Genomic DNA, 115,343 nt, shown 5'->3' on the forward strand with positions numbered 1-115,343 from the left:
CCTATTCAGGCAAGGTCATCCCCCACTTTTACGTGAGGGATTTCTTTTTACGCTACCTTTATTGCTTTCCCAAACGGAACTCTTGGCAATATAGAACCAGGTACAAGCCAAATCATTTCATAGCTAACATCTTCAATATCTTCAGAAATAAAGCCAGTTACATCCGTAATGTAAAACAGTGTATCAATATTCTCTTCTTTTGCCCACTCAAGTACCAAAGTATATGAAGATTTCCCATGTGTATGGTATTTAATTGTATCACTTTTAATGGGGGTGGTACTTCTAATTTTAAAATCTGCTTGGACTAATATGGTATCCGGTTTAACTTGTTCAAACAGTTTTACTATGTTATTGATTAAAATGCTTGGGGCTTCATTCGTAGAAGTGTCAACAGCCAGTGCTACCTTTTTATCCTGACGCTGTTGAATCATTGATAGTATCGTTTTGTGCCATTTCAACACAACCAACTCCTTTGGAATGAATAAGTGAACCATCTTATTTTGGTTTAATAACAAGGTGGTTATGATTGGATAATAGCGGTAATCAGTAAGAAGGTGCAGGATAAGAAAATGGCCTTCTTGGTCTGCCCTAGATGTGCTTATACTTATTTATTCCTTGTTTTCATTTAGCTCATCAATCAGCTGCTTGGTTCGTTTTGCATTTCCTTCTGCGAAATTCTCGAGACGTTCCTTTAGCTCATCATCATCATGAATTCGCTCTGCGGTTATTAGATAGGTCCGCATTAAATCTTCTTCTGTTTCAATTGCCTCAACAAGAACGTCTTTTAGTACTTCCTTTTCTTCATTCTTACCATTTAACATATTAAACCCCATTTGAAAAACCTCCTTTTCACCTTTATCGTTCTCCTTTCTATTTCGAGATATCCAACTGATAAATACTAACTTAAACTTGCCACACACAATTAAATCGTGTAAGATTAAATCGTAGGCGATATATTTTCAAACAAATGAATCCTAATATTAAGGGGGAAGCTAAATGACAACAGTTTATGACTTTAATGTAAAAATGACAAATGGTAAGGAAAAATCAATAATGGATTATGAGGGTAAACCATTACTGATTGTGAATACTGCTAGCAAATGTGGTTTGACACCCCAATTCAAAGGACTTCAGGAATTATATGAAAAATATAAAGAGGATGGTTTGGAGATTTTAGGCTTTCCATGTGACCAATTCAACAATCAAGAATTCGCCGACATTGAAGAAACCACCCAGTTTTGTCAACTAAATTACGGTGTAACGTTTCCAATATTTGCGAAAATTGATGTTAATGGCGCTAATGCCGATCCGCTATTTACTTATTTAAAAAGCCAGAAGCCAGGTACACTTACTAAAAATATTAAATGGAATTTCACAAAATTTTTAGTCGATCCTAATGGTCAGGTAATTGAGCGCTATGCCCCTACGACTGAACCAAGCAAGATTGAGAAAGATATTAAAAAATTATTGTCATAATTATTTAAAGTAAGGTGATCAGCATGGAAGACTTCATGGTATTAAAAAACCAACTTTGCTTTGCTGTATACGAAACAGCAAGTGAATTCAATAAATTATATTCTAGTGCACTTCAGCCCTACGGCTTAACCTACCCTCAATACTTGGTTCTATTAGCATTATGGGAAAATGATGGTGTTTCGGTCAAAGACATAGGAGAAAAATTGAGTCTCGGGACTGGAACATTGACTCCAATGCTTACAAGAATGGAGGCAAATGGGTGGCTGCGAAAAGAACGTTCAACAGTAGATGAACGAAGGGTCTTTATTTACTTAGAAAAGAAAGCTTATGAAAAAAAGCAAGCAATAACAAATACAATCAGTGACAAAATACAATCCTGCCATATTGAACTCGAGGAATATAAACAATTGATGGAACGGCTGAATCAATTGCATAGTAAGTTGAAAATCGAGAACATTGCGAGTAATTAAAACCACATACAAAAAACAACACTCAATTTTAAAGTGTTGTTTTTTGTACTATTTCATCTGATTGAAGATATTTTCCGAAGGGATGTTCTTTCCCCTCCATCAAAAACTCAATTCTATTAATCTCTTTTTAGTGGGCCTTGAGTTTTACACTAAGACTGTTTTTGGCTTGCTTTTTGCAATTTCTGCTGCCACTTCAACAATCATATCCTCTTGACCGCCAACCACTTTACGCTTACCTAATTCTATTAAAATATCACGTGAATCAACACCAAATTTTGCTGCAGCCCGTTTTGCATGGAGCGCAAAGCTTGAGTATACACCCGCATATCCTAGAGTTAGGCTGTCCTTTGTAATTTCCTGTGGCACTTGTAAAATTGGAGCCACAATATCCTCGGCCAAGTCCATCATTTTATATAAATCTACTCCAGTTTTGATTCCCATCCGTTCACAAACTGCAACTAGTACTTCTGTTTGTGTATTTCCTGCACCAGCTCCTAAGCAGCGTACACTGCCGTCAATCCGGGTAGCACCCTCTTCAATGGCTGCAAGAGTGTTAGCCATCGCAAGAGATAGATTGTTATGACCATGGAAACCAACATTCACGCCAATTGATTGTTTAAGAGCACGAATACGTTCCCTGACTTGGTCAGGAAGTAAGTAACCTGCAGAGTCAACCACATAAACAGTATCTGCTCCATAGCTTTCCATAAGTTTTGCTTGTTCTACTAATTTCGCAACTGGCGCCATATGGTTCATCATTAAGAATCCAACTGTTTCCATTCCTAATTCTTTTGCATAGGCAATATGTTGTGGTGCTACATCGGCTTCTGTAACATGTGTTGCAATCCGTGCCATTTTAGCTCCTAAATTTGCGGCTTCTTTTAATTCATGCAGTGTACCGATTCCTGGCAAAAGAAGAACAGCAATTTTGGATTTATCTGCAACAGATACTGCAGCTTCGATTAATTCCATTTCGTTTGTACGAGAACGTCCATATTGTAACGAAGATCCTGCTAGTCCGTCACCATGTGATACTTCAATAAAAGGGACGTTTGCATCATTCAATGCTTTGGCAATATTAAGTACTTGATCAACTGTATATTGATGATTGATGGCATGGCTTCCATCGCGTAAGGCTACCTCTGTGATAAGAATATCTCTTTCATTTGTCATTATTATTTCCCCTTTCTACAGCTCAAACTGTTTCTTTCGTTAATAGTTTTTTAGCAAATGCTTCAGCAATTTTAACGCCTGCTGATGTCATGATATCTAAATTTCCTGCATATACAGGCAAGTAATCACCAGCCCCTTCAACCTCTAGGAATATGGTAACCTTATTTCCCTCAAAAATAGGTTCCGTGCGAAGGCGATAACCAGGAACAAATGCTTGAACTACTTTTTCCATGTCAGCAATAGATTTTCTAATTGCCTCTTCATCCATTTTCCCTTCTTCTACAAGAGTGTAAACTGTATCACGCATCATAATTGGCGGTTCTGCAGGATTTAAAATCATGATTGCCTTCCCTTTTTTGGCACCGCCAACTTCTGCAATTGCACGAGAAGTTGTTTCTGTAAATTCATCGATATTGGCACGTGTTCCAGGGCCAGCACTCAAGCTAGCAATTGTCGCGACAATCTCTGCGTATTCTACAGGAGCCACGCGGTTTACTGCGTGAACCATTGGAATAGTGGCCTGACCGCCACAAGTAATCAAATTGATATTATCTTTATCTAAATGTTCATCAGTATTAACAGCAGCACATACATATGGGCCAACTGCAGCAGGCGTCATATCAATGACTTTTATACCAGCCTCTTTTAATACCTTTGCATTGTAGAGATGCGCTTTGGCAGATGTGGCATCAAATACGATGTCAGCTTTTAAAGTTGGATCTGCAAGAAATCCATCAATTCCTGTATCAACCCCTGCATAACCTAATTCCCTTGCACGGCGTAAACCGTCTGATTGCGGGTCAATTCCAATTACTGCTGTTAACTCTAAAAATTCCGAGCGTCCCAGTTTAATCATTAAATCTGTACCAATGTTTCCTGAGCCAAGTACGGCAACTTTTACTTTTGACAAATTAATTCTCCTCCTAAAAAATATTGTATAAATTATTTCTATCTAGTCTTTCTATAAGATGCTTTTACCTTGATAACCTAAACGATTTGAGATCTCAGATGCAGCCCTTCTAATTCCAGCTATTACTTGTGGCAGCTTATGTTCATCAAGTCTCATTTTAGGTGCAGCACAGCTAATTGAAGCGATTACATTTCCTTGATGATTAAAAATTGGAGCTGCAATACATTTCAACCCTAACTCAATTTCCTCATCATCAACCGCATAACCTTGCTCACGAATGGTATGTAACTGCTCTTTAATCTCATCGATATTTGTCATTGTGTGTTTCGTAAATGATTCCAAAGTGATTGATGATAAGATTCTATTTACCTCATTTTCGTTTAAATGAGCAAGGATTGACTTCCCTACCCCAGTACTATGGAAGGGAGCTCTTTTTCCAATTTGCGAATAAATAGTAAGGGCACTTTGTCCTTCTAACTTTTCAATGTAAATAATTTCATCTCGTTGTAAGGAAACTAAGTGAACGGTTTCATTTAGTTCATCGACTAACTCTCTAATTATTGGCTTTGCAACTTTCGCAATATCAAGATTTTTCCCGACAAAATTGCCAAGCTCAAATAGTTTGAGCCCCGGCTTATACTTTGAATCTTCAAGATTTTGTTGAAGATAACCTCTATGTTCTAAGGTCTTGATGATTCCGTGAACTGTACTTTTTGATAAATTTAAATGCTCACTAATCTCTTTGATACTTAGTTCTGGTTTAGTTACCAAAAATAATTCAATGATATCAGCAGCTCTTTCAACAGATTGAATTAAGCGTTCTGACACGTCCACCCTCCCCCCCTATTGTTCGACATTGTCGAATGCCATTCGTATTTATTAAGGATAATTTAATAGTAACTCTCGTTCAATATTCTGTCAATCTTTTAAATATTTAGTTAAAGGGTTTCATTTACCTTTGACATATTAAAAAAAGAGCCTGATTTCTAATAGAAATCAGGCTCTTTTTTACAGAATATCAAATTGTTTAAAACCAGTGGTATCCGAGATATAATCTAATGTTTTATGATTGAAATAATGGCACTCAGCATTATCAATGATAAAATGGAGCCCATCCTTAGTAATTTCTGTATCATTAGACTGAATTGTTTCTTCCAATGTCACTTTTACTTTCATAAAACAACTTTTTCGCATTTGCAAGCGTATCAATTGATTTGAGCCAGCTACCGTTATTCTATCTTGTAGTTCGGCTTTTGCATTTTCAGTTAATCTAAACACGAAACCACCCCTGTCTTCCTTAAATACGGATGCACAAAAATAATGCTGCCCGTATAAAGGATAGCATTATCTTGTACTTCAAGTAAATTACACGATTGCTTAAGTACCACAATAGGTTCGGTAAGGCAGGTTTGATTTTTCCGGAAGTTTACAGTATTCGGCTTGTTCTGGGGAGTGAGCGTATGGGTTTGAAAGGACAATCAGCAGCTTCTCCATTACACTGTAGTCTTCTTGATCCACGGCAGCATCGAGTGCAGCCTCCACCCGGTGATTACGTGGTATTACCGCAGGATTGCTGTTACGCATTAACTGATGAGAATCAGCGGTTGATTCCTGCTGTCTACCAAGGCGTGCCTGCCATTGCTGAAACCACTCTTTAAATTCCGGTGTCTCCACTAAGAGCGTTTCATCCGGTCTTTCAATGGTTAAGGCTCGGAACGTATTAGTATAATCTGCCTTATGTTTCTCCATTATTCTGAGGAGATTTTCCACAATGGCGGCATCCTCATCCTCTTCATTAAATATCCCTAATTTTGCTCTCATCCCAGAAAGCCAATTGTTTTGATACAACTCCATATATTTTGAAATTTCATCCTGTGCCAGATTGACAGCCTGTTCCTGATTATCATGCAGGAGCGGCAAAAGTGTTTCTGCAAATCGGGCGAGATTCCAACCGGCAATATACGGCTGATTGCCATAAGCATAACGCCCTTGAGTATCAATGGAACTAAATACTGTTGCTGGGTCATACGTATCCATAAAGGCACAAGGCCCATAATCGATGGTTTCACCACTAATCGTCATGTTATCGGTATTCATGACACCATGGATGAAGCCTGCTAGCTGCCATTTAGCAACTAACGCTGCCTGTTGTTTAATCACCGCCTGGAGCAAGGCAAGATATCGATTCTCATCCGTTTCAACATCTGGATAGTGGCGATTCAGTGCATAGTCAGCAAGAGCCCGAAGTTCTTCGACCGTTCCCCATTTCGCAGCAAATTGAAAAGTACCGACCCGTAGATGGCTGGAAGCTACACGTGTCAAAATGGCACCAGGCAAGGTCCTTTCGCGGAATACTGGCTCTCCTGTTGTCACAACTGCTAGACTGCGGGTTGTTGGTATTCCAAGTGCATGCATGCTTTCGCTGATAATGTATTCGCGCAGCATCGGCCCGAGTGCCGCTCGACCATCTCCTCCGCGGGAGTACGGTGTCCTCCCTGGACCCTTGAGTTGAATATCAAATCGTTCACCCTTTGGCGTTATTTGTTCACTAAGTAAAATTGCCCGGCCATCTCCTAATTTCGTGAAATGCCCAAATTGATGCCCTGCATATGCTTGTGCAAGAGGCATTGCTCCGTCTGGTATCTGGTTGCCTGAAAACATGGCAACGCCAGCTTCGCTTTCCAGTGCCGGCACCTTCAAACCCAAGTCAGCCGCCAGTGGACGGTTTAGAATAATCAACTCCGGTGATCGCACTGGTGTTGGTTCAGTCCTGGTAAAAAATATGTCAGAAAGCCGGGAATAACTGTTATCAAAGTTCCAGCCAATATCTACTTTTTCTGTTGCCATCGTATCCCCCTTTTGTGTTTCTATTATGTAATTTAAGCTTCCCTATATTTTAATGCTAATCCTTTTAAGAAATTCCGAGCAAATTTATCCCCACACTCTTTATAATTTTTATGTCCTTCTTTTCTTAATAAGGCACCGAGCTCACCTTTTGTTACAGTTATTCCTGCACTTTCGAATATTTCGAGAAGATCCTCAGTCGTTAATGCCAGTGCTATTTTTACTTTCTTCAGGAGGAGATTATTTACGTTTGCGCTTTTCTTTATTGACGCTTCGGGTGTATCAGGTTGTCCTGGTTTGGGCTCTTGTTTGCCTCTTTTATAAATAATAAGACCGTTTAAGAATGAATCGAACATACTGTTATTACATTTTATTTGTTCGTCATACTCAGCCTCATCATCTGATTTTGTAAGAACCTTTACCACCTCAGGAACGGTTACTTCCACGCCGCCAAGTTTAAATATTTCTGCCATCTCTTTATTTTTTAACTCTAGTGCATATCTTAATCGAATCAGTATATCATTATTATCCATCTAAATCCTCCTTTAAAGTTTGGTGTTCATATTCAAACAGTCATTTTCCAACTTGATAATGCCAGCCAGTTCTCTCGCTCCTCATAATCGGGTAGTATTTTACCAACAAGGCGCCAAAAGGAACGATCATGATTAAGATGGAACATATGGCACATTTCGTGAACAACTACATAATCAATTACCTGTTGTGGTGCCATCGCCAACTTCCAATTGAAGGTTAACTGCTTCCTTGAATCACAGGTCCCCCAATTGCGGTTATTATCTGAGATACGGATAGACCGTGGTTTGGTATTAAAATGTTTTTGATAAGAACGAATACTCCGCTCTACTAACTTTTTACATTCTTGATAATAAAATCGTTTTAAAGCTTGTTTTATTTTTGCATCCTCTAGTTGTTTAACATATATTTTTAACATATCCTCTTCAAACACTACATAGTCTTGTATGGTATTTATATCTTGAGTGATCATAATTGGATATTCTTTTCCCAAATAAAGAAAGATTTCACCATGATCATAAATCTTTACTTTTTGCCCCAGAAGCCTATCCTTCATTTCCTTGGATTTTTGCTGGATCCAATCCCATTTTTCCTCTATCAATTGAAGTACTCGTTCATCAGTTGTTCCTCTAGGGGCCTGGACTTGAACATTGCCATATACATCTATAATAATGCCCAACGATTCACGTTTTTTATAAACTAACTCAAAACTCATGGTCTGACCTAAATAATTATGTATCATTTAATCACCTGCACTATGACAATAGGTAAAATCAACAGCAAAAAAATAAGTGTAGCAATAAAATTCCTACTCTAACCTTGAATTAGTGTATGCCAGATCGAGAGATTTGTCCATGAGAAGCCTCAATTCCAAGGAGAAGTTAATTATTTATTTATTTTGTGTAAAATTACCCTTCAAGTATGGGACATTTTTCTTTTTTTAATGCAAAACCTCTTCAATGGGCGAATTTTTAAGTTTAATGAGCGAATCTTGGGTTTTAATGAGCGAATTTTGACCTTTCATGGGCGAATCTAGTGTTTCAATGGGCGAATTTATGAAGTAAAAATCTTAAAGAAAAACTCGATAATATAAGAACATAAATAAAGAAAGGCAGATGTATCCGCCTTTCTTCACTTGTTATTCAATTCATTCCATTGCTTAACTAGACGTTTCGGTGCTGCACGTAAATAGGCTTCTTGAATTAGATCGGTCAATTCGTCCCAATGTTCCTCAACAGGATTCTGAATGGACACCCAGCCGTGTTGTCCAATATATGGGGTTTTGTAGTAATGCTCTTTCTGTAACAATAATTCTTGAGTTTCTCGGTCTGACTTGAACGACAAGCCGAAGCCATTCTCATTTTCCCCTGAAATCACAAAGGATTTTCCATTGACTTTAAAAGTATTGTGGCCAAATCCGTCGATGTGTTCAACAGCTTCTGGCAATGCAAGACAGATTTTGCGCACAGTTTCAATAGTGCCAGCCGTATCTAGTGATTTCATAATTTTATTCACCTATCATCAATCTATTTTGCATTTGCATCTGGTTGATGAATGCCGAATATATTTCCTTCAGTATCAATATAGTATCCTTGCCACGCCATTCCAGGCAGAGCATATTTAGGCAATGCAACTTTGCCGCCATTTTCAATAATTTTCGCTTCCGTGGAATCGTAGTTTTCCACTCCCATTGTGCATGCAAATCCATTTAGAGGTTGGTTTGGTACTGGCGGAGCGCTTTGACGCTGCATCAACGCACCATTGATTCCAGGCTCATCTTCATTACCAGTCACAGCTCCAAAGTAAGGCATTCCTGCATAATCACTCCAATCCTGAAATGACCATCCGAATACCTCTCCGTAAAACTTCTTGGCCCGTTCCATATTATCCACATGAATTTCGAAATGAACTAATCTCCCCATAATTACCTCCAAAGAGTCTTTTATAACCTCTCTATTATAGGACATGTATGGAAAAATATTCAATTAATTGAAAAAACTTTTTCTTAGCTTGTGTTTATAACACTACTTCTTTCTCCGAACTTAAGGCAGCTTCCTTTTTTCTAGAAAATAAATTGGCAAGTGCATCTGGAAGAGCCATCAAGGCCGGCACAAAAATAGGAAGCAGTATAAAGCAAAGGATAACTAGACCTGAAATAACAGCTATGGCCAGCTCAGATAAAAGTACGATCCCAGCAGGCATTAGTGTAGCAAAGGTACCACCAAGAATGATAACAGCTGCTATAATGACACCGCCTATTTGCCTGGAAGCAAGCACGATTGCATCTTTAGCCTGCATATGAGGATATTCCTTAAATCGCATCATTAAGAATATACTATAATCAACTCCCAGAGCTACAATAATAATAAAGGAGAAGAATGGCACAAAGGATGAAATACCTTCAAGCCCCTGCAAATCTATGAAAATATAATTTATGATGAACATGGCTGCATAGTAAGCCCCAACTAACGATGCCGTAATAAAAACGGGCGTCCAGAAAGATCTTATAACAAAGAATAGGACCAGCAATACCCCGATAATAACAATCGTTGTTGTTTTATTCAAATCTCTAGTCAATACATTATTCATATCATTTGTAGTCGCACTTGGTCCGGATGTTCCACTCTTTGCATCAGAGAGAACAGTGCCTTTCAATCCATCAGAAACCGTTTGATTGATTTGTTCAACAGTCTTTAGAGCCTTCTCAGAATATGGATCATCTTTCAAAACAACTAAGAATTTGGTGATTTTTCGATCTTTGGACATGAACGTATCAAATGATTTTTTAAAGTCCTTGTTTGTCAAAGCTTCCTTTGGAATAAAGAAGGTTTTATTTGTATTAAGCTGTGTTAAGTACCCATTTGTTTGTCCCAGACCATCCGAAATTTGCTCTAAACCGTTGTTGACATCTGACAGCTTTTCTCCAAAAACACTGAATCCGTTAAGGCCGTCTGCCAACTGCTGCTGCCCTGATTTCATCTGGCCAAGTCCATCAGTGACACTGTTCATATTCTTTACAATTGTACCAATCCCTGAAGATGCTTGATCAAGTCCAGATTCAAGTTTTTTCAGGCCATCTGCCATTTGCGATAAACCGCTGCTTATGGCCGTTAGATTTTTATTGGCTTTTCCAAAACCAGCCGTAACGGCATTATAATTAGCATTTAATGTTTGAATTCCCTCAGGTGTAATTTGACCTAATGAAGATGATAATTGATTGATTGTTTGCTTCAATGCTACATAATTAGCATCGTTTTGAGAACCTGCATAACTGCTGCCCAAGGCCGTTACCATGGATTCCATTTGCGACAGAGCACTTTTCATCCCAAGAAGAGCCTGTGCTGCATCTTGATAGTGATCACCCATCTCTTTATATCCAGCCTGCATCTTCCCATAATTTTCAGCGAGCAGTGCCACACCACCGCTCATCTTGGAGAGATTCGTTTCAATGGCAGCAATTCCGTTCGTGATCGTTTTCGAGTTCCTTGACCCATCATTTATCCCCGCTTGAATTTGCTTTAATCCATTGGTTAAGGCATTCATACCATCTTCAAGCTTTGCCGTACCATCCACCATTTGCCCCACTTTGGAAAAGTCCGCTGACCCGAATCCATCTTGTGCTTGTTTTAATCCATCATGGATTTGGTCGACACCATCTTGAGTTTGGGATAAGCCATCCGTAACAGACACCATTTGACTGTCCACGTAAAAATCGTTTATTGGCTTACCTTGAGGCTGTGTTATGGAAGAAACCTGCTTCACTCCCTTAATACTCTTCAATCTTTCCGTTATATTATCAATGACTGAAAGTAATTCATTGTTATCAAGTGCTTTGCCAGTATCAATGACTACAGTTGCAGGCATAGCCTGACCTTTACCAAAATGTTCCGCAACCAAATTAATAGCTTTTGATGAAGGATACTTATTTCCAAGTTCCCCTATGGTATCGAAGTTAAGCTTTTCCTGATGTAAAAATATCATTGGTCCTAATATTAATAGTATGATAACCGTGGATATAATCGGATGCTTTACAGCAAAGGAAGAGGTCGTTCCCCAGAACTTGTTTTCTTTATGACCATTTACACTCTTGGAAGGCCAGAAAAGTTTTTTGCCTAACACCTTCATAATAAATGGGGTTAGGGTTAATATTTCAAGCAATAATATGGTTACCCCGATGACAACCACTACACCAGATCGATAGATTGGAGATTCTGCAAAAATGAGAGCAAGGAACGCAATAAATACAGTCAGTATGCTGTACGCAATAGTTTTACCTGCTGTTTTATATGTGTTTACGATTGATTCATCTATAGTGTGGCCATGGGATAGTTCTTCCTTAAATCGATTAAAAAGAAGAATGTTATAATCCGTACCAATCCCAAATAGGATAAGGACCAGGAGCATTTGGGTAAGACTAGTTATTGGAAATCCTGCTTTATCAATTAATTGAGCTGCAATTCCCATGGAACAAAGATAGGAAAAAGCTACAGCCACTAAGGAGATTAAAGGTGTAACAACTGACCTGAATGCCAGGATAAGGACGACCAAAATAAAGATAACTGTTAATGCAGCACTTTTTTCGACACCTGCTTGAGAAGCCTTCAGATAATCATTATTAATAAAGTCTTCACCGCTCAGATAGTATTCAACCGGTACTTTATCCAGTTTACTTTCAAACTGTTTTTCGATATCATCAATTTCTCGTCCTTTTTTATCAAGCTTAAAACTCACCATGAGTGTAGTTCCATCTTTAGATACTAATGAACTTTTTGCTTCGGGGATACTGAAAGGATCCATGATATCTGCAATTCCAAGCTCTTGGCTGCTATTGGTAATGGATGTTACAGCCTCACCAATTTTCTTCATTTCATTATCTGATATTTTATTTTTATCATAAAAAACGATAAGGTTATTAACCCCTTCTGTTGTATCCATCTTTTTCAAGATAGTATCTGCCATTACTGAAGGGCTGTCACCGCTTGTTCCTTGCTGCCCCTTTTGCCGCAGTATGGCATTGATGTCTGGTTGAATGACTGTAAGCACGATTGTCGCAATCAGCCAAATTGAAAATATTGCCCAGCGGCCTTTAATAATCTTTCTCACCTTGAATCCTCCATCATTCTATTTAGTTTTTTCAGGAAAGTACAAAACATCAAAGAATTTATGATTATCCATTCCTTCAGCCTCCATTTTTTCCTTCACAGCTGATACCAATAATTCCATGCCTTTTTCAACCATTTTCTGTTCATCAGGGTTTAACAGACTTAATACATCTACCAATGACTTATTTGCGATTTCCGAAATGTTCTCATTAATCCCATTTGATAATTCGTTCGAAAGTGAAATTTCCACTGAACGTTTATCTTTAGGGTTAGGAGTTTTTACTAGAAATCCTTTGGAAGTAAGTCGATCAACAATATCTGAAACCGTACTTTGGGTCATCTTAAGATTTTGAGAAAGATGTTTAATACTGATTTTTTTATGGGCAAACACTTCTCCAATTACCCTTGCTTGGGGAATTGTGACCCCCCGTTCTTCGGAATGTTTTTGCAAACTTTTCATTATATAACTTTGCAATAAATCAATAGATTCACGAATAAAATTGGCATTATCATCCATACACTAACCACCTTATAAAAAAATAGCACACGATACATCCCATAAGATACATCGTGTACTATTTATCGTAGATTCATATATCAAATTTGTCAACGGTAAGGTGTTCTTGCCAAAAACAACATAAAAAAAGCTTGCTAATTTTCTCGTTTCACTGATGTCCCAATTTTTTATAATTATTTCCATATAGAAATAACTCATATCTTGCCTCAAAGTTCGGTTGTATAATATACTTTTACCCATTGTTATACCCCATTCCATACCTTTATTTCATTAAGACGGGGACAGATTCAATTTAGCCCCAAAGATAGAATCACATGATTCACAAGAATAACAATCAAGATAGAAAAAACAGCTAAAGTCTAGTAAAATATCCACATGTGATATTAGATAAGGGGTTAGAAAAATGAGCGTATTAAACGTAAAAAATTTAAGTCACGGTTTCGGTGATCGTGCGATTTTTAATGATGTGTCTTTTCGACTTTTAAAAGGAGAGCACGTTGGACTAGTTGGGGCAAATGGTGAGGGTAAGTCTACTTTCATGAATATTGTTACTGGAAAGTTGCAACCCGACGAGGGAAAAGTTGAGTGGTCACGAAAAGTTCGTGTTGGTTATTTGGATCAGCATGCCGTACTTCAAAAAGGTACAACGATGCGTGATGCTTTGAGTACTGCTTTTCAATATCTTTTTGATGCTGAAGCAGAGATCAACGAACTTTATGCAAAAATGGGTGATGAAGGTGCTGATATCGATGCATTACTTGCAGAGGTTGGAGAGCTCCAAGAAACTTTAGATAGTAATGATTTCTATCAAATTAATTCAAAAGTTGAGGAAGTTGCCCGTGGTCTAGGATTAGATGATGTTGGACTTGATCGAGATGTTGATGATCTTAGCGGTGGGCAGCGTACGAAGGTTCTGCTAGCTAAGCTTTTGCTAGAAAAGCCTGAAATCCTATTACTAGACGAGCCTACGAACTATTTGGATGAACAGCATATCGAATGGTTGAAGCGTTATTTACAGGAATATGAGAATGCATTTATCTTGATTTCACATGATATTCCATTCTTGAATAATGTGGTTAACTTGATCTATCACATGGAAAACCAAGAGTTGAATCGCTATGTTGGTGACTATGATAACTTCTTAAAAATTCATGAAATGAAGAAGCAACAGCTAGAGTCTGCTTACAAGCGCCAACAACAAGAAATTGCTGATTTAAAGGATTTCGTTGCTCGTAACAAGGCAAGTGTTGCCACTCGTAATATGGCGATGTCTCGTCAGAAGAAGCTCGACAAAATGGAAGTTATTGAATTGGGGAGAGAGAAGCCGAAACCAGAGTTTAACTTCAAAGAAGCTCGTGCAGCTAGTCGTTATATTTTCACAGCTGAAGATCTTGTTATTGGTTACAATGAACCACTTTCTCGCCCTCTGAATTTGAAAATGGAACGCGGACAAAAAATTGCCTTCGTGGGTGCAAACGGTATTGGTAAGTCTACTCTTTTAAAAAGTATTCTTGGGTTGATTGATCCGCTGGAGGGTAAAGTGGAACGTGGTGAGTATCAACACATCGGCTACTTCGAGCAGGAAGTTAAACAGTCCAACTACAACACCTGTATTGAAGAGATTTGGAGCGAGTTCCCAAGTATGAATCAGGCTGAAGTCCGTGCTGCTCTTGCAAAATGTGGATTAACGACGAAACATATTGAAAGTAAAGTCGAAGTCCTTTCCGGTGGCGAAAAAGCCAAAGTTCGATTGTGTAAAATTATTAACACAGAAACGAATCTATTAATTCTAGACGAACCTACCAATCACTTGGATGTGGACGCAAAAGAAGAATTGAAGCGTGCTTTAAAGGCATATCGCGGAAGTATCTTGATGGTATCCCACGAACCAGATTTCTATCGTGAAATTGCGACCGATATTTGGAATTGTGAGGATTGGACTACAAAAGTGTTTTAAATAAAGCTTAAGGGGCACCCAATGAATAAAAATTCACTTGGGTGCCCCTTTTTATTGCTTTTTGTTCTGTTACCTAAAGATGTCCGAATAAAATTGATGTGCAGCGGCAAACACCATTCCGACTGACGTTGTGACAAAAATACATAAAAACCGATAAAAAATAGAAGCCTAACAGTTAAAGTACATTTCTGTAAAACTCATTGGTTATTTGCATGAATTAGATTTTAAATCCTTTAAGAAAATTCTAGAATGTTTCCTCCTATACTTGGAACAATACCATTGTAGTAAAAAGGAGGGTAATTAGAAATGGATAATCAAAAATTAGCCGATCATGAGTCATTGGATCTACATGAAGTTATTAATTTTAAAACCCTTTGCTTAGCGAAATCAAAACTAATGCAAGGATTGGTATTTGATGATGATTTGAGAGCATTAATGCAAAAAGATGTTGAACAATCAATGCAAGCACTTGGAGAATTACAGGCAATTTATCAACGTGCACCTTTTGAAGCTCCTGTTCCTCAAAACCGGCCAACACCAATAATAAATTGAAAGGAAGGCTATTTCATTGAACAATGACTATTTAGACCCTATAAACTCGTTACACGTACCAGAGCTAGCAGATACCACATTTGCGATGGATTTCCTTCTTCGTGCCAAAGAAGGTGTGCGCAATATTGCTGTAGCATTAACGGAGTCCGCATCACCTGATGTTAGAACCCTCTTACGAAACCAGTTAATGCAAGGGATTGCCATGCACCAAGAAATTACAGAATTAATGATTAGTAAAAAATGGTTCCATCCATACGAATTAAGTGAACAATATCAATTAGACCAACTCTCTGCCAACAATACTTTGATGATTGGCAAAATGAATCTATTTCCTGTTGAGACCAATAGAAAAGGTATGTTTGACCGGACACCTGATGAACACTAACACTGGAGGCTGTAACCAATGAAGGCGGTAACGTATCAAGGTATTAAAAATGTTGTAGTCAAAGAAGTGCCAGATCCAAAGATTGAAAAACCAGATGACATGATTATTAAAGTAACGAGTACAGCTATATGTGGGTCTGATTTACATTTAATTCATGGCATGATTCCTAACCTCCAAGAAAATTATGTTATTGGCCATGAACCAATGGGAATCGTCGAGGAAGTTGGTCCAGGTGTGACTAAGTTAAAAAAGGGAGATCGAGTCATTATCCCCTTTAATATAGCATGCGGTGAATGCATTTACTGTAAAAACCATTTGGAAAGCCAATGTGATAATTCAAATGATAATGGTGATATGGGTGCCTATTTCGGATATTCTGGTACGACGGGTGGCTATCCAGGTGGGCAAGCTGAATATTTAAGAGTGCCATTTGCCAACTTTACTCATTTCAAAATTCCAGAGACATGCGAAGAACCAGATGAAAAGTTAGCAGTTATTGCCGATGCGATGACTACTGGTTTTTGGAGTGTTGACAATGCAGGCGTAAAGGATGGAGATACAGTTATTGTTCTTGGCTGTGGTCCGGTTGGTCTTTTTGCTCAAAAATTCTGTTGGTTAAAAGGAGCAAAGCGAGTCATTGCCGTTGATTATGTCAATTATCGCCTGCAGCACGCAAAGCGCACCAACAAAGTAGAAATTGTTAACTTTGAGGACCATGAGAATGTAGGAAGTTACCTGAAGGAAATCACCAAAGGCGGCGCTGATGTTGTCATTGATGCAGTTGGTATGGACGGTAAAATGACTGATATGGAGTTCCTTGCAAGCGGAATGAAGCTTCAAGGTGGAGCATTAAGTGCGTTTATCATGGCTTCACAAGCAGTGCGGAAAGGCGGGACAATCCAAGTTACTGGTGTTTACGGCGGCAGATATAATGGTTTCCCTCTTGGAGATATTATGCAGCGAAATATCAATATCCGCTCCGGTCAAGCACCTGTCATCCACTATATGCCATATATGTTTGAATTAGTTACGACCGGAAAAATTGATCCAGGAGATGTGGTAAGTCATGTACTTCCACTTAGTGAAGCAAAGCGTGGCTATGAGATTTTTGACACAAAAATGGATGATTGTATAAAAGTCGTGTTGAAACCTTGAGGAAGGAGATATTAAAAATGAACTACGCCTTACATGAAGTTCTTGAGGTCCATGAGATGGCTGCATTTAAGACCACTTGTTTAACTAAATCCAAAACGATGAAAGCGTTAGTTACAGATCCGCTATTAAAAGATATTATGCAGCAAGACATTGATGTATCTACGAGACAATTACAAGAATATGCTTCTATCCTTTCCAACGCTAAGCAGTAAATTAGGAGATGAATGAACATGAATCCAATCATTGAAACTTTAACGGGGATGGACGGATTATCGGATCAAGTCGTTGCTATGGACCTACTCATTTCAGCTAAAAGTGGAATTAGAAATTATGCCATGGCAGCTACGGAGTCAGGAACACCGGAAATTAAAGAAGTGCTCACTCGCCATTTAGTAGAAGCTCTTGATATGCATGAACAAATATCCGCATATATGGTAGAAAAAGGATGGTACCATGCTTGGGATACAAACGAACAAATCAGGTTGGATTTAAGTAATATCGATACAGCATTAAACTTACCTATATTATAAAAATTTCCAGGAACAGTTTAATACCAAATAAACTGTTCCTATTAAACCATTTTGAGTTCACAAAATTCTAAGTCTTTTGCATTATTGAATTACTAACTTATTAATTAGCTTCTCCTTCGCCAGCCATGCTCCTCCAATGACCCCTGCGTTATTGCCTAGTGTGGCAATGACAATCTCGACACCATGTGCAACTCTCGGAAAAGCGAATTGTATAAATTCCTCTTTCAGAGGTCTCAGCAATGTATCACCAGCTTTTGATACTCCGCCTCCAATAACGATTTTTTCAGGATTTAAGCCATTTGCTAAATTAGCAAGGGCCAATCCTAAATGGCAGGCAACCTCACCTATGACTCTGTTGGCGAGTTCATCCCCTCCATTTGCAGCATCAAAAACACACTTGGCAGTCAGAGCCTGTCCATCATAAAAATTTCGTAATATACTAATCTCGTTGGTATAAGCTAATTTCTCCATTGCCAAACGTACAACTCCTGTTGCTGATGCTACCGTTTCCAGACATCCTGATTTCCCACAATTACATAGGGCTCCGTTTTTCGGTACGGAAGTCATATGGCCAATTTCACCACCGGATCCATTAACCCCATGTAGAACCTCACCATTAACGATAATTCCGCCGCCAACACCTGTTCCTAAAGTAACACAAATTAAGTTTTTAGCCCCTTTGCCCGCACCTTTCCACATTTCACCGATTGCCGCTATATTTGCATCGTTGTCGACAACAACCGGCAGAGAGGTTTCCCTCTCAAGAATGGTTTGTAAAAGGAATCGATCCCAGCCTAGGTTTACCGCCACTTCAACAGAACCATCCTCCGAATTCACAGGACCCGGCGCACCGATTCCGATTCCGACTAATTGATTTTTTGTTAGATTTAATTCTACTAACTTTTGTTCAATCGCTCTTGCAATCGATGCAGGTATGTGTTTGCCTTTATTACTTAGATCAGTATCGATCTCCCAGCTATATATGATGTCACCCTGCAAACTGATAAAGGCCATTTTAACCGTGGTCCCACCTACATCAACACCCACTAACCATCTTTCTTCCATAACCATTCACTCATTTCCTATAAGTTTTCCCACTCCGAAAAGCGCCATATTTGCAAAAGAGGCTCCTCGATTGAGAAGCCTCTTGTTAAGTTTGAGAATTGTCTAGCTCCAACGCCCAGTGACTAATGGGCGGTTCTGCCTATCTCATTATTTTACAGCCGCAGCCGTTTTTTCAAGATTAACCCATTGACCTTTTTCAGCAGATTCAAGAATCGCATCTGCAATTAATTCAATCTGGTAGCCATCATTGAAGTTAGGTGAGAATTCAGTACCCTCACTGATTGCTTTAAAGAAATCATATGTTTCAATGATCTTTGTTTCACCATAACCAATTCCTAGAGCAGGGATTGGCCATAATCCTTCACCGTATGGAGTAGCTGGTCCTGAGTAAACAGTTCTGAAGCCTTTTGCATCACTTGGATCATCAGCAAAGCAAACTTGAAGCTCATCACGGCGCTCATAGTTAAAGTATAGAGAACCCTTTTCACCATGAATTTCAAAAGTTAGGAAGTTGTTGCGGCCATGTGCATTACGAGTTGCTTCAATTGTTCCAATTGCACCATTATCGAATTTGACCATGGTGATAAATTCATCGTCTACATCAACAGCTGCTTTTGGGACATCGTTGCCTCCAGCTTTCACTGTACCTAACTTGTCGATGCCGCCAGTTTGAATTGGTCTTTCAGGAATCCATGTTTTTGTAATGGCATTTACATCTGTAATTTCGCCCACAAGGTAACGAGCATAATCAACCACGTGTGTACCGATATCACCTAGAGCACCTGATCCAGCGATTTTCTTTTGGAAGCGCCATGATAATGGAGAATTCGGATCAGCAGACCAGTCTTGTAAGTATGTTCCACGGAAGCTTAGCACTTTACCAATTCTTCCTTCTTCAATATATTTTTTCGCAAGAGCAACAGCTGGTGTTCTTCTGTAATTGAAAGCAACTGCGTGTTTTACACCTGCAGCTTTTACTGCTTCTAACATTTCCTTCGCTTGTTCAGCGCCTAATGCTAATGGCTTTTCACAAATAATATGCTTGCCTGCTTTTGCTGCTGCAATCGCAATTTCGGCATGAGTATTGTTTGGAGTAACAATGTCGATGACATCGATTTCTGGGTTGTTAACAACATCTCTCCAGTCAGTCGCATAGTTGTCAAAGCCTAATCTTGCTGCCGCATCTTTAGCCAATCCTTCGTTTACGTCCACTACTGTATGGCGATGAGGAATTGCTGGTGCTGGCCAGAAAAACATTGGCATTCCTGCATATGCAAGTGAATGCGCTTTACCCATAAATCCTCCGCCGATCATACCTACGTTTAATTTTTTCATCTTAGTATCCTCCCACTATTTCCTTCTTATTTTTAAAAAGTTTGATATTCCTAATGGATGAAACGTTTATGCTTGATTTACTTTATCAAATTGCTTTAAATAACTGCGGCTGATTTTAGCCCCTTGCTTTGGATCTGGGTAGCTGTCTAACTCAACCGTAATCCAGCCATCATAGTTTGCCTCTTCTAATGCTTTAACCATTTCATCAAATTTTTGATGCCCTTCACCTAATGGTAAAAAATCTCCATTGGCATAATCTTTGAGGTGCACATACTTGATACGATCCACATATTTTCTGATGACAGCCACAGGATCTCCACCGCCTGCTTCGATATGAGCTGTGTCTGGGCAAAGATTAATTGTTGTTAATGGCATTAATTTATCTAGTTGTTCAGGAGCCTGAACATTGGTTCCTAAATGAGGATGATAACTTGCAACAAGATTATATTTTTCAGCAATTTCTACTACTTTATTAAGCGCATTACCAAGAGCGGTATAATCACTTTCAAGAATCCCGTTTGCACGTACTGCTCCGCCGCCGATCACAAGATGCTCCGCACCTACTTCTGATGCGAATGCCGCTACACTTTCGATTTTTATTAATTCTTCTTCTAAAATATCAGGAAAAATAAAGTTCCCGCCTGTATAAACACCAACCAAAGTTAAAGAATGCTCGTTCATCAATTTTAAAAACTCATCTTTTTTATCTTTGTATTCCATCAAATTGCCATCGAAGATTTCAAAGCCATCATAGCCAGCTTCCGCAATGTCCTTTAATGCTTCTTCTGTTGATCCGTAAGCAAGGTAGTAAGAATCCTTAACTGAAGTAACACCCGCTGGATGACCAACTACGCCGCCCCAAGTATTTGTTTGATAACCTAATTTCATTTGATTACCTCCATATCTTTTGGAATTTAGTGTGCCAAATTTCATCCTATAAAAACCGAAGCAACTCACCTTCGAATATAGTAATCGATTACATTTTCTTTTTAAAAATTTCTCTAAACTTTCAATAATATTAAGATTCAATCCATTATTTACGGTTTACAAAATGTAATCCATTACATTTTTACATGCAGATGAAGTTCTGTTTTTTAAAAGGAAGTAGTAAATTATCTCTATTTATTTCTAGTCAATACTATCATCAGACAAGAATAATAGATGTTGTATCGCTTACATGAATTATTGTAATCGATTACACCTAAATTTGCAACCTATAATTTTAGAGTGTCACAATTTGTTCACCATAAGCTTAGGAGGAAAGGAAATCGTAAAAGTTGTTCCCTTTACAACCTTCAATTGGTTACGAATTTAGTGAGCGATACCTACCGCCAGCTTTTCAAAATTTTGACGATGATCCATAGTTAAAGCGTTTGTCTAATATTAATTTTTCGCTGAAGCCTCAAATAATTCTGCATGGATGGGTTCAGCAACTATGGGTTCAACAGCTTTTATGAATCTTTTAAAGTGAGGGGTTTCCTCATGAAGTTGAATCGCTTCTTCATCCTTCCATTTCTCAACAAAGATAAAGCTGTTCGCCTCTTCTGGATTTTCATAATATTGATAACTACTATTTCCTGACTCCGCTTGAGACGGTTTTGTTACAAGCCTTGCCTCTTCCAAAAATATTTCACGATAAGCTGCATTTACCTTTATGTTTGCATGAATGATAATCATGGTACATCCCCCTTAATTGTTGATGGTATTTCTCAAACTAACCTGCGTGTTTTTCTAATACAATTTCGTTTTTATTATTTTCTTCGGAAGGAAGCTTCATAAACTTCATTAGATAAGCACCAAGGAAATACGTACCTGCGAAAATCCAAATAACCCCTTTTGCACCGATAAGTCCAATAAATAACCCAACGATTGCGGGTGCGATAAAGTAGGACATTCCAGCACCAAAGCTTACAATCGCCATCGCCGATCCTTTTTTCTCCGGAGCAAGCGAAGCTACTAGAGCTGAAAGTGGGACGAAACCACAAAGCACAATTCCCATAAAAACACCTGCTATATTCAAGGCCAAGAAACTGCTGCCAAATACTTCAGGCGTGTAAAGCAAGACAAGTAACATGACGCCCATACCGAAGCTTCCAAGCCATTGAATCGTTTTTTGCCAGCCTAACCATTTATCACTGATGTAAGGAATGATTAAGTTAAAGATAATATTTGCAAACCACATCGTTCCCCACATTTGCAGAAACTGTTCTGTGGTAAATCCATAATTCGACTTTAAATACATCGGGAAAAAGATTGGCAGGGAACCGATCCCAGTAGAATTGATAATCCGGACCACGCCGCCGATCGCCACTTTCGGCTGTTCGATACAAATGGTGAATCCACTCATTAAGCTCTTGAGCTTTTCCTTTGGATCTCCCTTTTGTTCCTTTTTCACATCACCTTTTACTACCATAAGACCAACAATTCCTCCGACTAATACCCATGCTACTGCACTCCACAACAACCCGATATATCCAATCTTTGGAAGCATGTAAGCAGGGAAATAACTTCCTACAACATAAAGTCCGCCGCTCCACGCTGCCCAGAACAAGCCTACAGCTGTTGCCAGAATCCGCTCTGGACTGCGATAAGTAACCCACACTAAGAAAGAGTAGCAGAATAAAGGATAACCTAAACCACGAATCCCATAAGTCGGGAGCATAATAGCGTAATTGTTTAACTTTAAACCATATTCAATGAATAGTACCTGACCGATTAACCAAGTAACAAGACCGATAACCATTACCTTCCTTGGTCCCCACATCTCGGTGAGCACACCAGAAAAATAAGATGCGATAGCTAAGATCGCTCCATAAACCGCAAAAAGAGTAGCTGATTGTTGAACGGTCAATCCCTTTTCAATCAGATAGGGAGACAACCATGCGTGCTCGAGACCGTCACCGGCCATAAAAATTAACGTTGCAACAAATCCCCAAACGACTCCCATTGGAAGTCCGCCTAAAGTACGTTCTTGACCTACAAGCGTTTTCATTTTTAACACCTCTATTTTTATTAATTGGGTGCGGGGGGGCGGTTCTTATGCTCCGGAAACAGGAGAACCGTCCCTGTGCTTTTTCCTTAAGCCCACCACATTTCCGATACTTGCTCTTTAAACAACGTTCCTTTTAACAGTGTGATGGCTTTCATTAAGCCTTCATCGATAGACGCCAACATATCTTCATGTTCAATGGAAACCACGTAATCATACCCTACTGCACGAAGTGTACTGATCATATCTTTCCACATTTTTTCGTTATGGCCATAGCCAACTGAGCGGAAGGTCCATGAGCGATCCAATACTTGACTGTAATGCTTCGTATCGAGAACACCATTCACCTTGATATTAGCCTGGTCTAAATAGGTATCTTTTGCATGGAAATGGAAGATCGCATTTTCACGACCAAGTTTTTTAATGGCCTCAACTGGATCTATTCCTTGCCACACCAAATGACTTGGGTCAAAGTTAGCTCCGATGTTCGGTCCTGCATGTTCTCTTAGTTTTAGTAGTGTTTCCGGATTATAGACAACAAATCCCGGATGCATTTCGAAAGCAATTTGATGAATCCCGTGCATTTCAGCGAATTTCGCTTCTTCTTTCCAGTACGGAATAACGATATCATTCCATTGCCATTCTAAGACTTCTGCATATTCAGGAGGCCAAGAGCAGGTCACCCAATTTGGAAACTTGGCACCCGGATGATCCCCTGGACATCCAGCAAAACCATTGATAACTGGTACCTCTAACTGTTCAGCCAGTAAAACCGTTTTTCTCCATACATCATGCGCCTCTTTGGCAGCCTTTACATTAGGATGTAGAGGGTTGCCATGGCAGCTTAGTCCGCTGATGGTTAGTCCCCTGCTTTCAATCGCCCGTCGGAACGATTTGATTTTATCTGGATTCCCTAACAAGTCATCGGGATTACAATGACTATTCCCTGGATAGTTACCGGTTCCTAACTCAACGGCCTCTACTCCTATTTGGGCTAATTTATCTAACATGGCTTCGAAAGGAAGATTTTGATATAGAACTGTAAACACACCTAGTTTCACACTAAAACCTCCTTATTCGCCTGAACCTTCACCCATTTTTGCTGTTCATGGCTTTCTAAAATGGCATCGGTAATAGCCATCGAAATATGACCGTCTTCGAATGTAGCAAAATTAGCTTGATCCTTTAAAAGATCTTTACCATCACGAATGAACGTATAATAATTTAACATCATATTTTTCAGTGCATCTGGCCAGCCTTCGTTATGACCTCCTGGATGATGAATCGCTGATCTTGCTTCAGGTGCGAACAGTGCCGGATCGGCAAGAAGGATCTCATTCGGCTTATCCCTGTGCCCCATCCATAATTTTTCTGGCTCTTCTTGATTCCAGTAAGCAGAGCTCTTGCTGCCATCGATTTCAAAGCTTAAACGATTTTTTCGGCCTGCACTTACTTGTGAAACAGTGAAGACTCCTCTTGATCCATCTTCAAAACGAACTAGTACGGATGCATAGTCTTCTGTATTAATTGAAACATCCTCATATTCTACATCATCAGTACTTTGTGTACTGAAAGTGGCCACACTTCCAATTGCTTTCTTTCTAACTGGAATGACCGTTGCTAAATCAGCAAATACTTCTACAATCTTTTTACCGGTAACAAATTGAACGGTGTCACACCAATGAGACCCGATATCTGCTACTGCGCGAGATTTTCCGCCGACTTCCGGTGCTAAACGCCAGTTAAAATCCGTTTCATATAGTAACCAATCCTGCAAATAGCTTCCGTGAACCAAATTCACTTTCCCAAGGTCACCGTTAGCAATTTTAGCTCGCAGGTTTTGCACACTCGCATGCTGTCTGTAATTAAAGTTCACACCATGTACAACACCCTGTTTTTGAGCCAATACCAACAATTCCGCTGATTCTTCACTATTCATCGCAAGCGGTTTCTCTGAGATCACATGTTTACCTGCTAAAATAATTTCTTTATTAATCGCAAAGTGCACATGGTTTGGGGTACAATTATGAACTACCTGAATTTCGCTGTCACGCAGCATTTCAAGGTAATCTCCGTATGCTTTCGGAATTCCAAGTTCAGCTGCCTTTCTTTCCGCTTGTTCTTGACTCGTCTCGGCTAATGCTACGACTTCCACAAATCCAAGTCTTCTGATTGCTTCAATATGTGTCGGGCCAATGAAACCTGTCCCGATGATTCCTACTTTTATTTTTTCCATTTGTTTTCCGTCCTCCAATCGAACTTTTCGATTCACCCAAGAATGGGAAGAAGAATTTGGTGTAATCGATTACACAACCTTGCAAAAAAATATGTGTTTTGTCCTATAAATAAATAATTTACCTATGTTTCAAACCTCTACAAATGTAATGGATTACATTTTTATCGAAAAAAATTTGATTTCATTTATACTTTTAAATTAAGAAATAACCTTTCAGAATAAAATACCTTTTCACTTAGCACCAAAATATTTTACTCTTTTTTTCGACACCTTAATTGTAATCGATTACAGTATAGAATTCAATATTTTTTTTAAAACTTCCTTGATTCTTTTTTTATCAAAATGATTAAAACTGTTCTGGAACCAATGGAATCGCTGGTCCCCTAATAAATAATAAATAGGGAGTGAACCATTATTAAGTTCACTCCCCTTTTGTTTTTAATTATTTTAATTCTAACAGAAATAGCTAAACTACTCTTCAACGGTAAGTTCTTTGCAAGATTCACGGACAATGAGCTTATCAGGAAGAATAAATTGATCTTTCTCTATTTCTTCATCTTTAATTAATTTTAACAGTAAACGCATCGCTTTTTGCCCCATATCAAACGTTGGTTGTGCCACGGTTGTTAGAGCAGGTTCAAAAATCGATGCAAATTGAATATCATCAAAGCCAACAACAGATAAATCTTCTGGAACTCTTAAACCTTTAGATTTAGCGGCTTTAATGGCACCCATAGCCATTTCATCATTACCGGCAAAAAGGGCTGTAGGAGGATTCTCTAGTGATAAAAATTTCATCATTAAATTAAAACCACTTTCAAAAGAGAATTCGCCTTCCTGTACCAAACTTGTATCCACAGACAGGCCATGTTGCGCCATTGCTTGATGAAACCCCCTGCATCGATCTCGTCCAACGACAATATTCAAGGGTCCGGAAATATGTCCAATTCTCTTGTGGTTTAAGCTAATTAGATATTCAGTTGCCTTTCTTGCACTGCTAACATTATCAATGGAGACCGTAGGCAGCTTGGAACCCTCATAGTATTCACACGCCAATACTACAGGGTAATCCCGGGATAAATCTTCTAATATTTTTTGATCGGTCCTTGCCGTTAATAATATCAACCCATCTGCTTTTTTCTGACCTAATATTGTTAAAAAACTAGTTTCGCTTTCGACATCATTTCGCGCATCTCCTAGAAGTACTTGATATCCGTTTTCGATGGCAACGGATTCAATTCCGCGCAGCACCGCAGAAAAGAAAGTATTGGTTATATCAGGAACCACCACAAGAATTGTCTTGGTTTCAGATCTTCTTAATTGTCTTGCCAGCATATTAGGCTGGTAATTTAATTCTTTTATGGCTTCTAAAACTTTCTCAGCTGTTTCCTTTTTTACAGTCCCTGCATTACTTATGACTCGGGATACTGTGGCCGTTGAAACATTTGCCATTTTTGCAACATCCGCAATTCTGACCATATATTGCTTTCCCCTTCAGTGTTCGTTTACATTTATTGTAATCGATTACATGAATAAATACAATAACTTTACGTAAATGAAACAATGGACATTGTAGACCCTTGAAAATATTCCAATAAAAAACAGAATCATCCCTAATAAAAACGAACTCCTTTTAAAAAGAAGTTCGTCTACCATCATAAAATTAATGACTTCCCTAAGTATTAAGGAGCAATATTCTCAGCAACTTCACTAGATACTTCTATTGAACGATATGGAAACAAATTCGTTAAAGCGTAGTATACAATCGCCCCAACAAGCGCAGATGAAGTAAAACTTAAATCATTGCCGCCGACGACAGATACGAATGGACCGGTGAAAATGCTGGTACTTGTAAACAACAATCCAACAATCAATCCAATCGTCCATGAAATAATAGCAGGTATATTAAATCCGCTAGAGTACCAATAGCTGCTTGACGAAGAACTATTGTGTAAATCTAATGGTTTATACCGCCCTTTTACCAAGTAATGTCCGACAAGATTGATCGCTAACCAAGGTGACACACCTACGATAATGATAATAACAAACCCGTCGATAAGGTGGATCATATTGGACACATCTTGAACTCCGATAAATACCAAGAGAAAACCGACAATTGCCATAATTATGGTGGTTGTTACCCGTTTGAGCGTCCATCCGAGGGATTCGAGAGAAAGTCCGGCACTGTATAAACACAACCCGCCGTTCGGCAGAGCACCAAATATCCCTGCAATTGTAATTGGAGCGATCCACCATGATGGAGCCCCCCCAATAATTCCTGTTACGAATGGGGTAGATAAATCCTTCACCGTTGACATCATGAATGATGCAGGTACCATTGCTAACCAACACCCGACAAACATTCCAAGGGATGTGGCCCCTGCCAATTTCGTCGAACTATGACTATTGGGAATATATCGGCTATAATCCCCAACAAATGGAGCATACGAAATAGGAACCGAAGCGATTACCAGCATGGCGAGTGCCCAAGTCGGCCAAAAACCACCTAATACATAATGACCACCTTCGTAACTAACGTTGAACTTTGAAGCAAATATAAACACAGATAGAATGACAATACTTCCTACTAGGTAGGTTCCTATTTTTTCAAACAAAACTACTACTTTATGACCCATTATTGCTACAATTGCGGTTATGACACTGACGATGATACACCCTATCAATAATGTACCGGTTCCTTCTGACCAGCCAAACAACCGGTGACCTCCCGCGACGAAGGCTTGAGCCCCTGTCCAAACCATAAGAGCATAGAAACCAATCGCTATTACAATATTAAGAAACGAACCAATAATACGGCCCTTTACCCCAAAATGTGCTCCACTTGCTAGTGCCCCATTCGTACCTGTTCTCTGTGACAAAATGGAAATTGGTCCGATTGCAATGGAGCCAATCGCAAGCCCCACCGTCATTGCCCAAAATGCTGCCCACCAGCCAAGTCCGAACACAATCGGTAATGAACCGATTGCCATAATGCCAAAAGCAAACTGCGAACCACATAGGACGTAGAACACATTGGATGCCTTTGAATTCCGCTCATTCTCCGGAATCATATCGACACCGCGTATTTCAATTGAAGAATGTTCTTTCATCTTAACCGTTTGGTTGCTCAAAATACATACCTCCGTTTAATGGTCATAATTTCTTTAAAAAGTACCATCTCTCGCAAAGAAGTTGTATTAAATCGCAGTAGAGTGATTCCATCTTTATTCAGTTTTTTCCATATTCAGTGATACAAAATCATCCTTTTACCACAAGGGAATAATTAGTTTAGTCAATCAAGCTAGCTGTGGTTTAGCAGCTTTCATTTCATCGATCACAATGTCTCCATCTTTTACAATTAATTTACCGTCTAGATATAACGTACAATTTTTCATTGGTAAATCAAGATGGCATGGGGTATCGTTGTTCCCCCCTAACTCAGAGTTTGGCCCCAAGGAGAATAAGACATTTCCATAAAAGGCACGCCCATCCATGCCAAACACTTGATCATCGAAAGCGAGACTATGCCATTGTGCCCTTTCGTTAAGTCCCCAGCCAATGTGGGATATCGCGTAAGCTCGCGGGTCATTAAAACTTTCGATATAATCCCTCATCAGCATGGCGTCAAAACCGCCCTCAATGTCCGTAACAAATCCGCCTTTTATCGTTAACTTTACCTGGTCTTGAAAATATCGGTTAAACGGGAAAAATATGTCCCCTTTATCCAAAACTACTACCCCGTCAACTCCGCCATCATTAGATGTGGCAGCAGAAAAACAACTTGGCAAGTGGTCCCATCTGCCTGGTTCATCAGCAAAACCGTATTCCGTAAGGATTGGATATTGACCTAGCTGATAGGTAACATCGCTGCCTGCCTTATTGGTGAATCTTAATTCTTTTGCATTCCTTAATAATTGGGTTGCATATAATACTCTCTCTTTGTCGCTTTCCTTTGGAAACATTCTTTTAATTACATCGAAAGGTTCGACAACCAACAGAATTCTTACTCCTGCATCCTGCAGTTCCAATTGTTCTTTAGAAAAAAGGAGGAGAACTAAGTCAATAACAAGGTCGGCTTTCTTCAAGCATTCAACTGCAACTCGGTTATCGGTTAACGGTGTAATGCCAAACGAACCAGAAGCTCCTTGTTTAGCTGGCGGCAGTTTCAATTCAAAGGCGTTCGCCCCGATCTCGGAAGCTGCGGTCAGGAACGCTTTCGCATAATCTGCTCTAATCTCGCCCGAGGTTAATACCGCCATCGTTTCAGACTGCTTTAATTTACACAATTCAAGTTGTTTTTTAAACAGAGAAACCATTTCTTGAAATTCAACAGTCATTTATTAACACCTCGTTTATTTTTTTGTAATTCCTTCTATAAATGAAACAATATAATCAACTGTTTGTTCTGGTGCATCTTTATACACCATGTGGCTTACTCCTTTAACCCTTTCAACCTGCATCGAAGGGTTGATCGTTTCCAAAACCCGAAGTTCGTTTTCACGAATGGTATCTCCATGTTCTGCCGCTAATAGGAATGCAGGAACTGAAAGCATTTTAATATATACTTGAAAAGGCTCCAATAACAGAGATTGGTAGGATTCAATAATCGCTGGCAAACTATTATTTCGATATTCTTCCGCTCTTTCAGCTATTTGTTCATCTGTAAATAAAGGAAAGAAGCTTCGGAATAATTCCATATCCCCTTGATCAACAGCCTCCTTTTGTTTTAAAAACATCGACAATGGATTAGGATAGATCTCTCTTTGTCCTGGTCCGTTAATAGGAGGATCGATTAATACGATTCCGGAAATGAGAGACGGATATTGGCTGCCAAATGCAGCCGCAATTCGGGCTCCCATCGAGTGGCCAACCAATACTGGACCAATGGGATTATCTGTTAAAGCGTTAACAATATTCAGTAAGTCCTCTGTATAATTTTTTAATAGATAGCCTTCCTTAGGACGATCGGACTGCCCTCTTCCCCTGGCATCCATTGATAAGGAATAATAGTTTTCAGGCATTAAATTTAGGACTTTTGCAAATGAAAGGCTGTAACTAGTAATTCCCGGCAAAAAAATGACGGGGGTACCAGCCTTATCTCCTTTAGTAATGAGGTGAATTTTTGCATTTAGACCGTTTACAAAAAGGTCCCCAAAAGAATGATTTTGCTTCATATTTATATCTCCTCTCAGGCAAACGAACCTAAATTAAAGCTCATTAAGCGACTTCCATTTTTAACTAGTGATTACACTTCTTTTGGAAGACCAATAGATTTACGTATTTGGTTCATAAAAGGTGTTCGGTCGTATTCATGGTATAGACGCTCACGAAGCAATGGAGCTGGGAGTGCATTGACGTTTTCAAAAAGACCAACACGACCTGCATGAGAATCTGTGGTAATATCCCAAATAAAGTTCATCAATAAGTTTTTCTGCTTGGATGTTAAATCCCGTCCAACAAGAAGTTCCTCCAGTTTCCCGCCAATAAATGGATGATCATAGTCTTTTTCAGAGAATCTCATGACCAATCCCTGTCCGCATAATTCCTGAAGATGATGGATAATCCGCGGATAGTGTGTAATTCCATAAAGGCGACCGGCGGTAAGCATATTGACATCTGGCCACATCACGTCATCTTCAGTTGGTTTAGCTAGTTCTTCTGAGGCCAATACATATGCTCTCAAGGTTTGAGCATACTGAATCACTTCTGATACGATAGAACGTACACCTGGAATCTTCCCTGTTCCCAAAGCATCAACAATCAACTGGGCAGCTCCGGCATACATTTCCGCTTTGGTAGCCAAACGAGAGAGAATATGCCAGTGCGCTCCTAATACAACCCCTCCATATAATTCATTAAGTTCTGGTACTCCATAGTTAAAAATTCTCCACTTTTCCACGAAAACATTATCAAAAATCAAGAAGGAATCCATTTCTTCTCCTCGTGATTTGACCGGGTGATCATAGGTACTTGCCGCATCGCAAGAGACTGTTTCCCGACAGACAATATGAATGCCTGGTGAATTTATCGGTACTGATAACCATAATGACTCTTCAGGTAACAAGCCAGGACGCATCAGATTAGAGAGGATCATCTCATTTCCTTGGGACGAAATGGAACCTACCGCTTTCGCTCCGCTAATATAGATTCCTTCTTCCGTTTCCCTCACCACCCGGAGTAAAGCAGGAGTAGAATCGCCGCCTTTTATTTGGCTCCCCAATTCGACATCAAACAGGCGGGCACCAGCTGCCGCGGCTTTTGAACGGTCATTTTGAGGATCAACTAATACCTCAGGACCGATTAAGTTATTTTTTTGGGCATAGTCAATATAGTGGAGGACATTATCTGCATATTCAGGCCTTTTGCTGCGGAACTTTGAAAGATATGCCGCCATTCCCACAGGCACGAGAGGCGCCAAATCAAATGGGCGGCCAAATACCCCGAAGGTTTCCTGAGCAATATAATCCGTTAATTCCCTTCGGCTTTTCAAATCTTCTTTTGTTCTAGGAATCATCCAGGCTTTGGTCACTCGTTCCCCTATGTCTGACCTGATGTACGTTAGCTTATCCTGTGTTTCTGGGTTATGCTGGGCATCAAAGATGTTAGCCATAATATTTATACCACCGCTAGTGGCTGGGTGAGTGGTTACATCCTGAATCAGTTCACCCTTATAATAAACGGTCCTGTCATCTCGAAGACTCTCCTTATACATCTCGCCTGTTTTTAAATACTTTGAAACTACCGAAATATTTTCCATCCTTCTCCCCCTAAAAAATATTTACGAGAATCCTTACCTATCACATTTTGAAGTTAACAAAGTTTAAACAGCTTATTATATTAGCCTCAAGTTGCTAAACTTGTCGAATTTATCATAGATAAAGTCTAAGATTAGTTTCAAAAAGTGTCAATATTCTAATAAATTCACGCAATATAGTATAATGAAATGAACAATTTAACTTAGTATAGAAAGACGCTGGTTAGCTATTTCTAATTCAATTTCCTTAGGAACTGCTGTAGACACAGACTGAAGAAACTCTACAGTAACCCTATCTTTAAAAATACAATTAATCACAGCCTGGTCTAAATTCATTTCAATAAATTGATTGGTAGGGAAAATAATTGCTTTAGTAAAGTATTTGTTAGTAGAATTTTTCAGATTGACCCAATACTCCCCTGCAGGCGGCTGAATGAGGGCCGTATCTGGCACAAATAGTCCTTTATCATCATTCAAACTCTTGACAATCCTGCCGCACAATTCGTGTTGTTTCCCCATAAGATCAGAAGCAAGCTTAAGATCACCATTATTTATCGCCTGGCGCACTCTAGTGCTGGAGATACGCTCATCAGCCAAATGAGTAAATTCGAAAATATCCGTCTCAAATCCCAATCTGGCACCTATTTGTTTTAAAACTTCGGGGGTTCCTGAACCTTTATGTCCAAACCTAAAGTCTTTTCCAACGAAAAATTTTTTAGGGTTTAAACCCAATAGAACGCTGTCCACAAAATCATCGGAGCTAATGGTTGAAAAGGTATTATCAAAAGTATATTCAATGAGGATATCGACTCCAAGAGCAGCTATTCTCTCCGCTCTGGTGTATGGACTGGTAATAAGAGACGATGGTAATTCAGTGTTGTTAAAAAAGGTTTTCGGTAGAGGGTCAAATGTTATGACAATCGTGGGGTAGTTATTTTTTTTACCCTCCAATACAGTACTTGAAATTAATTGCTGATGGCCTTTATGTACGCCATCAAAGGAGCCAATCGTTATATAAGAGCCATGTTTTAATTCTGCTAAATGCGGGTTGAATAGATTTTTATAATATTTCAGGATTTTCCCTCCTCACTATCCATTGTTTTAGTTATAAGGGAATCCAAACTGGCCTTCTTTTACATTAATCAAAACGTTTAAGGCCTAAAGCGTTGATTGAAAAAGTTTTACTTTTATTAAAGCTGTAAATGACCCCTAGGGTATTTAGCAGATATTGTTGTTATGATTTCCTCGGTAGTTAATACATCGGCATATTTCTGGCGCATATCGATAAGACTTTGTTCATGGGATGCTAATGAACGATCCCCTACCGCATCCTCCACAACGATAGGTCTGTATCCGTATTGCAACGCATCAACAGCTGTAGCACGAACACAACCACATGTTGTACAACCTACAATTATCACAGTATCAACATTCTGTGCATTCAGACGTGCAATTAAATCGGTCCCAAAAAATGCTGATGCATATTTCTTAACAATTAAGCCGTCACCATAACGAAATTCTAATCTGGGATCCACATTCACTGCACTGGTACCTGCTTTTAAAGTCTTTAGTCCCTCCATCTTCTGGTACCATAATCCTGAATCAGCAAATGTATCATCATCATAAGAAATGGTAGTAAAGAATACCGGCAGATCCTTATTACGGATAATTGCCAAAAGTGCATTTACTTTATTTATTTGCGGGGTTAACTCGGAACCCATAGGCATACTAGGATCAGTAAAACCTTCAATCATATCAACAACGATCAAAGCTGGTTTCTTACCAAAACCCAATAATTTTCCAAAACCTCTTTCTTTATACAATTCCTCATCACCTTGATGATGCACCACAACAACTCTCCCTCCATAACCCTCCAAGATTGGTAACATACCAATCTTGGAAAGTCATTCACTTGAATTAGTTCCTTACAGCTGTATTAAATTCTCCAAATTGTCTATTAAAATGAAGCAATGGTGATTTAGATTCACCTAATATCACATCTTCCACGAACCCAATAAAAATAGTATGATCACCAGCTGTCACTGTTTGTTCAACTCTGCAATGAACATTGGCTAGAGCATTTTTGACATCATAATTAAAACTGCCCTTACTTTCTGCAAACTCCTCAAAAAACTTTGGTGCACCTGCTTTTGCCCCAGATCTTGCTACGTCAATTTGATCCTCAGCAAGCACGCTGACACTGAAACGTTGGTTATTAATTATCGCTTGTGTACTAGCTGCTTGTGTAGCTAGGCTTATTAAAATTAAAGGTGGCTCCATTGAAATTGAACAGCACGCACTTACAGTTAAGCCCCAAGGCCGGCCCTCGATTTCAGTCATGACAATTGTTACTCCAGTAGCAAGCCGGCTCATCGACTCTCGAAATTTATTTTTTACTTCATCCATTATAATTCCCCTCCTCAATTGGAAGTTTAGAGATGATATCCCCTGATAGCAGCTTACCTGCATTTGGCACATACGGGTGCAGATCAAGAGTTTTAAGAATGTTGTATACGGTTGCAACAGCTGCTGAAAGCACTGGTTTTCCAATTTCATTCTCAACAAGCTGAATTGCTTCTAATGAAGGCATCTGAACACAAGCGGATAAGACAACCGCATCAGCTTGGCTAATATCTAATTTTTTAACAATCTCTAGCAAACGCATAGGGTCTTGACGTCCAACTTCTAAATTATCTGGGATTTCCAGACTAATCGAATCTGTTACTTGTATGCCGCTTGCCTCAATATAGTCAATCACCTGTTTCGTTAAAGGCTTCATATAAGGGGTAATAATAGCGACTTTTTGAGCTCCTAATGTTTTAATGCCATCTACCAGAGCACCAGCACTGCTAATAACCGGTGTAGCTGCTCCATTTTCTTTTGTTGTATTAAATAGGCGCTGTTCAGATTCCATATGATAACCGGGCCCCTGACACATAATAGCGACAAGGCATGCATACGCAAGAACATCACATCTAGCATCCGAAAGTTCGACAGCACAGCGGTCACTTTCTACATCCATTGCTTTTAATTCTTCTTTTGTAACATGTTTCATTCGCATCCTACTTGAGTGAAAAGTAAACGACAAATTCGGATCAACTTGTTCTCTCCAACGAAGCATTGCTGGAATTTCCGTTTCCATCGTTGTATTGGAACTAGGAACAACTAATCCTATTCGGTAATTTGTTTTCATTTACACGCCTCCAAAATAGTTAGAACCTATTAAGCTATTATTCTTATAAACTTCACTTACAAAGGAAGTCCGATCGACTTACGAATATGGTTCATAAATGGTGTTCGATCATATTCATGATACAAACGCTCACGAAGCAACGGTGCCGGCAAAGCATTAACGTTTTCAAATAGAGCAACGCGGCCTGCGTGGGAATCGGTAGTAATATCCCAAATGAAGTTCATCAACAAGTTTTTCTGCTTCGAAGTTAAATCGCGTCCAACCAGTAGTTCCTCTAATTTGCCTCCAATAAAAGGATGTGCATAATCTTTTTCAGAGAATCTCATGACCAGTCCTTGTCCACATAATTCCTGGAGATGATGGATTATTTGCGGATAATGCGTGATACCATAAAGGCGTCCAGCTGTAAGCATATTGACATCCGGCCACATAACGCCATCTTCAGTCATTTCAGCTAATTCTTCAGATGCTAAAACGTAGGCTCTTAACGTTTGAGCATATTGAATCACTTCCGATACGATAGAACGAACTCCTGGAATTTTTCCTGTTCCAAGTGCATCCACGATTAGCTGTGCAGCACCGGCATACAATTCAGCTTTGGCAGCTAGACGGGATAACACGTGCCAGTGTACTCCTAATACAACGCCGCCGTACAATTCATTGAGTTCTGGAACACCATAATTGAATATTCTCCATTTTTCTACGAAAACATTATCAAAAATTAAGAAGGAATCCATTTCTTCTCCGCGTGATTTAATCGGGTGATCATATGAACTGATAGGATCTGAAGAGACCGATTCACGGCAGACAATGTGGATGCCTGGTGCATTGATAGGAACAGCTAACCAAAGAGATTCTTCCGGTAACAGCCCTGGACGCATAAGATTGGAGAGAATCATTTCGTTACCTTGGGAAGAAATCGAACCTACTGCCTTTGCACCGCTAATATAAATCCCCTCTTCAGTCTCTTTCACTACCCGGAGCAATGCAGGTGTGGAGCTGCCTCCTTTTATTTGGCTTCCTAATTCAACATCGAATAGGCGGGCACCTGCAGCGGCTGCTTTGGAACGGTCATTCTGAGGATCTACTAGTACTTCTGGACCCATCAAGTTATTTTTCTGAGCATAGTCGATATAGTGAAGAACATTTTCAGCATATTCTGGCCTTTTACTGCGGAATTTCGAAAGATGTGCGGCCATTCCCACTGGAACAAGAGGAGCTAAATCGAATGGTCTGCCAAACACGCCAAAGGTTTCCCGAGCTACATAGTCAGTCAATTCTCGGCGGCTCTTAAGGTCTTCCTTCGTTCTTGGTATCATCCAAGCTTTACTGACTCGTTCACCTGACTCTTGATTGATATACGTTAGCTTATCCTGAGTTTCCGGGTTATGCTGAGCATCAAAGATCTTAGCCATAATATTGATACCGCCGCTAGTAGCTGGATGAATGGTCACATCTTGAATTTTTTCACCCTTATAGTATACTGTCCGGCCATCACGAAGACTTTCCTTGAACATTTCACCCGTTTTCAAAAACTTTGATACTACCTGAGTATTTTCCATTTGTACTCCTCCTAAAAATAATAGAAAATCATGAACACCGATAGTTTGATGTTATCAAAGTTGTATTATTTCTTCAAAATTTAACTCAACCTACCAAACTTACCAAAGCTTTCATGGTTTTATTTTATCTCACAGCACCATTAGTGTCAATATTCAATTTTATTAAAATTTTCTAAAAATAAAAAACCATGATTACCTAAGGATAATCATGGTTTTATTCAAATGCGCTGCTCATGGTTTCATAGCATTAAGGACCTTATCCAGATTCATTACGTCTGCATACCTTGCGTTTAAATCTAATAATGTTGAGTTCTGTAAGGTTTGATTTCGATCTCCTACAGCCTCTTTAGGAATGATTACTCTATAACCTCTTTGAAGAGCATCTACTGCAGTTGCTCTTATACTCCCACTTGTAGTTGTCCCAGCTAATATTAATGTATCAATTTGTCTATCTTTCAAGAAATCATCTACTTGATCATCGTACAAAGAAGATATATATACAGTCGCGTTAATCAAATCATATGGATAGTCAGATAAATCTGGATGAATATTGACCCATGTGCTTTCGCGGTCTAAAATTTGAAGCGAGGGAAATTTTTCACACCATAATCTAGAAACCTTATTTTTAGTTTCATAAATCGTTTTACTAAAGATTATTGGAATCTTATCGTTAAGAGCTTGTTCGATAAGTTGTTGGGTGGCAGTGATTTGATGATCCATTTTAATAGCTAATTGGGAATGCGGTTCAGTAAATGCTATGGTAAAATCCCGAATTAACAGAGCAGGTTTTGTACCAAATCCAATTTGTCCGGAAAACCCCTGATTAGAGAAAAGCTGTTGAACCTCATCAAGAATATATCGCCTTTGACCTCCAGGGGTATAAATAACCTTTAAGCCATACTCTTCAATATTTCCATTTTTCTCCATCCGTCTTAATGTACTCGGCGACACTCCCAATAGCTTGGCAGCGTCAGATATATTTAACAGGTTTTCAAACATATGTAATCCTCCCGGCTTAAGTCAGCAATAAACTTTCTAAAGTTACAAAAAATTATCCATTATGTATTAAACTTACCATAATTATAGCATAGCAAATTAATTACTGGAACTTATCCCCAATAAATAGTAGGATATTCTAGTATTTTTCCTACGATGCGTTTGCTTACTTAAATATTTTCACTATCGCTTATAACTTATGAACACTATAAGAGGCCTCTCACAATCTTGTGAGAAGCCTCTTAATTCGGGGACAGAAGAAATTCAATTAGATGTAATCTATTACATCAAGTGTTAGTTTACCCTTTACTTTTGGAAAACTCAGAACTAGATGTAGTAATCCTTCTGTATTTACCTGGCGGGTTACCTGTTAATTTTTTAAAGAGAAGATTAAAATAATTTGGATTCTCATAACCAATGATAGATGCGATTTCTCTTACAGATAGATTAGATTGCTTAAGTAATCGTTTTGCTTCTTCTATACGGCAATAAATCATGTATTGTATGGGAGGCACTCCCATTTCTTCCTTGAAAACATGAGCTAAATGGTAGGGGCTTACATAAACTAGATTAGCCAAATCATTTAATGTCAGTTCTTGTCTAAAATTTTCATCTATATATTTCTTTACCTCAAGGCAGACTGGAGAAAAGGAATGATGATCGGAATCTTTCAAGAGACGAGTAATTTTAATAATAACGGCTTGTAAAATTAAAGAGATTACGACTTGATATCCAGCATGTTTCGTCCGATATTCCCTTAAAATATCTTTAAAGTAGTTAACAATCTCCTTTTTTTCATCTTGCAAATGAATTATAGGAAGATCATTAGAAAAGGTTAAACAACCTTTTTCATTACCATTAATATGCAGATTCGAAACACAGATATTAATCCCTTTGAGAGGTTTGTCTGTACAAGATTTACCTTCGATATGACTAAAAGGGGGAATAAATATAAGGTCTCCTTCTTGTCCGATAAAAGGTTTTTCTTCATAGATGAACTCTCCGCACCCCTGTTGAATATACACAATCTCTGTATAATTAGGATCGGAATGTTTTTTAATCCAAAATGGACTGATTTCATTTATTCCTTTAATATTGATAAACTGGGGAGTATTTAAAAAAACAGAAGACTTTTCCACGCTGGTATGTCCCCTTTCATTATAAATAGCATTCTAAGTAATCCATTTTTGACTAGAGGTACACTCCGACTGCTTTATTTAATAAATAAGGAGCTTTTACAGTAAAAGAGGCTCTAGAAATCGAGCCTCTTTATTTTCACAGCTGGTTGTTTATTTTATGGCACCTTGAATAGATTTTGGGTGATTTTAATTACCATGTATCTAATACATTTTCTTTCGATCTTTTATGATAGTGTTTCAACAATTTCCTTCATATGTTTAATAGATTGCTTTGTGAAGTCATCAAAAACATTAGCTTCCCCTTGAAGGCCTGAAGCTACATAAGGATTTGACACGGCAGGTAGGAACTCCATCGTAATATACCCCTTATAACCAAGTTCTTTAAGCAGTGAAATAACTGGTGCAAAATTTGTTTGTCCTAGTCCCGCTGCCTCCCTTGTATTATCAGCGATGTGGACATGGGCAAGATAACGTGAAATCTTCATTATCGAATCCCTCATATCTCGTTCCTCTATGCTCATGTGGAACAGATCCGCCATAACCCCTACACCTTCTACATTCACTTCCTCCACAAAACGTAAGGCTAAGGTTAGGTTATTAACTAAGTAGGTTTCATAACGATTTAATGCTTCAATGGCTATGGAGATTCCTTGTTCCTTTGCATACAGCCCTACCTCTTTCACACTTTGAATGGCATTATTCCATTCTTCCTCAAGCGTCGTTTCTGGGCTAAGTTTACCAACACAAGTAGGAACGACAATTAGAGTTGATGCATGTAAAGTCTTCGCTAAATCAACCGATCTTTTCACATATTCGACTGCCTTTTTTCTAATTTCGTTGTTTGGTGAGGAAAGATCCCTTTCAGGGGTAAAAATTCCACAAATAGAACTGCATTCAAGTTCATACTTTGATAAAAGTTCTTTCGTTTCCTCAATATCAATGGTATACGGCTCGCCAGCGAGTTCGACACCTTGATAACCATATTTCTTCAGCCTTTTTATGCTATCTTCTAAACTTTCATTTCCGTATATCCATTGTGTGGCACTATATTTGAACATTTGAATTCACCTCTTAGATTATGAAAAAATCAGAGTTCCCACATAAACCGAAGAGAACTCTGTCTACCTATATATTAATCTGAGATTTTAACTACTGTTTTAAGGATATCCTTATTATGCTCTGCCGTTTCAATTCCGTGTTTCACATCTGCAAATTCAAAATGATTTGTGAAGATTGGAGTTGGATCAAAACGCTTGCTTGCGATTAAATCAATCGCTTTAGAGAAGGTGTCATATGTTCCTGCATAGGAGGAAACAATGGTTAATTCACGGCTGTAAATTTCAAATGGACTTACAGGAATTGTTACATCTGCAGGAGCTGCACCAAAAACCAGTATTTTTCCGCCTTTTCTCACTAATTTAAACGTTTGCGCGTAAGTATAGGCAGAACCAACCGCTTCAATAACAACGTCAGCACCGCGTCCGTCTGTTAATCTTTTAACAGCTTCTATCGGGTCTTCTTCACCTGCATTGATAACATAATCAACACCAATATTTTTAGCTGATTCAATTCTCGCAGGATTTAGTTCGGAAAGGATTACTTTACTAGCACCTTTTAATTTTGCAAGTAAGGCATGAGCGATACCCATTGGACCTCCGCCAATAATCGCGACTGTTTCACCGTATTGGACATTAACTTTATCCTGACCGCTAATTGCACATGCTAATGGTTCAATATAGGCTCCATGGATCCAAGGCATAGAATCTGGTAACTTATGAATATTACTCTCTGGAACTCTTACAAATTCGGCAAATGCTCCGTTAATGTGTACCCCTAATTGAGTTATTTTTTCACAATGCAATTTTTGGCCATGGCGGCAATAATAGCATGTACCACAGCTAATATTGATATCTGCAGTTACACGATCACCTGGCTTTACAAAGCTCACTTTAGAACCAACCTTTGCCACTTCACCGGAAAATTCATGACCTAAGATCAGTGGAAGTTTTGCTGGAAAACGACCTTCATAAATATGAGGATCCGTACCACATACTGCGGTATATTTTACTTTTATCAATACATCCTTATCCCCAAGTTCAGGAACCGGTACTTCTTCTAATCTTAAATCCTCTTTACCATATAACACGGCAGCTTTCATTACTTTTTGATCAAAGCCAGCTTCTACATTTTCAATGTTGAATACTGTATCTTGTGCCATCTTATTTTTCCCCCTTAAAAAGGTTTTTTAGGAAATTAATTGACTCTTCAGTGTATTGATCATAAAACTCTTCACATCTAGTGCCATTAAAAGGATCAGCAAACGGAGGCAATAGCTCCATCGTTAAATAACCGCTATAATTAATATCACGTAAAGCCTGAGCGATTGGCTCAAAATCGATATGGCCGCGACCTGGTGCCGCTCGATTACTATCAGCGATGTGAAGGTGATATAATTTATCTCCAACCATTCTAATGGTGTCGGCAATATCAACTTCTTCAATATTCATATGATAGGTATCACCCATCACACCTACGCTTGGCAGATTTACACGATTGACCAGCTCAAGTGATTGCTCCAATCGATTGATTAAGTAGTTTTCATAGCGGTTCCATGCTTCTACTGTTAAACGAACCCCATGTTCTCCCGCATAAATACCAGCTTCCCGTATTCCTTCCTCAGCCCATTTTATTTCTGTTCCTCGATCCGCCTCTCCATAAATTTTCATACAAGCAGTTGGAGTGAGAGAGATTCCTTTTGCCCCAATTTTGCTGGCAAAATCAACGCAGCTTTTTAAATACTTGACTGCATTTCTTCTAATATTTTCTTTACTAGAAACTAAATCTCTTTCAGCGTTATAAATGGCACAAATAGTGGAAGCTTCAATATTATATTTTTCCAATAATCCTTTAATGCGGTCTGCATCCATTTGCTCTGGCTCGCCAACAAATTCTACACCGTCATAACCGTATTTAGCGAGTCTAGCAATACTAGTTTCAATATCTTCTCCTGCATATACTAGCGTGTTGTAAGAGTACTTAATCATTTGAACATCTCCTTATCACTATTTTGTCTATATAACTTTCCTGGATTTCAGATTTTTTAAATAGTGGCCGCATATCAAAGCGGCCACTATTTCACTTTTTTTCTTGAAAGTTTGTAATCTAGTTTTCTTACTGGTTAAGCGATATTTATTTTGCTGCCTTTTGGATAACTTCTGGGGCATCCTGACGATAAGCCATTTTCCAAACCTTTAAGACGTTTTCCTTTGTAACTTTCATCGATGGAACAACATAGTATGGATCTAATTGTTTGCCAAGTAATGAATATCCGGCAACAAGAGCTTGCGCAGCTCCGTTTTCATATGGTAACTGTGCTCCAAGACCTTTTACGTTCCCTCCAGAAGCAATTTGAAGCGCCACATTCGTTCCTAAATCAACTGTAGTGATAACTAAATCATTTTTCCCTGCTGTACGAGCTGCAGCAAGTGTTCCTTCCGCTGGTACATCCCAAATCGCAAAAATTCCATCTAAATCTTTATTTTTTGTTAACATACCAGAGGCAACTTTTTCAGCATCGTTAGGAGTGATAATTCCACCATGGGCAACAATTTTAATTTTTGGATATTTTTCTTTAATGGTCTTCTCAAAAGCATCTTTACGCTGGTTATTTACAAAGAAATTAACATCGTGGAAAATGACACCGATCTTTCCTTTTCCTTTTAGTTCATCACCCATAATTTCGCCGGCAAAGATACCGTTTCCATAGTTATCTGATGAAACAACGCTTACATAATCTTTTCCTGCTTGAAAACCTTTTGGCACATTATCCATAAAGACTAGTTTTACGCCAGCTTCTGCTGCCTTTTTAAAAGCAGGAGCCGTAGCAACTGGATCAACGGGTAAAGCTACGATAACATCTGGCTTTTTAGCCATGATGGTTTCGATATCTGAAATTTGTTTTTCAGGCTTAAATTGTGCATCCGTAACGGCCACAACATCTATACCCATTTTTTCAAAAGTTTCTTTTACACCATTGATGATGGCAGTTGAAAAATCGTTTCCTGCATAGTGCATGGAAATAGCCGCTTTGAATTTACCCTCTTTAATTTTCTTTACATCCTCTTCAGATAATTGCAAAGTTGATGCAGGTGTGGCTGTTTCTCCATTTGGACCTGTACTTAAAATTTTCTGATCGCTTGGTATTTCAGGGTTAATGGTAAGCGGATAAGTAATTTTTGCGGATTCTTCTTTTCCATTTTTTTGCTCACCTGAAGCAGTTGAACTTTGTTTTCCACACCCCATAAGCGCTAAACTACTGACTAAGAGTATCGTAATGATTAGTGAAGTAAGTTTTTTCATAGTAACCCCCAATAATAGATTTAGATAATAATAATGTTTTATTATTTAGCTGCCCCTTTGATAGACTTAGGTGCTTCTTGATGGTAAACAAGTTTCCATGCATCTAATACATTTTCTTTCGTTACATTTAACGCAGGAACAGCCACATAGGCAGGTGCTTCTTTACCAAGTAAGGAATAACCAGCTAAAACCGCTTCTGAAATTCCCTGGTCATATGGAAGCTGAGCACCTAGGCCTTTAATCAAACCGTTTGATGCAATGTCTAAGGCAACGTTTGTCCCTAAATCAATAGTTGTAATGACAAAATCTTTCTTTCCTGCCGTACGTGCTGCTGCTAAAGCACCTTCCGCTGGAACGTCCCAAACGACAAACATTCCATCAAGATCACGATTTTTGGTGAGCATTCCTGATGCTACCTTTTCTCCATCGTTAGGACCAATGATTCCGCCACGTTCCACGATTTTGATTTTTGGATATTTTTCCTTGATTGTTTTTTCAAAGGCTTCTGTACGCTGTTTTGTTACAAAGTAATCCGCATCATGATAGATAACACCGATTTTTCCTTTTTCACCAAGTTGTTTCGCCATGACCTCCGCTGCTTGAACACCATTTCCATAGTTGTCAGCAGAAACTACACTCACATAATCCTTGCCGGCTTCTAATCCGTTGGGTTTATTATCCATAAACACGACTTTTACTCCAGCATCTGCTGCTTTCTTAAAGGCGGATGCAGTTGAAACAGGATCTACTGGAATCCCAACAATAATATCTGGCTTTTTAGCTAAAACAGTTTCAATATCTGATACTTGTTTCTCGGCCTTGAACTGTGCATCTGTTACTGCCACTACTTTAATTCCCATTTTTGCAAACGTTGCTTTTAATCCATCGATTTGAGCGGTTGCCCAGTCATTCCCAGCATAGTGCATGACAATCGCCGCTGTGTATTTTCCTTCTTTAATCTTTTGTACTTCTTCTTCCGTCAGCTTCAATGTTTTTGCAGAAACGGCGGCTTCTCCACTCGGACCTTTACTTAAAATCTCATGGTCAGGAATCTCTTGATTTATAGTGATTGGACCTGAACTAGCGGTTGTTTCTTCTGTTGTTGTGTTCTCTGTTTCTTTGCTACCGCTGCTAGTCGTGCTATCCTTGCCGCAGCCGACGAGTACGATGCTAGTAATAAAAAGAATCATAGTGAAAATAGATAGTAGCTTTTTCATAATTAGCCCCCTTTACGTGCTTTTTATTGATTAATCCTTTGAATAAAATACTCAAGTATTTGTACCGATTTTATGTATCACATCCTCTCCTGTTGTGTAACCGATTACATTTTTCTGCCTTTTTGACTTTGAAGATGGAATAGACCTTTTAAATAGATTAATTAGGCGAACCAGTTCCATTTAAACTCCCTGTATCCGCCCGGATTCTATTTTTTCAATTAGGTTATTACTTACACCCAATTCCTTTTAACTTTTCTGTCAAGTAATCAATGGATGTTTTTGCATACCAATCAGGATCTGCTTTTCTAGTACCAAATCCAATCTCCATTGAGAGGTATCCCTTGTAATCGATTTCCTTTAATGCTTTTAATACGGAATCCCAATTTACCGTTCCTTGTCCAGGTGGTAAACGATCGTCATCCGAAATATGAACATGATGCAACTTATCTTGCATTTTATAAACATAATCACTCGGTACTTCATTACGATATAGGGCATGGAATGTATCAAACATCACTTTCACATTGGATTCACCTGATTCTTCTGCCAACTGCAGGGCATCATCTGCCGACTCAATTAAATTACAATCAGCAGCTTGAGGTTCAACTACTAGCGTGATTCCAAGGTCTTTCGCATATTTTGCCACATCTTGCAAACCTTCGCGGCTATATTTCCATGCTTCTTGTTTGTTCATACCAAAACCAAACCAGCCGGCAAGCCACATCACAGTTGGGCATTCCCAGTCATGCGCTAATCGAATGACTTCTTTGTAATGATTGATTGTAAATTCACGCTCTTCTTTCAAAGCTGAACTTGGATTTATTCCAGGTCCTCCTCCAGGAGCGGGAAGCATAGCAGCAACATTAAGATTATTTCTTTGTAAATGCTGAAGAATTTCCTTACGTCTCTGCTTGGATAAATAATCAGGCCATGCATGCGGACTCGCACAACCGATTTCAATTCCATCATAACCAAATGCAGCAATTCGACTAATCACTTCTTCTAATGGATAAAATGGCAGCATGGATGGAAAAGAATTATAAACCCAAGTATTAAATGAAAGTTTCATTTTATTGATCCTCCTCAAAAATTAAGTACCAAAAGGTTTTATTATTTATTAACGTTTATTCCCAAACAAACACAGCTTTTTCCGTCCTTCTTTCGTCAAACATACGGAAAGCTGTTTCCGCTTCTTCCAATTTAAATTGGTGAGTAACCAACTTTTCTACTGGCAGATTCTTTCTTACAATAAACTCAGCAATCTCATCAAATTCTTGAATTGGGAAGTACCAAGAACCCATTACAGAAATCTGTTTTCGAATTAATTGCGCACTTGGTTTGATTGTTGTCTCTTTACTTTCGCCGATAAAAGCGACACGTCCATGTGCTCTTACACAATCTAGCGCATCATTTTCACCAAATGGGCTTCCGGAGCAATCAATCGCAGCGTCTGCACCAAGACCCTTTGTAATACGAGCGATTTCTTCTTGAACATTCATTGTTTTACCATTGATGGTATAATCTGCACCCAATTCCTTCGCAAGCTCTAAACGCTCATCAAGCATATCAACAGCAATAACGGTTGCGCCTAATCCTTTGGCGATCATCACACCCGCACCGCCCATAGGACCCATTCCAAAAATAACAAGATAGTCTCTTCCGGAAATCCCTAATCTCTTTTGCGCATGGTAAAGGGTTCCTACAGCGTCAGTTGAAACAGCTGCTGTTACAAAACTCATGCTATCTGGAAGTCTCATACAGTTTTCAGCTGGAACCACCATGTACTCTGCGTCACCGCCGTGAGAGTCAAAGCCGATACACTTAAACTCTTTGCAGAACATTTTGTAGCCGCTCTTACAATGAGCACATTCACCACAGCCAAGAGCTAAGTAAACAGCAACTCGGTCACCTGCTTTGTAATTGGAAACGCCAGCTCCTACTTCTGTGATAACTCCTGCAGGTTCATGCCCTGGTACTGTGCATCCGCATTTTGTTCCTTCAAAAACGGAAGTTCCATAATATAAGCTCATATCGCTTCGGCAGATCGCTGATGCTTTTAACTGAACTAATACTTCCCCTTGTCCAGGCGTTGGAATTTCAACCTGGCGAATCTCTACCTTTTTATCTCCTGGAAAAAATACAGCATTCATTGTTGTCATTGTACTGCCTCCAATCATTCATCATTAATTTTGAAAAACAATTATCCTATCATATTTCCTTGAAATGAGCTGCGGGAGGGAACAGCCCCTCCCTTTGTAAGCAAGAGAACCGTCCCCATGCTTCCAAAAAATTAAGCCCACCACATCTCGGTAATTTTCTCCTTGAAAATGGCCCCTTTTAAGAGAGTAATCGCTTTGTTTAGTCCCTCGTCGGTGGAAGCAAGCATATCTTCATGTTCAATGGAAATAACATAATCGTATCCGACTGCTCGAAGGGCACTTACTATGTCTTTCCACATTTTTTCGTCCGAGCCGTATCCGACTGATCTAAATGTCCAGGAGCGGTCTAAAATTTGGCTATAATGCTTTGTATCTAAAACACCATTAATCTTGATATTTGCTTGATCTAAATAAGTGTCCTTCGCATGGAAATGGAAAATCGCATTTTCCCTGCCAAGCTTTTTGATGGCCTCGACCGGGTCAATTCCTTGCCAAACAAGGTGGCTCGGATCAAAGTTTGCACCAATGTTTTCGCCGGCATGCTCCCTTAACTTTAGTAGAGTTTCAGGATTATAAACGACAAATCCTGGGTGCATTTCAAAAGCAATTTGCTGAATGCCATGCTCTTTCGCGAATTTTGCTTCCTCTTTCCAATAAGGAATAACGACTTCGTTCCATTGCCAGTTCAGCACTTCTAAATATTCCGGAGGCCATGAGCATGTAACCCAGTTTGGATTTTTTGCACTTATATGATCACCCGGACAGCCGGAGAAGCCATTGATAACAGGAACTTCCAAAAGTTCTGCAAGTAATACCGTTTTTCGCCAAACGTCATGTGACTCTTGAGCAATGTTTACATTTGGATGGAGCGGGTTACCGTGGCAGCTTAAGCCGCTGATCGTTAATCCCCTAGTTTCAAGTGCTCTTAGGAATGATTTTCTTTTTTCAGGAGATTCAAGCAATTCATCCGGATTACAGTGATGATTGCCGGGATAATTCCCTGTCCCCAATTCAACGGCCTCCACACCCATGGCTGCCAGTTTATCCAACATTTCTTCAAAAGGCAGGTTCTGATACAAGGGGGTAAATACACCTATTTTCACGCAAGTACCTCCTTGCTAGTCTGAACCTTCACCCATTTCTGCTGCTGGTTACTTTCTAAGATTGCGTCTGTGATACACATCGAAAGGTGCCCGTCTGCAAATGTCGCAAAATTAGGCTTGTCTGTTTTCAGGCTTTTGCCATCGCGAACAAACGAGTAGAAATTCAACATCATATTTTTCAAAGCATCTGGCCAGCCTTCATTATGCCCTCCAGGATGATGAATAGCAGACCTTGCCTCCAGCGAAAACAACGCCGGATCCGCTAATAGAACTTCATTTGCTTTATCCCGGTGCCCGATCCATAGCTTTTCTGGTTCTTCCTGGTTCCAGAATATTGAAGCTTGACTTCCATTTATCTCAAAGCTTAATCTATTTTTCCGTCCCGCACTGACTTGAGATACAGTAAAGACTCCTCTAGATCCATCCTCAAACCGGACAAGCACAGATGCATAATCTTCTGTATTAATTGGAACATCTTCATATTTCATAACTTCCGACGTCTGTGCCCCAAAAGTAGCTACGTTTCCTGTCGGTTTCTTTCTTACTGGAACAACAGTTGCTAAATCGGCAAAAACTTCAACAATCCTTTTGCCTGTTACAAATTGGACGGTATCACACCAATGGGAACCTATGTCCGCTACTGCGCGTGACTTTCCGCCTACTTCCGGCGCCAAACGCCAGTTGTAGTCTGTTTCATATAATAACCAGTCCTGCAAGTAGCTTCCGTGAACCAAGTTCACTTTCCCAAGATCACCTTCAGTGATTTTCGCTTTTAAGTTTTGTACACTCGCATGCTGTCTGTAATTAAAGTTCACCGCATGGATGACGCCTTGTTTTTCTGCTAACTCCAATAATTCTGCAGATTCATCACTGTTCATAGCCAGTGGTTTCTCTGAGACAACATGCTTTCCAGCTAAAATAATCTCTTTATTAATGGCAAAATGAAGATGATTTGGTGTGCAATTGTGCACGACCTGGATTTCGCTGTCTTTCAGCATTTCTCGGTAATCACCAATGGCCTTCGGAATTCCAAGCTCAGCTGCCTTTTTTTCAGCCATTTCTTGACTGGTTTCCGCCAAACCAGCTACTTCTACAAAACCAAGCCTTCTGATGGCTTCTATGTGAGTCGGCCCGATAAATCCAGTACCGATGATACCAACTTTAATCTTCTCCACCTTTCTTCCTCCTGTTCAAAAGTTGATCGTGTTGTTCAAGGATGCAAATTGATAGACCTTATAGGGTCATTTTGCTTTTATTGAAAAGAATACAGCCGCTTTTATCATTAATTCCGCCAATTTCCGAGGAAATTCCGCCAGTTTTCTCATTAATTCCGTCAATTCCCGAGGGAATTCCGCAGAATTCTGCTATTATTCCGCGGAAACCTCTATTAAAAATTACCTCTTCATCGCTTTCTTACCGAATGCCACCGCTAGGATAATGATAATTCCTTTGATAATCATTTGCTGGCTGACATCAAGACCCATGATAATCAAACCATTATTGATCGTACCAATCATTAGGGAACCAACTATCGTTCCGATGATTGTTCCTACACCGCCAAACAAGCTTGTCCCACCAAGGATAACCGCAGCAATAACAGAAAGCTCATCCCCTTCACCGAAGGAAAAACGTCCGGCATTCATACGGCCCGCATAAAGGAGACCAGCTAAACCAGCCATTAAACCAGTTGCAAGGAATACCATTAGCTTGATCTTCATTGTCTTTACGCCAGAGAATCTTGCAGCATTTTCATTTCCGCCTGTTGCTAATACCTGACGGCCAAAGGATGTCTTACGAAGTAAGATATGGGCAATCACTGTAAATACTAGAGTCCAAATAAGTAAAACTGGAATTGGACCAATGTCCCCTGAACCAAAGATGAAATTGAAATTTGCGTCTACAATCGGAACTGGAGCAGTATCTGTAACCCACATCGCAGCACCTTTAATGGCTCCCATCGTTCCCAGTGTTACCAAGAAGGAAGGAATCGCTACTTTTGTTACAAGCAGACCATTGATTAATCCAACCACAAGACCTGTACCAACACCGCCGATAAGTCCACCAATGATGCCATAACCAGCTTGGATGGCTAATGCACCTACTAGAGAAGAAAGGGCAGCGATGGAACCGACAGAAAGGTCAATCTCCCCTGTACTAATAACAAATGTCATCGCTAACGCCATCAAAGATATCGTCGCAGTTTGTCTAACAATATTTAATAAGTTCCCTGAAGTTAAAAACCCTTCATCACTTAAGCTGATAGAAAAATAGATTAATACGCCCACGAAGGCAAAATAGACAATATAATTACGCCACTCGAATCCTTTCAACGCAGGAGTTGCTGGCTTTTGAATACTAGAAACCTTGGATTGCATATTGTAATTCCTCCTCTGATTTAATCTCCCTGCGGGTCATTTCCTTTTTGATTTTCCCATCATGCATAACGATCACACGGTCACTCAAAGCAAGCAGTTCTGGGAGCTCGGAGGAAACCACAAGGATCGCCTTGCCGTTTTCGGCCATAGCTCGAATAATTTCAACAATTTCCGTTTTTGCACCTATATCCACACCAATTGTTGGTTCATCCAACATCAAGACAGTAGGGTCGTTCGCCAGCCATTTGGCTAGAACAATTTTTTGCTGATTACCGCCCGATAACAACCCGGCCTTTTTAAAAATATTATCTGTTTTAATATTTAACTTCCTTACAAATTCATTACTAATCTCATTGGACTTCTTACTATCAATAAATGCTCCTTTTTTCACCTTCGAAAGTATTGGAAGAATCATATTATCCTTGACACTATGTTCAAGAACCAATCCTTGCATCCGGCGGTCCTCCGGAATCAGTGCAAGTCCGGCTTCTATCGCATTTTTTGGATTCTTAATGGATTGTTTTTGACCATTGATGTAGATGTCTCCACTCTTAATTGGGTCAATCCCAAAGAGATTTCGAAGTAATTCCGTCCGGCCGCTTCCCATTAACCCAGCAATTCCGACAATTTCACCCGGCTGAATTTTTAGATTAATATCTTGGACATGTTCAGCATTTAAATTTCTTACTTCAAAAATCGGCGGCACGTCTGTTGCATAGAAACGTTCTTTCCACTCAAATGCTTGGTCAAATTGCATACCGACAATATGTGAAATAACAGTATCAAGATCGGTTTCACTGCATTTTTCTGTTGTGATATAACGGCCATCACGCATAATCGTGATTCGGTCACATATTTCAAAGATTTCATCCATCCGGTGAGAAATATAGATGATGGAATAACCTTTTGCTTTCAATTTGTTAATAAAACTAAAGAGTACTTCCGTTTCATTTTTGGTTAAGGACGAGGTTGGCTCATCCATAATCAGAATCTTTGCTTCTTGGGAAAGTGCTTTGGCAATTTCCGTCATCTGCCAGTAGCCAACCCCCAAATTTTGAACTACATCATTTGGTCTAATATCTACGCCTAATTCTTCTAGCAATTTTTCTGTTTTCTTCTCACAATCCTTATCATCGAGCAGCCCTAATGATGTTTTCTTCTCACGAGTAAGATAGATGTTTTGGGCGACGGTAAGGGTAGGAATTAAACTAAACTCTTGGAAAATCATCGATATATTATTCTTTTGAGCATCATCATAACTTTTAATGCTTACTGATTTTCCTTCAATTAAAATCTCGCCGCTGTCTGCGGAGTATACCCCTGTGAGGATTTTCATTAACGTCGATTTCCCGGCACCATTCCCCCCCATCAAGGCGTGAACTTCACCTTTTTTGACGGAAAAATGAACATCATTTAAAACGGTAATCCCATTAAAAGCTTTATTAATACCTCTCATTTCGAGAATCGGCTGTTCCATCCAAGTCCACCTTCTTTTTATGTTAGAGGCTGCTATCAAAAGCAGCCCCTATCCTTTTTTTAAAATTATTTCATCGCATTTTTTACTGTGTCAGGAGCGTCTGTTCCGTAGATTAACTTCCATTCATCTAATACATTTTCTTTCGTAACTTTGATGGATGGTGAAGCGACATACGCTGGTGCTTCTTTTCCTAATAAGGCATAGCCGGCAAGGATTGCTTGAGCTACACCTTGGTCATATGGGAGCTGTGCTCCAAGACCTTTAACAATTCCATCTTGTGCAATGGAGATGGCTACGTTTGTGCCTAAGTCAACTGTTGTAACAACTAGATCATCCCTGCCAGCAGTTCTTGCCGCAGCCATAACACCTTCAGCTGGTACATCCCATGGAGCGAAGATACCATCAATATCATGGTGTCTTGTCAACATAGCAGATGCTACTTCTTCTGCCTGATTTGGACCAGTAATCCCACTTTTTGCGACAATCTCAATATTTGGATACTTTTCTTTGATTCTTTTTTCAAAAGCATCAGAACGGTTTTTGGTAACAAAGAAGTTTACATCGTGATACACAATGCCGACTTTACCCTTTCCGCCAAGTTTTTCAGCCATAATGTCTGCTGCGGTTGCTCCATTACCCATGTTGTCACCAGACACAATACTGATGTAATCTTTCCCTGCAACTAAACCTTGTGCAGCACCATCCATGAATACTAACTTTACGCCTTGGGCAACAGCCTTTTTATAAGCTGGTGCGGTAGATACGGCATCAACTGGAACAGAAATCATAATGTCCGGCTTTTTCGCTAAAACGGTTTCGATATCATTTACTTGCTTTTCCGCTTTGAACTGTGCATCTGTTACAGCAACGATCTTGATGCCCATCTTCTTAAATGTATCCTTCATCGCACCAACTGCGGCATTCATATAGTCAGTACCAGAGTAGTGCATAACAATCGCCGCTTTATATTTACCTTCTTTAATCTTCTTTAGCTCATCTTCCGTAAGCTGCAATGTCTTAGCTGAAACGGCCTGTTCTCCGTTCGGCCCTTTATCTTGTACCACTAAATCAGGAATCTTTGGATTGATCGTTAATGGACCTGAAGCTGTTTCTGAGTAGTTTTCATTCTTCTCCGTGCTCGCTTGTTCAGATGTAGATTTTTTTCCGCCACATCCTGCAAGAAAAACACTTAAAACAAGTAACAGTAAAACTGTAAAAGAAAAACTCTTTTTCATTTAATTACCCCCACTATAGTAGTTATTTAGTTGAAGCTCTTTATTTGTCGGTACCACCTTACAATCTATAAGTGTGGCACCACCCCCTTTTCATAAATGTAAGCTTAATAGAATATTACTAGTAATGGATTACATTCATTTAAGTTATAAAACCAGGCTTCTATGGGCTTCAAAAAATGTAATAGATTACATTTTTTTCTAAAAATTTTTCACATACTGCTGACAAGACTGTCTTACAATCAACTGGTTAGCTAAAAACATTTGCTCGTGTTTGATTTCCTCTTTGTTGATGAGCTTCAATAGTACTTCCGCCACTTTCTCACCAATTTCAAACGCGGGCTGGGCAATCGTTGTCAGACCTGGTTCGAATATGGACGAGAATTTCAGATTATCAAAACCGAGAACCGAAATATCCTCTGGCACCTTAAGTCCCTTAGATTTAATGGCTTTAATGACTCCCATTGCCATTTCATCATTGGCAGCGAAAATCGCAGATGGGAGTTGACCAATGGCAAAAAACTTCATCATAAGGTTAAAACCGCTTTCAAAAGAGAAATCACCTTCCTGGACTAACACAGGATCCACGATAAGGTTGTTGCTTGACATTGCTTGATAAAATCCTTTGAGACGGTCTCGGTTCAAGACACTATTGAGAGGTCCAATAATGCAGCCAATTCTTTCGTGTCCCAAATCGATTAAATATTCCGTTGCATTTCTGGCACCGCTTATGTTATCAATCGAAACAGTTGTGATGTTGGAACCTTCCATATACTCACACGCAAGGACCAACGGAAATTTTTGGGCCGCCTCTTCAACGGTTGCTGCATCCGTTTGGGCAGTTAATAAAGCGATTCCATCTGCTTTTTTTTGATGCAAAAGGTTTAAAAACCACTTTTCTCTTTCCAGATCATTGTCTGTATCGCCGAGTATAACTTGATATCCATTTGTAACCGCTACTGCTTCAATTCCCCTAAACACCTTTGAAAAAAACGGATTTGTAATGTCAGGCACAACAACTAGAATGGTTTTAGCAGAAACTATTTCCTTCTTTGCTAACATCTACAATCCCTACCATCTTTGTAATTTGTCCTTTCTTGTTTCTATATTTGAATTGTAATCGATTACAAAATTGTCGTCTAATCATCTTCCGGCAAGGTTTTTTTCCAACTGAAATCGTTTTCTATCCTTTTAGACACAATCATCGTTCATTCGAACAATAAAATCATAAATTTTTAAAAAAAACAAAAAAATTGAGGTCCGAGTTTATCGGACCTCACAACGATTTATTTTTTTGTAATTCTGCTAACTTATTCTTGGAAACTTTTGCTGTCTCCTCATAATTTTTAAAATATGCTTTGTACGTTTGCCCTGTCGTTTCAATCCTCTTTAAATATTGCAAATTAATAATATAGGAACGATGGGAGGCTACAAAACGGGAATCAAGGAGTTCTTCAAGATTCGTTAGCGCCTCATTTACCTCTACTTTTTGATCAATTGTATGGATGACGGCCTTTCGGTCCGCGCGTTCAATAAAAATAATGTCGTCTAACGGGATAAAAGAAAACTGATTGGACTGTTTAACCATTAAATCCTTCTTAACGGTTGGGCGCTCGCTTTCTGCTGGAGTCTTAGCAAGTGCAGCTGCTCGTCCTAATGCTGCATAAAGACGGTCACGGTCAATAGGTTTGACAATGTAATCGATTGCATTTACACTAAAGGCTTCTAAGGCAAACTCATCATGCCCGGTGATAAAGATAACTTGCAATGACGGAACTACTTTTTTACAAGATTTCACCGCTTCCATCCCATTCAACAATGGCATATTAATATCTACCAAAATGATGTCTGGCTTTTCTATCGTCACCTTGCAAATTAAATCCTCACCATTAACGGCTTCTCCAACCATTTCATAACTCTGCAAAGGTTTAATGAGATGCTTCAATAGTTTTCTCGATGGTGCATGGTCCTCTGCAATTAAAACTCTCAAAAGATCACCTCATATTAAAAGCTTCTATTTAAGTGGAACATTAATATATAAATTAATAGCTAACAAATTACTATTGGAATCGCTGTCAAACTAACTACTCTCAGTATAAGGCAGTTTAAGCAGGATAGGAAGTATTTTATGATTAAATAGGTATGGTGGTTTTTTGCAGTTTTAAAGAAGAATTACCGTGGACTATACTAAAGCTATGGCTTCAGGAAAATCCATGACTATTCTTTCGGAAGGCAGGGTATAACAATGGAAATCACCCCTAACGAAAATTTATATAAAGAAGTTTTACAAACCATGTCTGAATGCGTCATTATTCATAAAAAGTCGGGAAGAATCATTGCGCTTAATGAAAATGTTGAAAAAGTACTTGGTATTAAATCCGATTTATTAACGGAAGCAAATGTAAGCAAATTAGATTATGTAAAAGAAGACGGATCCTCCCTGCCCTATTCAGAATTACCTGGAATCATCACCCTCGAACAGGGGATTCCTTTCCATGATTATGTCTTGGGAGTAAGCGATCGAAATAATGGGACTAAATGGCTTTCCATTACTTCAAAACCACTTAAATTACATAATGACGGGGAACAAGCCGCACTAGTGACCATATCGGATATTACCGAACGAAAAAAGATGGAACAAACAATCATTCAGGCTAAAGAAGCGGCGGAAAAAGCAAACCTAACCAAATCAGACTTTCTTTCCAAAATGAGTCATGAACTCCGGACCCCTTTGAACGGAATCCTTGGTTTTGCCCAGCTATTAGAAATAGATGAAACCCTAAATGAGGAGCAGCAGGACTTTGTCCAAGAGATCTTAAGCGGAGGGAAGCATCTATTAAGCTTAATTAATGATATTTTAGATTTATCCAGAATCGATACGGGCCAATTAAAAGTTTCAATTGAAGAGGTAGATCTGCTGACCATTATCAATGAATGTATCCATATCGTGCTGCCGCTTGCCATGAAAAAAGGAATTACAATTCATAATCAAATGGACCATTCGGAAACCGTAACCGTTCTTGCCGATCCGATTCGCCTGAAACAAATCCTTCTTAATCTTCTCGATAATGCCATCAAATATAACCGGGAAGACGGCAAAGTCATGATTTTCTCTTATATGAAACAAAACGAGGCTGTTATTCATATCGCGGATACAGGAGTCGGGCTTTCAGTGGAAGAATATCAGAAAGTGTTTGTCCCATTCTATCGGATTGAAGGGACACAAGAGGAAGGTACGGGCATTGGATTGTCTTTAGTAAAGCAACTTGTCCAACTTATGAGTGGAAAAATTAGTGTAACGAGCCAAAAAGGAATCGGCAGCGATTTTCGCTTTAGCCTCCCCCTTCCCCATGATTTAACGACCGCGATGAAATGGGGGGAAGAAGTGATGGATTTACCAACAAAGAATCCTGAGTCAGATCACTATGGTTTGCTATATGTGGAAGATAATGAATCTAACTTACACCTTGTGAAGAACATCCTGAAATCCCAGCCATCCTATACGATCTTAACTGCTCGTTCCGGAAAAGAAGGATTAGCACTGGCTAGGACTGAAAAAGTAGATTTAATTCTACTAGATCTTAACCTCCCAGATATGCATGGCTATGAGGTGTTTGACCTTATAAAACAGGATGAAGACACGAAGGATATAGCGATTATTGCTGTCAGTGCCAATGCCATGCCTCAGGACATCCAGCAGACATTAGGCAAGGGGTTTGATAATTATCTGACAAAACCTATTAATGTAAAGGAGTTCTTAACAACTATTTACGAAACTTTAACTAGTACAATTAATCAAAATATACCCGAACATAAAATTTTAAGTACCGGACCAAATGGAGAGGAAGCTGTATCTGCCAAGACATTGCAGTTGTCTATGAAAGATTTAAAAAAGCTAAGAGAAAAGAACTATACAGCTGCTATTGCCATGCACTATACCGGGAATAATTGGGCAAGAGCACAAATTGAAGGATTGAAGACAACTTTTAATAAAATGGGGATTAGGGTCGTGGCTGTAACTGATGCCGAACTGAACTGGGAAAAGCAAGTTGTAGACATTCAAGAGATATTAGCAAAAAAACCGGATATTATTGTTAGTCTTCCAATCGATCCGTTATCAACCGCGGGTGCCTTTCAAACCGCAGCTCAATCAGGTGTGAAGCTGGTTTTTATGGACAATACACCATACGGGTTGGAAGCGGGTAAGGATTATGTAAGCGTCGTTTCAGCCGACAATTATGGAAACGGGTCTTATGCAGCCGACATTATGGCAGAGAAAATAGGTTTTAAAGGCAAGATTGGGGTCATATACTACGATGCTGATTTTTTTGTAACGAAACAAAGATTAATGGCTTTTGAAAAAACGATTAGAGAAAGTTATCCTGACATTCAAATCGTAGTCCGCAGCGGTTTTACTAGTCCGAATGATGGGAAAGAGCTTACAGACGCTATGATTTCTCAACACCTCGATTTGAAGGGAATCTTTGTTGTATGGGATTTGGTAGCGGAAGGTGCTATGGCCTCAGCCCGTGCCCTAGGAAAACATGATTTAGTTATTACGACAATCGATTTGAGTACCAATACCGCTATAGAAATTGCTAAAGATGAACTTATCAAGGGCTCGGGTTCGCAGATGCCCTACCATCAAGGAGTGGCCGAGGCAATCCTGGCCGGTTATGCACTGCTCGGCAAACCAGCACCGGCTTATGTAGCTGTACCGGCACTAAAAGTAACAAAAGAAACTCTCCTTGAGGCATGGAAACTTGTGTATAACCAAGATCCCTCAGAATTAAATGGGTACTTAAATATTCTTTGATGACCGTGATATAAACAGGGAATGAGTATGCTAATTCATCGTTACACCTCTTTCCCTAATTTTTTTCTGTATAGTTTAAACAGTGATGAGGAAAGCCCATTCGATGAAAGAATATCTGATATTCCAATGTTTTTTTCATTATCCTTTTTCTAATTAACTCATTAATTGATATGATTCTTTTAAAAGAACTAAAAACTCTTGATTTAGTTCGTCTTCACTATGAAATCTAAAGTTATTGTGAAATCTGTTTTTTGAAACTTGTTCAATTTTAGTAATCTTCTCGTGTTCAATTTGATGGTTTGTTACTAAATTAAAATCTAACCATTTCTTTTTTGGATGAACTCCTCCGAAGGCAGATTTATTCAAAAGATGTATAGAAGTCTTTTTAAACTCAATTTCAAAAGGTCCAATTTCTTTCAATAAATCGAGTATTTTTGAATATATTTCATAAACATTAGATTCCTTATTTGAGAATAATTCATCTTCTGACATATCACCATCTCCTAGTAGAAGTATAATGGAAACATGTAGTTTTAGTTAAGGAGGGTTGATAAAGTTGGGGGAATTTCTAAATTTTTCATATCAGGGTTTTAGGTACAAACTTTATGTTCCGAGCGAATATCAAGCGGAAAAAGATACTCCTTTGATGGTGATGCTTCATGGATGTGAACAAGATCCGGATGATTTTGCTGCTGGAACAAATATGAACGAGCTTGCTGAAAAAGAAAACTTTCTCGTACTCTATCCTGACATGAATCACCTGTTTAATCCTTCGAATCCGGCTGCTTATAACCCTTTTGGCTGCTGGAACTGGTTTTTGGATAAAAATCAGCACCGTGGAGAGGGACATCCCAAGTTAATTAATGCGATCATTAATCAGATTAAAGGTACATACCGCATTGATTCAAGTAAGGTGTACGCAGTTGGTTTATCTGCAGGTGCGGCACTTGCTTGCATTCTTGGAGTTACCTATCCAGATGTATTTAGCGGTATCGGAGTGTGTGCGGGACTTCCCTATGATGCTGCGAATGTATTTTTTCTAACCGATCCAATGGCTAAGGCTGCTAAAGAAAGCATGCAAAAAGGCGTTTCTGACCCCTATGCATGTGGTAACAGCGCCTTTCAGGAAATGGGAAAGTTCAAGAAGAAAATGCCTGTTATTGTTTTCCATGGTATCTGCGATACAGTTGTACATCCCATTAATGGACAACAGGTTATCATACAGTGGGCACAAACTAATTTTCTTGTAGAAGGTGGTAGTGGAAGAGCTGATATTACACCTCACCAGGTCAAATCAGACCTTATCAATGGAAAAAGTTGTACTAAACATGTATACAGTGATGGGGGCGGTGAACTTTTAATGGAACTATGGATAATCGATCAAATGGGGCACGCTTGGTCTGGCGGGAGCTTAAATGGTTCATATACCGACCCATTAGGGCCAAATGCAACAGAAATCATTTGGAATTTTTTCACCAAACACCATCAGCACACTGTTGATAATCTGGTTGATAATCTGGTCGAAACACCTAAAAAGAACTTTTTTCGTGACCTTTTTACAAAGCTTTTTAAGAAAAGAGGATAAAACTATTCATCTTATTCTCTTAAGTCCACCTACTCCAACCACATCCTCGAATGCCACCCGATTAAACTCGCAAGGCTTTACTGCTTCACGAAGTTGATGAGTAATTGGATCAACGTAATGAAATCAAACGTTGCATATCGAATGCTAAATGTAAAAAAGACGCAGGACCTTTACGCTTTTGTATGTTCATCCGAATATGTTCAAAATGTACAATATTATGTATATAAATTTGCACCGTATTTGTGGTGCTTTTTGTTTAATAAAATAGCCTAGTTCCTTATGACTAAGCTACGAAGTGGTCTGGGACTCTAGGAGGCAGACCACTTTAGAAGGAAAGGAGAAGGATATAAAAACATTGCATATATAGAGAACTCAGAAAATAAGTCTCGCTACTATTTCTGTGAAGATAATTCGAAGATTCATCCTTTGTCTATTCATTTACCAATCGCCTCCAGGAGCTTAATTGAATTATTCTCCATTTCGCACATTGATTCAAGCGGGTACTCTAAATAACACTCGTCCGAGCACATAAATTCATGTGTTCTCCCCCAACAAATTACTCCCATCCAACATTTACTTTAGTATGTGCTGTGAACGGTAGAGACCTGGGGTTGTTCCAATATGTTTCTTGAATACTTGATTAAAGTATTTTTGATTTTCGTAGCCTACCTGTTTACAAATTTCGGATACTTTTAAATTTGAGGTTCTTAGCATTTTTTTGGCATTATTTAATCGAACCTTTGTAATATATTCAAAAATGGTGCTGCCAACTGCCTTAGAGAACAAACTACATAGGTAGGCAGGGTTCTTATGGAACAGCTTGCCTAAATCATCTAAAACAATTGGTTCTTTATAATTAGCATTAATGAAACTTTTTAAATCGATGATTAATTTTTCATTATATGACACGTGATTTTCATTTAAATTAGCAGTGGATTGCCCAATAAATTGTTCTAGCCAAACTCTGATTTCTTCAAAAGACTGCAGTTGATTTAATTCTTGGTAAACTAAGTATCGTTCGCCGCCGCTTTTATTTATTTCATATTCACTTTCGATATATTCCAAGAAATGATTAACGATTTTAAAACAGACGTATTTTGTTTTTTCTGGGGGGAGGCTACTCTTTTGGCAATCGAGAAAAACTTGGTCCATGAAAAGATTCATGTTGCTAAGAAGGTCTGGGCCTTTTCCATTAAAAAATGTATCAATTTTTTCAATAATACGATTACCAAAGGAATGATTGAACGTTTCTAATTCTTTATAATAGGTTATTAACTGGTTTGAAAATATACCATTTTTCAACGCTTCTTTTGCTTCACTATAGGCTTTCTTTATGCCCGAAATAGTTACATAGATATTACTTACTCCAACCATCGGTCTTATGTTCATTTCATGAAAAAGCAATGACACAAGATCCTGAACCAAGTCATTCCCTAGCTCTGAACCAGCGTTTGAAATCATGATGACGATTTCACTATCAATCGTATAGACAAAGTTCTGTATCTTCCTGTTTTCCAATAGGCTTTTTAAACACTCTAAGGAAGCTTGAATTTTTTCAGTGGCATTTGAATCATCCCAGTCAACCCCCCTCAATCCGATGTTTAAAAAAGAAAAACTTTGTAGCTTTTGGTCCTTTTCCGGCACAACAAATCTTTGGCCTAAAATGTAATCAAGGACACGCTTTTCTTCTAAAGCCATTTGATATTCATTCATCCGCTCAGTTGCTTGTTTTTCATTTTTTATTTTTTCTAGTTTTAAAATGGCATTTTTAATAGAATGAACAATTTCTTCTACTTCAATAGGTTTAACTAGATAGTCGATTGCCTCGAGTTGAATAGCCCTTTTGGCGTAATCAAACTTTGAATAACCGCTTATAATGATAAAAACAGCATCAAGATTAAGAGCCTTTGTTTCTTGAATTAAATCCAATCCATTTAATTTAGGCATTCTTATATCTACTAACACAATATCAGGCTTTTTATTCATGATTTCTTTAAGTGCTTCTTCTCCGTCTAAGGCAGATCCTACAATTTCAATGTGATGATCCTTCCAGTTAGTGGCTGATTTTAAGCCTTCAATTACAATTTTTTCATCATCAACAATTAAAAGTTTATACATAATTGATAACTCCTTAAAGATTGTTATGAGTAATTCCGTCGTTCTTTAGGCCAACCTTAAGATAAACGGTAGTTCCATTTCCTATTTCACTCTTAATCTTTAATCCATATTCTTTTCCATAATAAAGTTTCAATCGTTCATTAATATTTTTCAAAGCATAGCCCTTTTTGTTAATATCTACTTCATTCATGTCAAATCCTTTTCCTGTATCACGAATAATGAAAAGTAGACCATCTGCGACCTTCATGCCTTCAATCATGATGGTTCCGCTTTCCTGATGTTCTAACCCATGGTAAACAGAGTTTTCTACAATGGGCTGTAACAGCAATTTAATGATACTTTCTTCCATGATTTCAGGTTCAATCGTAATTGTGTAGTGGATTTTTTGGTCAAAACGAATATTTTGGATATCCATATAACTCTTTACTTGATCCATTTCATTCTTTACGGAGGTAATATGACTTCCATCATTTAAGGTAAGTCTAAAAATTTTTGACAAATTAATCGCAATTTTTGCTATTTGTTTCGCTTTTACTTTCTCTGCCATCCAATAAATAGTGTTCAATGTGTTATATAAAAAATGTGGATTAATGTGGCTTTGCAAGGCTAATAGCTCTGCTTCCTTTTCCTTAATCTGTGATTTATATAACCTTTTAGTTAAATCATTATTCCAATTATAAAGGTGAACAATCTTGTTCCCGATTTCTCCAAGTTCATCCTCATTATTAAAATGAATACCTACTACAGTCTCTCGTTTTTCCATTTTTTCAGTAACCATGCGCAGCAAACTTAACTGATTTGTAATTCTCCTGGTAATAAATAAGGCAATAATTAAGGAGAACATTAATGCCATCACTAATAAAGAAATCGTTACTAATCGAAGTTGATTGACCTCACGAACAATATTTTCATAGGGGATAATACTAACAACATCCCAATTTGTTTTTTTGTTTGTATGATAATTAAAGAAATATTGCGTTCCATTCATTACTTTTTTAATGGTTCCGCTTTTCTCACGACTTTGAATGATTTTGGCTACCTGAGATGAAGAGAAACTATGATTGCTAGAGAACAAAATTTTATCCCCATCCAGTATTAAAATATCGCCTGGAGGGTTACTATTTTTAAACATATTATCAAAATACGCTGGATCAAGATCGATCAGTACCAGCCCCATTTGTTCCTTCGTTCCAAGATCTCGAATATTTCTTCCGTATAGTAAAGATTGGTTTGCACCTTTAACAAGTTTTGTATTACTTCCATTTAACCATTCACCCTGCCATTCGCTATGGAGTAAACGCGGATAGATATTGGACTTTTTTATCGTTTGATAGATATCATTCTTCAAATTTTGTTCCCCGCGGTTTACTTTCAAAAAGCCGTGATTTGCATTCCCAACGTAGATGGCATTAATATAGGGATTGTTTACCACCGTTATATTATTCAAGTTTTCTAGAGATGACGTCTCCAACCTGTATAACTTTGCATCTGTTTTTTTATAGAATAAATAGTCCTGAATTTCATCCGAAAGAAAAATGTCATTAGATAGATTCTCTACATTGCTTCCAAATGAGTTAATATTCCAATCGACAATAGTTAAGAAGTTATCAATCGTGGAAGATACTTTATTTTCTATTACTTTATTAAAATAAATGAACGTAAAAGGACCAATAACAAGTAAAGGGATTAGGGCTGAAAACAAAGCTAATAAGATAATTTTACGCTTAATTGGAGAGTCGATGAGTCTCATTAGGTTAGTCATTATGTTTCTCCAGCTTTAAGAATTTTGTCCATGGTTGTGCTTACTCTGGTGATAGCACTAGGAAGCACCTGGCGTGGGAGTGGCTCTGAATGCATTTACAGTCTTATCCATAACAACCTGAGCATCACTCCCCGAATCAAGAATCGTATTTTGAAGCGACTCTTTTTCTATCAATACTGTTGTTACGGTAAGCGGTTCTGATGCTTCGGTAGTTAACAAAGCTTCTACTTGCGCAGAGAAACAAGAATCACTTATCTTGGCATGAACCTCCATGGCGACAACATGATTATTAGAAATATAATTTCCATTACCTGAAACAATTCGTATGATTACAGGTGTTGCACCTACCGGCTTGATGTTCTGAGTATTAATTACTTCAGAAAAGTGATTAGCAATTACAGAATTATTATTGCCACTGATATAGAGGAGACCATACAAATCATCTAAACCATTGTCTATTCCCAGAAAAGGAGTCCAAGGTTCATGGTCACGTAAAAAGTGATTTGAAGAAACCAAATTTTCCGAACAATTCCCCCTGAATACCACCATTCCTGGATAAAATGAATGAAGTCTATTATTTGTGATACTGGAACGTGTCACACCATCAAAATAGATACTGCTCGCACCTCGTGGAAAAACATTATTCGCTGTAATCAAAAGTCCACCAAAATTTTGAGCGTAAATTGAATATCCTTTAAAACCGGCTCCTATCAAGTTATCGGTTATTTTTGAAGCCTGTCCCCAACCTCGCAGCTCTACACAGTTTCCACATTCAGCTATGAAATTATCATGTATAGTCAGTGCATCTGCATGATAAATAGTAATTCCATGCTCTAAATACACCAACCCCATGCCTGTAATCCGAAATGAGTCACAAGCACTTGCAACATAAATTCCCGTTTTCCCGTTGGTGTATGTGTTCTCCGGATTTGTTTCTCCCGAGCCATCTTCAATAAAATGCAAACCATCAATACAAAAGTCAGAAAACTCTACTGAACTTATTCGGGGATTTCCACTTCGTTTAACATAAAATGCAGCTCCTTTATATTCCTCGTCACTTACTTCAAGGGGAATATCTACGAGTATGCGACTTCCTCCCGGCCACAATTCATGCAAATCCGCCCATTCATTCTCAGAAGTATTAAAACGAATACTCGAAGATGTAAACCCGTGTCCAGAACCCATAATTTTAAGATAACTGATGTCTATAACTACTTGACTACTAAGATGATAATCTCCCGGTGGAATATAGATAACCGCACCCGGCTTTCCGCCTTTATTCAAATCAGCGTCCGATTGCCTACTTTTAATATCTGCTATAATGCTATTGATTACCTCACCAATATCCTCATAGGGATTACCGACAGGCCACTCTGTTACGTCGTAATAATTTTTACTAGCCATAAATAAATTCTCCTATCAATTTAGTATGTTTGTGCATAAACTACTTATTCCTTGATATAGCTGGAAGTAAAGCCTTACGAATTCGTACTTTCCTTTTTCTGATTATTTTCGCTCAGAAGGATTATCACTAGACAAGAAAAATCAGCATTTTCATATTATTCCCATCATTTAAGGTAAGTTTAAAGATTTTTGACAAGTTTAATGCAATCTTTTGCTATTTGTTTCGCTTTTGCCTTCTCTGCCATCATCAAACATACTTTTACCTCACTCCACCATTTGCCTTTTTTTCATTCAAGATCAAGTCGTTATTCTTTTACTGCTCCTAAAGTCATGCCACTTACAATATAACGCTGTATGAAAAAAGAAAATATCATAACAGGCAGACTAAATGAGATGGCAGCAGCTGTCATTGGTCCTAAATCAAGATTATAAGCGGTTAAAAATTCTGAAATCCCTACTGTTGCCGTTTTGGCATTCGTACTGGTCATGAGTAGCGAGAACAAGAAATCATTCCATGCTAACATAAAAGTAAAGATAGCTGTCGTTGCCAGTCCAGGGAGTGACACCGGAAGAATAATTCTGATAAAGGCTCCGATCCAGCTGCATCCATCCACCCTGGCCGCTTCATCAAATTCTTTTGGAACTGAGTCAAAAAAACCAATCATTAACCAAATAGCAAACGGAACATTTAAGCTGGTATACACCAATATTAAGGCAAAATGGGTATCAATTAAGCCCATACTTTTTACAATCATATACATAGGAATTGCAATACTAATCATAGGTACCATTCTGATCACTAAGGTGAATAACAAAAAGTAGCTTCCTGTTATGGAAGAAAATCTAGAAATTCCATATGCAGCCATGGCCCCAAAAAACACACTTAAAATGGTGCTGGCACCCGCTGTAATTAAGCTATTTAGAAAATATTTTCCTATAGGCAAGTAATCGAACATTTTTATATAATTTTCCAGTGAAAATTGCGAGGGCCATAAAGTCGGCGGCACAGAAACTGCCTCTGCGGATGGTTTCAATGATGTTAATAATAGATAGATATGCGGACCTAAGAATAATAAAGCCAGCAAGCAAGTGGTAAACAAAACAATCAGCGTCCATATTTTATGTTTAACATGTAAAGTTGCAAACCAAACTGGTTTTTCTGCAATCGTTTCTTTTAATGGTATATGGGCCATTTCTATTTCACCTCTCCTATCATCATGAATGTCTTCTCCTAGGTGACCACATTTTTGTAATAAAGAAAGAACTTAGGAATAATAAAATGATGATAAAGATGACTGCCATTGCGCTTGACTGCCCAACCTCTCCATAACGGGTCAATGTCTTATACATATATGTACTTAGCAATTCGGAAGAAAAACCTGGTCCCCCTTGCGTAAGCACCCAGACAATATCGAATGTTCTGGCAGCATCAATAATGCGAATTAATAATGCTACTGTTGCTACTGGGATAAGAGAAGGGAAAGTAATGTAACGGAACTTATGCCATTTATTGGCCCCATCCATTTCAGCAGATTCATATAAACTAATCGGGATTCCTTTAATACCTGCTAATAGAACGAGCATAATGAAAGGCGTTGTTAACCAAATGTCTGCAATAATCGTAGAATAGAGTGCAAAACGGGAGTCTGATAACCAGAGTATTTGATGCGGGTCAGAAAGTATTCCAAGTTTATAAAGCCCCCAGTTGATAATGCCGAATTGGTCATTAAGCATAAATTTCCAAATGATTCCTGTAACTAACGGTGCCAGCATAAGCGGGCTTAACAATAGTGTCCGAATAAATTGGCTTCCTTTAAAAGCATTGCTTAGAAGCAAAGCAAGGATAAGCCCGATGATAAACTCGAAACCCACCGCTACTCCTATATAAACGACTGTGTTCCAAAGCGCTTTTAAAAATCGTTCGGAAGTCAACGAGTTTGTATAGTTTGCAAAACCAACAAATTCTCGCAATGAAGGATTAATGATATCAATCTTATAAAAACTGTCTCTAATTAAAAGAAAGATTGGATAGACCAGAAATACCAACATAAAGATCCCTGCAGGAAAGAAAAAGATCGTCGATAATGCCCCATTTTTCAGTCTCAAGAAAACCGCTCCTTTCTATCAATATATTTTTTAGAACCCCTTCATGGATTAGATATCTGTATGAAGAGGTTCTATTAAGTACGTTTCAGTTTATTGTGGCGGCAATAAATCTTTGATTACATCTGCTGCCCAATCTAGTGCTTCTTGAGGTGTTTTTTCTCCAGAAAGTGCATATTGCACGGCTGGGATGAGTGCTTCACTTTCGATTTCTTGCCATTCCTTAATAGCAGGTCGATTTTGCGTTTGTGGTCCGCTTAATGTCGTCATAAGCGGTTTCAAATGTTCATAGCCCTGCTGTGTACTATAACTTTCAAAAACGGATTTTCTCGCTGCTACCCCCAATGATTTCATAAATAGTTCATTCTTTTCATAGATGAAGTTGAGATACTCTTTGGCAATCTCTTGTTTTTTGGAAGAACTAGGGATAACCTGGTACCAAGGACCTGGGACAGCACCTATTCCTGCTCCGCCGCCAATCATTGGGGCACTTCCAACTTTTCCTGCTACCTTTGATTGTTTAGGGTCATTTGAAGGGACATAGAAGTGACCCCAAGCAAGCATCATGGCAGATTTTCCATTCCAAAATAGCTCAGAAGTTTCTGCAGATGCCATTTCTAGTGCACCTGATGGAACCGATTGATCTTTTTTCAAAAGGTCAACTAAAAATTGCAAGGAATCAACATACGGTTTTGTATTAACAAGAACTTTGCCATTATCACCAACAACCAATGGTTTCGCACCTGCTTGGGCTGCATGATCCAGCCAGCTGGCTACCGCATCCCCATTGTTCGCACCAAATACCGTAGTTCCGTACAAATCTACTTTTCTATCATTATCTGTATCTCTAGTAAAAAACTTGGCTACATCCCGATATTCATCCCATGTTGTTGGCGGATGTAAATCATATCCATACTTTGCTTTAAAATCGGCTTTATTCTTTTCATCTTCGAAAAGGTCTTTACGGTAGATTAAATTTTTGGCGTTCGTCCATACCGGCATTCCATAAACCTTATTCTGATAACTTCCGCCTTCTACTAATCCTGGGAATAAATCATTTTTAAGGTCATCTGTCATGAGATCTTCTAATGGCAGAAGTCCGCCAGCTAGAGCAGGAAACCAAAGTATATCGATGGTTGCAACATCGAAAGCCCCTGCCCGTGAAGCTACCTCTGCCTTAAGTTTGTCATAGACTCCTGTATATGGAACGGATTCAATTTTAACTTCGTAGCCTGTTTTCTGTTTAAATTCTGCGGCTGTTTCTTTTGCAACCTTAAAGGCCGGGCTTCCCCCTTCAACGAGGACCGTAATGGTTTTATTATCACCTTTTGTTTCTGAACTTCCTGTTTTTTCTCCCGAACAACCCGATAAAAAGATAGATAATACTAAAAGTAATGAAACTACCGTTAGGATTCCCTTTTTCTTCACCTTAACCAGCCTCCTTTATTTTTGACTGCATTCTTAATAAATGGTAATCCCCCTAATGGGCTATTAGGCTACCATACATTCATTGATAATTTTCCTCTAATGTTTCTATTCTTTTTCAAAAACTTGATAGCGGTTTCATTTCTTGAAGTAAAAATGATTATCTTTTATTTCCTTTTGCCCCCTCTAACGTTTTTGTAAACTCTCTTTACACTTTTATTGTAATAATTAAGGGGTTTTAATAAAATTCTAACTTTTTTAGAAAAGGTTATATATATTTAGAACTTTTTCAATAACAAACTTCCCAGGATAATTAGTAGCTTGTTCCACTTTTTTATGAGGTGACAGCGTATAATGGCTAATAAGTCAATCGTAGTTTTTTCTTAAAAAAGACCGACCTTAAGTAGAACCCCTAATTTCAATTTTTTGGAAGGTTCAACTATCACAGAATGTATCATAGGGCTCCTCTAGAACGTGAAAGGACCTTGCATTTTTCATCCTACAGAGGATACCGCCTAGTAAATCTAAACTTAGATTTCACGTATTATTCGTACTTGTAGGACAAGATCCATAACGCTGTCACTCGAGGTCTGGAGCCTCAGGCACGGAAAACAATGTGATCTAACGTCCTAGAGGAGCCCCATTTTAAAAGAAACAAACTTCCTAAGAAAATATTAAATACCTAACTTTATAAGCTAAACGCTGTAAATTTAAAAATAAGCACACAAATGTTGAGAAAACATAATCCAAAAATCTAGGCTGATTGGCAAACAGTTGATGATACGAAATTACTATAAAATCGTTTCACATTAGGCATACGCAGTTTCTTACTTAGCTCATCGAACAAGACATAGTTTGGTTGGTCTGTGCGGTATAGTGTTTGATTCCTAATCATTGAAAAGGCTAGACGAATCATTCGGTTTCCTAAGGCCACATAAGCCTGACGAGGATGCTTTCCACGTTCTTTGAAAGCAAGATATTTCTGTTTCATTTCAGGGTTATTAACGGCTAAGGATCTTCCTACTTGATAGGTAACGTTTCGGAAAGTCCTTCTTCCTTGTTTTGAAACACCAAAGTAAGATGGTTTTTTTCCTCCTGATTGCTTCACAATTGGATTTGTACCCGCCATTTTAATTAATTGCCCGGCATGATCGAAATCAGATATATCTCCCATTTCTGCGTATAATTCAGCCCCCGTCACAACACCTATTCCAGGGACACTAAGGATAACTGCTCCTTCAGTCTGAATAAATAAATCTTCGATTTCCCTTTCTAATATTTGAATTTGTTTATCTAAAAGGTCTAATCGATCGAGTTCTAGCCGCAAAAGAAATTGATCGGCTTCTAGAAACTCCTTTGGTTGTGAAATAGAGTTCTGTGCATAATCAATCAATATCTTAATCGTTTTATCCCTAAGTTTTAGGTTTTCACGAATAGACAACTCGCGTAACCCCTCCTCTCCAAGGGAAAGAATATCACTTGGATGAAGAGAATGACGCATGAGGTACCGAGGCGCTTTCGCAAATAGCTTAGAAAATGGGGAAACATGTTCACGTTTCCCATTAACCCATATGCTCTTCCCCTGGAACTCTCTAAAAATGTGATCCACATGTACACGAATCAAATTTTCAGTCGAAGTTCTTTCCCCAACTAATACACGGCGAGCACGTGTTAGTTTTTGCAGGTTGTGAACGTCTCCAACAGATAGTTCATTCGATGTTCCTCGGCCGTGAATCATAGATTGAACAATCGCCATAAGATCCAAATTATCTGTTTTTGACCAATTTAAAAGAGCTTGCCTTTCTTGTGCGGTAGTCGCGGCATTCAAAATGCGGACATGATAACCCTCAGACTGACAACGTCGCACTAGATCCTCGTAATAATGTCCCGTTGTTTCAACTCCAACCACTACCTCCTTCATTCCATTCCGATCTTTTTCTATTCGTATTTGTTCTTTAACCTTTTCAAGCCCAGTCATAGAAGCATCGAACTCAAATGGTTTCACTAATACGTCCCCATAAAATGTACAAATTATTGCCTTATGCGTATATTTCGCTGCATCAATTGCCACTATCAACATAGAATCTGTTCCTGTTTCTCTTACAAATTGTGCCCATCGACTTCCGTTTTTTCCTTGAATATAATTCAATAATGTATAAGCCATCATTTTCAGCTCCTTGGTAGGGAATAGTATTGGAAGTTCTGTGATAGGTACTTCCATTTTACTATGAAAATGGTGGTCTTTTTTATTATTTGAACCTATTTACTATACTAGGCACAGGGCATAAGAGATAAAGGAAACACGAAGAGCAAAAGCAACCGAATGGCTGCCTGAGAGAAATATTGAAAAAAGCCCGGATTCGTATTGGAACAAACCCGGGTTGGTATGGAGTCAGGAAAATGTTTATTTTAGTTCGGAAGAGTTAATTTTTGGGTTACCTTTTTAAAACCAGCAGTGAACAGCACTCCACATGTGCCGTATGCGGGAACATGTCCACTGGCTGGATATATTTTACTTCATATTTAGCACTTAACGTTTGAATGTCCTTCGCCAATGTTGAAGGATTACATGAGATGTAAATGAGCTTTTTTGGTTCTGCTTGGAGGATAGTTTGGATTAACTGCCCCTCAAGACCTGTTCTAGGTGGATCGACGACAATGACATCGGGCTTCCATCCCTTTTTGACCCATTTAGGAAGGACTTCTTCTGCCTTTCCAGGTACATATTTTGTATTAGTCAATCCATGCCGCTTTGCGTTTTTCTTTGCGTCCTCAATCGATTCTGGGATGACATCCATTCCACGAACTTCTCCTGCCTGATCGGCGAGCCATAACCCGATGGTTCCCACTCCACAATAGGCATCTACTACTTTTTCTTGACCAGTCAGCGCAGCTGCTTTTTTCACTTCATTATAAAGCTTAACCGTCTGAACAGGGTTTAATTGGAAGAAAGTCCTTGCAGAAAGCTCAAATTGAAGGTCTCCTAGTGTTTCTTGGATAAACTCTTCACCCGCTAACGGAAGTGTTTCCTCACCAAAAATAAGGGAGGTTTTTTGTCCATTGATGTTCTGAACAATTGATTTCACATTCGGGAGACGCTTTTGGATTTCCTGAATGATGATGTCCACTTTTGGTAATTCTTTTTGAGTTGTGATTAGGACTATTTGTAGTTCGCCTGTTTGAATGCCAACCCGAGTAACAATGGTTCGAACAATTCCTTTTCTGGACTTTTCATTATAAATAGGAATTTTTAATTCCTCTAAAATCCGTTTAACCGCAGATGTTGCTTCATTTGTTTGTGAGTGCTGCACAGCACATTCCTCAATATTAATCAATTGATGGGAATTAAGGCCATAAAGCCCCGCAAGGACCTTGCCATCCATTGCCTTCACTTGAAAACTGCTCTTGTTTCGATATCTCCATGGGTCTTCCATTCCAATCGTTTCTCGGATATCCAGTTTGCTAATGTCTACTTTGGTATGGCGCTCTAGTGATTGAATGACGATATCACGTTTTTCCTTTAACTGTTGATCATATTTCAAGTGCTGCAATTGACATCCTCCACATTGATCATAAACCGGACACAGCGGCAGAACACGATGCGGGGATTTAATACGAATTTTTTTGATTTTTGCTTCAGCAAATTTCGGGCTAATCTTCGTCGCCTCTACGACCACTTCTTCACCGGGAAGTGCACCGGGCACAAAAACAACCTGTTTTTTATAATAACCGACACCTTCCCCATTAATACCGAGCCGTTTAATCGTAAGCGGAAAGGTTTGCTTCAGTTCAATTTTAATATTTTGATCAGTTTTCATCTATTTCACTCCATAATATTCCATAAATTCATATAGATCGTTTCATTTTAATTTCCCCGTATTATAGCATGATTCACACAGAAAAACCGAATTCCAAAAAGAAATTCGGTTTCTGTGGGTGATATATCTATTTTTTCTTCGGAAAATCATCAAGGCTTTTGAATTTGTAGCCTTTTTTCTTTAGATCCTGAATTGCCTTTTCAAGAGCATCGGCGTTATCTTTTGAAACAGTGTGTAATAGTAAGATACAGCCCGGATGGACCTGCCTCATGATATTGTCGTAGGAATATTGCCAGCCTCTTTGCGAATTCACATTCCAATCGACGAAAGCGAGTGACCAGAATACATGCGTATAGCCCTCTTCATTAGCAATCTGCATCGTTCTTTCACTAAATACCCCCCGTGGCGGACGAAGGTATTTCATTTCTTTTTGCCCTGTTAATTCTTTGGTTTTGACGCTGACCTTTTCGAGCTCTTCACGAATCCTTTGATCACTTACGGTTGTCAGGTCCGGGTGATGCCACGAATGGTTCCCGACAATATGCCCTTCTTTAACCATCCTTTTCACAATATCCCCTGCCGAAAGCAAATAATGCCCTGTCACAAAAAAAGTCGCAGGTACCTTTTCCTTTTTTAAAATATCAAGAATCTGAGGGGTATATCCTTGTTCATAACCGTTATCGAAAGTTAAGTATAACGTCTTTGAGTCTGGGTTACTTTTATAAAAAGCACCGTATTTTTCAATTAACTGATCAAGCTCAGCTCCTGCTTCTGCCGGCTGTTCATTTACCCCTTTTTTAAAGCCCCAATGGATCGGCTGATTGGATACAGCCGCATATGTACTCTGCGGTATAAATAAGAGCAGCATACTAAGGATGCACAATAATCTTTTCATCCATGTTCCCCCTATTTTATTTTTTTTAGTGTTTGTTATTAGGTGGAAAAACATGATTGGTTAAAATAGGAATTGTTGGTTGGTGGTAGATTCGTCCTCTTTTTATTCCTGTATAGGGAAGAGTTCTTTTAGGTATATTGGATGCGGTCGTTCTAGAGGAAGGCATGTTAAGAAATTTCCGTAATTCATGATTGGTAAATGAGGGTTTGATCAGAAGAAAGTAATCGTTAATACCATTAATGAAGGCTTCTTTTGAAAATAATAAACATTTAGGACATATCCATTTCGACCTTATATAATCCATAGGAATGTTTAAACATCTTGGGCATTGGACTCCCGAGATAAGTTCGTCTTCTGAAACCTGAAAATAATTAAGGATATCAATTTTTTGAGGTGTGTGTCGCGATAATAAAAGATTAATGATTTGATTAACGGTCTTATTATTTAGCTTTTTTCCTGTGTGGGCCTCTTCTAATTCATCTACTTTCCTTAATAAATCATAGGCCCTTATGACTTTTTGCTCTGCTTCTTGGTATTCTTGATTGATAATTATTTCTGTAGAGGGTTTACAAACAGTAACAAGGTTTGCAATAGGAATCTGAGGTACTTTATCATACTCAAATGAATGTCTTAATAATATTTCATGGCGGTTTACTTGCGCTACTGGATTCTCATAGATGTCCCTGTTGTCTGCATATTCATGAATCATTTGTTTTTTTTCAAATCGCAGCATTCCTGAGTGGTTTTTTGCATCAATTATTATTATTAATTTTTGGGAAAGGAGTAGAGCATCAATCTGGAAATAGGTATTTCCTATAGGAAGACGAAGACCGTAAAAAATATGGTACTTGTGTACGGGAATTTGATCCAGATAGTATTTTAATGTTTTTTCTCCATTATATCCGGACCTTAAAATTCGTATTTTAGACTTTATTTCTGGCATTTTTCTATGATTTTCTGCTAGCCTTCTTTCTAAAGCCTCCACTTGAAGCAAGAAATTAGGGGGTGCGAGTTCCATTTCAATCAAGATAAATCCTCCTTTGTATTTTTAGTATAACTTCAACAAGATATTTGGTAATCCTAGTCTTTTTTTATACTTGTTATGAAACTTTTGTGTCTGGTCGTCGCTTATGACATATTATCGGACTACTTTTTATCTATTTTTCGAAACTTACGACATATGCTGGATATTATTTGGAAATCAACTCAATATCCAGTTACTTATGACATATTTTTCAGCACTTATGACATCTTATCGGATTCTTATCGCCCATTTTTCGAAACTTACGACATTTGCTGGATATTATTTGGAAGTCAATTCAATATCCGGTTACTTATGACATATTTTTCAGCACTTATAACATATTATCGGACTCTTATCACCTATTTTTTGAAACTTACGACATTTGCTGGATATTATTTGGAAATCAATTCAATATCCAGTAACTTATGACGTATTTTTCAGCACTTATGACATCTTATCGGACTCTTATCGCCCATTTTTCGAAACTTACGACATTTGCTGGATATTATTTGGAAATCATCTCGTTTTTTAGTTCATAAAAAAAATAAGCGCCCGCAACCCGAGCGCCTATCCCACAACTCTCTATTTAAAAACCGGCTCCTTAAACGCTGCTAACTTTTCTAATGAAGATTTATCTACGTCGGCGTGCAGGCTGTTTCCGTGTGAGTCCATTGTCACTACTGCTGTGAAGCCCTCTACACGAAGGTGCCACATCGCTTCTGGAATACCAAATTGCATTAAATCGACACCTTCAACTGATTTGATGCAATCTGCATAGTACTGAGCAGCTCCGCCAATTGCATTTAGGTATACCCCGCCATGTTCTTCTAATGCAGCTAACGTCTTCGGTCCCATACCGCCTTTACCGATAACAGCGCGGATGCCGAATTTCTTCATAATATCACCTTGATAAGGTTCCTCACGAATGCTTGTTGTTGGACCAGCAGCCTTCACATGCCAAGCACCGGCTTCATCCTTCAACATAACCGGACCGCAATGATAAATCACTTGTCCATTTAAATCAACTGGTGCGTCATGATCGCTTAAATACTTATGAATTGCATCACGGCCAGTGTACATCATCCCATTAATTTGAACGACATCTCCTACTTTTAGAGAACGGATTTGTTCTTCAGATATTGGCGCCTCTAAGGTAATAACCCCTTCAGATGTAGCGGCCGTTTCCTGCACAGCTGCTTCTTTTTCAGCAAAATCAATGAATTCCCCGTCTTGATACATCCATTCGTTGATTTCACCAGTCTCCGCGTTTACACTCACACCTAAACGACGGAATGCCCAGCAATTGTAGGCAACAGATACATAGAAACTTGCAGGAATACGGTTCATGACGCCCACTTTACAGCCTAAAAGGGTAGCTTCACCACCGAAGCCCATTGTGCCGATTCCTAATTTATTTGCATTCTCCATTACATACTCTTCTAACTTACGAAGGTCTTCATTTGGGTTCACATCTTCCACAGAACGGAATAACTGTTCTTTCGCTAAATCGTATCCAGAAGAACGGTCGCCGCCAATACCAACACCGATAAAGCCAGCGCTGCAGCCTTGACCTTGAGCCTGGTAGACGGAATGCATAACGCACTTACGGATTCCATCAAGGTCACGCCCTGCACGGCCTAATCCGTCTAATTCACATGGAAGGCTATATTGAATGTTTTTATTTTCACAACCGCCGCCTTTTAAAATCAGACGAACGTCGATATAATCTTTTTCCCATTGGTCAAATTTGATAACAGGCACGCCTGCACCAAGATTGTCCCCACTGTTTTCACCAGTTAGGGAATCGACTGAGTTCGGGCGAAGCTTCCCCTCTTTCGTTGCCAACACAATGGCATTACGAATTGCTTCTTTAATTTCTAATTGATTCACACCTACTGGCGTTTTAATTTTAAAGGTTGGTAAACCTGTGTCCTGACAGATGGGTGACACTTGATCGTCTGCCATCTTGATATTATTTGTGATTGTTGCAAGGCTCATTGCAGCACTTGTTCCCGCATTTTCATTTTCCTTAGCCCGTTTAACAGCTCTGCGGACGTCCTTAGGAAGTTTTGTTGATGTTTCAACGACTAGCTTATACATGCTTTCTTGAAATTTAGAAATATTCAATTCGAGTACCCCTCTCCCCATGTTCCCCATTAATATTTTTCAATTTTACAATTTTTGCACGTTTATATTATACTCCTATAACCTATAGAATTAAAGGATTAGCTTGCAACCGCTGCCAGGTTATTCGTGGAAATCTCCATGTAAATATTGGATTCACTATTTATCCCATTAAAAAGAGCCTGTTGATTAAACAGACTCACTCACTTCACGATTATTAAATTCTCTGCATTTTGATTCCATATCATCTAACATTGAAATTAAGCGGTCAATATCTTCAAGATCTGTATCTTCCGGATCGATCGCATCAAGGACATCAATGAACATGTTTAAGCGTTGTTTTAAAAAATTCACTTGTGTATTTTTATCTTCAATCGGGCTTCCCAAGTTGTTTCACTCCTTTCGCTAACGTTCTCATCCTATCGAAAAATGGCTGCTTTGACAATCGATTAATAATATTTTGCCCAATTTTTCAAAAAAGAAAAGACTCCTGCAACCAGGAGTCTGCTTTTATCGTGGTCGTTCTGACGCTGCAAATCCAAAGGATACATAATCTTGAACTGGAATCCATGCGCCGATTCCTTGAGAGGTTTCATTTTTAATCACGATAAACTTTTTGCTGCCTTTTAGCATTAAATAGACTTCACCGTAGGTTACCTTCCCCTTTTCATTCACACCTGGTGCATAGGCATATAAGTAGCCCAACCGGTTTGGAGGAATGTTATAAATATGATCGTTCTTCGTTCCGGCGCCAATAATCGTATCGAATGCCAGTGGAAGATGCGTTTTTTCCATTGCCTTTAAAAGCATCATTTTTTTCACGGCCTCAGCACTCGCGATTTTAGCGGTGAGCCCGCCTCTAATAATCTTCTGGGACTCCTGAACATATTTGATCTGATAGGGCACCTTGCCGCCGCGATTATCAAAATAATTGGTGTTAATCTTTTGGAACTCCCAGTTTGGGGAAGTTTCCGATGATTCGTAATTTAAGGGCCACTGACCTAAATAGACGATAGCACGATAGCCAATCGCAAAAGGTGTACTATTAATACTCGATTCATTTAGCATCCGAATGAGATCAGGGTTTTCGATTTTCACCTTTGATGAATTAATCAACTTTTTAGTTAAATCACTTGGTTGTAATAATGGCAGATCCTGTGTCGAATTTGGATAAGTATTCTCCTTGGTAATATTTCGGACCGAAGGTGGAACTTGATATTTAACCGAAACTTTTTGCGCTGGACCCTTATGTGCGAAGGCTGAGGGAATAAAAGTTAACATTAATAGCAGTGTCATCAAGATAGTGACATTTTTCTTCACGAGTTAAACTCCTTTCACTAATAGCATAATCAGTCTGCTAGTAGTTTTTTCGGAGTTGATTATTTTTATCCATCCTGTAAGTAATTTCAATATTTCGTCTGTAGACGCAACATTACTTTTTCAAAGTATGGAAAGAATAATTGGATCGCAGGTCCAACCGTGAATGTAATGATAATGGTACCGTATGAAATAGGTCCATGTAGTAAAAAGGCAGGAATCAATGCTGTAATCTCTCCAATGGTTTTCGCAGCCATTATATTTACTCGAAAGCGTTCTTTAATGGCTAACATAAAATTATCAATGGGACTTTGAGGGAATTTTGCTTGAATGTAGATAGCTGCACCAAATCCGATAATTAAGACTCCTACTAATAGCATGGCTATTTTAGTGATGAGATGATTGACTTGAAATAAATCAAATACAGTTCCCAGCCAAAAATCGACTAATGAACCGATGATTATAATCGTTAGAAGTGAAAGAAGATCAGGTCTTTTCTTTAATAAAAGTGAGACCACTATAATTAAAACAGCCCCATCAATCATTACCCATTTACCTACAGATAAACCTACCTTTTCTGTTAGGGCTACATTAAGAGCATCCCATGCACCCACACCAATATCTGCTACTTCAATGGTCATACAAACACCAAAAGTCATAATAATAAGTCCAAAAATAAAAAATAAAAACCGAATGAATAATCTCATTAGTCGCTCCTTAAAAAGTAACATAAATGTAATATTCAGAACATTTACAAAATTAAAATTTAATAATATAATATACTTAACTTATCAACAAAGGAGGGCTGTAATCAATCTGCTTCCATTACTTATTATCCATAAGGAGGTTGGGATTCCCGTCTTATATGAGGTTCAACACTTGTGTTCATGTATCTAAATAAACATGAAGGTTGGTGATTGATGTCCCAAAGAAAAGCGATTGATTTTTACCCTGCTAAATGGTTATTTTATCATAATAGCGTAAGCTTGACGATTTACCCAGTACATTGAAGAATGGAAATGAAACTTAAATTTAATAATAAAGACTCTATGCCATCGGGCTTAGAGTCTTTATTTTTTACATTACTAGAGTAAATAAAAGCCAATTCCCATAATTAAATAGGCAGCGAGCAGTGTTAACCCCTCAAACCAATTGGATTCCCCATCGTTGGAGATTACAACCATAAGGAGCACCGATGACACCATCGCAATTAACTCTTGCCAGCTAAATAGCAATGGCATGGTGGTATCAAAGAAAAGTGAGGCAAGTACTAGAACAGGTAATACGAACATGGCCACCTGCAATGTAGATCCAATCGCAATTTCAACGGCAATGTCCATTTTGTTTTTAAATGCCATGACAACGGCAGATGCATGTTCTGCTGCATTCCCTACTATAGCTACGATAATGATACCGATAAACAATTCAGACCAACCAAGTGTTTCTCCTACATATTCAAACGTATGGACTAGGTGCTCGGAGATGTATGCGACTGCAATTGTAGCAATGAAAAGAACAGCTATGGCTCTCCCTTTCCCCCATTCTGGTTCTTCTTCCTCATGAGCGATATTTTTTTCTGTACTTGGATGGTATACGCCTCGATGGGTAACCAATTTAAAAAATAAGGCAGCCAGATAAAGGATGATCAAAATAACTGAAATCCCAATACTTAAGGAAAGAGTTTTTGTCTCATTCATATTAATCGAAAAAACTTCAGGGATAACAAAAGCAATGATAACCGCAAACATCAACAGTCCTGAATTATGCCTAGCATCGTAGACGTTAAATGATTGACGCTTAAATTTTAAGCCCCCTATAAAGAACGAAAGTCCCGCCACAAGTAGTAAGTTTCCTAATACGGAACCTGTTAGTGAGGCGAGAACAATTCCAACAAGCCCGGCCTTCAACGAAAAGATTGAAATAATAAGTTCGACTGCATTTCCGAAGGTTGCATTTAACAGTCCGCCAATCCGCGGGCCTGCAACAATTGCTAGACTTTCAGTTGCCCTTCCCATATAACTGGCAAGTGCCACGATTGTTAAGCAGTAGATAATAAATAAAACAATATTTGACCAATGCATTAGTGAGCCAATAACGGACAGCGGCACTCCAATGAATGTCATAAGCATAAAAATCCTGTTCACCGTATTCCCTCCATATTCTTAATATCTAACGAGGATATTTTCTTTTAAACTTTTCCTTTTGTTCCTTAATTTACCTAAATTCACCTCGAATGTCTAGGTTCGTAACTTTCTCTTGCATATAGGCGGTTTTCTCGTTACCATCATTTAGGAACTATATAATTTATATTGAATCAAACTTGTAGAATTGAGGAAGTTCTATGAAAAAAACGAATCTGCGATTTTGGATCCTTGTGAGTATCGTTGCGATTTCTGGATTTTCGCAAGGAATGTTATTGCCTTTAATTGCTGTAATTTTTGAAAAAAATGGGGTTTCACCTTCATTAAATGGATTAAATGCGACAGCACTTTATATTGGAATTCTTCTTGTGTCTCCTTTTATGGAAATGCCTCTCAGGAAATATGGTTATAAACCAGTGATTATTTATGGCGGCGGACTCGTCATCGTTTCACTAGCTCTATTTCCTATCTGGGAGACGTTTTGGTTTTGGTTTGCCCTCCGGGTACTAATTGGAATAGGTGACCATTCCCTCCATTTCGCCACACAGACTTGGATTACCTCATCAGCTCCTGCTGATAAGCGGGGACGAAATATTTCTCTATATGGATTATTTTTTGGAATTGGTTTTGCCACTGGACCACTTATGACACCATTAGTTAATGTAAATCAATCTCTGCCTTTTATTGTCTCCTCAATCCTTTGTTTTATTGGCTGGATTTTTGTATTTATGCTTAAAAACGAACGACCTGAACAAGAAGTTGGTATCAATTCCTTCCTATCAACCATCAAACAGTTTAAAAAGGCTTTAAAATATGGATGGGTTGCTTTCCTTCCGCCATTTTCTTATGGATTTTTAGAATCCTCCTTAAACGGCAGTTTTCCTGTCTATGCATTAAGAATGGATATAAACGTCACCAATGTTTCCATGTTGTTGACTGCATTTGCCTCCGGCAGTATTATTACCTCACTACCTCTAGGAATTTTGAGTGATAAATATGGTCGGCGTAATATTTTAATAACGATCCTTTTTCTTGGATTTTTTAGCTTTACTGCTGCAATCTTCCTTGAACACTCTTTTATTGGACTGTTTGTCGTTTTTCTTATTTCTGGAATGGTTGTTGGTTCAACTTTCTCTCTAGGTATCAGCTACATGACAGATTTGCTTCCAAAAACTCTACTTCCGACTGGAAATTTGTTATGCGGAATATTTTTCAGTCTCGGCAGTTTAAGCGGACCCATCATTGGAGGCTTGTTTATTAAGTTCATTGAAAATGTAAGTTTTTTCTATATCATTAGTACGATGCTCTTAACCTTATCTATTATCATCTTCACATTTGGTAAGAAGACTAATTTTGTATTTGAGCAACCAAGTTCATAACAGGATAATTATGGAGCAAAATCATATCTTATGCATAAAATATGTGGTAAGATAAAATAAATAGAAACATTATAAAGACCGTGCTGTCATCACTTTGATGACAGCTTTCGTATTTTTTAAGGGTATTGACTTTGATTATTCTTATCAATTAGCAATTGGAAGGGGGAAGAACATTGAGTTCCGAAGCAAAGGCGCTAACAAAAAGTGTAAACAAATTAGGATTCTTCGAAAAAATTAAACCACATGCAGAATTAATTGCAGCAGGCCTAAGCGGTGGCTTTATTGCAGCTGGCTGGTTATTTGACAAGTATGGAAATGGTGCTGATTCCATTATTGCTTACCTGCTGGCGTTTGTAATTGGTGGTTTCGCCAAGGCAAAAGAAGGCATTGAGGCTACCTACGAAAATAAGGAATTAAACGTAGAAATGTTAATGATTTTTGCAGCAATTGGATCGGCCATAATTGGGTACTGGACAGAGGGTGCCATGTTAATTTTTATTTTTGCCGTAAGTGGTGCACTCGAAACGTATACAATGAATAAAAGCCATAAAGAAATCTCCTCTTTAATGAAACTGCAGCCAGAAGAGGCTTTGCTCATCTCAGACGGCAGTGAAAAGAGAGTTCCTGTTTCAATGCTCCATATCGGAGATCTGATTTTAATAAAGCCCGGTGAGCGGATTCCATCTGACGGGATGATTATTAAAGGACAAACCAATATTGACGAGGCTGCTATTACAGGTGAGTCTATGCCAGTATCCAAAGGTGATAAGGAAGAGGTTTTTGCAGGAACTGTAAACATGACAGGATCCATTACTGTTCAAGTGACAAAAGCGAGCCATGACACTCTTTTTCAAAAGATTATTCAGCTCGTACAATCGGCTCAAAGCGAAAAATCTCCTTCACAACTTTTTATTGAACGCTTCGAAGGAACCTATGTTAAACTGGTCCTTTCTGTTGTGTTTTTGATGTTTTTTCTCCCGCACTTTATTTTAGGTTGGAGTTGGCAAGAAGCCTTTTATCGAGCGATGATCTTATTGGTGGTTGCTTCACCATGTGCACTTGTTGCTTCCATCATGCCCGCAACATTATCGGCCATTTCCAATGGAGCGCGACGTGGAATCCTGGTAAAAGGCGGGGTTCACCTAGAGAATTTAAGCCATTTAGGTGCCATTGCATTTGATAAAACCGGTACATTGACAAAAGGCAACCCAGAAGTGACGGAAGTGATTGTAAAGGATGGACTTGATAAGGATGCCCTGATTTGGAAGGCAGCTTCGATTGAAAGCCATTCTAACCATCCACTGGCAACGGCAATTGTGAAATATGTAAAATCAAACCTTAACAAAGAACTCCTTCATCCGGACAGTCTTGAAGATATACCAGGATGGGGTGTTAAGGCTACCATAAACGGGGAGAATTGGAAGATTGGTAAAGCAGCCTTTGTAAACCAAGAACTAATTGAAAAGTTTGCGGATGGAAAGATTAAAGAACTTGCTGCTCATGGAAATACACTTGTATTTATTGAAATCGACGGCGAGTTATGTGCAGTAATTGCCATGAAAGACGTTGTTCGTGAGGAGACTAAACTTGCGATTGATCACCTGAAAAAGCAAGGGATCCGTACGGTTATGCTGACAGGTGATAGTGAAAAAACGGCACGCGCAATTGCCTCAGAAAGTCATGTGGATGAATTTTTTGCGGAATGCTTACCAGAGGTAAAAGTCGAAAAATTGAAGAAGTTAAGAACAAAATATGAAACCGTAGCAATGGTGGGTGACGGAATCAATGATGCACCTGCACTTGCTATTGCCAATGTTGGTATTGCCATGGGTGGTGGAACTGACGTTGCTCTTGAAACCGCGGATATTGTCCTAATGAAAAATGATTTGCCTCGAATTGCTGAGGCCATTGATCTTTCTAAACGAATGAATAAAATCATTAAACAGAATGTTATTTTCTCGATAACTGTTATCATGGTTTTGATTTCGTCAAACTTCTTCCAGATCCTTGATTTGCCATTTGGAGTCATTGGTCATGAAGGCAGTACAATCTTAGTTATTCTAAACAGCCTGCGATTACTTAAATAATTACACTAGCTGCTGGGCACTGGAGCTGGATTAAAAAACCGGATGAACATTCATCCGGTCTTTTTGTTTATATGAAGAAAAACTCATTAGTGATAACCATTTGAACCGTTTGCTGAACCGGAAGTTTTATTTCCTTTGCTTCCTTTACCCTTTTGCTTTGTACCGCCATCTTTTTTTGTTTTCTTTGTCATAATAAGAACCTCCTTGGTGAAAGTAGCCTGCCTCCTTAGTTTGAACAGATAGGCAAGTTTCATGACGGTAACTATTAGCAATTCTTTCGGTTTTTTTCACTATAAAAGGCATTGATTTCTCCACCTAAAATAATAATAAATGCCGATATATACAACCAAATCATTAAGACAATGATTGCCCCAATACTGCCGTAGGTTAACGAATAATTACTGATATTTCCTACGTAAAATGTTAATCCGATTGAGGAAACAATCCAGCCGACTGTTGCAAACGCGGCACCTGGGAAGGCGCTTCGGCATTTTAATTTTACATTTGGCGCAATCCAATACAACCCTGTAAAAATAAGGAACAAAATAATTGCACTAACAAGCCAACTTAATGCATTCCAGAGCTTAATAAATTCTGTGGTGTAGCCCAATTGAGAGAATAAAAAAATACCTATTTCTCTTCCAAATACTGGGAGAATAATTGCAAGAATTAATACCAGGATCATCCCAAATGTTAATAAAATAGCCATTCCCCTTGAAACAATAAATGAACGGCTTTCCTTGACATTATATGCCTTATTAAATGCCTTAACGATCGCATTTATTCCGTTCGATGCCGACCAAATGGTTCCAATGATCCCGAACGAAAGCAAACTCCCATTCCGATGGTTCATGATATCATGAACATTTTTCTCAATTAAATCCATGGCCTCGCTTGGTGCAAAATCTCTTACTATTCCGAGCATATCCTGATGTGGAATCGGAAAATAAGGAAGAAGTGTAAATAAAACAATCAGGAGCGGAAATAAGGATAATAGAAAATAATAGGCCAACTGCGCACTTAAGCCTGGCAGGTCATCTTCATCGATCCTATGCCAAAGTAATCGTAGTAGAGACGAGCGGACATTTCCTCCCTTTTCCATCTACATCCTCCTTTTAATCAATTTTATCTTCCTCGACTGCCACTTCCTCTAAAAGAAGCGCCTCATCATCCTTCGAGAAAGTATCCTTCGTTTCTTTTATCATGTCAGTTACCTGAGGTGTTAATTCGCGTAATTCTACTACCTTATCTGTGATAAAGGAGATATCTTCATTAACCTGCTTTACGGTTGTCTTGACTTTTTCAGCTGTTTCCTTAACTTTCTCCGCAATTTCACCAGGATTTCTAAAAACATAGGTAAGTCTTGATGTATTTTTTTGTACGTTTGCTTTCATCACTTCACGTGTTTGTTTATCTAAAAGGCTAATGGCCCCGCCAGCAATGGCCCCGAGTATCATTCCGCGCCAAAATTGGTTTTTCTGTGTCATGTTAACGTCTCCTTTAATCCTTGTTATTATCAATAGTACCCCATGTAAAAAATACCAAAACCTGCATATTTTTATTTTCCTAGATAGACGGAGTGCATGCAAGTCCATATTCTCTTTTAATGATTTTTTTATTGACATATAATTTCTTACATGAAAAGATGAACATAATAATTATTCGGAAAGGATGACCGAAATGAATTTATCTGAAAAGTCGATTGAAAATGTTGAATTTATGATTGAACAAATAAAGGAAAAGTTAAAAGTCTTGAACCTTGGTGCGATTAAACCTTCACACTTTGATGAAGAAATGTACGAGGAACTGAAAGAGATTTATGATATGGTCCAAAGAAAAAATTCGTTTAGTCCTAATGAAATGCAAGCATTAGTTGAAGAACTTGGAAGCCTTCGAAAGAAATAAAGCGAAAACCCGTTATGCACATAACGGGTTTGTTTGTTGTTAATCTTGTTCAGTTAAGATGACAGTCCCTTCTTTGGTAATGGCAAGGGTATGCTCGTATTGGGCTGAATATTTTCCATCAATAGTTCTTGCCGTCCAGCCATTGAGATCCATTTTTGTTTGATATCGTCCTACATTAACCATGGGCTCGATTGTAAAGACCATCCCTTCTTTGATTCTTGCCCCTTTGCCTGGCAGTCCATAATGAGGAACATCCGGTTTCTCATGAATTACTGCGCCAATTCCGTGGCCAATAAAATCTCTTACAACCGAAAATCCTTCGCTTTCAACATATTTTTGAATTGCGTGCCCAATGTCTCCGATTCGATTACCGACAACGGCCTGTTCAATCCCTTTATACAGCGCTTCCTTAGTTACTTTTAATAAACGCTCCGTTTCCTCTGACACGTCTCCAACTGCATATGACCAGGCAGAATCAGCTAGCGCACCGTTGTAATTAACAACCATGTCTACCGTCACAATATCCCCTTCGTTTAAAGGTTCTTTCCTTGGAAAGCCGTGGCATATTTCGTCATTTATACTTGCACATGTCGCATATTCATAGCCCTTATAGCCTTTTTGTTCTGGAGTCGCACCTTTTTTCTTAAGAAATTCTTCCACAAAGGCATCAATTTCCCAAGTGGTAATACCTGGTTTAATCAATTTAGCTATTTCTTTATGACAGGCAGCTAGAATTTCCCCTGCCTTTTTCATTGCTTCTATTTCACGTTGTGATTTAAGGACAATCATTATTGTAGGGTCCCCTTCCTTTTTATTTATTTTTATGTATGCAAATCAAAATTGTTATTCGACTAAAAACATACCACTAATAAATTATAAAACATGCCGCAATAGGCAACACTTTTAATATAACTCTATCCTGATATTTTTTCAAAAATACTTTATCTATATTATTTCATAAAGTACATATTTTCCTTATTAATTTGTTCTTAATATGGTGCTTTCTTATTCTTTTTGATAGAATTAATGTAGAGTGAATAATAATTGGGTGTGAGACAAATGATTGGTGATCGCGTAAAAAAATTTCGCTTAGATAGAAAGATGTCACTTTCCGAACTTGCTGCTCAAGCAGGTGTGGCTAAATCTTATTTAAGTAACCTTGAAAATAACAAACAAGAGAATCCTTCTATAAAGTTTCTAGAAAAAATCGCTGTTGTTTTAAATATTCCTGTGGATCACTTGATACATGAAGAGATTAATAAAGAGGAACTAGATATTGATTGGATGAATCTAGTCAAGGACGCAATGAATTCGGGCGTTTCTAAGGAACAATTTCGAGATTTCCTTGAATTTAACAAATGGCGAATTAATCAAAATGATAAGTAGAAATAAAACAATCTTATTGAAAAAGAAAAGCATTCTACAAAAAAGTTATTTTTGTGTAGAATGCTTTTTTTGTACTTCCTTGTGTGTCTTATCATCTCTCTGTGACCAAGAAATCACGAACTGCTTCTATGGATAACCCTAAGTCCTTTGCTTCCAATATGAGTGCAATCCATTCCTGATCGATTACTTCAAATTCATTTTTCGTAATAACCACTATACTCACTCCTAAAATACAGAATGTATTCCAGGTAGCCCGGCCATCCTAGCAAAAAACCTGCCTTAGACCCTCGGCTTTGCGTCCCTGCTTTTCAACAGGTTTGCCTTTTTCTGACATTTAATAAAACTTAAGTCACTGAATTCGATAGGACAATTTACTTAATCGTTATTGATATTATATCTAGTCCTATTTTAGTTGGTTGTTGTAATTTGTCGTATTGATTAAATTTTCACACAATTAATTATAGCAAATTATACCATATTTCTACAAAAATATCCCAATTAAGACTTTTAATCCAAACACCATCTGTCAAAATAGTGAATTTTTGGAAAAAACCTTGTTGTTTATTCCCTCCGTTAACCAAAACCAAAATACTTTTCCAACATATAACTTAAATATTTGTCTAAACTATGAAAATTGGCATATAATGTAAAAAACAAAATTATTTTCTGAATATTATTAATATTATAGAATAGGTGGTGATTTCATACAATGACCTTTATCCATGTGTTGAATTTTTCAATTCCGATTGCATTTATTGTGTTTGCAGGGTATTTTTTGGATCGCATATGCAAGCCAGACTCCACCAAACAAAAAGCTGGTGAAGATTGAATCTATTAAAAGGATTCCTCTGTCATTCAGCTTTTTCTTTTTTGTGGAAGGAATTAAAAAAGTAATTATTTCACTCTGTTTCGGGAATGATACTTGCGTAGACGAAAGGAGTGTTGTAATTGGCACGTGGAGAACATTTTGAACATAAAAAGAAAAACCATCCAGGAAACTTCCCGGAAGGCAGTTTAACAGAAAAACACGCGAAAGAAGCTGTTGGTGACGAAGAATTCCTAGTTGTACGTGAAGCGTTTAAAAATCGTGTAGAAAACGAGGATGAGTATCGAGGAGATACTGCCCGATTACTAAATGATCAGACAGAATAAAAGGCGTGAGCATCTCACGCCTTCTTTTTATTAAGAAAAGCGCAAGCGCCCTGGTCAGCGGCGTATGGCCTGGAGCACTCCAACTGAGATAAAGGAAACACGAAGAGCCGGAGGCGCATTCGTGCTTGACTTATCGTAGGGCGGAGAGCGAAGGACACTAGCCGCTAGGGCGCTGGAGCTAAACAGTAATCTAAGTTCAAAAACTTATCTTTCTTATTTTTTAAGAATTCATTTTTAGAATTGTCCCTTTTCGATCCTTAAGTTTCTAATAAATGGTGAAAAATCGATTGACTTAAGCCAATAAGCAGCTTTTTCAATATCCTTTGAGAATACCCTATCTTGTTTAATGGATGCTACCTGTTCGCGTGCCTTGTCGTAAAACACTCTAGTATTTGCAGCCATTTTATCAATCCCGCGAATCTCCACGGCCTGCATCGCACATATTAGTTCAATTGCCACAACTCTTCGTGCATTCTGGATAATTTGATAGGCATGCCTTGACGCAATTGTCCCCATACTTACATGGTCCTCCTGATTAGCAGAGGATGGGATGGAATCAACACTGGCTGGATGGGCAAGTGTTTTATTCTCTGATACCAGTGCTGCTGCCGCATATTGCATGATCATTGCCCCAGATTGCAAACCAGGTTGAGGACTAAGGAATGCTGGTAAATCATTCAACTGCGGATTAACCAATCTTTCAATCCGTCTTTCCGAAATATTCGCCAGTTCAGCCACGGCAATTTTCATAAAATCCATTGCAAAAGCAATCGGCTGTCCATGAAAATTCCCCCCAGATATCACCTTTTCCCCATTATCAAAGATTAATGGATTATCCGTTGCCGCGTTCATTTCAATTTCTAATTTTTCTTTCACATAATCCAGAGCTTGCCACGATGCACCATGAACCTGTGGAATGCAGCGGAGAGAATAAGCATCTTGAACTCGTAACTCGCCCTGCTGTGTAGTTAATAAACTATCACTTAAATAACCACGGATTCTTGCGGCTGAATCAATTTGTTGTTTATAACCCCTAGCAACATGAACTTCTTCCGCAAATGCATCAATAATTCCATTTAACCCTTCCATTGTCATAGCTGCAATTAGCTCACTTTCATGTGCTAGTTGTTCAGCCTCCAAATACCCGATCACACCCATAGCTGTCATCGCCTGTGTCCCGTTAATAAGGGCTAGACCTTCTTTGGCCTCCAAGGTTAAAGGCAAAATTCCCTCTTGTTGGAGTGCGTCAAAAGCCGCCATTTGCTTCCCTTTGTAAAATACCTCTCCCTCGCCAATTAAAACCAGTGCAAGATGAGAAAGCGGGGCTAAATCACCGCTTGCCCCCAGAGAACCTTGCTGTGGGATAACAGGAATGATATCCTGATTTACTAACTCTAATAATTTTTCAATGACAACAGGTCTGACTCCTGAAAAACCCTTGAGGAGAGCGTTAGCTCGTAGAAGTACCATTGCTTTGGAAACTAATTCTGGAAAAGGTTCACCAACCCCGCATGCATGGGAGCGAATTAAATTAAGTTGGAGGTCCTGAACATCGTTTTTATCAATAAGGACGTCGCTGAACTTTCCAAATCCTGTCGTAATTCCATAAACTACTTTTGATTCAGAAACAATTCTTTCAACTGCTTCACGACTCTTCTTAACTGCTTCCATGCTCTCACTTGAAGCCATGATCTTTTGTTTTCGATATAAAACATCTTTCATCTGCTCTAATGTTAAACTTCCACCTGTCAGTGTTATCATATCGTCTCTCTCCTCTACCACTGTAGTATAATAAAGAAAGAGGCTGGATTCCGAATCTAATAGATTGGGAGTCCAGCCTCTTTTATGATGAATTGATTGAATTTTTTCAGATGCCTCATGGGTATCATTCCATTCTTTATTTAACTTAGTGATAATATTGTATGGTGTGATAAGCATATTTGTCAATTTAATTTCCAGAATTTTACGACGATAATACTTTAGCGAGATAATAAATGAAAGGAAAAATGCTTAGGTTACAAAATATCTTGAGATTCCGTTATACTATATACAGGTTAAAATGGATGTACCTGAAAGGAGTAACTATGAAATCTCTTGTACTTGCTGAAAAGCCAAGTGTGGCTAGGGAACTTGCCCGTGTTCTTGGCTGCAATCAAAAACATAAAAGTTATATGGAAGGCAATCAATATATTGTCACATGGGCACTCGGCCATTTAATTGAATTAAAAATGCCAGAACACTATGATACAAAATATAAAACCTGGAATTTAGAGGATTTGCCGATTATTCCACAAAAAATGGGCTTAATGGTTATGAAGCAAACCAACCATCAATTCCGTGCGATTGAAGCCTTAGCAAAACGGAAAGACATTAACGAATGTATCATTGCCACAGATGCTGGTCGTGAAGGTGAACTAGTTGCGCGCTGGATTCTTGAAAAGATTCGCTGGAACAAACCCTTAAAAAGATTATGGATTTCTTCGCAAACAGATAAAGCCATTAAAGATGGGTTCAAGCAATTAAAGCCTGGTAAACAATTTGAAAACCTTTACCATTCGGCCGTTTGCCGGGCGGAAGCTGATTGGTTAATCGGATTGAATGTAACAAGAGCACTAACAACAAAATATAAAGACCCCCTATCGGCAGGACGGGTTCAGACCCCCACTCTTGCTCTAGTTTTGGAACGAGAACAGCAGATTCAATCCTTTGTTCCAAAAGAATTTTGGACAATTCGAGCCGATATTGGCCCACTTTCAACAGATTGGGAACGGGACAATGAAAAGCGCATCTTCGATAAAGCAAAAGCTGAAGCGATCCAATCAAAAGTAAATGGTAAGAAAGCTGTACTTGATAAAATTGATCGCAAGAAAAAATCAGAGCCCCAGCCCCTGCCTTACGATTTAACTGAATTACAGCGGGATGCAAACAAGCGATTTGGTTTCTCTGCGAAAAAAACATCTTCTGTTTTACAACGTCTTTATGAGCAATACAAATTGGTCACATATCCTAGAACTGATTCACGCTATTTAACCACTGATATGATGAACACAATGACAGACCGCTTGCAGGGCATGGCTTCTGGGTATAAAGAAGAAGTTCGTCCACTGCTAGCAAACAAGGGGATTGTGCTCGCCAAACGCGTCTTTAACAATGAAAAGGTAACAGACCATCATGCGATCATCCCAACGGAACAAAGACTTAATCTTAGTGAACTTGATTCAGATGAAAAAAAACTTTATGACATCATTGCTAGACGTTTCTTAGCACTGTTTTTACCTGCTTATGAATTTGAAACCATACAGGCAACATTTAAAGTGGAAGGCGAAACCTTTATCGCCAAAGAAACAAATGTAATTGAATTGGGCTTTAAAAAGGTGTTAGGAAGAGAAGGTGCGGAACAATTAACTGGGCTGCAAAAATTAGCTCAAGGTCACTCCTTTGTGGTAAAAGATTGTTCAATCAGCCAAAAATGGACGGAGCCGCCTCAACGCTATTCCGAAGCTGATGTTCTCTCACAAATGGAGAAATTCGGACTAGGGACACCAGCAACCAGAGCAGAAATTATTGAAAGACTTGTAGAAACGGAAGTCGTTGAGCGACAGAATGGACGCTTCCACTCAACTAAAAAAGGCAAGCAGCTCATTGATCTTGTTAATGATGAATTAAAGTCACCGGAACTAACGGCAAAATGGGAACAGGAACTTGAGAAAATCTCCAAGGGAAAGGCGGACCCGAAAGCCTTTTTACAAAAGATTCGCCGTCAAACGGAGCAGTTGGTTTCTGAAATTAAAAAAAGTGAGAAATCCTATCGTGCCCACAATTTAACCGGTTCAAGATGTCCTGAATGTAACGAATTCCTAAAGGAACGGAATACAAAGGAAGGCAAAATTCTCGTTTGCTCGAGTCCAGAGTGTTCCTTCCGAAAACGTAAGGATCCAAAGCTCTCCAACCGACGGTGCCCGCAATGCCATAAAAAAATGGAAATTCATAATGGAAAAGCAGGTGCGTACTTCCAATGCCGCCGCTGTAATGTCGTTGAAAAAGCAGAGGACAAGAAAAAAGCAGTCAATAAAAAAGAAGCACAAAAGCTCGTCCAGAAATACACACAAAAAGAAGATTTCGGAACCAGCTTAGGTGACTTACTTAAACAGGCCTTAAACAATCAGGAATAATCATAAATGGTAAGCACTCATGCTGTGCTTACCATTTATGTTGTAAGTATTTCGCTTCGGCTAGTTTTATGGTTGGTCAAAAATTTAGAAACGAGGACAATCTATGAGAATTAGAGATTGGGATCCTAATTTAAAGGTTCGCTTGTTTAGCGAAGCAATGATGAATATCACATTTTGGATGTTTTTTCCGTACTTAACGATTTACTTCGCAGAAGAGTTCGGTAAAAGTAAAGCAGGATTATTATTAGTTTTTTCACAGGTTTTTTCTGTACTTGCTAACCTTATGGGCGGATACTGTGCTGACCGGTTCGGGCGCAAACGAATGATGGTTCTATCAGCAATCGGTCAAGGCCTTTCGTTTATCGCATTTGGCTTCGCTAGCTCACCCTGGTTTGAATCCCCGTGGATGGGCTTTATCGCTTTCGCAGTAGCCGGTGTGTTCGGTTCCTTTTATTGGCCGGCAAGCCAAGCGATGGTTGCAGATGTAGTAGATGAAAAGGACAGAAGTAATGTGTTTGCCATTTTTTATACATCTATTAATATTGCGGTGGTGATTGGCCCGATTTTAGGAGCGATTTTTTATGTTCATTACCGTTTCCAACTATTACTTGTGGCTGGGTTAATTTGTATTTCCTTAGGACTTATTCTGGCCAAATGGACCCGTGAGACAGTCCCGGTTACACATAATTCTCTTTCGTCTGAAGGGAAATGGTATGACTTTTTAAAAAATCAACTAAAGGATTATTCTCTCATTGTTAAGGATAGAACTTTCCTGCTTTTTATTCTTGCAGGTGTATTAGCTGGACAAACATTTATGCAATTGGACTTGTTGATTCCAGTTTATATAAAGGATGTCTACCAAGCTCAAAGTCTATTTTCAATAGGAAATTGGTCATTTTCTGTCAATGGTGAGCAGGCTTTTGGTTTGGTGCTCGCAGAAAATGGCTTCCTTGTTGCACTTCTGACAGTAATTGTCACAAAGTGGATGAGTAGTTATAATGAAAGAAATGTATTTGTTCTCTCGTCAGTCGTATACGCCATTTCAATGATTCTATTTAGCCAAACCACTTGGATTTGGGGGTTAATAATCGCGATGTCGATTTTCACGTTTGCTGAGTTAATGGGAGCTGGACTCCAGCAAACCTTTGTATCGCGACTTGCTCCTGAGAATATGCGCGGTCAATACTTCGCCGCTGCAAGCCTGCGATTTACCATAAGCCGAACCATTGCCCCACTTGCCATTCCAATGACGGTATTACTTGGCTATAGCTGGACGTTTTTCGTGTTGGTTTTCCTTGCCTTGTTAAGTGCTGGGATGTATTGGGTCATGTTCCATTCATTTGAAAAACAAAATATTAAATCACATATATAAATACTGGTCAATAATCTCTTAATATTTGTACTAAATTGTTCACATTTGCCCAATTTGTATTATAATTAACTTATAAAGATAATTAATATAAGGGCGGTGGAAACAATGGAATTATCCCAGTTCATGGCTCCAACATCATTATCAGGTATTATTACATTCTTAGTACTATTTTCCGCAGGTGTTTATTTTAATATAAAAGTATACGGCAGCAAAATGCAGTAAGGATGAAAATCTTTACTGTTTTTTTAGGTGCCCATTTGCTTAATTGGTAATAGTTTCTTTTTCAAATTAAAAACGCTAAAATATAGGAAGATTCAGAAAAAAAGGAGACGTACATATGAGTGAATTTCAAAAAACACTTGAAAAATATGCTGAACTAGCTGTTAAGGTTGGGGTAAATGTTCAGAAAGGTCAAACTCTAGTCGTTAATGCTACATTAGATGCAGCGAATTTTGTTCGTCTAATTGTTAAAAAGGCCTACGAAACAGGTGCACAAAATGTCATCGTCAACTGGAACGACGATACTGTGACGAGAACAAAATATGACTTGGCTCCAGATGATGCATTCCTTGAGTATCCTGTTTGGCGTGCCAAAGAAATGGAAGACCTAGCAGCTAAGGGTGCAGCCTTTATGTCAGTTATTTCTACTAGCCCAGATTTGTTAAAAGGTGTGAATCCAGAACGAATTTCTAACTTTAATAAAGCTGCCGGAACAGCCTTGGCAAATTATCGGAAAGCCGTACAATCCGATAAGGTGAGTTGGACGGTTATCGCCGCTGCGTCCCCTGAATGGGCTGCAAAAGTATTCCCTGATGAGCCTGTTGAAAACCAAGTCAATAAGCTTTGGGATGCGATTTTTAAAGCAGTACGTGCAGATGTTGAAAATCCAGTAGAAGCTTGGAAGAAACATGATGAAACTCTTCATGAAAAAGTTCATTATTTAAATGAAAAACGATACCAAAAGCTTCATTACACAGCGCCTGGTACAGACTTAACGATTGAACTTCCTGAAAAACACATCTGGGTGGGCGCAGGCAGTGTTAACGAAAATGGCTTCGAGTTTATGGCAAACATGCCGACCGAGGAAGTGTTCACTGTACCTTATCGAACAGGTGTGAATGGTACAGTTGCCAGTACAAAACCTTTAAGCTATGGTGGCAATATTATTGACCGTTTTTCGATTACGTTTGAAAATGGAAAAATTGTTGGCGTAAAAGCAGAAGAAGGTGAAGAGATTCTTAAGCGCCTTGTTGATACCGATGAGGGCTCCCATTACCTTGGTGAGGTTGCACTTGTACCATATAATTCACCAATTTCCCTATCAAATGTCCTTTTCTTTAATACATTATTTGATGAGAATGCCTCAAACCATTTAGCAATCGGCAGTGCCTATGCCTTCTGTATCGAGGGCGGTAAGAAAATGTCTTCTGAAGAATTGAAAGAGCACGGTCTGAATGAAAGTATCACCCACGTCGATTTCATGATTGGCTCCACTGAGATGGACATCGATGGAATCACCGCAGATGGCAAAACAGAACCTGTGTTTAGAGGCGGAAATTGGGCTTTCTAATAAAAGCGTAAGCGCCCTGTTCAGCGGCGTATGGCCTGGAGCGCTCCAACTGAGATAAAGGAAAGCAGAAAAGCGGAAGCGCCTTGCCCAGGGGCGACAGGCATAAGACGAGTCGGCGAGAAGGTTGCTCTTTAACCTTCTTGACGGATTGGCTTATGACCCCGAGCCCCTAGGCGCTGTAGCTAGACAACACGAAGAGCCGGAGGCGATTCGATGTTGACTTATCGTAGGGCGGAGAGCGAAGGACACTAGTCGCTAGGGCGCTGGAGCTAGACAGTAATCTAAGTTCAGAAAATTTAAGAGCAGGATCACCTGCTCTTTTTTTATATTATCCAATTGATTTAATTATTCGGACATATCGAGCTCGAAATTGCCATTATAGATGATTAAGAGTTAGAATAAATAATTAACAAATAAACTGGTAGGAGGACGATCTTATGTGGAATGAATTTAAACAATTTGCCATGAAAGGCAATGTTATTGATTTAGCTGTGGGTGTTATTATCGGCGGGGCGTTTGGAAAAATTGTCTCATCTCTTGTCGCCGATATTATTATGCCCTTAGTTGGATTAATCATCGGAGTAGTCGATTTTTCTAAGCTTGCCTATGGCACGTTAGCGTATGGAAAATTTATTCAAACAGTAGTCGATTTCTTAATTATCTCGTTTTCAATTTTCCTATTTGTGAAATTTATCAACCGCTTTAAAAAGAAAGAAGAACCAGCTGAAGTTGTAGTAAAAGCGGACCCAACTGTAGAATTGTTAGCAGAGATTCGCGATCTTCTAAAAGAAGATAAAGATTTTTTCAGAAAAAATGAAACATCTTGACCCATTAATCGTATATGTTAAGTAACAAATAATTTTCGAGGTGAAAAAATTGTATTCACAAACATCTACTGAATTTTTACCTTCTGTTATACGAACTTTTGCCCTTTCCCTTGCGATTGCTTTCTTGGGCACAATGGCAGGTGTATTTGTACCAGATAGTTTATTTATGCCGCTAGCGATACTAGAATTTGTCATGCTCATGATTGCATTCTTTTTCAGACGTAAGAAGGCTATTTCTTATTCCTTCCTATATCTCTTTACGTTTATATCTGGAATTACGCTTTTCCCTATCGTAGCCTATTACACAGCTGCTGCAGGAGCAAATATTGTTGTCATGGCATTTGCTAGTACAACCGTAGTTTTTACTGGTGTTGCTATTTATGCAACAAAATCAAAACAGAACTTTTCCTTCTTAGGCGGATTCCTTCTTGCTGCTTTACTCGCCTTAGTGGTTATTTCCATTTATAATATTTTCTTCCCATTAGGCTCAACCGCAATGCTTGCATTCTCCATCATCGGAGTAATCGTATTTAGCGGGTATGTTCTGTTTGACTTCAATCGCATGAAGCATTATGGGGTCAGACCGGAAGAAGTACCATTGATGGCATTAAACTTGTACTTGAACTTTATTAACCTATTTATAAGCATCCTGCGCATTTTTGGAATTCTTTCCAGCAAGGACTAAATAGAAAAGCGCAAGAGAGCTGGAGCTAGACAGCATAAGAAAAGAGCTTGGATTCCCAAGCTCCTTTTCCTTTAACTATTATTGATTAAAGTGAACCCGCGTTGAATCACCTGATTAACTGATTTTCCCCAAGTTTTGTTTCCTAATAGTTCCGAAATAATTTTAACGTTAGGATGGCTGCTATTTTGCAACTTATAGATTTCGAGTATTTCGAGTCTCAATAACCACTCATTTGGATATTTTTGATCTAGGGTCTCTATTACTTTTTCCAATCTGGTCCAACACTGTTTATTCCATTCCGTTCCCTCACGGAGACTGCGAATTTCTGCATAAAGGCTTTCAAGTTCATTCAGTCGTTGAACTTCTGCATCTACCAGACTATCAGTATCATTTATTGGCCATTCAAAGAATTTATCTGGATCTGCTGCACCTGCATACACAGACGTTATTGCTGCGCCAACCGCCATATCATATATCCCCCATGATGGCTCAAAAAGAATTTGCCCCTGATAAGTTACTTGGCAATCCTGAAAAGAGATTAAGATAGGATTTCCTGCTGACATCAAAATTGACTTCACAATCCCCTTCACATTGACACCGCTTTCAAATTTCAATACGGCTTTGCTGCCCTCAATTATACCTAAATCCTTTAATTGAGACAGCGAACAATTCTCTAATGCTATCTTTCCTTCAAGACTGCCTATTGGTGTTCCAAAGCCTTTATGATGTGTATCTTTGCCATGACCATTTAATTCGTAATGGTCAAAAGATAGCGCAGTCGGCCCTATGGTTCTGATATAAACAGCCTCTCCCTTGTCATCCTTCCATATTGTTGCCAAGGTACCAGTCACTTGCAAGCCAGAAGAGAAAACAAATGTTGCAAGATTATCAGATTGCAAGGCTTTATCAAGGCTTTCCGTCCCGCCTTTCTTAAAGGCCATCGTCGAAGCAAAATGATCAATTGCCGCTGCTAATTCATCAAAATCTTTACAGACAAATAATTGCGGCTGCGGCTTCGTGACATCATATGGTGTCTTAATGCATTCTTCAACTGAAAATGGAATCTTCTTCACATCATCGGCTAGACAGCTTTGACTCTCACCAACAGATGAAAGCAAACCAGCTCCGTAGATCTTCGGATTGTTCAAGTCACCTACCAAGCCATATTCCACCGTCCACCAGAAAAGCCTTGAAACCATATCTGATTCAGATAGTCCCTTCACCTTTTTCCTCGCTTCTGCCACAAGCCTTTCTGCCTCTTTCACTTTTTCAGGGGGCGAATGAGGATCTTCTGCAACAATCGTTAAATGGCGGACGGCTTTAAATACCTCCAGTTTTTCTTTACTAGCGAGTGCTTTTGCCCCCATCTCACCAATTTTCCTTACAAATTCCCGATAAGATTTATCCAATAAAATTGGCGCATGTCCGGCCGCCTCATGAATCATATCCGGTGCAGGGGTATAAGCAATGTTTTGGATATTTCTTATTTCTGTTGCAATCGGTAAAAGGCCACTTGCGAGAAAGCCATAAAAGACAGAACCAGGAATTAGACCATCAATCGTTACAGCCCCCCATCCAACTTTGGCTAGGCTCCTATTCATATCATCGACCTTTGGAATGGATTCGGTTTTAATACCTGAATCTCTCAGGCCATTTACATAAGCGGGATGGGCAATATCCTTTAAAAAGTAATGATTTTGCTTCATGACAAACCGCCACACCGCATGATCAATGGGTGTATAGCGATGGTAATACTGTTTTGAAATATATGGCTGCAAATGCGCCTGGCCTCTTTTTGCCCCTTTTCCAGTCATGATGAACATTCTCCTTCTCAAAGAATATTTTACTGGTATCATGCCAGTGACTGCATTTTTGGCCGGAGTCTTTCCTTCGCCCTTCTCATCCTTGTTTTAACCGTAGACATGGGAAGGTTACTTTTCTTCGCAATTTCGACGAGAGAAAAATCTTTATAGTAATATAAATAAATAGGATATCTATAGATTTCTGGTAAGAGGTTAACCTTTTCAGCCATTTGTGCTGCAGAGAATTTATGTAACACTTCCTCTTCCGGGATAACGGTTGGTTCGAGTGAGGCTGAATAGGAATAAACTTCTTCCCTCCAAAATTGCTTTGATTTATTTTCTTTCCGCCAATAGTCACGGCATTTATTGATGGCAATCGTAAATAACCATCCTTTAAATTTGGATTGTTCCTTTATTGAAGGATATGCTAAATATGCAGAGAGTAATACCTCCTGATAGATGTCCTCAGCAAGTTCTTTATGCTTCACCAATGATAAAATATATTTATAAATGGCTCTACCGTATTCCATGACCACTTTTTCAAATGATGGGGTACATTCATTTTTCATTTTCCTAAACCTCCATGTTGAAAAATAACTTTTCATATTAATAGACGGAGTGGAAAGTGGAACCCCCTACAGTTCTGAAGTAATTTTCTCTAAATTTATCTTTCAGTAGGATTTTGAATGAGCCTCTGCATAAATAAACTGATTCCGATTTTTTTACAAATGGTTATATAATGCATAAGCGCTAACAAAACAGCACCTGTATTCATGCCAATAATAACCCCGTTCATTCTCCATTCCGGCATGGCGGCAAGCAGAAGAATGAGTGCAAAGGAGATGATGGTCGACCAAATGATATGAATAAAGGTCTCTTTAAGTAGATTAAGTCCAAATAAAAAGGCCTGCATTGGCATGATAAAGAAGTGAAATAAGAAAAATGGCCAGAGTAATTGTAAAAATACAGCTGGTGTTTCTGATTTAAAAAATAGCGAAGTTAACTCTGGTGCAAAAAAGTAGAAAATAGCTACAGCTGCGACCCCGTATACAAAGGTGAGCTTCATCACCTGTCGAAGCATTTTTTGGAGCTTTTGATAATCACCCTGAGAGTAAGTCTTGGATACAGCCGGAATTAGAACAACCATAAGAGAATGGGCAATAAATGCAGGGAAAAAGCCAATTGACATGGCTACCCCCATCAGCAGCCCAAATTGCTCGGTCGCTACTGTTTCGCTCATGCCAGAACGAACCAACGCTGACTTAATGATAAAGGGCTGTATGGCACCAGTGAATGCTGAAAACAACCGAAGACCCGTGGTTGGAATCGATACTGCCATTAAATTCTTTTGCACTACCTTGCGCTTCATATTAGAAAACGGTTGTCGTTTCAATTGTTGGAATTGGATAATAAACATGTAAAATAAATATAGGAACACAACAATCTCGCTGCCAATAAATGTACCAATTGCGATTAACAATGACTCAGACGTATCAAAGGCAAACAAACGAAAGAGGAGAAACAACCCCGCGAGTTGAATAGTTTTCCTTAAAAAATTAGAGACTGCTATTTTCCCCATTTGTTGCTTGCCCATAAAATATCCCCTCGCGACAGACGTGAAGGAAATGATTGGAATTAAGATCAAAACGAGCCATCTAACATATGGGTGGTATTTATCAAACACAGGAATAAACGGAATGATCACTGTAGCTGCTAAAAAAAGGACAGCAGAGAATACAATCGTAATCGAAATAGCATGATGAAGGATATTACGGTGATAACGGTCTTCCCTTTCTGCAATAAATTTTGAAATTGATACAGGCAACTCAAAGCTTGCTAGTAATACAATGAAGAATATCGATGGCAAAATGGACATATACAGTCCTAGCCCGTGTGGTCCTAATTCTCGAGCAAGAATCATATTTACTAAAACTTCAATACCTTCCCCTAAAAAAGCAGCGGCAGCTAAAAAGAATATACCCTTATAATAAATCCTCAATTTTTTCTCCTCCATACTAATCTCACTTCTATAAACTTATGAGACAAGTTCTTTGATTAGTAGGAGAAAATTTTTAGAGTAACGAAAAAAGGACCTAAGGCCCTTTTAAATGTTAGTAATGACTGTTCTTTTTTTAATCATCCAAGTTAACCCCACAATGACGATGACTAATAATAACTGGGTAATTGTTGTTTCCAAAGTTGGATATAAACCAATCCAATCAATAGACGGAAGCTGATGCACGGTGCTTGTTGACAAAACATCCGAAATCTGCAGTGCGTGGATACTAATACCGAGAATTTTAAAGGCTAAAATATAAATAAGAATAGTTGCTGCTTTAAAGAAAAAGCGAATCGGTATTTTTACACTGTAGTAAATAATGGCGAACCCAACAATGGCCAGGATTCCCACTGCCAGGATCACACCCAATAACAATTGCTGCATACTAATGTATGGGGTAATTCCTGTATAGAAAATGATGGTTTCTGCTCCTTCACGGAACACAGACAGAAAACTAATGAAAGCAAAAGAAACTAAACTTCCTTTGGCAATGGCTTGTTCCATTTGTTGATTGATGTATTTGTTCCAGTTCCCAATACTGGATTTATTATGGAGCCATGCTCCAACTGTTAACATCATGATCACAGCAACAACTCCAGTAATTCCCTCTATATATTCTCGGCTGGAAGCTGCAACGATACTTGAAAATACAATATTAATAATAATGGCTAATACTGCACTTGCTAGGATACCTGCGCCAACACCCGCCCAGATCCATTTCTGTTTTGCACCCTGACCCATTTTCTTCAAAAAGGCAAGCAATGTGGCGACGATTAATAGCCCTTCTAACCCTTCGCGCAGCAAAATTAATGCCGCATCCCATAAAGAATAATCAGTTTTACTAATTAACGGTGCAAGACGTGAATTTATTTCTGTTACAATCTCCTCTGCTTTTAGACCATCGACTTTAGCAGAACTTAAGAGACTAATAGCTGTAGGTATTTTGGTTTCAAGATCACTATACAGTTTACTATCCCTCGTCTGAACATCTCCTTCAACCATTGGCCATACGTTTAGGACTTCATTTAACTGGTCAGCAGCACTATTATAGTTTTTTTGTGAAATCTGTGATTCTGCCTTACTTAATAATGTAGAGAGATCCGATAGTGTATAATCACTTTGAACCTGTTTAGAAACCTTCCCTGCTAAGAAATTTTCCACTTCACTTGATAGCTTCTCGATATTTGTTTTCGCCTTGTCTAAATCGACCGGACTCTGGGTTATCGCGATTCGAATTAAAGCCATGTATTTCTCGATACTGCCGTAGGTAGCAATGCTCTCATCATGGACAATTTTTTCCGAACTATTCCATTTATTTAGCAAGGTTTCATATTGAGTTTTCAATACTGCTTGATTCCCGTCCTCAATCGATTTCTTTAATGCGGAGATGAGCGGTGTCATCTGTTTTACTTGTTCTTTTCCTTTTTCTTTATCTTGTGGATTTTGTTCTTGGTCATAGAGAACTACCGCACTTGAGAGAGACGAAAGGCTTTTTGACAGAACGTCCTTTTCTAGATTCCCTTCGGTTAGTAAGCTTTGAACCTCTTGAAGTGCTTGCTCAACCTTTTTAGCCTGTTCACTATCCGTGTTCTTAATCGCTTTCCATTCGTTTGCAAACTGTTCCATATTTTTCGAAACGGTTGATTGGTCTCCATCCTTGGCTTTCATTAAACTATCACCAATAAGAACGAAAAGTTCATCATGATTTACTTCCGCTTTCGCTGGATGAACGGTTTGAAAAAAAACGAAGAGCATCATTAGAATTAATATAGATATACTTTTTGTTTTAAATCGTAACATGTGTCTCTCTCTCCTCTATAATGGGGAAAACTCTAGTTAAAAAGTGTTTCACCTATAAAGCCACCTGATTTCGTTCCTGGTAAACAAGCAAAGATGGCACTTCCTCTATGGGAAATATATTCATTCAATTTATCCATCATGGCCAATCTATTTTGTATCGGAATAAATTGTTTACTAGGAGCACGTTGGAAACATAAGAACAACAAGCCTGCATCAAAGCTGCCGGTCTTCAGGTCCATTCCATCTGAATAGGAATAGGCCCTGCGCAGAATTTGTTGTGAACCGTCCCCATGGGATACACGTGTATGCGAGTCCGCTGGGATACTATATTCGCCTTTTTCATTTTTTTGCTTCAAATTAAGTTTTTCAAATTCACTTTTTTGCCCAATTGGTGCACCGTTTTCACGATAGCGGCCAAAGGTATTTTCTTGATCTTTTAGTGTTGTACGATCCCACACTTCAATAAACATTTGAATTCTTCGGACGACAAGATAACTTCCATTCGCTAACCAATTAGGGCCATCTCCAGGCTGAACCCAAACCTGTTTATTCATTTGTTCTTCATTGTTTACATCAGGATTGGCTGTGCCATCTTTAAAACCAAACAAGTTCCTTGGTGTTTCATTTTTTGGATCTGCTTGTTTCGTGCGTTGAAACCCTGTTTGCGCCCAGCGTAAGATCGCCTTTCCTCTTGCAATTCGAATCAAATTCCTCACTGCGTGAAAGGCAACTTGCAAATCATCCGCACAGGCTTGAATACACAGGTCCCCACCAGTCCATTCGTCTTCCAACGCATCAAGCGGAAATTTAGGCAGATCCACTAATTCTTTTGGCTGCTTATGTTTTAGACCGAATCTGTCGAGATTGTCCTTTACAAACAAACTAGGACCAACTCCAAATGTAACCGTTAAATTAGAAGCAGATAACCCAGCTGCCTCCCCTGTATCTTTTGGCGGGAGAAACTCATTACTCGAAAGATCTCCGACTGCTTTTCCTTCAGTTAATAGGCCAGCAGCCTTTGTCCAATCCTTGAATAATTGAACCAGCTCTTCTTTTTTCGAGGTGGTTACATCCAAGGAAACAAAATACACATGGTTTTGCGTTTTTGTGGTGATTCCACTTTGATGTTTTCCATAAAAGGGAACGATATCGTGGGCTTCTTTAGTGGTAGCTTTGCTTTCCGAAATAGAAAGCAATCCTCCTAATCCAGATGCACCCAGTATCACTCCGACACCACCAACACCGGCCGTTTTAAGGATATCCCTTCGCGAAATCTTTTTTCCGATTACTGAAGATTCATCGATGATGTTTGTATTCTTTGCCAATTAAGACGCCTCCGTAACAAGTCCTATTTGTGAGAGTGGTTCTGCTAGTGCATCAATCGCCTGACTTAGTTCTTTTACTTGGTCCTTTGATAGTTCTGTGTAGAGTTTGTAGCCATCTCCCTTTTTGTGCTGGTTCAATAAACTGTACACATCATCAAACCGGGCTTGAATTTCTTTTGAAACGTCCGCATCTTTTTTCGTTAATGCCGGATTAAGCAATTGATAAATCTTTTCTGCTCCCTCCACATTGGCAGCAAAATCATATAAATCAGTATGAGAATAACGATCCTCTTCGCCTGTTACTTTTGAAGTGGATACCTCATTTAATAGGTCAACAGCGCCAGTTATCAATAATTCTGGTGTCACTTCAACGGTATCTACCTTGGCACGCAGGAGATTAACATCTTTCATTAACTGCTCCGCGTACTGCTCATATCCTTTAGTGGTTTTATCGATCCAAAGACCTTTTTCAATCCGGTGGTATCCGCCCCATTCCGCTTCAGGAACATCGCCTTCTCGTGCATCAATTTTCGGGTCAAGGTCACCGAACACTTCCGCAATTGGTTCAGCGCGCTCATAGTGCATCCGCGCTGGTCCATACAGAGCTTTCGCTTGTTCGATTTCTCCCTTTTTAACAGCGGCTGTAAAGGCATCTGTTGCCTTAACAAATTCTTCAATTTCCCCTATGGCATATGCCCTGTAATCATCAGTGACCCCAGAAAGCGAAGCCTCACTTGTAACAGCTTTTTCCTTTACCTTTTCTTTTGTTGAAGTTTCCTCTGTATTGTTTGAACATCCAAATAGAAGACTGCTAGATAAAATTAGGGTGCCTGACACTTTTAATAGTTTCATGTATGTAATCCTCCGGTATCTATAATAATGATAATCATTTTCATTTGCATTTATATCATAACAATAAATGAGAAACCTTTTCAATTAAATTTTTGCATTTTTATAAAAAAAAAGACCTTCCATTTCGGAAAGCCTTCGGGATTTATTTAATTAATGAATGCTTAAATGCATAGATGACTGCTTGCGTTCGGTCCTGTACGTTGAGCTTGCTCAAAATATTGCTGACATGGGTTTTGACGGTTTTGAGGGCAATAAACAATTCATCCGCAATATCTTGGTTGGTTTTGCCTTCGGCCATTAATAATAATATTTCAATTTCACGAGAGGTAAGGTCTTCGTGTGGCAGATGGGTATTCTTTTGACGCATTTTCACCATCATTTTACCAGTAACTTCCGGTTCAAGGACCGATTGTCCGTGGTATGTAGCGCGGACTGCATTGGCTATTTCACCAGCTTTAGATGTCTTAAGCATATAGCTTGTGGCTCCAGCCTCTAGTGCAGGATATACTTTTTCATCATCCAAGAAACTGGTTACGATGATGATTTTTGCTTCAGGCCATTTTTCAATGATTCGCCTCGTTGCTTCAATCCCGTCCATTTCCTTCATAACTAAATCCATTAAGATAATATCAGGGCGAAGTTCGAGGGCAAGTTCTACACCTTTTGTTCCATCGTCCGCTTCTCCTACTACCTCAATATCTGGCTGTGCAGATAAATAAGAAGAAACCCCGATTCTTACCATCTCATGATCATCAACAAATACTACTCTAATCATTGGCACCATCTCCATTAATCATCACCGGAATCTTTACTTCCAGCCTTGTTCCTTGATTTTTTACACTAACTACTTTTAACGTACCGCCTACTTCAACAGCACGCTCATGCATATTTTGCATTCCATAGGAGCCTGCCTTCATCTCATTAACATCAAAACCAATTCCATCATCTACAATTCTTAGGATGACTAAATCATCCCTTTTAACCATTAGAACTTCGAGCAAGCTTGCTTTCGAATGTCTTAACGTATTTGATATAGATTCTTGCAGAATTCGGAAAAGATGATCTTCCACACCTTTATCCAAGGGAAAGGCCTCCGTTTTCCATTTAATATCCATTTCAACCTTTTGAGATAATTCGATTAACAGCTCTTCAATTCCTTCTTGGAGTGTTTTATTCTTCAAGGCAACAGGACGCAAATGTAAAAGAAGGGCCCGCATTTCTAACTGTGATTGGTGAATCATTTCCTCTACAATTTTCAATTGCTTTGCTTCACGGTCATTTTCTAGTGGTGATTGCTGCTTGGTTTCGTTGATGGCTGACATCATCATCGAAGCAGCAAATAATTGCTGACTGACAGAATCGTGAAGCTCACGGGCTAGACGGTTCCGTTCTTGTTCAATTATTTCTTGTATTCTTCCTTCTAAGTCCTCTACCTTCTCGGTGGCTAAGCGCTGAGAAAGTTTAGCCTGCTCTGACATCTGTTTACCGATTTTGTCTATTCGGTTGGCAATCAGTTGCATTTCCGAGATCACTGGCTTCTCCTTCACTTCTATCTGTTTCCCTTCCTCTAATAAATGCAAGGAATGTTCAACCGAGAGAAACTGCTTTCTCCAATACATCCCAGAGAACGCACCTAAAAGTATTCCGACCGCAATACTAAAAGCAGGGATAAAGATAACAAAGGGAATATTCATGAACTGTTTACTCCACAATTCTGCCCAACTGCCCAATGGAAAAACAAAGATAAAAATGGCACCGATAATGATCGCAATAAAAAAGGAAAAGCCGACACTCCAGAAAATTTGGCGCTGGGTTGTGCTCATATCCGGCTCACCTCTAAATTTCCGGCAACGAGCGAGGTAAATATTTTTACTTTGTGCTCGGCTGCCTCATATCCAGGTGTCTTTACGTGTAAGACCCGATTGAAAAGTTTCGAGTCATGGTGCTCGAAAACACTTGTTGAACCTACTATGCAGGAGTGGTGGATACTTACTTCAATATCATAAGGAACAAGGATTTGAATATTCCCGACGAGATTTCGTATAAAGATAACGGTTTCCCCTTTTGGAAGCATCGTAAAACTAAGATCAATGATGGTATCGCCAATTCCTGCCTGGATGTTTACATCATTCCATTTATAAGCACCAGTAGGGGTCTTCTGTTGACCAAGAACAATATTTTCAAATAATGGCTCTGTTTTAATCAGAGTTTCTTGTTCCGTGGTTTCCTCCTCCTGGATGATTTCCGGTGTAATCTTTTTAGGATGTTTTTTTGAATTAATAAACTGAATTAAAAAATGCAGTAATATGGCAAGCAAAAAGAACCTAAACGTTATCATGTGAAAGATACTAATTACAAAAAAGATAATTCCGCCGATAAAAAGAAACTTTCCTCTTTTTTTCCCAGCACGCTTGCGGCCGAGAAAAATCATGCCGCCAGATATGATAAGGGAAAAAATAAGCCCGCTGTTGAAAAATAATATTTCCATGACTAGAATGATTGCACCAATGATGAACATCCAGCCTAAATAATCATTTTTGGTATTTTTAAACATGGCCCACCCTCCCTTATAAATATCTGGCTCATCATTTAATTTAATGTATGGACAAAAGGCGCAGAAAGCCTACGCCTTTTATCCTTGCGCCCATGTGCAGCGCGCCACCGCTTTTCTTTTAGCATACCATATTTGTAATTAAATGGACTTGCTTTCTTCTAATTTCATTTCTTTTTCTAACTGAGCGATCCGAGCATCAATGGTATTACGATAAAACGAACTATTCACTTGATGTTCCAAACGGTCAAGATAGTTCTCAATCTCTTTAAACTTTGAATAGGATTTATCTGAATAAGTATTTGCATCAAGCACTTGGTTGATTTGGTGGTTCGCACGTGTCACATTTTCACGGCCCATTAATTCCATCCTTCTTAGGTGCATATCCTTGATTTTGTGCTTCATTTCTTCATATTTTCTTTCTAAGTCTACTAGTTGCCCTTTTACTTGTTCAAGCGATACACTTAATCGTGTTGCACGGTCCGCATATTGCTCAAACTCTGAAGAGGCAAACTGATAAAGCTCTGTTTCCCCAGCCTTAGAAGCTACATCCGCCTGGTATTTTCTTTTTTCAGCTAACTGGGCTGCCTGCTGGTATTCTCTCGTAAATTCATCCTTCAATGTATATTGACGTTCTAACAACTTTCTAACTTTCTCCGTTTCTTGTTCACATTGTCGCAGGTATTGATTCAATAATGCAATCGGATTTTTTTTATCTTTTTGATCAAGTGCCTCGTGTAAATCTGCTGTAATCGTATTTTTAATTCTTGTAAATAAGTTTGTCATTTGTATTCTCTCCTTTTAATCTTAATAATTTTTCAGTTCATTCCATTGTTTTTCAAAATTAACAAATGGGTCAGACTCTTCCTTTACGGCAGTTTCCTTATTTTGGTTCCATTTTTTATAAACAAGGTATAATACATAAGCTGCAGCCACTCCTATGAGGGCTGGGGCATTATGAATAGAGGCCAATAGAACGATGAGGCCGATCATGCCAAGCCCGATTTTTCCACCTGTAGATTTTGCTTTTAAGAACTGTTTGAATATGAAGTAGAGGAGTACCAAGCTTACGAGTAACCCCAGCATTGGACCAATGGTTGAAAGCAAGATCACTGCTGAAATTCCACCTGCTAACAATAAACCAAATTTTTTCATTTTATTTTTCTCCTTTCTTTATCTTGATATCATCTTACCTCTTTTCATTGTTTGTCATAATTGCGCCTTAGCTTGATTTTTATCTCGGTCCTAAGACGTAGAAAGGGTCAGTCCTTAAGCGAAATGCTTAAGATACTGACCCTTTTAAGCTTATTTAGAGATAAACATCTGAACCCAATAGTGTCTTGAAGAGCCGCCTTGAGCGTAGCCAACTCCAATATAGGTTGATTTCGTACTTAATATATTGGCTCTATGACCAGAGCTGTTCATCCATGCTTGGACAACTGATGCAGGTGTTGTTTGCCCTGCTGCAATGTTTTCAGCAGCTGAACGATAGGAAATTCCAAAGTTTTTCATCATATCAAATGGACTGCCATATGTTGGACTGGTATGACTGAAATAGTTCTTATCTCTCATATCATTGGCTTTGTAACGAGCCACCCTTGACAGTTCCCAATCTGGAGTCAACGCTTTTAATCCATTTTTCGAACGTTCCTGATTGGTTAACTGAATGACCTGACTTTCAATGCTCTTGACAGAATCGAAGCTAGGAATGGTTACCTTTTGACCTGGATAGATCAAATTCGGATTCGGAAATTGCCGATTGGCAGAAATAATCTCAGAAATCCCAACTTGATACCTGACTGCGATTTTCCAAAGTGTGTCACCCGGCTGAACAGTGTAGATTTGCTGGGCAAAAGACACACTTGGAAGACAAAATAGCGATAATAAAAACAGTAAACTAAACCAAAAAGATTTTTTCATTTTTTCGCCTCCTCCGAATATATAATCTTGATTTCAAGCTCAAAATATACAATGGATTAAAAAATTTTGATTCATTTAAATTTGGTCTACATTATGGAGGATTAAAAGTGAAGGAAATTTCATGGATGACATATATAATGTTAATTTTAGCGAGTTATCGTTTAACCCATTTAATTGTCTTTGATAAGATTACCGAATTTATCCGTAAACCTTTTGTTAAGAAAATCAAGGTGGAAACAGACGCCGGCGTAGAAACAAAGGAAGTTCCGACATCGATGTTCGGTTATTTATTGAAATGTTATTGGTGTGCAGGTGTTTGGAGTGCCATTTTACTTGGGGGAGCCTATTTACTCTTTCCCCGGATTACCTTTGTGGTCATCTTAATTTTATCGATTGCCGGCGGCCAGTCGATTATTGAAACCTTTGTCGGTGTAAATATCAAAAAAGTGGACTATTATGCTTCACTTAAGAAAAAAGACTAAGTGAAATTCGTTGGAAAAATCCTCCCCCCTTTTGCATATATTTTTAGAAAAGCTTAAGACAATCATCTCTTTCGCTTTTCAAAGGGGGAATACAATGGCAGCAATTTGGTGGGTCACAACGATTGGTTTATTTATATTACTTGGTTGTATAGGAGGTACATTCTTCTACTTCCTTAGAAGTTCATTAAATACCGAAGACTCTACCCGAATTGATCCATTGGAATTTGACAAAGAGGAATAGGAACCCTGCATACGCTGGGTTCTTTTTATGTAAGGCTGTGTTAAAGGATAATGTTAATTTTGGCACACTGTTGATTGGAGTGGAGGGCGCGAAGACTCCTGCGGGAGTACGGGGCTGGGGAGACCCCGCAGGTGCTGAAAGCGCCGAGGAGGCTCCCCGCAACGCCCGCGGAAAGCGAAGCGCCTGGAACGGAAATCAACAGACAAGTTTAACACAGCCTTATTTTAAGAAAATCTTTCCTTGATTACATGTATTTTAACTCCTTTGGGAAAATTAATTATGATGTCATTTTTTAGGCTGGAGGAGTATATATGAGTTCATCTGAAAAAATTCCACAATTCCCAAAAACGTATTGGCGTGAAATAGAATTACCAACTTTTAAGAATTTAACTGAAGATATATCTGTCGATGTGGCCATTGTTGGAGCGGGGATTACAGGGATTACAGCTGCTTATTTACTTGCAAAGGAAGGCGTCAAGGTCGCATTATTAGAGGCCGGCAGTGTTTTGAATGGTACAACTGGTCATACAACTGCAAAGATTACCGCCCAACATGATTTAATTTATGACGAATTTATTAACCATTTCGGAGAAGAAAAGGCCAGGATTTATTTCGAATCACATATGAACGCTATAAAATTTGTTGAAAATAATGTAAATGAAAAAGGAATTGATTGTGATTTTAGCAAACAAGATGCTTATATTTATGCGGTCACGGATGAATATAAAGAAAAGCTGGTCACGGAGTGGGAAGCATATAAACGTCTTGGTATTGATGGAGCATTAAAAGATACGATTCCATTCAATATCGAAGTGAAAGCAGCCTTGATGATGCAAAATCAGGCCCAGTTTCATCCACTAAAATATTTAAAAGTCCTCTTGGATGAAGCCGTGAAAGCCGGTTGTATGGTGTTTGAAAATACAACCGCTACTGACATTGAAGATGATGAACAACAGTCAAGGGTTGTTACCAAATCTGGTTTAAAGGTAAATTGCATTAAAGTGATTATTGCCTCTCATTTCCCATTTTACGATTTGCCAGGTCTTTATTTTGCACGAATGTATGCCGACCGGTCTTATGCGATTGGAATTAAAACAGACAAAGAATATCCTGGCGGCATGTATATTAGCGCGGATAGTCCATCCCGTTCGATTCGTTATACACCAGTTAACGGGGAAAACCTCATTATAATTGGCGGTGAAAACCATAAAACCGGCCAAGGTATTGATACGATTGCGCATTTTGAAAATCTTGAAGCATTTGCAGAAGAGGTTTTTGGGATTAAGGAATATGATTACCGCTGGTCTGCACAGGATTTAGTTACATTGGACAAGCTGCCATATATTGGTCCAATTACTTCTGAGCGGGAGCATATTTTAGTGGCTACGGGATTTAAAAAATGGGGGATGACAACAGGAACCATGGCTGGCCGTTTATTAGCCGATTATGTGTTAAACAACGAGAATCCGTACAAAGAGCTTTATTCACCGTCCCGATTCCATGCTGACCCGGATTTAAAAAGTATTGCCACCACTAATATCGACGTTGCCAAACATCTAATTAAGGGCAAGCTTGAAATTGTTCCAGGAGATCCGGACGATCTGTCGGATGGCGAAGGTTCTGTTGTGATGTATAACGGAAAAAGAGCGGGTGCCTATAAGGACGAAAAAGGTAAACTTTATATTGTTGATACTACCTGCACCCATCTTGGCTGTGAATGTGAATGGAACCATGCGGAAAAAACATGGGATTGTCCTTGTCACGGTTCACGGTATGCATATTCAGGCGACGTGATCGAGGGACCTGCTAAAAAAGCACTAAAATTACTTGCTGAAGAGTGAGTTTATCTAAGAAAGCACAAGCGCCCTGTACAGCGGCGTATGACCTGGAGCTAGATCTTAATCTAAGTTCAAAAACTTACACTTTCTTATCAAACAAAAAAGCGCCTCTCTTCTCATGTGAAGGAGGCGCCGTTTATTACTTACTATTTGGACGATTGTGTTTTACTTCTTCACCAGTTGTGAATTCAACCAGCTCTTCACTATCTCTCATTTGCTTTTTGCGATTATTATTTCGTTGTGCATTTTGATTACCTAGCTTCTGTCTTCCCATACTACCAGCTCCTTTTTGAGAAATACATTGATAGTATGAGTGAAACTAAATAGTCTTATTCTTTTTCAAGATCGGCGCTTTTCTAAATTTAGTCATTTGTTCAAATGCATAAGCGACTTCGATTAAAAGAGGCTCACTGTAGGCCGTTCCTGCAAATGTAATCCCGACTGGCTCCCCTTCTGCTGTATAACCAGCTGGAACAGCAATGGATGGATAACCCGCTTTTGCACTAATATGAGAGCCTTCTTCACTTGGGAAAACAATCACATCAAGGTTGGATGTTTCTAAGGCAAAATCAATTCCCTGGTTTTTCGAATGATAAAGGTCAAACTCCAATGCGTTAAAATAAGCAGCTTCTGTTAACGAGCCACTTGTTTCTTCAGACTCGATCAGGACTGCCTGACCGTATTCGAGCATTTTCTCCTCATTGTTCTTATTAAAATCAATAAGGTCTGTTATATTTCTAATAGGTATCAATGGATGGAGGCTGTTTAAATACGCATTAAGATCTGGTTTAAATTCATAGGTTAAAACATCATACTTCCAAGCGGCTTTGGCAGATGGAATTTCAATGTTATCAATCACGATAGCACCAGTGGTTTTTAATTTATCAACCGCTGCAAGAATCACCTTTTGTTTTTCTTCACTTAATAACTCGATAAAGCCTTCTAGGGCTATGCCTATTCTTTTCCCGCTTAGTCCATGCGTCAATAGATGTTTGGAAAAGTCTTTTTGAGCAAATGGATTTGTTGTGGTAATGGGATCTTTCTTATCGCTTCCACTTAGTGCCGTTAGAAGAATTGCAGCATCTTCCACTGTTCTAGCCATTGGACCAGCTGTGTCCTGGGAGTGTGCAATTGGAATAATCCCTCGTCTGCTGATAAGACCCACTGTCGGCTTGATTCCTACCAAGGAATTTTGACAAGCAGGATTTAAGATGGATCCAGATGTTTCCGTTCCAACCGCTACTGTGGCAAAGTTAGCGGCAACGGCTGCTCCTGAACCTGAGCTAGAACCACCTACATCAAACTTGCTTGGTCCATATGGATTTAAAACCTGTCCGCCTCGTGAACTATACCCGCTTTTCATCCCGATTGCCATGAAATTTGCCCATTCAGTCATATTTGTCTTACCAAGAATGACTGCTCCAGCTCTGCGTAATTGTTCTGTCACAAATGAATCATGGAGGGCAATTGAATCTTTTAAGGCAAGAGACCCCGCGCTTGTATGCATTTTATCGTGAGTATCAATGTTATCTTTTAGTAAGATCGGAATTCCATGCAATGGACTGCGAGGTCCTTTTTCGTTTCGTTCGCTATCGAGCGCTTCAGCTATCTGCAATGCATCAGGATTCACTTCAAGGATGGAATGCAAATGTTTGTCATACTTAGCGATTCTATCTAGATACATCAAGACAAGCTCTTTCGATGTAAGCTCCCCTTGCGCAAATTTTTCTTGGATCTGTGTGATAGTTGCTTCTTCAAGCCACTCTTCAGCCATTTTTTTTAATTTCGGATTTTCCATGGGTTGTTCTCCTCCGTTTCTTCTTCTTAACTATTCAAGCAATAGAATTGAAAGTCCTTTCTTATAAAAAAATGACAGTGGATTTTACTCCACTGCCATTGCCGACTATCATCTTCTTAGTTTGTGTTCCCTTTGTCCCTCTTCAGCGATAAGTCCTTTGTAAAAAACTCTCTTATTAACCGGGACCTTTAATTCACGGCAATACTGTTTCAATTCTCGTTCTTCCCTCTCGGTAACAAGCGAGATAACAATCCCATTCGCACCCATTCTGCCTGTTCGTCCCGCTCGGTGCACATACTGTGAGATATCCTTTGGAGAATCGATATTAACCACGTGAGTAACTCCTTGGATATCAAGTCCTCTTGCCGCTACATCCGTTGCAATCAACATGCTCATTTTTCCATCACGGAAAGACTTTAATGCAGCTTGTCGTTCGAGCTTCTTCATGTCGCTATGCAAGATTCCAATGGATAGCTCTTTAAAATGTAATTTTTCTTTAAATACTTCAATTTCGCCAATATCATTAATAAAAGCAAGCGATTTACTATTTTCTAAACGTGTGATTTTTTCAAGAAGCTTAATCTTGTCTCTTGGCTCACAGGAAAAATAAATATGCTCCACTTCCCCAGAAGACGCAAGTTCATCCTTTTCAATGCGAAGAATTTCTGGGTCCTTCGTCATTTCTTTGGCTAATTTCTCTGTCGCCGGTTTCATTGTTGCTGAAAACAAGACCACTTGGCGGTCGCTCATTGTTGATCTCACAATATTTTGAACAGTACTAAGATGTTCGTGAATGAGTAATTGATCTCCTTCATCGAGAACGACTATTTTTACTTCATGCATTTTCACTTTTTTCTGTTTGATTAGTTCTAGTAAACGGCCAGGTGTAGCAAATATGACATGAGGGCGTTTCTTTAATTTCTCAAGCTGCCGTTTCATATTGGCTCCGCCAATGATGGAAGTGCCTCTGATTCCACTGCCTTCAGACCACTTTTGAAATTCTTGATAAACCTGCATCACCAACTCTTGTGATGAAGCTAATACAATAGCTTGGAGGGATTGTAAACTAGGATCCATTTTATGTAATAATGGCAGGAGATAAGCAAGCGTCTTACCAGTACCTGTCGGTGACTCGGCAATTAAATCCTTGCCTTCGAGAATCATCGGAATGGCCGCTTCTTGAATGGAAGTCGGCTGTTGAAATCCTGACTTTTCCCATGCTGCCTGCAAGTATGGTTTTAAAGTATTTAACATAGTGTACTCCTTTTATAAAATCATTTTTCTTATTATTTGTCTTTACATATCGTATTGATACTAACGTAATAATCTTGGAGTGTCTAGTTAGGAATAGTGTAAAGTCATGATGCAGAATTAAAATAGAGGGCAATCCAAACCATATGATAAATCAGTACTGAGAAGTAAAGAACGCAAGTAGAAACCAAGAGCGTCCGAATCCAGCCTTTTAATTGGCGCAGGTAAAACAACCCAAGCAAGATTAGGGGCAAAAAGATTTTAATAATGTAGAAATAAGACCAGCTTTTTTCAATGACCAGTTTCATCATCGGGTTCCCTTCAGAAACGATACCTGAAGCAATCCCAACATGCGTCAGAACAGCATCCAATAGTCCAGCAATTAACAGGAATATACAGAGTTTCATTATTACCACCTCATAAATTGTTCGATTAGTTTCCATTATTTTTGTAGTATCTATGCTGAAATCTATGAATTCTTTCGTTTGTTCTCAAAAAAGAACATAATGTTCATATAAAAGAGCTGCATGCGTCGGCAGCTCAAGTTTTTTTCAGGATTTTTAATTCACATATCTTCCACTCTTAGGACGGCCAATCTCATCAAAATGCTCCACTAAATACCAAAGGCTTTCTGCTAGTTCTTCACCGCCCATAGGAAGCCCATGACCGGTCACCACTACTTGAGGCTTGAGTGCCTCTAGCTTTTTCACGGATTCAAATGCCGCTTCCCAGTCAGTTGTGTAATATTTAGGGGGCCCGCTAATCTCCTGTGTTTGCGTCATTACTTTATAGAGTGATTCTTGTTTTACGGTCACAAACGCATCACCGGCAATGAGCACCCGATCTTGTTCACGGAATAAACTGATATGTCCTGGTGTATGACCTGGTGTATGTACCCATTTCCAATTAGGCATATTTGGAATAGTCCCATCGGCAGGTAGGACATGAACATAGTCACTTATATTAATTCCATGGTTTGGGAACATCGGTGACAATTTTGCAACAAGTCCACTATCAACATTTGGGTCACCAGGTGGGTAGTCACGTTGGCCAGTTAAAAAGGGAAGTTCTAGTTCATGAGCATAAACCGGAATCTTCCACTCTTCCAACAATTCAGCCACTGATCCGACATGATCAAAATGTCCATGTGTTAAAACGATCGCTTTTGGAATGGCCCGCTCACCAAAATGTTCTTGTATCATTTCCATTATTTTTTCTGCGGACTTAGGCATACCTGTATCAATGAGCACAAATTCCCCCGATTTATTCGGATCTCCAACAAGTACGAGGTTCACGATTTTGTCGGTATAACAATATACATCGGGTAAAACAGCCATCCCCACGCCATTGCCAACCGAGGTCATTGGAAGAAAAGTTTCTTCAAACTTACTATCCTGATTATGCTCCAAAAAAATCCCTCCCATTTTTGTTTATTATTTAACCTGGAAGAGAAAATTATTACCGTCGCTTATTCGAGTTCAGTCGTAACACATACAACATTATAACGAACTTTATGTTCTTAATAAAGATGTAATGTTCAAAAAAAAACTGCCCACTATGAGCA

Annotated in this window: 108 protein-coding genes and 1 riboswitch; of the genes, 24 read left to right on the plus strand and 84 right to left on the minus strand. The window is 38.8% G+C overall.

From position 1 onward, the window contains the following. Positions 1-47 precede the first annotated feature (47 nt). Both M3610_RS10855 and M3610_RS10860 read right to left on the minus strand, forming a co-directional pair. Positions 48-458 carry a VWA-like domain-containing protein gene (locus tag M3610_RS10855; protein WP_098576267.1) on the minus strand — a complete coding sequence of 137 codons (411 nt, stop codon included), beginning with the start codon at positions 456-458 and terminating at the stop codon, positions 48-50. 150 nt (positions 459-608) lie between these two features. Further along, complete coding sequence (locus tag M3610_RS10860) at positions 609-833, minus strand: hypothetical protein (RefSeq protein ID WP_098576268.1); 225 nt, start codon at positions 831-833, stop codon at positions 609-611. 163 nt (positions 834-996) lie between these two features. Here M3610_RS10860 and M3610_RS10865 point away from each other — a divergent pair, with 163 nt between their 5' ends. Together M3610_RS10865 and M3610_RS10870 are read left to right on the plus strand one after the other, a co-directional pair. Continuing rightward, positions 997-1,476, plus strand: a complete 480-nt coding sequence (locus tag M3610_RS10865; protein ID WP_251459119.1) for a glutathione peroxidase — start codon at positions 997-999, stop codon at positions 1,474-1,476. 23 nt (positions 1,477-1,499) lie between these two features. Next, a complete protein-coding gene (locus M3610_RS10870) occupies positions 1,500-1,946 on the plus strand; it encodes a MarR family winged helix-turn-helix transcriptional regulator (RefSeq protein ID WP_098576270.1) in 447 nt (148 codons plus the stop codon). A gap of 144 nt (positions 1,947-2,090) precedes the next feature. Here M3610_RS10870 and dmpG read toward each other — a convergent pair whose 3' ends face one another. From dmpG to M3610_RS10925, 11 genes are all read right to left on the minus strand, one after another. Continuing rightward, positions 2,091-3,119: a 4-hydroxy-2-oxovalerate aldolase gene (dmpG, locus tag M3610_RS10875; protein ID WP_251459121.1), complete on the minus strand. Its 1,029-nt coding sequence runs from the start codon at positions 3,117-3,119 to the stop codon at positions 2,091-2,093. 22 nt (positions 3,120-3,141) lie between these two features. Continuing rightward, complete coding sequence (locus M3610_RS10880; RefSeq protein WP_251459123.1) at positions 3,142-4,029, minus strand: acetaldehyde dehydrogenase (acetylating); 888 nt, start codon at positions 4,027-4,029, stop codon at positions 3,142-3,144. Between the two features lie 51 nt (positions 4,030-4,080). Beyond that, the gene (locus M3610_RS10885) at positions 4,081-4,857 is read right to left on the minus strand and encodes an IclR family transcriptional regulator (RefSeq protein WP_251459125.1); all 777 of its coding nucleotides are present in this window, start codon (positions 4,855-4,857) and stop codon (positions 4,081-4,083) included. A 180-nt stretch (positions 4,858-5,037) separates the two neighbouring features. Then, positions 5,038-5,307: an iron-sulfur cluster biosynthesis family protein gene (locus M3610_RS10890; protein ID WP_251459127.1), complete on the minus strand. Its 270-nt coding sequence runs from the start codon at positions 5,305-5,307 to the stop codon at positions 5,038-5,040. 99 nt (positions 5,308-5,406) lie between these two features. Then, the gene (locus M3610_RS10895; RefSeq protein ID WP_251459129.1) at positions 5,407-6,876 is read right to left on the minus strand and encodes a protein adenylyltransferase SelO; all 1,470 of its coding nucleotides are present in this window, start codon (positions 6,874-6,876) and stop codon (positions 5,407-5,409) included. 32 nt (positions 6,877-6,908) lie between these two features. Further along, entirely contained in the window at positions 6,909-7,406 is a 498-nt protein-coding gene (locus M3610_RS10900) for a YehS family protein (protein WP_251459131.1), read from the minus strand. 32 nt (positions 7,407-7,438) lie between these two features. Beyond that, positions 7,439-8,146, minus strand: a complete 708-nt coding sequence (locus M3610_RS10905; RefSeq protein ID WP_251459133.1) for a M48 family metallopeptidase — start codon at positions 8,144-8,146, stop codon at positions 7,439-7,441. Between the two features lie 389 nt (positions 8,147-8,535). After that, the gene (locus M3610_RS10910; protein WP_251459135.1) at positions 8,536-8,907 is read right to left on the minus strand and encodes an MmcQ/YjbR family DNA-binding protein; all 372 of its coding nucleotides are present in this window, start codon (positions 8,905-8,907) and stop codon (positions 8,536-8,538) included. A 23-nt stretch (positions 8,908-8,930) separates the two neighbouring features. Beyond that, the gene (locus tag M3610_RS10915; protein ID WP_251459137.1) at positions 8,931-9,326 is read right to left on the minus strand and encodes a VOC family protein; all 396 of its coding nucleotides are present in this window, start codon (positions 9,324-9,326) and stop codon (positions 8,931-8,933) included. Between the two features lie 94 nt (positions 9,327-9,420). Next, entirely contained in the window at positions 9,421-12,507 is a 3,087-nt protein-coding gene (locus M3610_RS10920) for an MMPL family transporter (protein WP_251459139.1), read from the minus strand. A gap of 18 nt (positions 12,508-12,525) precedes the next feature. Continuing rightward, a complete protein-coding gene (locus M3610_RS10925) occupies positions 12,526-13,023 on the minus strand; it encodes a MarR family winged helix-turn-helix transcriptional regulator (RefSeq protein WP_251459141.1) in 498 nt (165 codons plus the stop codon). Between the two features lie 403 nt (positions 13,024-13,426). Between M3610_RS10925 and M3610_RS10930 the strand changes: the two genes are divergently transcribed. The 6 genes from M3610_RS10930 (at position 13,427) to M3610_RS10955 (ending at position 17,602) form a co-directional block, all read left to right on the plus strand. Further along, positions 13,427-14,980 carry an ABC-F family ATP-binding cassette domain-containing protein gene (locus M3610_RS10930; protein ID WP_251459149.1) on the plus strand — a complete coding sequence of 518 codons (1,554 nt, stop codon included), beginning with the start codon at positions 13,427-13,429 and terminating at the stop codon, positions 14,978-14,980. Between the two features lie 306 nt (positions 14,981-15,286). Continuing rightward, positions 15,287-15,532: a spore gernimation protein GerQ gene (locus M3610_RS10935; protein ID WP_251459151.1), complete on the plus strand. Its 246-nt coding sequence runs from the start codon at positions 15,287-15,289 to the stop codon at positions 15,530-15,532. A 16-nt stretch (positions 15,533-15,548) separates the two neighbouring features. Beyond that, positions 15,549-15,917 carry a spore coat protein gene (locus M3610_RS10940; RefSeq protein ID WP_098576282.1) on the plus strand — a complete coding sequence of 123 codons (369 nt, stop codon included), beginning with the start codon at positions 15,549-15,551 and terminating at the stop codon, positions 15,915-15,917. Between the two features lie 18 nt (positions 15,918-15,935). Beyond that, a complete protein-coding gene (locus tag M3610_RS10945) occupies positions 15,936-17,072 on the plus strand; it encodes a zinc-dependent alcohol dehydrogenase (RefSeq protein ID WP_251459153.1) in 1,137 nt (378 codons plus the stop codon). Between the two features lie 17 nt (positions 17,073-17,089). Continuing rightward, on the plus strand, positions 17,090-17,284 hold the full coding sequence (locus tag M3610_RS10950) for a hypothetical protein (RefSeq protein WP_026576189.1): 195 nt from the start codon (positions 17,090-17,092) through the stop codon (positions 17,282-17,284). 18 nt (positions 17,285-17,302) lie between these two features. Next, complete coding sequence (locus M3610_RS10955; RefSeq protein ID WP_251459413.1) at positions 17,303-17,602, plus strand: spore coat protein; 300 nt, start codon at positions 17,303-17,305, stop codon at positions 17,600-17,602. Between the two features lie 81 nt (positions 17,603-17,683). Here M3610_RS10955 and M3610_RS10960 read toward each other — a convergent pair whose 3' ends face one another. From M3610_RS10960 to M3610_RS11120, 33 genes are all read right to left on the minus strand, one after another. Further along, positions 17,684-18,667 (minus strand): ROK family glucokinase, encoded by a 984-nt coding sequence (locus tag M3610_RS10960; RefSeq protein ID WP_251459155.1) that lies wholly within the window; start codon positions 18,665-18,667, stop codon positions 17,684-17,686. A gap of 147 nt (positions 18,668-18,814) precedes the next feature. Further along, positions 18,815-20,002 (minus strand): levoglucosan dehydrogenase, encoded by a 1,188-nt coding sequence (locus tag M3610_RS10965; RefSeq protein WP_098576285.1) that lies wholly within the window; start codon positions 20,000-20,002, stop codon positions 18,815-18,817. Between the two features lie 66 nt (positions 20,003-20,068). Further along, positions 20,069-20,890 (minus strand): sugar phosphate isomerase/epimerase family protein, encoded by an 822-nt coding sequence (locus tag M3610_RS10970; protein WP_251459157.1) that lies wholly within the window; start codon positions 20,888-20,890, stop codon positions 20,069-20,071. A gap of 495 nt (positions 20,891-21,385) precedes the next feature. After that, entirely contained in the window at positions 21,386-21,679 is a 294-nt protein-coding gene (locus M3610_RS10975; RefSeq protein ID WP_098576287.1) for a putative quinol monooxygenase, read from the minus strand. Between the two features lie 37 nt (positions 21,680-21,716). Continuing rightward, on the minus strand, positions 21,717-22,994 hold the full coding sequence (locus M3610_RS10980) for an MFS transporter (protein WP_251459160.1): 1,278 nt from the start codon (positions 22,992-22,994) through the stop codon (positions 21,717-21,719). An 86-nt stretch (positions 22,995-23,080) separates the two neighbouring features. After that, positions 23,081-24,052, minus strand: a complete 972-nt coding sequence (locus tag M3610_RS10985; protein ID WP_098576289.1) for a sugar phosphate isomerase/epimerase family protein — start codon at positions 24,050-24,052, stop codon at positions 23,081-23,083. After that, positions 24,049-25,227, minus strand: a complete 1,179-nt coding sequence (locus tag M3610_RS10990) for a Gfo/Idh/MocA family protein (RefSeq protein WP_251459162.1) — start codon at positions 25,225-25,227, stop codon at positions 24,049-24,051. The genes M3610_RS10985 and M3610_RS10990 overlap by 4 nt, the downstream gene beginning before the upstream one ends. Positions 25,228-25,698: 471 nt before the next feature. After that, positions 25,699-26,706, minus strand: a complete 1,008-nt coding sequence (locus M3610_RS10995) for a LacI family DNA-binding transcriptional regulator (protein ID WP_098576291.1) — start codon at positions 26,704-26,706, stop codon at positions 25,699-25,701. A gap of 203 nt (positions 26,707-26,909) precedes the next feature. Then, complete coding sequence (locus M3610_RS11000) at positions 26,910-28,358, minus strand: purine-cytosine permease family protein (protein WP_251459164.1); 1,449 nt, start codon at positions 28,356-28,358, stop codon at positions 26,910-26,912. Positions 28,359-28,523: 165 nt separating this feature from the next. Continuing rightward, positions 28,524-29,564 carry a 2,5-dihydroxypyridine 5,6-dioxygenase NicX family protein gene (locus tag M3610_RS11005; RefSeq protein ID WP_251459166.1) on the minus strand — a complete coding sequence of 347 codons (1,041 nt, stop codon included), beginning with the start codon at positions 29,562-29,564 and terminating at the stop codon, positions 28,524-28,526. Between the two features lie 15 nt (positions 29,565-29,579). Beyond that, positions 29,580-30,401, minus strand: a complete 822-nt coding sequence (locus M3610_RS11010; protein WP_251459167.1) for an alpha/beta fold hydrolase — start codon at positions 30,399-30,401, stop codon at positions 29,580-29,582. A 71-nt stretch (positions 30,402-30,472) separates the two neighbouring features. Continuing rightward, positions 30,473-31,984 (minus strand): 4-hydroxyphenylacetate 3-hydroxylase N-terminal domain-containing protein, encoded by a 1,512-nt coding sequence (locus tag M3610_RS11015; protein ID WP_251459169.1) that lies wholly within the window; start codon positions 31,982-31,984, stop codon positions 30,473-30,475. Between the two features lie 195 nt (positions 31,985-32,179). Beyond that, positions 32,180-33,058, minus strand: coding sequence for an FAD synthetase family protein (locus M3610_RS11020; protein WP_311315823.1), 879 nt, complete (start codon positions 33,056-33,058; stop codon positions 32,180-32,182). Positions 33,059-33,171: 113 nt separating this feature from the next. After that, positions 33,172-33,831, minus strand: coding sequence for an isochorismatase family protein (locus tag M3610_RS11025; protein ID WP_251459171.1), 660 nt, complete (start codon positions 33,829-33,831; stop codon positions 33,172-33,174). Between the two features lie 67 nt (positions 33,832-33,898). Then, positions 33,899-34,387, minus strand: a complete 489-nt coding sequence (locus M3610_RS11030; RefSeq protein WP_180230200.1) for a flavin reductase family protein — start codon at positions 34,385-34,387, stop codon at positions 33,899-33,901. Then, the gene (locus M3610_RS11035; protein WP_285851072.1) at positions 34,380-35,174 is read right to left on the minus strand and encodes a maleate cis-trans isomerase family protein; all 795 of its coding nucleotides are present in this window, start codon (positions 35,172-35,174) and stop codon (positions 34,380-34,382) included. The genes M3610_RS11030 and M3610_RS11035 overlap by 8 nt, the downstream gene beginning before the upstream one ends. Positions 35,175-35,230: 56 nt before the next feature. Further along, positions 35,231-36,736, minus strand: coding sequence for a 4-hydroxyphenylacetate 3-hydroxylase N-terminal domain-containing protein (locus M3610_RS11040; RefSeq protein WP_098575661.1), 1,506 nt, complete (start codon positions 36,734-36,736; stop codon positions 35,231-35,233). Positions 36,737-36,967: 231 nt separating this feature from the next. Next, on the minus strand, positions 36,968-37,735 hold the full coding sequence (locus M3610_RS11045) for an isochorismatase family protein (protein ID WP_251459173.1): 768 nt from the start codon (positions 37,733-37,735) through the stop codon (positions 36,968-36,970). 296 nt (positions 37,736-38,031) lie between these two features. Next, positions 38,032-38,871 (minus strand): AraC family transcriptional regulator, encoded by an 840-nt coding sequence (locus tag M3610_RS28320; RefSeq protein ID WP_251459175.1) that lies wholly within the window; start codon positions 38,869-38,871, stop codon positions 38,032-38,034. Positions 38,872-39,095: 224 nt separating this feature from the next. Next, positions 39,096-39,929 (minus strand): sugar phosphate isomerase/epimerase family protein, encoded by an 834-nt coding sequence (locus M3610_RS11055; protein WP_251459177.1) that lies wholly within the window; start codon positions 39,927-39,929, stop codon positions 39,096-39,098. 74 nt (positions 39,930-40,003) lie between these two features. Next, positions 40,004-41,089, minus strand: coding sequence for a zinc-dependent alcohol dehydrogenase (locus tag M3610_RS11060; RefSeq protein WP_251459179.1), 1,086 nt, complete (start codon positions 41,087-41,089; stop codon positions 40,004-40,006). Position 41,090: 1 nt separating this feature from the next. Continuing rightward, positions 41,091-41,915, minus strand: a complete 825-nt coding sequence (locus M3610_RS11065) for a sugar phosphate isomerase/epimerase family protein (RefSeq protein WP_251459181.1) — start codon at positions 41,913-41,915, stop codon at positions 41,091-41,093. A gap of 145 nt (positions 41,916-42,060) precedes the next feature. Continuing rightward, the gene (locus M3610_RS11070) at positions 42,061-43,230 is read right to left on the minus strand and encodes a substrate-binding domain-containing protein (protein WP_251459183.1); all 1,170 of its coding nucleotides are present in this window, start codon (positions 43,228-43,230) and stop codon (positions 42,061-42,063) included. Positions 43,231-43,271: 41 nt separating this feature from the next. Beyond that, positions 43,272-44,447, minus strand: a complete 1,176-nt coding sequence (locus M3610_RS11075; protein WP_251459185.1) for a substrate-binding domain-containing protein — start codon at positions 44,445-44,447, stop codon at positions 43,272-43,274. 226 nt (positions 44,448-44,673) lie between these two features. Further along, complete coding sequence (locus M3610_RS11080; protein WP_251459187.1) at positions 44,674-45,516, minus strand: sugar phosphate isomerase/epimerase family protein; 843 nt, start codon at positions 45,514-45,516, stop codon at positions 44,674-44,676. Between the two features lie 55 nt (positions 45,517-45,571). After that, positions 45,572-46,606: a zinc-dependent alcohol dehydrogenase family protein gene (locus M3610_RS11085; RefSeq protein ID WP_251459189.1), complete on the minus strand. Its 1,035-nt coding sequence runs from the start codon at positions 46,604-46,606 to the stop codon at positions 45,572-45,574. A gap of 131 nt (positions 46,607-46,737) precedes the next feature. After that, the gene (locus M3610_RS11090; RefSeq protein WP_251459191.1) at positions 46,738-47,709 is read right to left on the minus strand and encodes a sugar phosphate isomerase/epimerase family protein; all 972 of its coding nucleotides are present in this window, start codon (positions 47,707-47,709) and stop codon (positions 46,738-46,740) included. Then, positions 47,706-48,884, minus strand: coding sequence for a Gfo/Idh/MocA family protein (locus M3610_RS11095; protein ID WP_251459193.1), 1,179 nt, complete (start codon positions 48,882-48,884; stop codon positions 47,706-47,708). The genes M3610_RS11090 and M3610_RS11095 overlap by 4 nt, the downstream gene beginning before the upstream one ends. 219 nt (positions 48,885-49,103) lie before the next feature. Next, positions 49,104-50,084 carry an ABC transporter permease gene (locus tag M3610_RS11100; protein ID WP_098575672.1) on the minus strand — a complete coding sequence of 327 codons (981 nt, stop codon included), beginning with the start codon at positions 50,082-50,084 and terminating at the stop codon, positions 49,104-49,106. Then, positions 50,065-51,561: a sugar ABC transporter ATP-binding protein gene (locus tag M3610_RS11105; RefSeq protein ID WP_098575673.1), complete on the minus strand. Its 1,497-nt coding sequence runs from the start codon at positions 51,559-51,561 to the stop codon at positions 50,065-50,067. The genes M3610_RS11100 and M3610_RS11105 overlap by 20 nt, the downstream gene beginning before the upstream one ends. Positions 51,562-51,626: 65 nt before the next feature. Beyond that, positions 51,627-52,796, minus strand: a complete 1,170-nt coding sequence (locus tag M3610_RS11110; protein WP_098575674.1) for a substrate-binding domain-containing protein — start codon at positions 52,794-52,796, stop codon at positions 51,627-51,629. A gap of 198 nt (positions 52,797-52,994) precedes the next feature. Continuing rightward, positions 52,995-53,855: a substrate-binding domain-containing protein gene (locus tag M3610_RS11115; protein ID WP_098575675.1), complete on the minus strand. Its 861-nt coding sequence runs from the start codon at positions 53,853-53,855 to the stop codon at positions 52,995-52,997. Between the two features lie 214 nt (positions 53,856-54,069). Beyond that, the gene (locus tag M3610_RS11120) at positions 54,070-54,783 is read right to left on the minus strand and encodes a LytR/AlgR family response regulator transcription factor (protein WP_098575676.1); all 714 of its coding nucleotides are present in this window, start codon (positions 54,781-54,783) and stop codon (positions 54,070-54,072) included. 255 nt (positions 54,784-55,038) lie between these two features. Between M3610_RS11120 and M3610_RS11125 the strand changes: the two genes are divergently transcribed. Further along, positions 55,039-57,609, plus strand: a complete 2,571-nt coding sequence (locus M3610_RS11125; RefSeq protein WP_251459195.1) for a substrate-binding domain-containing protein — start codon at positions 55,039-55,041, stop codon at positions 57,607-57,609. 153 nt (positions 57,610-57,762) lie between these two features. Here M3610_RS11125 and M3610_RS11130 read toward each other — a convergent pair whose 3' ends face one another. Continuing rightward, positions 57,763-58,101, minus strand: a complete 339-nt coding sequence (locus tag M3610_RS11130; RefSeq protein WP_098575678.1) for a DUF5655 domain-containing protein — start codon at positions 58,099-58,101, stop codon at positions 57,763-57,765. Positions 58,102-58,165: 64 nt separating this feature from the next. Here M3610_RS11130 and M3610_RS11135 point away from each other — a divergent pair, with 64 nt between their 5' ends. Next, positions 58,166-59,194 (plus strand): extracellular catalytic domain type 1 short-chain-length polyhydroxyalkanoate depolymerase, encoded by a 1,029-nt coding sequence (locus M3610_RS11135; protein ID WP_251459197.1) that lies wholly within the window; start codon positions 58,166-58,168, stop codon positions 59,192-59,194. A gap of 573 nt (positions 59,195-59,767) precedes the next feature. On the opposite strand, the gene M3610_RS11140 is transcribed toward M3610_RS11135, so the two are convergent. The 15 genes from M3610_RS11140 to cax form a co-directional block, all read right to left on the minus strand. Then, the gene (locus tag M3610_RS11140; RefSeq protein WP_251459199.1) at positions 59,768-61,312 is read right to left on the minus strand and encodes a response regulator; all 1,545 of its coding nucleotides are present in this window, start codon (positions 61,310-61,312) and stop codon (positions 59,768-59,770) included. Positions 61,313-61,325: 13 nt separating this feature from the next. After that, positions 61,326-63,074 (minus strand): cache domain-containing sensor histidine kinase, encoded by a 1,749-nt coding sequence (locus M3610_RS11145; protein WP_251459201.1) that lies wholly within the window; start codon positions 63,072-63,074, stop codon positions 61,326-61,328. Between the two features lie 57 nt (positions 63,075-63,131). Then, positions 63,132-64,478 (minus strand): NosD domain-containing protein, encoded by a 1,347-nt coding sequence (locus M3610_RS11150; RefSeq protein ID WP_251459203.1) that lies wholly within the window; start codon positions 64,476-64,478, stop codon positions 63,132-63,134. Positions 64,479-64,783: 305 nt separating this feature from the next. Continuing rightward, entirely contained in the window at positions 64,784-65,671 is an 888-nt protein-coding gene (locus M3610_RS11155) for a carbohydrate ABC transporter permease (protein WP_251459205.1), read from the minus strand. 22 nt (positions 65,672-65,693) lie between these two features. Further along, positions 65,694-66,584, minus strand: coding sequence for a carbohydrate ABC transporter permease (locus M3610_RS11160; protein ID WP_251459207.1), 891 nt, complete (start codon positions 66,582-66,584; stop codon positions 65,694-65,696). A gap of 90 nt (positions 66,585-66,674) precedes the next feature. Next, positions 66,675-68,009, minus strand: coding sequence for an ABC transporter substrate-binding protein (locus M3610_RS11165; RefSeq protein ID WP_251459209.1), 1,335 nt, complete (start codon positions 68,007-68,009; stop codon positions 66,675-66,677). A 751-nt stretch (positions 68,010-68,760) separates the two neighbouring features. Continuing rightward, positions 68,761-70,170, minus strand: a complete 1,410-nt coding sequence (locus tag M3610_RS11170) for an IS110 family RNA-guided transposase (RefSeq protein WP_483870108.1) — start codon at positions 70,168-70,170, stop codon at positions 68,761-68,763. A gap of 271 nt (positions 70,171-70,441) precedes the next feature. Further along, positions 70,442-71,824 (minus strand): 23S rRNA (uracil(1939)-C(5))-methyltransferase RlmD, encoded by a 1,383-nt coding sequence (gene rlmD / locus M3610_RS11175; RefSeq protein WP_098575685.1) that lies wholly within the window; start codon positions 71,822-71,824, stop codon positions 70,442-70,444. A 127-nt stretch (positions 71,825-71,951) separates the two neighbouring features. Further along, a complete protein-coding gene (gene pdaA / locus M3610_RS11180) occupies positions 71,952-72,692 on the minus strand; it encodes a delta-lactam-biosynthetic de-N-acetylase (protein WP_396953645.1) in 741 nt (246 codons plus the stop codon). A gap of 52 nt (positions 72,693-72,744) precedes the next feature. Next, positions 72,745-73,737, minus strand: a complete 993-nt coding sequence (locus M3610_RS11185; RefSeq protein ID WP_251459418.1) for a nuclease-related domain-containing protein — start codon at positions 73,735-73,737, stop codon at positions 72,745-72,747. A gap of 588 nt (positions 73,738-74,325) precedes the next feature. Next, on the minus strand, positions 74,326-75,870 hold the full coding sequence (locus M3610_RS11190) for a fumarate hydratase (protein WP_285851076.1): 1,545 nt from the start codon (positions 75,868-75,870) through the stop codon (positions 74,326-74,328). Between the two features lie 186 nt (positions 75,871-76,056). Beyond that, positions 76,057-76,254: an SE1561 family protein gene (locus M3610_RS11195; protein WP_066251284.1), complete on the minus strand. Its 198-nt coding sequence runs from the start codon at positions 76,252-76,254 to the stop codon at positions 76,057-76,059. Positions 76,255-76,377: 123 nt separating this feature from the next. Continuing rightward, positions 76,378-77,148 carry a YfkD famly protein gene (locus tag M3610_RS11200; RefSeq protein WP_285851100.1) on the minus strand — a complete coding sequence of 257 codons (771 nt, stop codon included), beginning with the start codon at positions 77,146-77,148 and terminating at the stop codon, positions 76,378-76,380. 125 nt (positions 77,149-77,273) lie between these two features. Further along, the gene (locus tag M3610_RS11205) at positions 77,274-77,891 is read right to left on the minus strand and encodes a YczE/YyaS/YitT family protein (RefSeq protein ID WP_251459223.1); all 618 of its coding nucleotides are present in this window, start codon (positions 77,889-77,891) and stop codon (positions 77,274-77,276) included. Between the two features lie 378 nt (positions 77,892-78,269). Beyond that, positions 78,270-79,313, minus strand: coding sequence for a calcium/proton exchanger (gene cax / locus M3610_RS11210; RefSeq protein ID WP_251459420.1), 1,044 nt, complete (start codon positions 79,311-79,313; stop codon positions 78,270-78,272). 212 nt (positions 79,314-79,525) lie between these two features. Here cax and M3610_RS11215 point away from each other — a divergent pair, with 212 nt between their 5' ends. Together M3610_RS11215 and M3610_RS11220 are read left to right on the plus strand one after the other, a co-directional pair. Beyond that, positions 79,526-80,704 (plus strand): MFS transporter, encoded by a 1,179-nt coding sequence (locus M3610_RS11215; RefSeq protein ID WP_251459225.1) that lies wholly within the window; start codon positions 79,526-79,528, stop codon positions 80,702-80,704. Between the two features lie 173 nt (positions 80,705-80,877). Next, positions 80,878-82,791, plus strand: a complete 1,914-nt coding sequence (locus tag M3610_RS11220; RefSeq protein WP_251459227.1) for a heavy metal translocating P-type ATPase — start codon at positions 80,878-80,880, stop codon at positions 82,789-82,791. Between the two features lie 265 nt (positions 82,792-83,056). Here M3610_RS11220 and M3610_RS11225 read toward each other — a convergent pair whose 3' ends face one another. Together M3610_RS11225 and M3610_RS11230 are read right to left on the minus strand one after the other, a co-directional pair. Continuing rightward, positions 83,057-83,893, minus strand: coding sequence for a YihY/virulence factor BrkB family protein (locus tag M3610_RS11225; RefSeq protein WP_098575693.1), 837 nt, complete (start codon positions 83,891-83,893; stop codon positions 83,057-83,059). Positions 83,894-83,906: 13 nt separating this feature from the next. Continuing rightward, positions 83,907-84,278 (minus strand): YtxH domain-containing protein, encoded by a 372-nt coding sequence (locus tag M3610_RS11230; protein ID WP_098575694.1) that lies wholly within the window; start codon positions 84,276-84,278, stop codon positions 83,907-83,909. Between the two features lie 193 nt (positions 84,279-84,471). On the opposite strand from M3610_RS11230, the gene M3610_RS11235 reads away from it, so the two are divergent. Further along, complete coding sequence (locus M3610_RS11235) at positions 84,472-84,696, plus strand: DUF1128 domain-containing protein (RefSeq protein ID WP_098575695.1); 225 nt, start codon at positions 84,472-84,474, stop codon at positions 84,694-84,696. Between the two features lie 39 nt (positions 84,697-84,735). Here the strand turns inward: M3610_RS11235 and map are convergent, their stop codons facing one another. Continuing rightward, positions 84,736-85,485: a type I methionyl aminopeptidase gene (map, locus tag M3610_RS11240; RefSeq protein ID WP_098575696.1), complete on the minus strand. Its 750-nt coding sequence runs from the start codon at positions 85,483-85,485 to the stop codon at positions 84,736-84,738. 270 nt (positions 85,486-85,755) lie between these two features. Between map and M3610_RS11245 the strand changes: the two genes are divergently transcribed. Then, positions 85,756-86,082 (plus strand): helix-turn-helix domain-containing protein, encoded by a 327-nt coding sequence (locus tag M3610_RS11245; RefSeq protein ID WP_026564443.1) that lies wholly within the window; start codon positions 85,756-85,758, stop codon positions 86,080-86,082. A gap of 91 nt (positions 86,083-86,173) precedes the next feature. Here M3610_RS11245 and M3610_RS11250 read toward each other — a convergent pair whose 3' ends face one another. Further along, entirely contained in the window at positions 86,174-86,296 is a 123-nt protein-coding gene (locus M3610_RS11250) for an anti-repressor SinI family protein (protein ID WP_098575697.1), read from the minus strand. Positions 86,297-86,326: 30 nt separating this feature from the next. Next, a riboswitch (cyclic di-GMP riboswitch) is annotated at positions 86,327-86,414 on the minus strand. Between the two features lie 616 nt (positions 86,415-87,030). On the opposite strand from M3610_RS11250, the gene M3610_RS11255 reads away from it, so the two are divergent. Further along, positions 87,031-87,234, plus strand: a complete 204-nt coding sequence (locus M3610_RS11255; RefSeq protein WP_098575698.1) for a hypothetical protein — start codon at positions 87,031-87,033, stop codon at positions 87,232-87,234. A 234-nt stretch (positions 87,235-87,468) separates the two neighbouring features. Here the strand turns inward: M3610_RS11255 and hutH are convergent, their stop codons facing one another. Then, positions 87,469-88,995: a histidine ammonia-lyase gene (gene hutH / locus M3610_RS11260; RefSeq protein WP_098575699.1), complete on the minus strand. Its 1,527-nt coding sequence runs from the start codon at positions 88,993-88,995 to the stop codon at positions 87,469-87,471. 323 nt (positions 88,996-89,318) lie between these two features. Here hutH and M3610_RS11265 point away from each other — a divergent pair, with 323 nt between their 5' ends. From M3610_RS11265 to M3610_RS11285, 5 genes are all read left to right on the plus strand, one after another. Beyond that, a complete protein-coding gene (locus tag M3610_RS11265; RefSeq protein ID WP_251459229.1) occupies positions 89,319-91,406 on the plus strand; it encodes a DNA topoisomerase III in 2,088 nt (695 codons plus the stop codon). Between the two features lie 103 nt (positions 91,407-91,509). Beyond that, the gene (locus M3610_RS11270; RefSeq protein ID WP_251459231.1) at positions 91,510-92,778 is read left to right on the plus strand and encodes an MDR family MFS transporter; all 1,269 of its coding nucleotides are present in this window, start codon (positions 91,510-91,512) and stop codon (positions 92,776-92,778) included. 337 nt (positions 92,779-93,115) lie between these two features. Beyond that, positions 93,116-94,348, plus strand: coding sequence for an aminopeptidase (locus tag M3610_RS11275; protein WP_098575702.1), 1,233 nt, complete (start codon positions 93,116-93,118; stop codon positions 94,346-94,348). A gap of 437 nt (positions 94,349-94,785) precedes the next feature. After that, positions 94,786-95,175, plus strand: coding sequence for a large-conductance mechanosensitive channel protein MscL (gene mscL / locus M3610_RS11280; RefSeq protein ID WP_098575703.1), 390 nt, complete (start codon positions 94,786-94,788; stop codon positions 95,173-95,175). A gap of 49 nt (positions 95,176-95,224) precedes the next feature. Next, positions 95,225-95,860 carry a Bax inhibitor-1/YccA family protein gene (locus M3610_RS11285; protein WP_251459233.1) on the plus strand — a complete coding sequence of 212 codons (636 nt, stop codon included), beginning with the start codon at positions 95,225-95,227 and terminating at the stop codon, positions 95,858-95,860. A 71-nt stretch (positions 95,861-95,931) separates the two neighbouring features. Here the strand turns inward: M3610_RS11285 and M3610_RS11290 are convergent, their stop codons facing one another. From M3610_RS11290 to safA, 12 genes are all read right to left on the minus strand, one after another. Then, positions 95,932-97,674, minus strand: a complete 1,743-nt coding sequence (locus M3610_RS11290) for an aromatic amino acid hydroxylase (RefSeq protein ID WP_251459235.1) — start codon at positions 97,672-97,674, stop codon at positions 95,932-95,934. Positions 97,675-97,712: 38 nt separating this feature from the next. Continuing rightward, positions 97,713-98,231, minus strand: a complete 519-nt coding sequence (locus tag M3610_RS11295) for an RNA polymerase sigma factor (protein ID WP_251459237.1) — start codon at positions 98,229-98,231, stop codon at positions 97,713-97,715. A 95-nt stretch (positions 98,232-98,326) separates the two neighbouring features. Then, the gene (locus M3610_RS11300; RefSeq protein ID WP_098575707.1) at positions 98,327-99,661 is read right to left on the minus strand and encodes a polysaccharide biosynthesis protein; all 1,335 of its coding nucleotides are present in this window, start codon (positions 99,659-99,661) and stop codon (positions 98,327-98,329) included. A 105-nt stretch (positions 99,662-99,766) separates the two neighbouring features. Continuing rightward, entirely contained in the window at positions 99,767-101,521 is a 1,755-nt protein-coding gene (locus M3610_RS11305) for an FTR1 family iron permease (RefSeq protein WP_251459239.1), read from the minus strand. Between the two features lie 32 nt (positions 101,522-101,553). Then, on the minus strand, positions 101,554-102,846 hold the full coding sequence (gene efeB / locus M3610_RS11310) for an iron uptake transporter deferrochelatase/peroxidase subunit (protein ID WP_251459241.1): 1,293 nt from the start codon (positions 102,844-102,846) through the stop codon (positions 101,554-101,556). Beyond that, positions 102,847-103,698 carry an iron uptake system protein EfeO gene (efeO, locus tag M3610_RS11315; protein ID WP_098575710.1) on the minus strand — a complete coding sequence of 284 codons (852 nt, stop codon included), beginning with the start codon at positions 103,696-103,698 and terminating at the stop codon, positions 102,847-102,849. It abuts the gene before it with no gap. A gap of 142 nt (positions 103,699-103,840) precedes the next feature. Beyond that, the gene (locus M3610_RS11320; protein ID WP_098575711.1) at positions 103,841-104,473 is read right to left on the minus strand and encodes a response regulator transcription factor; all 633 of its coding nucleotides are present in this window, start codon (positions 104,471-104,473) and stop codon (positions 103,841-103,843) included. Beyond that, positions 104,466-105,521 (minus strand): sensor histidine kinase, encoded by a 1,056-nt coding sequence (locus M3610_RS11325; RefSeq protein ID WP_098575712.1) that lies wholly within the window; start codon positions 105,519-105,521, stop codon positions 104,466-104,468. The genes M3610_RS11320 and M3610_RS11325 overlap by 8 nt, the downstream gene beginning before the upstream one ends. Then, on the minus strand, positions 105,518-106,252 hold the full coding sequence (gene liaF / locus M3610_RS11330) for a cell wall-active antibiotics response protein LiaF (protein ID WP_098575713.1): 735 nt from the start codon (positions 106,250-106,252) through the stop codon (positions 105,518-105,520). Before liaF ends, M3610_RS11325 begins: the two co-directional genes overlap by 4 nt. A gap of 138 nt (positions 106,253-106,390) precedes the next feature. After that, entirely contained in the window at positions 106,391-107,035 is a 645-nt protein-coding gene (locus M3610_RS11335) for a PspA/IM30 family protein (RefSeq protein WP_098575714.1), read from the minus strand. A gap of 21 nt (positions 107,036-107,056) precedes the next feature. Next, entirely contained in the window at positions 107,057-107,404 is a 348-nt protein-coding gene (locus M3610_RS11340) for a lmo0954 family membrane protein (protein ID WP_098575715.1), read from the minus strand. A gap of 150 nt (positions 107,405-107,554) precedes the next feature. Further along, entirely contained in the window at positions 107,555-108,169 is a 615-nt protein-coding gene (safA, locus tag M3610_RS11345; RefSeq protein WP_098575716.1) for a SafA/ExsA family spore coat assembly protein, read from the minus strand. Positions 108,170-108,276: 107 nt separating this feature from the next. On the opposite strand from safA, the gene M3610_RS11350 reads away from it, so the two are divergent. The 4 genes from M3610_RS11350 (at position 108,277) to M3610_RS11365 (ending at position 110,733) form a co-directional block, all read left to right on the plus strand. Continuing rightward, positions 108,277-108,651, plus strand: coding sequence for a DUF1360 domain-containing protein (locus tag M3610_RS11350; protein ID WP_098575717.1), 375 nt, complete (start codon positions 108,277-108,279; stop codon positions 108,649-108,651). Between the two features lie 94 nt (positions 108,652-108,745). After that, positions 108,746-108,892, plus strand: coding sequence for a hypothetical protein (locus tag M3610_RS11355; protein WP_251459243.1), 147 nt, complete (start codon positions 108,746-108,748; stop codon positions 108,890-108,892). Between the two features lie 37 nt (positions 108,893-108,929). Further along, complete coding sequence (locus M3610_RS11360) at positions 108,930-109,136, plus strand: hypothetical protein (protein ID WP_251459245.1); 207 nt, start codon at positions 108,930-108,932, stop codon at positions 109,134-109,136. A gap of 67 nt (positions 109,137-109,203) precedes the next feature. Further along, entirely contained in the window at positions 109,204-110,733 is a 1,530-nt protein-coding gene (locus tag M3610_RS11365; protein ID WP_251459247.1) for an FAD-dependent oxidoreductase, read from the plus strand. 136 nt (positions 110,734-110,869) lie between these two features. Here the strand turns inward: M3610_RS11365 and M3610_RS27975 are convergent, their stop codons facing one another. The 5 genes from M3610_RS27975 to M3610_RS11385 form a co-directional block, all read right to left on the minus strand. Further along, positions 110,870-111,004, minus strand: coding sequence for a hypothetical protein (locus M3610_RS27975; RefSeq protein WP_257148580.1), 135 nt, complete (start codon positions 111,002-111,004; stop codon positions 110,870-110,872). 45 nt (positions 111,005-111,049) lie between these two features. Beyond that, positions 111,050-112,528, minus strand: coding sequence for an amidase family protein (locus M3610_RS11370; RefSeq protein ID WP_251459249.1), 1,479 nt, complete (start codon positions 112,526-112,528; stop codon positions 111,050-111,052). 108 nt (positions 112,529-112,636) lie between these two features. Continuing rightward, complete coding sequence (locus tag M3610_RS11375) at positions 112,637-113,782, minus strand: DEAD/DEAH box helicase (RefSeq protein ID WP_251459251.1); 1,146 nt, start codon at positions 113,780-113,782, stop codon at positions 112,637-112,639. 104 nt (positions 113,783-113,886) lie between these two features. Beyond that, positions 113,887-114,186 (minus strand): DUF5658 family protein, encoded by a 300-nt coding sequence (locus M3610_RS11380; protein ID WP_251459253.1) that lies wholly within the window; start codon positions 114,184-114,186, stop codon positions 113,887-113,889. A 153-nt stretch (positions 114,187-114,339) separates the two neighbouring features. After that, positions 114,340-115,188, minus strand: coding sequence for an MBL fold metallo-hydrolase (locus tag M3610_RS11385; RefSeq protein ID WP_373561730.1), 849 nt, complete (start codon positions 115,186-115,188; stop codon positions 114,340-114,342). Between the last annotated feature and the right edge of the window lie 155 nt (positions 115,189-115,343).

The sequence above is a fragment of the Neobacillus sp. MER 74 genome (assembly GCF_023714155.1).

Bases quoted from the DNA above. Each gene is read 5' to 3' on its own strand.
- M3610_RS10860 (WP_098576268.1), bottom strand. From the start codon at position 833: ATGGGGTTTAATATGTTAAATGGTAAGAATGAAGAAAAGGAAGTACTA.
- M3610_RS10865 (WP_251459119.1), top strand. From the start codon at position 997: ATGACAACAGTTTATGACTTTAATGTAAAAATGACAAATGGTAAGGAA.
- M3610_RS10870 (WP_098576270.1), top strand. From the start codon at position 1,500: ATGGAAGACTTCATGGTATTAAAAAACCAACTTTGCTTTGCTGTATAC.
- dmpG (WP_251459121.1), bottom strand. From the start codon at position 3,119: ATGACAAATGAAAGAGATATTCTTATCACAGAGGTAGCCTTACGCGAT.
- M3610_RS10895 (WP_251459129.1), bottom strand. From the start codon at position 6,876: ATGGCAACAGAAAAAGTAGATATTGGCTGGAACTTTGATAACAGTTAT.
- M3610_RS10900 (WP_251459131.1), bottom strand. From the start codon at position 7,406: ATGGATAATAATGATATACTGATTCGATTAAGATATGCACTAGAGTTA.
- M3610_RS10905 (WP_251459133.1), bottom strand. From the start codon at position 8,146: ATGATACATAATTATTTAGGTCAGACCATGAGTTTTGAGTTAGTTTAT.
- M3610_RS10910 (WP_251459135.1), bottom strand. From the start codon at position 8,907: ATGAAATCACTAGATACGGCTGGCACTATTGAAACTGTGCGCAAAATC.
- M3610_RS10915 (WP_251459137.1), bottom strand. From the start codon at position 9,326: ATGGGGAGATTAGTTCATTTCGAAATTCATGTGGATAATATGGAACGG.
- M3610_RS10925 (WP_251459141.1), bottom strand. From the start codon at position 13,023: ATGGATGATAATGCCAATTTTATTCGTGAATCTATTGATTTATTGCAA.
- M3610_RS10930 (WP_251459149.1), top strand. From the start codon at position 13,427: ATGAGCGTATTAAACGTAAAAAATTTAAGTCACGGTTTCGGTGATCGT.
- M3610_RS10935 (WP_251459151.1), top strand. From the start codon at position 15,287: ATGGATAATCAAAAATTAGCCGATCATGAGTCATTGGATCTACATGAA.
- M3610_RS10945 (WP_251459153.1), top strand. From the start codon at position 15,936: ATGAAGGCGGTAACGTATCAAGGTATTAAAAATGTTGTAGTCAAAGAA.
- M3610_RS10950 (WP_026576189.1), top strand. From the start codon at position 17,090: ATGAACTACGCCTTACATGAAGTTCTTGAGGTCCATGAGATGGCTGCA.
- M3610_RS10955 (WP_251459413.1), top strand. From the start codon at position 17,303: ATGAATCCAATCATTGAAACTTTAACGGGGATGGACGGATTATCGGAT.
- M3610_RS10960 (WP_251459155.1), bottom strand. From the start codon at position 18,667: ATGGAAGAAAGATGGTTAGTGGGTGTTGATGTAGGTGGGACCACGGTT.
- M3610_RS10965 (WP_098576285.1), bottom strand. From the start codon at position 20,002: ATGAAAAAATTAAACGTAGGTATGATCGGCGGAGGATTTATGGGTAAA.
- M3610_RS10970 (WP_251459157.1), bottom strand. From the start codon at position 20,890: ATGAAATTAGGTTATCAAACAAATACTTGGGGCGGCGTAGTTGGTCAT.
- M3610_RS10975 (WP_098576287.1), bottom strand. From the start codon at position 21,679: ATGATTATCATTCATGCAAACATAAAGGTAAATGCAGCTTATCGTGAA.
- M3610_RS10980 (WP_251459160.1), bottom strand. From the start codon at position 22,994: ATGAAAACGCTTGTAGGTCAAGAACGTACTTTAGGCGGACTTCCAATG.
- M3610_RS10990 (WP_251459162.1), bottom strand. From the start codon at position 25,227: ATGGAAAAAATAAAAGTAGGAATCATCGGGACAGGTTTCATTGGCCCG.
- M3610_RS10995 (WP_098576291.1), bottom strand. From the start codon at position 26,706: ATGGTCAGAATTGCGGATGTTGCAAAAATGGCAAATGTTTCAACGGCC.
- M3610_RS11005 (WP_251459166.1), bottom strand. From the start codon at position 29,564: ATGACTGTTGAATTTCAAGAAATGGTTTCTCTGTTTAAAAAACAACTT.
- M3610_RS11010 (WP_251459167.1), bottom strand. From the start codon at position 30,401: ATGAAGCAAAATCATTCTTTTGGGGACCTTTTTGTAAACGGTCTAAAT.
- M3610_RS11015 (WP_251459169.1), bottom strand. From the start codon at position 31,984: ATGGAAAATATTTCGGTAGTTTCAAAGTATTTAAAAACAGGCGAGATG.
- M3610_RS11030 (WP_180230200.1), bottom strand. From the start codon at position 34,387: ATGGATGAAGTAAAAAATAAATTTCGAGAGTCGATGAGCCGGCTTGCT.
- M3610_RS11035 (WP_285851072.1), bottom strand. From the start codon at position 35,174: ATGAAAACAAATTACCGAATAGGATTAGTTGTTCCTAGTTCCAATACA.
- M3610_RS11040 (WP_098575661.1), bottom strand. From the start codon at position 36,736: ATGGAAAATACTCAGGTAGTATCAAAGTTTTTGAAAACGGGTGAAATG.
- M3610_RS11045 (WP_251459173.1), bottom strand. From the start codon at position 37,735: ATGTTTGAAAACCTGTTAAATATATCTGACGCTGCCAAGCTATTGGGA.
- M3610_RS11055 (WP_251459177.1), bottom strand. From the start codon at position 39,929: ATGTTCAAATATAGTGCCACACAATGGATATACGGAAATGAAAGTTTA.
- M3610_RS11060 (WP_251459179.1), bottom strand. From the start codon at position 41,089: ATGGCACAAGATACAGTATTCAACATTGAAAATGTAGAAGCTGGCTTT.
- M3610_RS11065 (WP_251459181.1), bottom strand. From the start codon at position 41,915: ATGATTAAGTACTCTTACAACACGCTAGTATATGCAGGAGAAGATATT.
- M3610_RS11070 (WP_251459183.1), bottom strand. From the start codon at position 43,230: ATGAAAAAACTTACTTCACTAATCATTACGATACTCTTAGTCAGTAGT.
- M3610_RS11075 (WP_251459185.1), bottom strand. From the start codon at position 44,447: ATGAAAAAGCTACTATCTATTTTCACTATGATTCTTTTTATTACTAGC.
- M3610_RS11080 (WP_251459187.1), bottom strand. From the start codon at position 45,516: ATGAAACTTTCATTTAATACTTGGGTTTATAATTCTTTTCCATCCATG.
- M3610_RS11085 (WP_251459189.1), bottom strand. From the start codon at position 46,606: ATGACAACAATGAATGCTGTATTTTTTCCAGGAGATAAAAAGGTAGAG.
- M3610_RS11100 (WP_098575672.1), bottom strand. From the start codon at position 50,084: ATGCAATCCAAGGTTTCTAGTATTCAAAAGCCAGCAACTCCTGCGTTG.
- M3610_RS11105 (WP_098575673.1), bottom strand. From the start codon at position 51,561: ATGGAACAGCCGATTCTCGAAATGAGAGGTATTAATAAAGCTTTTAAT.
- M3610_RS11110 (WP_098575674.1), bottom strand. From the start codon at position 52,796: ATGAAAAAGAGTTTTTCTTTTACAGTTTTACTGTTACTTGTTTTAAGT.
- M3610_RS11115 (WP_098575675.1), bottom strand. From the start codon at position 53,855: ATGTTAGCAAAGAAGGAAATAGTTTCTGCTAAAACCATTCTAGTTGTT.
- M3610_RS11125 (WP_251459195.1), top strand. From the start codon at position 55,039: ATGGAAATCACCCCTAACGAAAATTTATATAAAGAAGTTTTACAAACC.
- M3610_RS11130 (WP_098575678.1), bottom strand. From the start codon at position 58,101: ATGTCAGAAGATGAATTATTCTCAAATAAGGAATCTAATGTTTATGAA.
- M3610_RS11140 (WP_251459199.1), bottom strand. From the start codon at position 61,312: ATGTATAAACTTTTAATTGTTGATGATGAAAAAATTGTAATTGAAGGC.
- M3610_RS11145 (WP_251459201.1), bottom strand. From the start codon at position 63,074: ATGACTAACCTAATGAGACTCATCGACTCTCCAATTAAGCGTAAAATT.
- M3610_RS11150 (WP_251459203.1), bottom strand. From the start codon at position 64,478: ATGGCTAGTAAAAATTATTACGACGTAACAGAGTGGCCTGTCGGTAAT.
- M3610_RS11155 (WP_251459205.1), bottom strand. From the start codon at position 65,671: ATGGCCCATATACCATTAAAAGAAACGATTGCAGAAAAACCAGTTTGG.
- M3610_RS11170 (WP_483870108.1), bottom strand. From the start codon at position 70,170: ATGGCTTATACATTATTGAATTATATTCAAGGAAAAAACGGAAGTCGA.
- rlmD (WP_098575685.1), bottom strand. From the start codon at position 71,824: ATGAAAACTGATCAAAATATTAAAATTGAACTGAAGCAAACCTTTCCG.
- pdaA (WP_396953645.1), bottom strand. From the start codon at position 72,692: ATGCTGCTCTTATTTATACCGCAGAGTACATATGCGGCTGTATCCAAT.
- M3610_RS11185 (WP_251459418.1), bottom strand. From the start codon at position 73,737: ATGGAACTCGCACCCCCTAATTTCTTGCTTCAAGTGGAGGCTTTAGAA.
- M3610_RS11200 (WP_285851100.1), bottom strand. From the start codon at position 77,148: ATGTTAACTTTTATTCCCTCAGCCTTCGCACATAAGGGTCCAGCGCAA.
- M3610_RS11205 (WP_251459223.1), bottom strand. From the start codon at position 77,891: ATGAGATTATTCATTCGGTTTTTATTTTTTATTTTTGGACTTATTATT.
- cax (WP_251459420.1), bottom strand. From the start codon at position 79,313: ATGCTTATGACATTCATTGGAGTGCCGCTGTCCGTTATTGGCTCACTA.
- M3610_RS11215 (WP_251459225.1), top strand. From the start codon at position 79,526: ATGAAAAAAACGAATCTGCGATTTTGGATCCTTGTGAGTATCGTTGCG.
- M3610_RS11225 (WP_098575693.1), bottom strand. From the start codon at position 83,893: ATGGAAAAGGGAGGAAATGTCCGCTCGTCTCTACTACGATTACTTTGG.
- M3610_RS11230 (WP_098575694.1), bottom strand. From the start codon at position 84,278: ATGACACAGAAAAACCAATTTTGGCGCGGAATGATACTCGGGGCCATT.
- M3610_RS11235 (WP_098575695.1), top strand. From the start codon at position 84,472: ATGAATTTATCTGAAAAGTCGATTGAAAATGTTGAATTTATGATTGAA.
- map (WP_098575696.1), bottom strand. From the start codon at position 85,485: ATGATTGTCCTTAAATCACAACGTGAAATAGAAGCAATGAAAAAGGCA.
- M3610_RS11245 (WP_026564443.1), top strand. From the start codon at position 85,756: ATGATTGGTGATCGCGTAAAAAAATTTCGCTTAGATAGAAAGATGTCA.
- hutH (WP_098575699.1), bottom strand. From the start codon at position 88,995: ATGATAACACTGACAGGTGGAAGTTTAACATTAGAGCAGATGAAAGAT.
- M3610_RS11265 (WP_251459229.1), top strand. From the start codon at position 89,319: ATGAAATCTCTTGTACTTGCTGAAAAGCCAAGTGTGGCTAGGGAACTT.
- M3610_RS11270 (WP_251459231.1), top strand. From the start codon at position 91,510: ATGAGAATTAGAGATTGGGATCCTAATTTAAAGGTTCGCTTGTTTAGC.
- M3610_RS11275 (WP_098575702.1), top strand. From the start codon at position 93,116: ATGAGTGAATTTCAAAAAACACTTGAAAAATATGCTGAACTAGCTGTT.
- mscL (WP_098575703.1), top strand. From the start codon at position 94,786: ATGTGGAATGAATTTAAACAATTTGCCATGAAAGGCAATGTTATTGAT.
- M3610_RS11290 (WP_251459235.1), bottom strand. From the start codon at position 97,674: ATGACTGGAAAAGGGGCAAAAAGAGGCCAGGCGCATTTGCAGCCATAT.
- M3610_RS11295 (WP_251459237.1), bottom strand. From the start codon at position 98,231: ATGAAAAATGAATGTACCCCATCATTTGAAAAAGTGGTCATGGAATAC.
- M3610_RS11305 (WP_251459239.1), bottom strand. From the start codon at position 101,521: ATGTTACGATTTAAAACAAAAAGTATATCTATATTAATTCTAATGATG.
- efeO (WP_098575710.1), bottom strand. From the start codon at position 103,698: ATGAAACTATTAAAAGTGTCAGGCACCCTAATTTTATCTAGCAGTCTT.
- M3610_RS11320 (WP_098575711.1), bottom strand. From the start codon at position 104,473: ATGATTAGAGTAGTATTTGTTGATGATCATGAGATGGTAAGAATCGGG.
- M3610_RS11325 (WP_098575712.1), bottom strand. From the start codon at position 105,521: ATGAGCACAACCCAGCGCCAAATTTTCTGGAGTGTCGGCTTTTCCTTT.
- liaF (WP_098575713.1), bottom strand. From the start codon at position 106,252: ATGTTTAAAAATACCAAAAATGATTATTTAGGCTGGATGTTCATCATT.
- M3610_RS11335 (WP_098575714.1), bottom strand. From the start codon at position 107,035: ATGACAAACTTATTTACAAGAATTAAAAATACGATTACAGCAGATTTA.
- M3610_RS11340 (WP_098575715.1), bottom strand. From the start codon at position 107,404: ATGAAAAAATTTGGTTTATTGTTAGCAGGTGGAATTTCAGCAGTGATC.
- safA (WP_098575716.1), bottom strand. From the start codon at position 108,169: ATGAAAAAATCTTTTTGGTTTAGTTTACTGTTTTTATTATCGCTATTT.
- M3610_RS11355 (WP_251459243.1), top strand. From the start codon at position 108,746: ATGGCAGCAATTTGGTGGGTCACAACGATTGGTTTATTTATATTACTT.
- M3610_RS11365 (WP_251459247.1), top strand. From the start codon at position 109,204: ATGAGTTCATCTGAAAAAATTCCACAATTCCCAAAAACGTATTGGCGT.
- M3610_RS27975 (WP_257148580.1), bottom strand. From the start codon at position 111,004: ATGGGAAGACAGAAGCTAGGTAATCAAAATGCACAACGAAATAATAAT.
- M3610_RS11370 (WP_251459249.1), bottom strand. From the start codon at position 112,528: ATGGAAAATCCGAAATTAAAAAAAATGGCTGAAGAGTGGCTTGAAGAA.
- M3610_RS11375 (WP_251459251.1), bottom strand. From the start codon at position 113,782: ATGTTAAATACTTTAAAACCATACTTGCAGGCAGCATGGGAAAAGTCA.
- M3610_RS11380 (WP_251459253.1), bottom strand. From the start codon at position 114,186: ATGAAACTCTGTATATTCCTGTTAATTGCTGGACTATTGGATGCTGTT.